General features: G+C 52.5%; 106 protein-coding genes and 4 pseudogenes (1 of these 110 running past the window's edge). 63 read left to right on the top strand and 47 right to left on the bottom strand.

Translation table 11 applies throughout. The features are described 5' to 3' along the window. The 3 genes and pseudogenes from HMPREF1508_RS10115 to HMPREF1508_RS10850 all read left to right on the top strand — a co-directional run. Nucleotides 1-170, top strand: a pseudogene (locus HMPREF1508_RS10115) (IS256 family transposase); the annotation flags it as partial. Between the two features lie 32 nt (nt 171-202). Continuing rightward, nucleotides 203-358 carry a hypothetical protein gene (locus HMPREF1508_RS01225; RefSeq protein ID WP_006906243.1) on the top strand — a complete coding sequence of 52 codons (156 nt, stop codon included), beginning with the start codon at nt 203-205 and terminating at the stop codon, nt 356-358. A 131-nt stretch (nt 359-489) separates the two neighbouring features. Beyond that, nucleotides 490-747 (top strand): PF20097 family protein, encoded by a 258-nt coding sequence (locus HMPREF1508_RS10850; RefSeq protein ID WP_044958718.1) that lies wholly within the window; start codon nt 490-492, stop codon nt 745-747. 28 nt (nt 748-775) lie between these two features. Here the strand turns inward: HMPREF1508_RS10850 and HMPREF1508_RS01235 are convergent, their stop codons facing one another. Continuing rightward, nucleotides 776-1,324: a DUF308 domain-containing protein gene (locus tag HMPREF1508_RS01235; protein ID WP_006906241.1), complete on the bottom strand. Its 549-nt coding sequence runs from the start codon at nt 1,322-1,324 to the stop codon at nt 776-778. Between the two features lie 50 nt (nt 1,325-1,374). After that, entirely contained in the window at nt 1,375-2,457 is a 1,083-nt protein-coding gene (locus HMPREF1508_RS01240) for a ribonuclease H-like domain-containing protein (protein ID WP_044958720.1), read from the bottom strand. Nucleotides 2,458-2,787: 330 nt separating this feature from the next. Here HMPREF1508_RS01240 and rsxC point away from each other — a divergent pair, with 330 nt between their 5' ends. The 6 genes and pseudogenes from rsxC to HMPREF1508_RS01270 all read left to right on the top strand — a co-directional run bounded on the left by rsxC (nt 2,788) and on the right by HMPREF1508_RS01270 (nt 8,162). After that, nucleotides 2,788-4,137 (top strand): electron transport complex subunit RsxC, encoded by a 1,350-nt coding sequence (gene rsxC, locus HMPREF1508_RS01245; RefSeq protein WP_044958722.1) that lies wholly within the window; start codon nt 2,788-2,790, stop codon nt 4,135-4,137. A 10-nt stretch (nt 4,138-4,147) separates the two neighbouring features. Then, a complete protein-coding gene (locus tag HMPREF1508_RS01250; protein ID WP_334291382.1) occupies nt 4,148-5,095 on the top strand; it encodes an RnfABCDGE type electron transport complex subunit D in 948 nt (315 codons plus the stop codon). After that, on the top strand, nt 5,092-5,721 hold the full coding sequence (locus HMPREF1508_RS01255) for an RnfABCDGE type electron transport complex subunit G (protein ID WP_242834475.1): 630 nt from the start codon (nt 5,092-5,094) through the stop codon (nt 5,719-5,721). Before HMPREF1508_RS01250 ends, HMPREF1508_RS01255 begins: the two co-directional genes overlap by 4 nt. Beyond that, nucleotides 5,721-6,530: pseudogene (gene rsxE / locus HMPREF1508_RS01260) on the top strand (electron transport complex subunit RsxE); the annotation flags it as partial. The gene HMPREF1508_RS01255 and the pseudogene rsxE, both read left to right, overlap by 1 nt. 201 nt (nt 6,531-6,731) lie before the next feature. Then, the gene (locus HMPREF1508_RS01265) at nt 6,732-7,313 is read left to right on the top strand and encodes an electron transport complex protein RnfA (RefSeq protein ID WP_006906234.1); all 582 of its coding nucleotides are present in this window, start codon (nt 6,732-6,734) and stop codon (nt 7,311-7,313) included. 2 nt (nt 7,314-7,315) lie between these two features. Beyond that, nucleotides 7,316-8,162, top strand: a pseudogene (locus HMPREF1508_RS01270) (RnfABCDGE type electron transport complex subunit B). A gap of 193 nt (nt 8,163-8,355) precedes the next feature. On the opposite strand, the gene HMPREF1508_RS01275 reads toward HMPREF1508_RS01270, so the two are convergent. Continuing rightward, on the bottom strand, nt 8,356-9,402 hold the full coding sequence (locus tag HMPREF1508_RS01275) for an FAD:protein FMN transferase (protein ID WP_044958726.1): 1,047 nt from the start codon (nt 9,400-9,402) through the stop codon (nt 8,356-8,358). 72 nt (nt 9,403-9,474) lie between these two features. Between HMPREF1508_RS01275 and HMPREF1508_RS09560 the strand changes: the two genes are divergently transcribed. The 13 genes from HMPREF1508_RS09560 (at nt 9,475) to HMPREF1508_RS01340 (ending at nt 22,208) form a co-directional block, all read left to right on the top strand. Continuing rightward, nucleotides 9,475-10,158 carry a 5-formyltetrahydrofolate cyclo-ligase gene (locus HMPREF1508_RS09560; RefSeq protein WP_084640171.1) on the top strand — a complete coding sequence of 228 codons (684 nt, stop codon included), beginning with the start codon at nt 9,475-9,477 and terminating at the stop codon, nt 10,156-10,158. After that, nucleotides 10,159-11,763, top strand: coding sequence for a tRNA (N6-isopentenyl adenosine(37)-C2)-methylthiotransferase MiaB (gene miaB / locus HMPREF1508_RS01285; RefSeq protein WP_242834476.1), 1,605 nt, complete (start codon nt 10,159-10,161; stop codon nt 11,761-11,763). Beyond that, nucleotides 11,756-12,145, top strand: a complete 390-nt coding sequence (locus tag HMPREF1508_RS01290) for a NusG domain II-containing protein (RefSeq protein ID WP_049906811.1) — start codon at nt 11,756-11,758, stop codon at nt 12,143-12,145. The genes miaB and HMPREF1508_RS01290 overlap by 8 nt, the downstream gene beginning before the upstream one ends. A 165-nt stretch (nt 12,146-12,310) precedes the next feature. Beyond that, nucleotides 12,311-12,826: a Gx transporter family protein gene (locus tag HMPREF1508_RS01295; RefSeq protein WP_044958728.1), complete on the top strand. Its 516-nt coding sequence runs from the start codon at nt 12,311-12,313 to the stop codon at nt 12,824-12,826. Nucleotides 12,827-12,828: 2 nt separating this feature from the next. Next, nucleotides 12,829-13,428 (top strand): Holliday junction branch migration protein RuvA, encoded by a 600-nt coding sequence (ruvA, locus tag HMPREF1508_RS01300; RefSeq protein ID WP_044958730.1) that lies wholly within the window; start codon nt 12,829-12,831, stop codon nt 13,426-13,428. Nucleotides 13,429-13,488: 60 nt separating this feature from the next. Next, complete coding sequence (gene ruvB, locus HMPREF1508_RS01305) at nt 13,489-14,493, top strand: Holliday junction branch migration DNA helicase RuvB (RefSeq protein WP_006906226.1); 1,005 nt, start codon at nt 13,489-13,491, stop codon at nt 14,491-14,493. Nucleotide 14,494: 1 nt separating this feature from the next. Continuing rightward, entirely contained in the window at nt 14,495-15,166 is a 672-nt protein-coding gene (gene zapA / locus HMPREF1508_RS09565) for a cell division protein ZapA (protein ID WP_049906814.1), read from the top strand. Next, a complete protein-coding gene (locus HMPREF1508_RS01315; RefSeq protein ID WP_044958732.1) occupies nt 15,159-17,357 on the top strand; it encodes a U32 family peptidase in 2,199 nt (732 codons plus the stop codon). The genes zapA and HMPREF1508_RS01315 overlap by 8 nt, the downstream gene beginning before the upstream one ends. Further along, the gene (locus HMPREF1508_RS01320) at nt 17,357-18,712 is read left to right on the top strand and encodes an FtsW/RodA/SpoVE family cell cycle protein (RefSeq protein ID WP_044958735.1); all 1,356 of its coding nucleotides are present in this window, start codon (nt 17,357-17,359) and stop codon (nt 18,710-18,712) included. Before HMPREF1508_RS01315 ends, HMPREF1508_RS01320 begins: the two co-directional genes overlap by 1 nt. A gap of 10 nt (nt 18,713-18,722) precedes the next feature. Next, a complete protein-coding gene (locus tag HMPREF1508_RS01325) occupies nt 18,723-20,345 on the top strand; it encodes a penicillin-binding transpeptidase domain-containing protein (protein ID WP_049906815.1) in 1,623 nt (540 codons plus the stop codon). A 119-nt stretch (nt 20,346-20,464) separates the two neighbouring features. Further along, the gene (locus tag HMPREF1508_RS01330; protein ID WP_156923152.1) at nt 20,465-20,779 is read left to right on the top strand and encodes a hypothetical protein; all 315 of its coding nucleotides are present in this window, start codon (nt 20,465-20,467) and stop codon (nt 20,777-20,779) included. After that, nucleotides 20,776-21,756, top strand: a complete 981-nt coding sequence (locus HMPREF1508_RS01335; protein ID WP_044958739.1) for a hypothetical protein — start codon at nt 20,776-20,778, stop codon at nt 21,754-21,756. The genes HMPREF1508_RS01330 and HMPREF1508_RS01335 overlap by 4 nt, the downstream gene beginning before the upstream one ends. Nucleotides 21,757-21,767: 11 nt before the next feature. Then, nucleotides 21,768-22,208 (top strand): GerW family sporulation protein, encoded by a 441-nt coding sequence (locus HMPREF1508_RS01340; RefSeq protein ID WP_044958743.1) that lies wholly within the window; start codon nt 21,768-21,770, stop codon nt 22,206-22,208. Between the two features lie 156 nt (nt 22,209-22,364). On the opposite strand, the gene HMPREF1508_RS01345 is transcribed toward HMPREF1508_RS01340, so the two are convergent. Beyond that, complete coding sequence (locus HMPREF1508_RS01345) at nt 22,365-24,467, bottom strand: sodium-translocating pyrophosphatase (protein ID WP_044958745.1); 2,103 nt, start codon at nt 24,465-24,467, stop codon at nt 22,365-22,367. Between the two features lie 255 nt (nt 24,468-24,722). Further along, nucleotides 24,723-24,908 carry a 50S ribosomal protein L28 gene (rpmB, locus tag HMPREF1508_RS10780; RefSeq protein ID WP_083790727.1) on the bottom strand — a complete coding sequence of 62 codons (186 nt, stop codon included), beginning with the start codon at nt 24,906-24,908 and terminating at the stop codon, nt 24,723-24,725. Nucleotides 24,909-25,073: 165 nt separating this feature from the next. Here rpmB and HMPREF1508_RS01350 point away from each other — a divergent pair, with 165 nt between their 5' ends. From HMPREF1508_RS01350 to recG, 3 genes and pseudogenes are all read left to right on the top strand, one after another. Next, the gene (locus tag HMPREF1508_RS01350; protein WP_044958747.1) at nt 25,074-25,433 is read left to right on the top strand and encodes an Asp23/Gls24 family envelope stress response protein; all 360 of its coding nucleotides are present in this window, start codon (nt 25,074-25,076) and stop codon (nt 25,431-25,433) included. Between the two features lie 18 nt (nt 25,434-25,451). Further along, the gene (locus tag HMPREF1508_RS01355; RefSeq protein WP_044958748.1) at nt 25,452-27,107 is read left to right on the top strand and encodes a DAK2 domain-containing protein; all 1,656 of its coding nucleotides are present in this window, start codon (nt 25,452-25,454) and stop codon (nt 27,105-27,107) included. Nucleotides 27,108-27,335: 228 nt separating this feature from the next. Continuing rightward, nucleotides 27,336-29,393, top strand: a pseudogene (recG, locus tag HMPREF1508_RS01360) (ATP-dependent DNA helicase RecG); the annotation flags it as partial. An 89-nt stretch (nt 29,394-29,482) separates the two neighbouring features. On the opposite strand, the gene HMPREF1508_RS01365 reads toward recG, so the two are convergent. Next, the gene (locus HMPREF1508_RS01365) at nt 29,483-31,228 is read right to left on the bottom strand and encodes an Rqc2 family fibronectin-binding protein (protein ID WP_044958750.1); all 1,746 of its coding nucleotides are present in this window, start codon (nt 31,226-31,228) and stop codon (nt 29,483-29,485) included. A gap of 342 nt (nt 31,229-31,570) precedes the next feature. Between HMPREF1508_RS01365 and gmk the strand changes: the two genes are divergently transcribed. The 32 genes from gmk (at nt 31,571) to HMPREF1508_RS01530 (ending at nt 60,038) form a co-directional block, all read left to right on the top strand. Then, nucleotides 31,571-32,215 carry a guanylate kinase gene (gene gmk / locus HMPREF1508_RS01370; protein ID WP_006906209.1) on the top strand — a complete coding sequence of 215 codons (645 nt, stop codon included), beginning with the start codon at nt 31,571-31,573 and terminating at the stop codon, nt 32,213-32,215. Nucleotides 32,216-32,217: 2 nt separating this feature from the next. Continuing rightward, the gene (rpoZ, locus tag HMPREF1508_RS09845) at nt 32,218-32,628 is read left to right on the top strand and encodes a DNA-directed RNA polymerase subunit omega (protein WP_006906208.1); all 411 of its coding nucleotides are present in this window, start codon (nt 32,218-32,220) and stop codon (nt 32,626-32,628) included. Next, nucleotides 32,597-33,979 carry a 30S ribosomal protein S12 methylthiotransferase RimO gene (gene rimO / locus HMPREF1508_RS01380; protein WP_044958751.1) on the top strand — a complete coding sequence of 461 codons (1,383 nt, stop codon included), beginning with the start codon at nt 32,597-32,599 and terminating at the stop codon, nt 33,977-33,979. The genes rpoZ and rimO overlap by 32 nt, the downstream gene beginning before the upstream one ends. Continuing rightward, complete coding sequence (pgsA, locus tag HMPREF1508_RS01385) at nt 33,963-34,505, top strand: CDP-diacylglycerol--glycerol-3-phosphate 3-phosphatidyltransferase (protein WP_044958752.1); 543 nt, start codon at nt 33,963-33,965, stop codon at nt 34,503-34,505. Before rimO ends, pgsA begins: the two co-directional genes overlap by 17 nt. Nucleotide 34,506: 1 nt before the next feature. Beyond that, nucleotides 34,507-35,031, top strand: coding sequence for a CinA family protein (locus tag HMPREF1508_RS01390; protein WP_006906205.1), 525 nt, complete (start codon nt 34,507-34,509; stop codon nt 35,029-35,031). After that, nucleotides 35,022-35,567: a 16S rRNA (guanine(966)-N(2))-methyltransferase RsmD gene (gene rsmD / locus HMPREF1508_RS01395; RefSeq protein ID WP_044958753.1), complete on the top strand. Its 546-nt coding sequence runs from the start codon at nt 35,022-35,024 to the stop codon at nt 35,565-35,567. The genes HMPREF1508_RS01390 and rsmD overlap by 10 nt, the downstream gene beginning before the upstream one ends. A 3-nt stretch (nt 35,568-35,570) precedes the next feature. Beyond that, nucleotides 35,571-36,059: a pantetheine-phosphate adenylyltransferase gene (gene coaD / locus HMPREF1508_RS01400; RefSeq protein ID WP_044958755.1), complete on the top strand. Its 489-nt coding sequence runs from the start codon at nt 35,571-35,573 to the stop codon at nt 36,057-36,059. Nucleotides 36,060-36,063: 4 nt separating this feature from the next. After that, a complete protein-coding gene (locus tag HMPREF1508_RS01405; protein ID WP_044958756.1) occupies nt 36,064-36,777 on the top strand; it encodes an ATPase in 714 nt (237 codons plus the stop codon). Nucleotides 36,778-36,907: 130 nt separating this feature from the next. Next, on the top strand, nt 36,908-37,567 hold the full coding sequence (locus tag HMPREF1508_RS01410; RefSeq protein WP_242834477.1) for an HAD family hydrolase: 660 nt from the start codon (nt 36,908-36,910) through the stop codon (nt 37,565-37,567). 123 nt (nt 37,568-37,690) lie between these two features. After that, complete coding sequence (locus tag HMPREF1508_RS01415) at nt 37,691-38,704, top strand: RluA family pseudouridine synthase (protein ID WP_044958758.1); 1,014 nt, start codon at nt 37,691-37,693, stop codon at nt 38,702-38,704. A gap of 100 nt (nt 38,705-38,804) precedes the next feature. Continuing rightward, nucleotides 38,805-39,335, top strand: a complete 531-nt coding sequence (locus HMPREF1508_RS01420) for a Holliday junction resolvase RecU (RefSeq protein ID WP_006906199.1) — start codon at nt 38,805-38,807, stop codon at nt 39,333-39,335. Between the two features lie 135 nt (nt 39,336-39,470). Then, nucleotides 39,471-40,649, top strand: coding sequence for an ATP phosphoribosyltransferase regulatory subunit (gene hisZ / locus HMPREF1508_RS01425; protein ID WP_044958760.1), 1,179 nt, complete (start codon nt 39,471-39,473; stop codon nt 40,647-40,649). Nucleotides 40,650-40,793: 144 nt separating this feature from the next. Continuing rightward, complete coding sequence (hisG, locus tag HMPREF1508_RS01430; RefSeq protein ID WP_044958763.1) at nt 40,794-41,450, top strand: ATP phosphoribosyltransferase; 657 nt, start codon at nt 40,794-40,796, stop codon at nt 41,448-41,450. Then, nucleotides 41,447-42,763, top strand: coding sequence for a histidinol dehydrogenase (gene hisD, locus HMPREF1508_RS01435; RefSeq protein WP_044958766.1), 1,317 nt, complete (start codon nt 41,447-41,449; stop codon nt 42,761-42,763). Before hisG ends, hisD begins: the two co-directional genes overlap by 4 nt. Before the next feature lie 187 nt (nt 42,764-42,950). Continuing rightward, the gene (gene hisB, locus HMPREF1508_RS01440) at nt 42,951-43,544 is read left to right on the top strand and encodes an imidazoleglycerol-phosphate dehydratase HisB (RefSeq protein ID WP_044958768.1); all 594 of its coding nucleotides are present in this window, start codon (nt 42,951-42,953) and stop codon (nt 43,542-43,544) included. A 107-nt stretch (nt 43,545-43,651) separates the two neighbouring features. Beyond that, nucleotides 43,652-44,152: a hypothetical protein gene (locus HMPREF1508_RS01445; RefSeq protein ID WP_044958770.1), complete on the top strand. Its 501-nt coding sequence runs from the start codon at nt 43,652-43,654 to the stop codon at nt 44,150-44,152. A 391-nt stretch (nt 44,153-44,543) separates the two neighbouring features. Further along, nucleotides 44,544-44,969, top strand: coding sequence for a phosphoribosyl-AMP cyclohydrolase (hisI, locus tag HMPREF1508_RS01450; RefSeq protein ID WP_044958773.1), 426 nt, complete (start codon nt 44,544-44,546; stop codon nt 44,967-44,969). Then, nucleotides 44,966-46,849 (top strand): TIGR03960 family B12-binding radical SAM protein, encoded by a 1,884-nt coding sequence (locus HMPREF1508_RS01455; protein WP_044958775.1) that lies wholly within the window; start codon nt 44,966-44,968, stop codon nt 46,847-46,849. The genes hisI and HMPREF1508_RS01455 overlap by 4 nt, the downstream gene beginning before the upstream one ends. Continuing rightward, nucleotides 46,824-47,582 (top strand): TIGR03936 family radical SAM-associated protein, encoded by a 759-nt coding sequence (locus HMPREF1508_RS01460; RefSeq protein WP_049906821.1) that lies wholly within the window; start codon nt 46,824-46,826, stop codon nt 47,580-47,582. The genes HMPREF1508_RS01455 and HMPREF1508_RS01460 overlap by 26 nt, the downstream gene beginning before the upstream one ends. Nucleotides 47,583-47,668: 86 nt before the next feature. Then, the gene (locus HMPREF1508_RS09575) at nt 47,669-48,940 is read left to right on the top strand and encodes a ribonuclease E/G (RefSeq protein WP_049906822.1); all 1,272 of its coding nucleotides are present in this window, start codon (nt 47,669-47,671) and stop codon (nt 48,938-48,940) included. A 162-nt stretch (nt 48,941-49,102) separates the two neighbouring features. Then, nucleotides 49,103-49,780 (top strand): response regulator transcription factor, encoded by a 678-nt coding sequence (locus HMPREF1508_RS01470; protein WP_006906189.1) that lies wholly within the window; start codon nt 49,103-49,105, stop codon nt 49,778-49,780. Beyond that, nucleotides 49,780-50,694: a sensor histidine kinase gene (locus HMPREF1508_RS01475; RefSeq protein WP_044958777.1), complete on the top strand. Its 915-nt coding sequence runs from the start codon at nt 49,780-49,782 to the stop codon at nt 50,692-50,694. Before HMPREF1508_RS01470 ends, HMPREF1508_RS01475 begins: the two co-directional genes overlap by 1 nt. Nucleotides 50,695-51,039: 345 nt before the next feature. Beyond that, nucleotides 51,040-51,795, top strand: coding sequence for an ABC transporter ATP-binding protein (locus HMPREF1508_RS01480; protein ID WP_044958779.1), 756 nt, complete (start codon nt 51,040-51,042; stop codon nt 51,793-51,795). After that, nucleotides 51,792-53,783: an ABC transporter permease gene (locus HMPREF1508_RS01485; protein ID WP_044958782.1), complete on the top strand. Its 1,992-nt coding sequence runs from the start codon at nt 51,792-51,794 to the stop codon at nt 53,781-53,783. Before HMPREF1508_RS01480 ends, HMPREF1508_RS01485 begins: the two co-directional genes overlap by 4 nt. Before the next feature lie 193 nt (nt 53,784-53,976). Continuing rightward, nucleotides 53,977-54,285 carry a 50S ribosomal protein L21 gene (gene rplU, locus HMPREF1508_RS01490; protein WP_006906184.1) on the top strand — a complete coding sequence of 103 codons (309 nt, stop codon included), beginning with the start codon at nt 53,977-53,979 and terminating at the stop codon, nt 54,283-54,285. Nucleotides 54,286-54,290: 5 nt separating this feature from the next. Beyond that, nucleotides 54,291-54,614, top strand: coding sequence for a ribosomal-processing cysteine protease Prp (locus HMPREF1508_RS01495; protein ID WP_044958784.1), 324 nt, complete (start codon nt 54,291-54,293; stop codon nt 54,612-54,614). Nucleotides 54,615-54,617: 3 nt separating this feature from the next. Then, nucleotides 54,618-54,908, top strand: coding sequence for a 50S ribosomal protein L27 (gene rpmA / locus HMPREF1508_RS01500; protein WP_006906182.1), 291 nt, complete (start codon nt 54,618-54,620; stop codon nt 54,906-54,908). A 220-nt stretch (nt 54,909-55,128) separates the two neighbouring features. After that, entirely contained in the window at nt 55,129-56,415 is a 1,287-nt protein-coding gene (gene obgE / locus HMPREF1508_RS01505) for a GTPase ObgE (RefSeq protein ID WP_044958786.1), read from the top strand. 11 nt (nt 56,416-56,426) lie between these two features. Next, nucleotides 56,427-56,714, top strand: a complete 288-nt coding sequence (gene yhbY, locus HMPREF1508_RS01510; protein ID WP_084640193.1) for a ribosome assembly RNA-binding protein YhbY — start codon at nt 56,427-56,429, stop codon at nt 56,712-56,714. 99 nt (nt 56,715-56,813) lie between these two features. After that, nucleotides 56,814-58,292: a nicotinate (nicotinamide) nucleotide adenylyltransferase gene (nadD, locus tag HMPREF1508_RS09850; protein WP_084640178.1), complete on the top strand. Its 1,479-nt coding sequence runs from the start codon at nt 56,814-56,816 to the stop codon at nt 58,290-58,292. After that, the gene (rsfS, locus tag HMPREF1508_RS01520) at nt 58,289-58,636 is read left to right on the top strand and encodes a ribosome silencing factor (RefSeq protein ID WP_044958789.1); all 348 of its coding nucleotides are present in this window, start codon (nt 58,289-58,291) and stop codon (nt 58,634-58,636) included. The genes nadD and rsfS overlap by 4 nt, the downstream gene beginning before the upstream one ends. A 682-nt stretch (nt 58,637-59,318) precedes the next feature. Beyond that, nucleotides 59,319-60,038: a hypothetical protein gene (locus tag HMPREF1508_RS01530; protein WP_044958793.1), complete on the top strand. Its 720-nt coding sequence runs from the start codon at nt 59,319-59,321 to the stop codon at nt 60,036-60,038. 474 nt (nt 60,039-60,512) lie between these two features. On the opposite strand, the gene lexA is transcribed toward HMPREF1508_RS01530, so the two are convergent. Continuing rightward, complete coding sequence (gene lexA, locus HMPREF1508_RS01540; protein ID WP_044958798.1) at nt 60,513-61,127, bottom strand: transcriptional repressor LexA; 615 nt, start codon at nt 61,125-61,127, stop codon at nt 60,513-60,515. A gap of 260 nt (nt 61,128-61,387) precedes the next feature. On the opposite strand from lexA, the gene yneA reads away from it, so the two are divergent. Next, the gene (gene yneA, locus HMPREF1508_RS01545) at nt 61,388-61,792 is read left to right on the top strand and encodes a cell division suppressor protein YneA (RefSeq protein ID WP_198015538.1); all 405 of its coding nucleotides are present in this window, start codon (nt 61,388-61,390) and stop codon (nt 61,790-61,792) included. A gap of 270 nt (nt 61,793-62,062) precedes the next feature. Then, nucleotides 62,063-63,145 carry a tyrosine-type recombinase/integrase gene (locus HMPREF1508_RS01550; RefSeq protein WP_044958800.1) on the top strand — a complete coding sequence of 361 codons (1,083 nt, stop codon included), beginning with the start codon at nt 62,063-62,065 and terminating at the stop codon, nt 63,143-63,145. Between the two features lie 150 nt (nt 63,146-63,295). Here the strand turns inward: HMPREF1508_RS01550 and HMPREF1508_RS01555 are convergent, their stop codons facing one another. The 37 genes from HMPREF1508_RS01555 to HMPREF1508_RS01735 form a co-directional block, all read right to left on the bottom strand. Beyond that, nucleotides 63,296-64,216, bottom strand: a complete 921-nt coding sequence (locus HMPREF1508_RS01555) for an RluA family pseudouridine synthase (RefSeq protein WP_044958802.1) — start codon at nt 64,214-64,216, stop codon at nt 63,296-63,298. A gap of 142 nt (nt 64,217-64,358) precedes the next feature. Then, nucleotides 64,359-64,928 carry a signal peptidase II gene (gene lspA, locus HMPREF1508_RS01560; protein WP_049906827.1) on the bottom strand — a complete coding sequence of 190 codons (570 nt, stop codon included), beginning with the start codon at nt 64,926-64,928 and terminating at the stop codon, nt 64,359-64,361. Then, on the bottom strand, nt 64,928-66,034 hold the full coding sequence (aroB, locus tag HMPREF1508_RS01565) for a 3-dehydroquinate synthase (RefSeq protein ID WP_044958803.1): 1,107 nt from the start codon (nt 66,032-66,034) through the stop codon (nt 64,928-64,930). Before aroB ends, lspA begins: the two co-directional genes overlap by 1 nt. A gap of 58 nt (nt 66,035-66,092) precedes the next feature. After that, entirely contained in the window at nt 66,093-66,605 is a 513-nt protein-coding gene (locus HMPREF1508_RS01570; RefSeq protein ID WP_006906169.1) for a cell division protein SepF, read from the bottom strand. An 85-nt stretch (nt 66,606-66,690) separates the two neighbouring features. Next, entirely contained in the window at nt 66,691-67,398 is a 708-nt protein-coding gene (locus tag HMPREF1508_RS01575) for a YggS family pyridoxal phosphate-dependent enzyme (RefSeq protein WP_006906168.1), read from the bottom strand. 21 nt (nt 67,399-67,419) lie between these two features. Further along, a complete protein-coding gene (locus HMPREF1508_RS01580; protein WP_330365234.1) occupies nt 67,420-68,853 on the bottom strand; it encodes an HlyD family efflux transporter periplasmic adaptor subunit in 1,434 nt (477 codons plus the stop codon). An 11-nt stretch (nt 68,854-68,864) separates the two neighbouring features. Continuing rightward, a complete protein-coding gene (locus HMPREF1508_RS01585; RefSeq protein WP_006906166.1) occupies nt 68,865-69,281 on the bottom strand; it encodes a hypothetical protein in 417 nt (138 codons plus the stop codon). 206 nt (nt 69,282-69,487) lie between these two features. After that, nucleotides 69,488-70,462 carry a D-alanyl-D-alanine carboxypeptidase family protein gene (locus HMPREF1508_RS01590; RefSeq protein WP_198015540.1) on the bottom strand — a complete coding sequence of 325 codons (975 nt, stop codon included), beginning with the start codon at nt 70,460-70,462 and terminating at the stop codon, nt 69,488-69,490. A 13-nt stretch (nt 70,463-70,475) separates the two neighbouring features. Further along, on the bottom strand, nt 70,476-70,871 hold the full coding sequence (locus tag HMPREF1508_RS01595) for a methylglyoxal synthase (RefSeq protein WP_006906163.1): 396 nt from the start codon (nt 70,869-70,871) through the stop codon (nt 70,476-70,478). Next, complete coding sequence (locus HMPREF1508_RS01600; RefSeq protein WP_044958807.1) at nt 70,868-72,007, bottom strand: FtsW/RodA/SpoVE family cell cycle protein; 1,140 nt, start codon at nt 72,005-72,007, stop codon at nt 70,868-70,870. Before HMPREF1508_RS01600 ends, HMPREF1508_RS01595 begins: the two co-directional genes overlap by 4 nt. 2 nt (nt 72,008-72,009) lie before the next feature. Next, nucleotides 72,010-72,708: a septum site-determining protein MinC gene (locus HMPREF1508_RS01605; RefSeq protein WP_044958809.1), complete on the bottom strand. Its 699-nt coding sequence runs from the start codon at nt 72,706-72,708 to the stop codon at nt 72,010-72,012. A 22-nt stretch (nt 72,709-72,730) separates the two neighbouring features. Then, nucleotides 72,731-75,586 (bottom strand): penicillin-binding transpeptidase domain-containing protein, encoded by a 2,856-nt coding sequence (locus tag HMPREF1508_RS01610; protein ID WP_049906830.1) that lies wholly within the window; start codon nt 75,584-75,586, stop codon nt 72,731-72,733. Further along, complete coding sequence (gene mreD / locus HMPREF1508_RS01615) at nt 75,579-76,115, bottom strand: rod shape-determining protein MreD (protein ID WP_006906159.1); 537 nt, start codon at nt 76,113-76,115, stop codon at nt 75,579-75,581. The genes HMPREF1508_RS01610 and mreD overlap by 8 nt, the downstream gene beginning before the upstream one ends. Continuing rightward, the gene (gene mreC / locus HMPREF1508_RS01620) at nt 76,108-76,968 is read right to left on the bottom strand and encodes a rod shape-determining protein MreC (RefSeq protein ID WP_044958811.1); all 861 of its coding nucleotides are present in this window, start codon (nt 76,966-76,968) and stop codon (nt 76,108-76,110) included. Before mreC ends, mreD begins: the two co-directional genes overlap by 8 nt. Nucleotides 76,969-76,977: 9 nt before the next feature. Continuing rightward, nucleotides 76,978-77,991, bottom strand: coding sequence for a rod shape-determining protein (locus HMPREF1508_RS01625; protein ID WP_044958813.1), 1,014 nt, complete (start codon nt 77,989-77,991; stop codon nt 76,978-76,980). A 14-nt stretch (nt 77,992-78,005) separates the two neighbouring features. Then, entirely contained in the window at nt 78,006-78,695 is a 690-nt protein-coding gene (gene radC / locus HMPREF1508_RS01630; protein WP_044958814.1) for a RadC family protein, read from the bottom strand. Between the two features lie 54 nt (nt 78,696-78,749). Further along, nucleotides 78,750-80,045: a methionine gamma-lyase family protein gene (locus HMPREF1508_RS01635; protein ID WP_198015541.1), complete on the bottom strand. Its 1,296-nt coding sequence runs from the start codon at nt 80,043-80,045 to the stop codon at nt 78,750-78,752. Beyond that, nucleotides 80,032-80,982 (bottom strand): tRNA (adenosine(37)-N6)-dimethylallyltransferase MiaA, encoded by a 951-nt coding sequence (gene miaA, locus HMPREF1508_RS01640; protein ID WP_044958816.1) that lies wholly within the window; start codon nt 80,980-80,982, stop codon nt 80,032-80,034. Before miaA ends, HMPREF1508_RS01635 begins: the two co-directional genes overlap by 14 nt. Next, nucleotides 80,979-82,943, bottom strand: a complete 1,965-nt coding sequence (gene mutL / locus HMPREF1508_RS01645) for a DNA mismatch repair endonuclease MutL (protein ID WP_044958818.1) — start codon at nt 82,941-82,943, stop codon at nt 80,979-80,981. The genes miaA and mutL overlap by 4 nt, the downstream gene beginning before the upstream one ends. Before the next feature lie 20 nt (nt 82,944-82,963). Then, nucleotides 82,964-85,651 (bottom strand): DNA mismatch repair protein MutS, encoded by a 2,688-nt coding sequence (mutS, locus tag HMPREF1508_RS01650; RefSeq protein ID WP_044958822.1) that lies wholly within the window; start codon nt 85,649-85,651, stop codon nt 82,964-82,966. A gap of 52 nt (nt 85,652-85,703) precedes the next feature. Continuing rightward, the gene (locus HMPREF1508_RS01655; RefSeq protein ID WP_044958824.1) at nt 85,704-87,356 is read right to left on the bottom strand and encodes an NAD(P)/FAD-dependent oxidoreductase; all 1,653 of its coding nucleotides are present in this window, start codon (nt 87,354-87,356) and stop codon (nt 85,704-85,706) included. After that, complete coding sequence (locus tag HMPREF1508_RS01660) at nt 87,353-88,615, bottom strand: aminoacetone oxidase family FAD-binding enzyme (RefSeq protein ID WP_044958827.1); 1,263 nt, start codon at nt 88,613-88,615, stop codon at nt 87,353-87,355. The genes HMPREF1508_RS01655 and HMPREF1508_RS01660 overlap by 4 nt, the downstream gene beginning before the upstream one ends. Before the next feature lie 10 nt (nt 88,616-88,625). Continuing rightward, complete coding sequence (locus tag HMPREF1508_RS01665; RefSeq protein WP_006906149.1) at nt 88,626-90,293, bottom strand: putative polysaccharide biosynthesis protein; 1,668 nt, start codon at nt 90,291-90,293, stop codon at nt 88,626-88,628. Nucleotides 90,294-90,304: 11 nt separating this feature from the next. Next, nucleotides 90,305-90,799: an rRNA maturation RNase YbeY gene (ybeY, locus tag HMPREF1508_RS01670; protein WP_044958829.1), complete on the bottom strand. Its 495-nt coding sequence runs from the start codon at nt 90,797-90,799 to the stop codon at nt 90,305-90,307. Next, a complete protein-coding gene (locus HMPREF1508_RS01675; RefSeq protein ID WP_006906147.1) occupies nt 90,796-91,830 on the bottom strand; it encodes a PhoH family protein in 1,035 nt (344 codons plus the stop codon). The genes ybeY and HMPREF1508_RS01675 overlap by 4 nt, the downstream gene beginning before the upstream one ends. A gap of 12 nt (nt 91,831-91,842) precedes the next feature. Further along, the gene (rlmH, locus tag HMPREF1508_RS01680) at nt 91,843-92,328 is read right to left on the bottom strand and encodes a 23S rRNA (pseudouridine(1915)-N(3))-methyltransferase RlmH (protein WP_044958831.1); all 486 of its coding nucleotides are present in this window, start codon (nt 92,326-92,328) and stop codon (nt 91,843-91,845) included. Beyond that, complete coding sequence (gene folD, locus HMPREF1508_RS01685) at nt 92,328-93,176, bottom strand: bifunctional methylenetetrahydrofolate dehydrogenase/methenyltetrahydrofolate cyclohydrolase FolD (protein ID WP_044958833.1); 849 nt, start codon at nt 93,174-93,176, stop codon at nt 92,328-92,330. The genes rlmH and folD overlap by 1 nt, the downstream gene beginning before the upstream one ends. Before the next feature lie 11 nt (nt 93,177-93,187). Continuing rightward, complete coding sequence (locus HMPREF1508_RS01690; RefSeq protein WP_044958835.1) at nt 93,188-94,858, bottom strand: formate--tetrahydrofolate ligase; 1,671 nt, start codon at nt 94,856-94,858, stop codon at nt 93,188-93,190. A 52-nt stretch (nt 94,859-94,910) separates the two neighbouring features. Then, nucleotides 94,911-97,808, bottom strand: a complete 2,898-nt coding sequence (locus HMPREF1508_RS01695) for a DNA translocase FtsK (RefSeq protein ID WP_044958837.1) — start codon at nt 97,806-97,808, stop codon at nt 94,911-94,913. 150 nt (nt 97,809-97,958) lie between these two features. Then, nucleotides 97,959-98,687, bottom strand: coding sequence for a YebC/PmpR family DNA-binding transcriptional regulator (locus HMPREF1508_RS01700; protein ID WP_044958839.1), 729 nt, complete (start codon nt 98,685-98,687; stop codon nt 97,959-97,961). Between the two features lie 44 nt (nt 98,688-98,731). Beyond that, nucleotides 98,732-99,685: a hemolysin family protein gene (locus HMPREF1508_RS01705; protein WP_242834478.1), complete on the bottom strand. Its 954-nt coding sequence runs from the start codon at nt 99,683-99,685 to the stop codon at nt 98,732-98,734. 44 nt (nt 99,686-99,729) lie between these two features. Further along, nucleotides 99,730-100,893 (bottom strand): alanine racemase, encoded by a 1,164-nt coding sequence (gene alr, locus HMPREF1508_RS01710; protein WP_044958840.1) that lies wholly within the window; start codon nt 100,891-100,893, stop codon nt 99,730-99,732. 14 nt (nt 100,894-100,907) lie between these two features. Further along, nucleotides 100,908-102,422 (bottom strand): bifunctional ADP-dependent NAD(P)H-hydrate dehydratase/NAD(P)H-hydrate epimerase, encoded by a 1,515-nt coding sequence (locus HMPREF1508_RS01715; RefSeq protein WP_044958842.1) that lies wholly within the window; start codon nt 102,420-102,422, stop codon nt 100,908-100,910. 26 nt (nt 102,423-102,448) lie between these two features. Continuing rightward, the gene (locus HMPREF1508_RS01720) at nt 102,449-103,090 is read right to left on the bottom strand and encodes a redox-sensing transcriptional repressor Rex (protein WP_006906137.1); all 642 of its coding nucleotides are present in this window, start codon (nt 103,088-103,090) and stop codon (nt 102,449-102,451) included. 11 nt (nt 103,091-103,101) lie between these two features. Next, on the bottom strand, nt 103,102-105,033 hold the full coding sequence (locus tag HMPREF1508_RS01725; protein WP_044958844.1) for an ABC-F family ATP-binding cassette domain-containing protein: 1,932 nt from the start codon (nt 105,031-105,033) through the stop codon (nt 103,102-103,104). Nucleotides 105,034-105,044: 11 nt separating this feature from the next. Continuing rightward, on the bottom strand, nt 105,045-106,253 hold the full coding sequence (locus HMPREF1508_RS01730; protein WP_044958935.1) for an NADP-dependent isocitrate dehydrogenase: 1,209 nt from the start codon (nt 106,251-106,253) through the stop codon (nt 105,045-105,047). 86 nt (nt 106,254-106,339) lie between these two features. Further along, on the bottom strand, nt 106,340-108,418 hold the full coding sequence (locus HMPREF1508_RS01735; RefSeq protein ID WP_044958845.1) for an elongation factor G: 2,079 nt from the start codon (nt 108,416-108,418) through the stop codon (nt 106,340-106,342). Between the two features lie 229 nt (nt 108,419-108,647). On the opposite strand from HMPREF1508_RS01735, the gene HMPREF1508_RS01740 reads away from it, so the two are divergent. The 4 genes from HMPREF1508_RS01740 to HMPREF1508_RS01755 are packed head-to-tail and all read left to right on the top strand — an operon-like array spanning nt 108,648 to nt 112,988. Beyond that, complete coding sequence (locus HMPREF1508_RS01740; protein WP_044958847.1) at nt 108,648-109,745, top strand: prephenate dehydrogenase; 1,098 nt, start codon at nt 108,648-108,650, stop codon at nt 109,743-109,745. Nucleotides 109,746-109,760: 15 nt separating this feature from the next. Continuing rightward, nucleotides 109,761-111,029 carry a 3-phosphoshikimate 1-carboxyvinyltransferase gene (aroA, locus tag HMPREF1508_RS01745; protein WP_044958849.1) on the top strand — a complete coding sequence of 423 codons (1,269 nt, stop codon included), beginning with the start codon at nt 109,761-109,763 and terminating at the stop codon, nt 111,027-111,029. 55 nt (nt 111,030-111,084) lie between these two features. Next, nucleotides 111,085-112,416, top strand: a complete 1,332-nt coding sequence (locus HMPREF1508_RS01750; RefSeq protein WP_006906130.1) for a nucleobase:cation symporter-2 family protein — start codon at nt 111,085-111,087, stop codon at nt 112,414-112,416. Beyond that, nucleotides 112,413-112,988, top strand: a complete 576-nt coding sequence (locus tag HMPREF1508_RS01755; protein WP_044958851.1) for a xanthine phosphoribosyltransferase — start codon at nt 112,413-112,415, stop codon at nt 112,986-112,988. The genes HMPREF1508_RS01750 and HMPREF1508_RS01755 overlap by 4 nt, the downstream gene beginning before the upstream one ends. Nucleotides 112,989-112,995: 7 nt before the next feature. On the opposite strand, the gene HMPREF1508_RS01760 is transcribed toward HMPREF1508_RS01755, so the two are convergent. The 3 genes in view from HMPREF1508_RS01760 to leuS are tightly spaced (at most 58 nt apart) and all read right to left on the bottom strand, a layout consistent with a single transcriptional unit that may run on beyond the window. Further along, on the bottom strand, nt 112,996-113,532 hold the full coding sequence (locus HMPREF1508_RS01760) for an SEC-C metal-binding domain-containing protein (RefSeq protein WP_006906128.1): 537 nt from the start codon (nt 113,530-113,532) through the stop codon (nt 112,996-112,998). A 25-nt stretch (nt 113,533-113,557) separates the two neighbouring features. Beyond that, complete coding sequence (locus tag HMPREF1508_RS01765) at nt 113,558-114,061, bottom strand: HD domain-containing protein (protein WP_044958937.1); 504 nt, start codon at nt 114,059-114,061, stop codon at nt 113,558-113,560. A 58-nt stretch (nt 114,062-114,119) separates the two neighbouring features. Next, nucleotides 114,120-115,343 carry the 3' portion of a leucine--tRNA ligase gene (gene leuS, locus HMPREF1508_RS01770; RefSeq protein ID WP_044958853.1) on the bottom strand. 1,209 nt of this gene lie beyond the right edge of the window, so the window shows 1,224 of its 2,433 coding nt (coding positions 1,210-2,433); its start codon lies off the right edge, out of view; it ends in the stop codon at nt 114,120-114,122.

Consider the following 115,343-nt stretch of genomic DNA (forward strand, 5'->3'; position numbering starts at 1 on the left):
TTTCGTTATCTGAGATATTAAATACAATGCCCACAGATAAGAGTATAGCCGCCATATATAAAAAGATGAGTGAGAAGCAAAAACTAGAAAAAAGTCTTTCGATATGGGGCGATGCTATCGTCTGGAGTGACTTCCATAAGGTGGGTAGCTTCTATGATCAATGGGATTAGCTATCAACACGTTTTGTCCTATAACCCCCAATATGGTAAATGAAAAGCGCCTGCTGCGGCAATTTCAGAGACTGGTATCCATTGACGCGGAGTCCTGGCAAGAGAGGGACATGGCCAGGGTGACCAGGATTCTTCTTGAGATGGTGAAGCTCTCGACAAATATGGAGTATGAATACGCCGAACTGTAAGCTGAAAAGATTGGATTAGTTATCATATTACAAAATCTGAAGACAGCTGAATTGAAACCATATAAAATATTTCTAATAGAACTAGAGAGATATTAAATAATATTCAGTGTAAAAAATGGAGGATAATACCCATGAGAAAATGCCCAATTTGCGGAAACGAGGCGGAAATCGGCTGGGTTATTCCTGATCGACTTGGCATGAAGTGGATCCCCGATGGCGGAAATCTGATTGAAAAGACAAAAAAATCAATACAATTAACGAGCAACCTGACCAATATGAATCTGAAATCCTATGTCTGCAGGAGCTGTCACCTGTTTTTCGCAGACATTCCGGACCAGAAATACGCGAGGCTTTTCCCAAATGTAAAAGGAAAAGACCCCACATCATGAAATGCGAATTTGCTGCAGTGAAGGGAATTTATGATTTTTGATCCCCATCGGCTCCCTCTTCGGAGGGAGCTCTTTCTGTCTTCGTGCGGCTGCGCTCTGCCCACATGAAATCCAGGGTGTCGAAGATCATCTCAAAGCCGACTAGGCGCACATGGAACTCAAAATGATGGAAGGGGTCGAAGAGGAGCATGGCGGCAAAGATGAAAGAGAGGAACAGCATAATAGCCTGAGGAATCGTGATCTTCCTGCCGTTGAGGATCTCATCGATTTCATAAGCCCCCTCGCGCAGGGATATGATACCCCATGTGATGCCTATTGTGACAAGAGCCTGCTGCGTTTGAAAGAGGATGACCGCACCCAGGATCAGATAGAGAAGGGAGGTCCCTGTGTGAATATGATGGGTCCTGTAGAAGTGATGCATAAAGAGGTCAAATGCTCCGTAGAGAAGCATAAGACCGCCGATCAGCTCAGAGGCATAGCTTGTGATCTGCCCGGGAAAGAGAATCAAGAGCAGACCGAGCAGGGCGAAGGCATAGATCTGTCTGTTGTGTCTGGCGCCGCGAAGAAAGCGTTTCATGAGTTTCTCCTTCTGTGTCTGATCGCAGGTTACGGGCAGCGTGTACGCTGTTACTTATAGCTTTCGATGGAGTGCAGAATGGACTCCAGGTGTCTCTGTATAAATTCTTCTGACTTTGTTTCCGGAAATTCCAGATAAGTCTGACGGCTCTGTGGATGCTCGCGGAAGACAGGGAGTCCCTCCGGCTTCATGACAAAGTCGTCTATGGGGAAAAAGAGCCCTTCCTTCTTGACACAGCAGTTCTGACGGGTGGCCTTCTTCAGACGGGAGGAATCAATGCTTGAGGCGAGAACCTTGGGGATCACCATATCCTCTTCGGGGAGGTAGTAGTAGTCAGCCGGATGATCCAGCTCATAGCGCATGCGTGTCCTTCGCAGGGGGATAGAGGCATGAAGTTGATTCTTCTCCAGAATCATATAGACAGATTCGGACTGCACCCGGGCTATTGCGGGCAGGGTCAGATTTAATCTGGCGCTCAAAATCATCTCCCGGTCATTGGATTGGATATCAGTCAGGCTTACTTTAGCCTCTTTCAGCTTCTCATAGGAGAGAAGGCCAAGCAGAGGGTACATGTTGAAGACATCGTCGTGATTGTGCAGGGCCAAAAGTGACTCTGACTCTGAGGCCCTGTTCCGGCAATAGTCCTGATATACATCGATCAACTGTCCTCCGCTGTACTTGTCCTTGCGCTCGATATGCAGAGCCTTCTCAATGGACTCCTGTTTATAAGAGGGCAAATGCAGAATGGCACGATATTTTCTGGCGGTTCGATAGAGGTCAATGGAGATAAGCTGCCGCAGGGGAAGATTCACGCCGGACCTTCGGGCGCGGCTTTCCAGAAAAGGCAGGTCAAAGGCCTGGCCGTTAAAAGTGACGATGGAATTCTTGTCCGAGAGATAGTCGGCGAAAGCGGCCAGAATCGCCGGCTCCTGGGCAGGCGTCTCGGCGAAGAACTGGGTCAGAAGCAGCTGGCGATCCCGACGGACAGCGCAGCCGATCAGGTAGATGGAGCAGAATTTGGCTGAAAAACCGGTGGTCTCAATATCCAAAAGAAATGCTCCGGGGTCAAGAGCCTGATATTCACTTGTTTCTTCCTGTCCATCCAAAGAGAGAGCATCTGTCCAAATTTTCATAAAAACATTCTAACATGAAGGGGCGGAAAGGATCCGAAAAATAAGCCAAAAAATATAAATCAAAAAGATGAAGCAAAGGCGAGAAGAAAATTCCCCGAAAGATCAAAATAAAACAGAATCCGTAAAATAGGATCAGATTAAAAAACACGCACAAAAGAGGGTCTGAGTTCATGAAATAGGAAGTATAAAAAGTTAGGCATATATAACAAAAAACGTCGGAGAAATCAAGAGATGTTTTCTGAAAGATACAAAAAATCATCCGAGGAAAGATGCCAGAAATCGGCAGAATGCTATAATAAACACAGCTTATATTTTATGGGAGGACTAAGTATGTCTTTAAACACATTTAAGGGCGGCGTGCATCCGATCGAGGGGAAGGATCTCTCGAAGGACAAGCCGGTCAAAGAGCTGCTTCCCGGTAAGGAACTGGCTTTCCCCCTCTCCCAGCACATCGGCGCTCCGGCCAGGGCCATTGTGGCTGCCGGTGACACCGTGCTGAGGGGCCAGATGATTGCGGAGGCCGGCGGATTTGTCTCCGCCCCCATCTACGCCTCTGTGTCCGGAAAGGTGAAGGGAATTGAGCCCCGTCTGGGCGCGGCCGGAGCTGTCGGCGACGCAATCATTATCGAGAATGACGAGCAGTACCAGGAAGTCGATTTCACAGAGTGTGATGAGGTTGATTATCTGAGCAAAGAGGAGATTATTGACAAGATCCGCACGGCCGGCGTTGTCGGTATGGGCGGCGCGGGCTTCCCAACCGCGGTTAAGATGTCTCCCAAGAATCCGGATGAAATCGATACAATCATCGCCAACTGCGCGGAGTGTGAGCCCTTCCTCACTTCCGATTATCGTCAGATGATGGATCATCCGGAGGAACTGGTTGAGGGAATGCGCATCATCCTGCAGATCTTTGGTAAGGCCAGGGGCTTCTTCGGCGTGGAGAACAACAAGCCCGACTGTATTGCCAAACTTGAGGAGCTTGTCAAGGATGAGCCGCGCATGAGTGTGATTCCTCTCAAGACCAAATACCCACAGGGAGGTGAGCGGCAGATCATATATGCCTGCACCGGCCGGGCTATTAATTCCAAGATGCTTCCCGCTGACGCGGGCTGCATCGTAGACAATGTGGCCACCATATGTGCCATTTACAAGGCGGTTCGCTTCGGCATTCCCGTTATTGACCGTATCTTTACGGTGTCCGGCGACGCGGTTGCTGAGCCGCAGAACTTCCACATCCATATCGGTACCTACATGGATGAGATCCTTGCCGCTGCGGGCGGGACCAATCAGGAGGTGGCCAAGTACATCTCAGGAGGCCCCATGATGGGCTTTGCCATGTACGACACCCATGTCGCCAGCACCAAGACGACGTCCGCCCTCCTCGCCATGACGGCAGAGACCTGCGTCAGCTATGAGGCGTCCGCCTGCATCAACTGCGGCCGCTGTGTCGAGGCCTGTCCGGAGAACCTGATTCCCTGCCGCCTGGCCGACTACAATGACCGGGGGCAGAAGGAACTCTTTGAGCAGTGGCATGGCCTTGAGTGTATCGAGTGCGGATCCTGCTCCTTTGTGTGTCCCGCGAGAAGACATACCGCGCAGAGCGTGCGTCTGATGAAGAAGCAGGTGATGGCGGATAAGCGAGCCGCGGCTGCCAAGGCTAAGGCAGCGGCTGCCAGGTAGGAGGTGAATCGTGAGTAATATGTTGAATGTGACCTCATCTCCTCATGTGAGAGATAAGATGAGCACGCGCACCATTATGCAGTGCGTGATTTTGGCCCTGATGCCCGCCAGTATCTTTGGCGTCTATAACTTTGGATGGTATGCCCTCTTTCTGATTTGCATTACCATTGCGACAACGGTCTGCTCAGAGTGGCTATATAACAAAATCACCCATCACAAGAACACAACGGGAGATTATTCCGCTGTCCTGACCGGCTTGCTTTTGGCCCTGAATCTTCCCCCGACACTTCCCTGGTTTGAGGCGGTGATCGGCGGTCTCTTTGCCATCTTTGTTGTCAAGATGGTCTTCGGCGGTCTGGGGCAGAACTTCATGAACCCTGCTCTTGGCGCGAGATGCTTCCTTCTGATCTCATTTGCCGGTGATATGACCAAGTTCGCTTTTGACGGACAGACCGGTGCGACGCCTCTTGCCATCATCAAGTCAGGCAATGGCAGCGTGAATCTTCTGTCCATGTTCCTGGGGCGCATCGGAGGGACGATCGGTGAGACATCTACCCTCTGCCTCTTGATCGGAGCTGTCTTCCTGATTGCCATGAAGATTATTGACTGGAGAATTCCTCTGGTCTATATCGCGACCTTTTCGGTCTTCGCCCTTCTCTTTGGAAAGCACGGCTTTGACCTGCTCTTTTTAGCGGAGGAAATCTGCGGCGGAGGTATCATCCTGGGCGCCTTCTTTATGGCAACTGACTATGTCACCAGTCCTGTGACGCCTATGGGAAGAATTGTTTTTGGAGTTGTTCTTGGTATCTTTACCGGTCTCTTCCGATTCTATGGATCGAACGCAGAGGGCGTTTCCTACGCGATTATTCTGTCCAACCTGCTCGTTCCTCTGATTGAGAGATGGACGGTGCCCATGGCATTTGGTCAAGTGAAGGAGAAGAAGGGAGGCGCACAGTGAACCGTATTGTACATGATGCTCTGATACTGACCGGTATCACTCTGATCTCCGGTGTTTCCCTCGGCTTTGTCAACAACATTACCGAGATCCCGATTAAAAATGCTCAGGAGGCAGCGACCAAAAAGGCCTATAAAGAGGTCTACGCGGACGCGGCCGACTTTAAGCAGATCGACGGATTTGACTCAGAGGAAGATGCCTCGAAAAACAAGGCCTCCGCTTACATTCATGAGAATGGTTTTCCGGACGACGATATCAAAAACGCGGTTGAGGCTGTTGACAGCTCAGGCAATAAGATCGGTTATGTCGTGACCGTAACCTCTCATAAGGGATATGGCGGAGATATCACCTTCTCTGTCGGTATCAAAAATGACGGAACCCTAAACGGTTATTCTATTACGACAATTTCTGAGACAGCCGGTCTTGGCATGAAGTCTACAGAATCAAAGTTCAAGGATCAGTTTAACGGGAAGAAGACGGATAAGGCCCTTGAGGTCGTTAAGGAGAAGCCCTCTGCAGACAATGAAATCCAGGCCATATCCGGCGCGACGATCACCTCTCGCGCTGTGACCATTGGCGTCAATTCAGGTGTGGCCTATGCCAGGAGTCTGATGGGAGGTGACAAGTAATGAACAAGCCAATCGAGAGATTAGTCAATGGAATTTACAAGGAGAATCCCACCTTTGTACTGATGCTTGGAATGTGCCCGACACTCGCGGTCACCACATCCGCCGTCAACGGAATCGGAATGGGACTCTCTACCACAGCGGTATTGGCCCTGTCAAATCTGATCATCTCAGCACTGAGAAAAATCATCCCTGACCGCGTGCGCATGCCCGCTTATATTGTCATTGTCGCATCCCTGGTAACGGTGGTGCAGATGCTCCTGCAGGGCTACGCGCCGGCGATTAATGACGCGCTGGGCATTTACATTCCCCTGATCGTTGTAAACTGCATTATCCTGGGACGCGCGGAGTCCTATGCATCCAAGAATCCTGTCATTCCTTCTTTCTTTGACGGACTTGGAATGGGACTTGGTTTTACCTGTTCGATCACTGCGATCGGCCTTGTCCGTGAGTTCCTGGGCGCAGGCCAGCTCTTTAAGATGCAGGTCCTTCCTCTGGCGGATACAGGAAAGATCGGCTATACCCCGATTACGATTTTTGTCCTGGCCCCGGGCGCTTTCTTCATTCTTTCCATCCTGGTCGCAGTGATGAATGTGGTCCGCAAGAAGGCGGATGCCAAGGGCAAGCCCCTGCCTCCGGCCCAGGGCTGTGTCTTTACCGGAGACTGCAAGAGCTGTTCTCTGCAGGATCAATGTCATGGTATGACGCCTGCCACGGTCGAATTTACTGAGGCCGAGAAGGCCAAGGCAGAGAAGATGAAGGCGGCTCTTGAGGCTAAGGCCAAGGCAAAAGCTGAAGCTGAGGCAAAGGCAAAGGCTGAAGCCGAGGCTAAGGCTGAGGCGGAGACCGAGACTAAGGCTGAGGTTGAGATTGAGGCTAAAGCTGAGACTGGAGTCAAGACCGAGACTAAGTCTGTGTCTGAGACAGAAGCGAAAGCTGAGATTGAGCCCGAGCCCGAGGCTGAAGACAAAGACCAGACTCTGGCCAGGGAAGACTGAGGGAGGTGAGCGAAAATGGCTTCTTTACTTTTGATTTTTATTGCGGCATCCGTTGTAAACAATGTCGTGCTCAGCCAGTTCCTGGGTCTCTGCCCCTTCCTTGGGGTATCCACGGACGTTAAGACCGCGGCAGGTATGGGAGGAGCGGTTGTATTTGTCATCACCATTGCGTCTGCGGTGACGGGAGCGATATACACACTGATTCTCGGCCCCAATAAGCTGGACTATCTGAATACGATTGTGTTCATTGTTGTAATCGCCGCTCTGGTACAGTTTGTCGAGATGTTCCTGAAGAAGAATGTCCCGGCCCTTTACCGGTCTCTCGGTGTTTACCTTCCCCTGATCACAACCAACTGCGCTGTTTTAGGCGCGGCTTTAAATATCGTTCAGTATAAGTACAATGTTCTGCAGGGTGTGATTTACGGAGCCGGTGTGTCGGTCGGATTTTTGATCGCCATTGTAATCATGGCCGGTATCCGGGAGAAAATTCAGTTCAATGACTTTCCTGAGCCATTCAGGGGAACGGCTTCCGTTCTTGTGACGGCAGGTCTGATGGCAATTGCATTCTTCGGATTCTCCGGGATGATCGGGAGGTAAGTATGACTGGAATAATTCTTGCAACAGTAGTTGTCGCCGGAGCCGGCGTCATTGTCGGCTTCTTCCTGGGCTTTTCCGCGGAGAAGTTCGCTGTGGAGGTAGATCCCAAGGAGGCGGCTGTATTTAGATGTTTTGCCGGGCAATAACTGCGGCGGCTGTGGTTACACCGGATGCGCCGCTCTTGCCGCGGCAATCGCCAAGGGCGAGGCCCCGGTCAATCAATGTCCCGTCGGAGGGGAACCCGTCGCGGCCCAGGTCGCTGAGATCATGGGCGTCTCCGCGGACGCCGCTGAGAGAGAAGTGGCCTTCGTCCGCTGTTCCGGAAACTGTGAGAAGGCGGAAGATCAGTATGAATATCAGGGACTTATGGACTGCGTCGCCGCGTCTCAGCTTCCCGGCGGCGGAGCCAAGGCCTGCAGCTATGGCTGCCTCGGTCTCGGGACCTGCGTTCGGGCCTGTCCCTTTGACGCCATTCATATCGTAGATGGGATCTCCTTTGTCGACCGTGAGAAGTGCAAGGCCTGCGGCAAGTGCGTTGCGGCCTGCCCCCGCGATATCATAGAGATGATTCCTTATGATTCCTCTTACGCGGTATCCTGTATTTCAGAGGATAAGGGACCAAAGGTCGGCAAGGTCTGCAAGGCCGGCTGTATCGCCTGTCATATGTGTGAGAAGGCCTGCGAGTACGACGCGGTACACGTCGTCAACAACATCGCTCATATTGACCAGTCCAAGTGTGTCGGCTGCGGCAAGTGCGCGGACAAGTGTCCCAAGAAGGTCATTCTCATGCAGAATGTACCGCTGGCAGAGCAGAACCGGGCAAAGCGCGCCGAAGCGGCACAGGCCTGATATAATTTCTGCTCCGATGTATCAACACATAACGGATATACCGGGCGGAAGGTCACGCGCCGCCGGATTTTTCTTATCAGAGAACCATAGAGACGAGTTCTTATCTTTTTTTAGAGGTAAGAACTCGTATTTTATAAACGAAAATTTATTTATGAATGGAAGTCTATTTATAAACAGAAATCAGTCAGGATGCCTATTGGCTGATCTCGCGGAAGGGGATCTTTTTTCCAATGCCTGAGCTATAGGAGATATGGTTGTCCCGGTCGATGAAGACGGCCTCCACGCCGTCCAGGGATTCGATGAATTTGATTCCCTCATCCTTACCCTTGAGATAGGTGATGGTCGAGAGGGCGTCCGCCTCCGTTGACTCCTTGCAGATGATGGTGACGGAGGACAGGTCGTTCTGCTCCGGGTAACCGGACTTGAGATTTAACATGTGGTGATAAATGGTTCCGTCCTCCCCCTTAAAGTAGCGCTGGTAAATACCTGAGGTCACGGCCGTCTGGTCATTGAGCTTGACAGAGGCCAGGACATCTCCGTCCTGATCGAAGGGCTTTTGGATACCGATCTCAAAATCGGTCTTGTCCGGCTTCTGGCCGATGACTAAGACGTTGCCTCCAAGGTTGATTAAGCCGCTCTTTACTCCCTGGGAAAGCAGGTATTCCTTCATCTTGTCGGCGATATAGCCCTTGCCGATGCCGCCGAGGTCAATGGCGGTCTGATCATCATCCAGCATAACTTTATTGCCGTCGATTTTGATCTTATCGCAGCCGATATGAGAGAGAAGGGGGCGGATCTGATCCTGAGACGGGATCTGACCCTTGTGGTCATTCTCCGCCGCGTCGGAGATATTCCAGAGAGAGGAGAGCTTGCCGACAGTGATGTCGAAGCTTCCTGAGGACTCCTGAGAATAGCGGATGCCGTCCTTTAAGACCTCGATCGTCGCGGGGTCAACTTCAACCCAGCTTTTGGGGTTGGCGTTGATCCGGTTGATATCGCTGCCCTCCTTCTGCATGGAGAGCAGATTATCGTATTTTTGGGCCAGAGCGAAGGCACCGTCGAAATTCGATTCTTTTTGTCCGTCCTGTCCGTAGAGAGTCAGGTTGATGATCGTATCGAAATAGAAGCCCGATTTCTGATAGGGCTCACTTTTCTGAGCGCTGGCGCAGGAACAGAGGACCGGTGCGGCTGTCAGGGCGAGGAGACTGAGCGGGACTATTTTTTTTAGGGCTGTTTTCATTGAAACCTCCGTATGGAACATTCTGTTAGTCCTGTATAGCATAATCCGAAACGTACTCAAGATACAAGAAATATGGTAAACTTTCTTAGGTATGTACGCCGCCTTTTCACAGGTGTGCACGCTGCTTTTTTAGAGGATGATATGAATATCTGTCAGGAGATTGAAGAACTGCGCAGGCATATGCGTCAGATGAGAAAGAGGATCCCTGCCCAAACAAGAACGCTCTGGTCACAGGATATCTGCGGAAATCTGGATGAGCTTTTGGATTCCATAAAAGAGCGAAGGGAGGGCAGGCCCCTGCTTGTCTTTGCCCCCATGGATGAAGAGATTAACCTCTGGCCCTGGATTAAGAAGTGCTGGGAGGAAGGAAGAGAGCAATACTTTCCGCTGACGAAAGAGGGAGAGCTCAGATTTTATCCGGCCTCCTCCGTCTTTGATCTTGAGCCTGGGCTCTGGGGAATCAAAGAGCCGGTTCGAAGAGATAATCCCTATCAATCCGGCTTTGCTATCGCCATTGTTCCGGGACTGGCCTTCGATGTCAGCGGCAGTCGGGTCGGTTATGGAGGCGGCTATTACGATCGCTTTTTACGGGAACACAAAGACTTGATTCGAATCGCCGTCGCCTATCGTTTTCAGATCTCTGATGATCCAATTCCTCAGGCGGACTGGGATCAGAAGATGGACTATATTGTGACGGAAGAAAAATGGATTGACTGCAGTCGTTGCCGATCGGGAGTTCTCCTGAAAGGATTGTAAATGAACCGAGAATTACATGAGAAATTTACCGCCGCCGCAAGAGAGGGCGGCGTAAAGGACCTTTTAGAACCCGCTTTTTCCACGGGAAACGACCTGTTTTCCGAGGATCCCGCGGCATGGAAGAAGGATGAGGAGACCGCGCGGGCCAGCCTGAGCGCCAGGATCGCTGAGATAGATTACGACTCCTCTGTGGCCCCCCAGGAGGAGCCTCTGCGCCAGTACTATTTTATGGAGAGGGCCAGACGTCTGGTCAAAGCCAGGGAAGAGGAGGCCGGCCGCAAGCTGACCTTTTGCGTCACGACCTTTGGCTGTCAGATGAATGCCAGGGACTCGGAGAAGCTGCGGGGGATCCTGGAGAAGATCGGCTATGTGGAGAAGGAGTCGGAGGAGGCTGACTTCGTCATCTACAACACCTGTACGGTCCGTGAGAACGCGAACAACAAGGTCTATGGCCGGCTCGGATATCTGCACGGTTTCAAGAAGACCAATCCAGGCATGATGATCGCCCTCTGCGGCTGTATGATGCAGGAGGACGTCGTTGTAGATAAGATCCGGCAGTCCTATCGCTTTGTCGACCTGATCTTCGGGACGCACAATATCTATAAGTTCGCTGAGCTGGCATATGAGGCCCTGCAGGCGGATCAGATGATTATCGATATCTGGAAGGATGCGGATCGAATCGTGGAGAATCTTCCGGTTGAGCGCAAGTACTCCTTTAAATCCGGCGTCAACATCATGTTCGGCTGCGACAACTTCTGTACCTATTGTATCGTCCCCTATGTCCGGGGCCGTGAGAGAAGCCGTCGGCCGGTTGAGATTATTCGGGAAATCGAGCGATTGGTTGACGACGGAGTGGTCGAGGTCATGCTTCTGGGACAGAATGTCAACTCCTATGGGGCGGGCCTGGAGGATCACATGAGCTTCGCTCAGCTCTTGAGTGAAATTGAGAAGATTGAGGGTCTCGCCCGCATTCGCTTCATGACATCCCATCCCAAGGACCTGTCTGACGAATTGATCGACGTCATCGCCGCTTCCGACAAGATCTGCCATCACGTGCACCTGCCGCTTCAGTCCGGATCCTCACGCCTGTTGGCCCGCATGAATCGAAGATACACCAAGGAGTCCTATCTGGCCCTGGCTGACCGGATCCGAAAGCGCATCCCCAATGTATCGATCACAACGGATATCATCGTGGGATTTCCAGGGGAGGAGGAAGAGGACTTTGAGGATACCATGGATGTGGTCAGGCAGGTTGGCTATGACTCGGCCTTTACCTTTATCTATTCGCCAAGAACCGGGACTCCGGCGGCCAAGTGGGCCAGGGAGGATCAGACCCCGGCATCTGTGGTAAAGGACCGCTTCGACCGCTTGCTGGCTCAGACGCAGAAGGACGCGCGCAATCGGGCCGCCGCTTATACCGGAAGTATACAGGAGGTTTTAGTGGAGGAAGTCAACCACCAGGACCCTGCTCTTGTCACCGGCCGTATGGGCAACAATTCGACGGTTCATTTCCCGGGCGGCGCCGATTTGATCGGCAGACTGGTTCAGGTCAGACTGACTGAATGCAGGGGATTTTACTATATTGGAGAGCAGATCCGTGTTTGAAAAGGGTTACATCGCTAAGCGTGACATTGTCGTTATCGTCCTTCTGTTGGCCGTTTCCTTTGCCTTCTTCGCCTTCTGGGCCTTCAGGCACAGCAGATCGGGCGGGAGGATTCGAATTGAACAGAGAGGCACCCTTTTAGGAGTCTACGATTTGGATAAGGATCAGGTAATTTTGATTCGCGATTCAAACGGAAACGTGATCAATCAGGTGACGATTGAGGGAGGAAAGGCGCATATGTCCGAGGCTAACTGCCACGATCAGCTCTGTGTCAAACAGGGTAGAATCAATAAGGTCGGTCAGTCCATTGTCTGTCTTCCCAATCGGGTTGTCATTACTGTGATCAGCGGAGATAAGAATTCCATGGATTCCGTTGTCAAGTAGGAGAGCCGACGACAGGATATGTTTGCGAATGTTTGAGATTCCCCGTCAGACAGGAGATATGGAGCAGGGACGAACTCTTAGGATATTCTTGCTGGCTAAGAAGTCAGCTGACAGCACATGGTATCTGTTTAGGGAATAGCTTGGAAGGTAAGGAGAGGAGGCTGTATGAATCGAAGAAAAGTCCCGGTTATGGGAGTGCTCCTGGCCCTGGCTTTAGTTTTTTCCTATGTGGAATCTCTGATCCCCTTCTACTTTGGCGTGCCGGGCATGAAACTGGGACTGACCAACACGGTTGTCGTTTTAGTCCTCTATCTCTATGGGGCTCCCATGGCGCTTCTGATTTCGTTCCTGCGAATCATCCTGTCCGGCTTTATGTTCGGCAATGCTTTCTCTATCGCCTATTCCCTCGCGGGCGGACTGCTCAGTTTCTTCTGTATGTATCTGGCCCGCCGTTTTTTAAAGCTGCGCATGATCGGCGTTTCGGTCGTGGGTGGCTTTACACATAATGTAGGCCAGATCTTCATGGCGGTTTTGCTGGTCAACAATTACAATGTGCTCTTTTATCTGCCGGTACTCATGATCGCGGGCTGTCTGACAGGAGTTCTGATCGGAATTATTGCCGCCCTGATTCACGATCGGATCAAGCATATCGCGGTTTTGTCACAGACAGGGGAGGTGTGACGATGTTTTCCTATATTCAGGGAAGAGTAGAAGAAATAAACCCGGAAGGGATCGTATTGGATCATGATGGCATCGGCTATGAGATCGGACTTCCTCAGTCCAGTCTGTCCCAGCTTCGAAGGCAGATGCAGCTTCGCGTCTACACCTATCTCCAGGTGAGAGATGATGGCTTTTCTCTCTTCGGTTTTCTCAAGAGGGAGGATCTTGATCTCTTCAAACTCCTGATCGGGGTGGGAGGAATCGGCCCCAAGGGAGCCCTCTCGATTCTCGGAGTTCTCTCCGTAGATCAGCTTCGTTTTGCCATTGCGGCCGGAGATGATAAGACGATCGCGCAGGCGCCCGGTATTGGAAAGAAGACGGCGCAGAGGGTGATTTTAGATCTCAGGGATAAGATCGATTTCACGCAGACACTGGAGGCCCAGCTGGATTCAAAGGCAAGTGATCGCTCCTCCGACGATATCAGGGGAGAGGCGATCCTGGCGTTAAACGCCCTGGGATACAGCTCCGCTGAGGCCCTGCAGGCCATCCGCGATCTTGATATATCCTCCATGAGTGTCGAGGATCTGATCAGAGCAGGTCTGAAGGAACTCGCCCTGCGGTAATTCAGCTTCATCAGAGGGCCTTTCACAAACGGAGGTCAGGGAAAGAGGGAGTCCGAGAATATGGAAAGACGTATCATCAGTACAGAAATTCAGGAGGAAGATCAGGCCCAGGAGTTCTCCCTGCGGCCCAGGAAATTATCGGAGTATATCGGACAGGAGAAGGCCAAGCAGTCTCTTGGAATTTATATTGAGGCGGCCAAAAACCGGGGGGAATCTCTGGATCATGTCCTCCTCTATGGACCGCCCGGCCTGGGAAAGACCACCCTGGCAGGGATCATATCCAATGAGATGGGGGTCAATGTCAAGATCACATCCGGACCGGCAATTGCCAAGCCGGGAGAGATGGCAGCGATCCTGTCCGGCCTGGGAGAGGGAGACATTCTCTTCGTCGATGAGATCCACAGACTCAATCGGCAGGTGGAGGAAGTCCTCTATCCGGCAATGGAAGATTACGCGATCGACATTATGATCGGAAAGGGGCAGTCGGCCCGGTCCATTCGCCTGGACCTCCCCCATTTCACCCTGGTGGGGGCGACCACCAGAGCAGGTCTCTTGTCTGCCCCGTTAAGGGACCGCTTCGGGATCATTCATCATCTGGAATTCTATACCCCCCAGGAGTTATCCGTCATCATCAGGCATTCGGCAGATAAGCTCGGCGTCACGATTGACAGGGAGGGGGCTTATGAGATGGCCAGGAGGTCCAGGGGAACGCCACGTCTGGCCAATCGACTCTTAAAGAGGGTGCGTGACTACGCGGAAGTAGAGTACGAGGGGAAAATCACCAGGGAGGTGGCCGGGGAGGCTCTGGATCTGCTGGAGGTTGATAAGATGGGGCTTGACAGCAATGACCGCCTGATTCTCATGACCATCATCGAGAAGTTTGACGGGGGCCCGGTCGGACTGGATACCCTGTCGGCGGCCATTGGAGAGGACGCGGGAACCATCGAGGAGGTCTATGAGCCATATCTGGTGAAGAACGGCCTGATCAACCGGACCCCGAAGGGAAGAGTGGCGACAGACCAGGCCTATCATCATTTCGGTCAGAAGAGAGAAATGGAGGAGTGAGATGTCTGATAAGAATGTACAGGAAGTGCTGATCGACGGGAAAATCTATCGGCTGGGCGGATATGAGTCTCAGGAGTATCTGCAGAAGGTTGGCGTCTATATCAATAATCTGCTGGATCAGATGAGGGAGATGGACTCCTGGCGCAAGCTCTCCGGAGATGAGCGCCATGTTCTGACCCAGATTAATATTGCCGACGATTACTTTAAGGCGCAGAAGAGGATCGAGGAGCTGGAGGACGAGGCGCTTGCCAAGGAGAAGGAGCTCTATGAGCTCAAACATCAGCTGGCCTCGCTTCGGGTTCAGTATGACGAGCAGGAGAGCCAGCTGGCCAAAAAGGACCAGGAGCTTGCCGCCGCGGCCAGAACGATTCAGGAGCAGACCGAAGAACTGGGAAAAGGAATTTCCGCTGTCAAGAGAGCGACCAAAATGGCCGGAACCAAGGACAAGAGCACAGACCCTGCTAAAGGTGACGCGGACATCAAGGCAGAGCGCAAAAAAACAGGCCGCGGCGGAACAGAGACAGCCAGATTACAGGAAATTGCCGAGGATAAGAGCCTGGACGATATGCAGATGTCCTTTGATGATCTGACCGCGAATCCCGGGGCCGGCGCGCAGTCTCATGAGAGAGACACACAGGCCTCCGAGAGAAAAGCGAAGAAGAACAATGAGTGAAAAGGGTCTGGAGCTCCTCTCCCCTGCGGGAAGTCCACAGATCGCCAGGGCAGTGATCAATGCCGGAGCAAACGCCATCTATTTTGGCGGAGATCGCTTCGGGGCCAGGGCTTACGCAGCCAATTTCAGCGCGAAAGAGGGGGCGGAGATCATTCGTTACGGGCATCTTCATGGGGTGAAATCCTATCTGACCATCAATACTCTTCTTAAGAACATGGAGGTTGAGCGCAGTCTCTATGACTATGCAAAAGCCTACTATGAGGCGGGCGTGGACGGGATCTTAGTTCAGGACCTCGGGGTCTTTGGTCTGCTCAAGGACTCTTTTCCGGGACTGGGACTGCACGCCTCGACGCAGATGACGGTCAGTAATATCTATGGGGCCAGGTTTCTGCAGGAGCAGGGCTTTGAGCGTCTTGTTGTCAGCCGCGAGGTCTCCATTGCGGAGATGGCCCGGATTCATGAGTCCTGTCAGGCGGACCTGGAGGCTTTCGTTCATGGAGCTCTCTGCGTCTGCTATTCGGGCCAGTGCTATATGTCATCCATGTTCGGCGGCAGAAGCGGCAATCGGGGGCGCTGCGCTCAGCCCTGCCGTCTGCCCTATACTCTGCTCGGCGACGATGGCAAAAGAATGCCCCTTGCCGGGCCCTATGCCCTCTCCATGAAGGATCTCTGCGGCCTGGAGGACATTCCGGCGCTGGATGCTGCCGGTGTCTACTCTCTGAAGATCGAGGGACGCATGAAGCAGATGTCTTATGCCCTGGGTGTCGTTCGTGTCTATCGATCCATGATCGATCAGTACCTGGAGAAGGGGGCCAAAAACTATCGCGTCGACCCGAAGACGGTTGAAAGACTCCTGGATCTCGGCAACCGCAAGGGCTTCACGGATGTCTGGCTGCACGAGAACAATTCCGCCGACATGCTCACATATACTGAGCCGTCTCACCAGCATAAGATCAGTCAGGTCGAGGAGGAAGAGGAGAAAAAATATCTCCTGGACGGAGAGTTGATATTAGAGGAGGGAAAAGCCCTGTATCTTCAGGCCAGTGTCCGCGGACATGCGGTTTCTTGTCAGCTTGGGGGGGAGGAGCTTGCGACAGCGGGCAGGCAGGCTGCCGAAGAGACCTCTGTCGCCAGCAAATTTCTTCAGCTGGGAGGCACTTGCTTTATGCCCGGTGATTTTACGGTAAAGGTGATTGGCAGACCCTTTGTGCCTGTGTCTGTTCTGAAAAAAATCCGGCGAAGGATGCAAGGGGAGCTGGAAGAGGGGCTGATCGCCGAGCAGATGGGGCAGGATTTCACGAGGGCGCAGCTGCAAAGAAGGGCCAGGCCCTTTCTTCCCCTGCCAAAGCCCGCGAGATCAGATGGAGGCGGACAGAAATTCCTCTCTGCCTCTGTTATGGATCGAAAACAGCTTGATCAACTGATCGGCAATCAGGAAATTTCAGCCATCTACTGCCCGGCTGAGCTTATTCTCGGGATGTCTGAGGAAAGCTGTGAGCGGATGCGGATTCAGGTCAGAGAGAGCGGGCAGAAGTTCTATCTCTTCATGCCGCAGATCTTTCGCATGCAAAGCGAATCCTGGATAAAGGGGCTTTTGTCCGATCGCGCGGCTGCATGGATCGACGGCTTTATGGTCTCAAGCTTAGATGCCCTGGGATATTTGCGTGAGAAGGGAATTGACGCAGATAAGATCATTTTTGATTATCGCCTCTACACCATGAATAACCGGGCTCTTGCCCGGGCCAGATCCTGGGGCTGTCATCACCTGACAGCCCCTGTGGAACTGAATCGGGCTGAGCTCATGCATCGGGATAATGAGGATGGGATCATCTGTGTTTACGGGCATTTGCCGCTGATGATCACGGCAAACTGCCTGGTCAAAGACAGTATGGGCTGTGACCACAGGGCCCATCATCTGTCTTTAGAGGATAGCAAGGGCGTTCGCATGCGGGTTTTAAACCGCTGCGACTCCTGCTACAATCTAATCTATAATCATTTGCCCACAATGCTTCTGGATCAGATTCCGGAGCTGGCCTCTTTTGGCTTCCGGGAATTCCGCCTGGATTTCAGCACAGAGAGCCCGGATCAGATGAGAAAGATCATTGCGTTTGCCTGCCGCTCTGTGAGAGGGGACAGGCTTGTCTGGAAGAAGGACTATACCAGAGGGCATTATCGCAGAGGAGTGGAGTAATGGGATATATTGTCGCATCCATTTCAAGATTTTCACTGGGACTGATGATGGTCCTCTATACCATTGAGGCCTTTCGCTCGCTCTTGATGGATACCCGGAGTCAGGAGGCCAGGCGCCTCTTTAACCGACAGACCATACTGATCTATCTGACTCTGATCAATGGCGTGATCGTTTTGTATGTGCAGCAGTTTGATTACAAGATCCTGCTGGCCAGCCTGGCTGAGTTGGGAATCATTACAGCTGCCATGATTCTATACAAGTATATCTACGCGGGAGCTTCTTACTCTCTGGTCAATCACATGTGCATGTTTTTGACCATTGGCTTTCTCATGCTGGTTCGACTCAAGTTCTCTCTGGCCAAAAAACAACTGATGTTTTGCGCGATTGCCCTGATTTTCTCGGCGATGATTCCGGTTCTCTTTGAGCGCTTTCGCTTCTTTAAGACAATCAAGTGGTTTTATGCCATCATCGGCCTGGGAATGTTAAGCGTGGTGACCCTGCTGGGAAATCGAACCTTTGGAGCCAACCTCTCAATCAGCGTTGCCGGGATTACGATTCAGCCTTCTGAGCTGGTCAAGATATTCTTCGTCTTTTTCGTCGCCAGTATGCTGCAGGTTTTGCCTCTGGAGGACAGAGATCCCTTTCGGATTCATATCCACAGGCCTGATTTCAAGATTGTCTTCATCACATCTTGCGTCGCGGCGGGGCATATTCTGGTTCTGGTCGGGGCCAAGGACCTCGGCTCCGCGAGCATTTTCTTTCTCTGCTATCTGGCGATGCTCTATGTGGCGACAAGAAAGCCGGGCTATTTTATTCTGGGACTGGGGGCCTTTGCCCTGGCGGCTCTCGTGGGATACCGGCTCTTCCCCCATGTGCAGCAGAGAGTTGAGGCCTGGCAGAATCCGGTGAAGTCTTTCGATGGGTCAGGCTTTCAGATGAGCCAGTCCCTCTTTGCCATTGCCTCCGGTGGCTGGTTCGGGTCAGGACTTGGCCAGGGAATGCCGGATAAAATCCCGGTCGTGACCAAGGATTTTATCTTCGCGGCCATCTGCGAGGAGTTCGGCGGAATCTACGCCCTCTGTCTCCTGCTCCTTTGCATTGCCTATTTTCTGGCCTTTATGCGGATTTCTCTTCGCATGAGAGATCCCTTCTACAAGATTGTTGCCTGTGGCCTGGGGGTCACCTATGCCATCCAGGTCGTTCTCATGATCGGCGGAGTCATCAAGTTTATCCCCTCGACCGGCGTCACCCTGCCCTTAGTCAGCTACGGGGGATCTTCCCTGCTCTCGACCATACTTATGATTGCTGTGATCCAGGGACTCTACTGCAGGCAGTCCGACCGGGAGCACCTGTAAGGAGGCGAATATGTCAAGAGAGAAGAATCAATTGCACAGACCGGGGCTGCACAGGGCCGATCCCTCTTCGGGCAGATCAGGGGGGCGCCCCAAGGAAGAGGGCGCTCCTTCAGGCTCATACCTTCAGGCAGGAAAAGAGGGAACGGAAGGCCAGAATGCCTCAGCGGCAAATCAGGGGAGAGCCCCTCTTGCCGGGAAGACAAGTCGGCCGAAGCGCCGCCTGCGCAGAAGCAACCTGCATGCGCCGGTCATTCACAACACGGAGTTCACCGTGATTTCTTCGGTCTTTGTTGCCCTTTTTATCGCGGTAGGGGCCTATTTTATCCATTTCATGGTACAGGAGGGAGATTATTACAGAAATAACGCCTATAATCCCCGCCTCAGTGTGGCGGAGGCCAGAGTGACGAGGGGGGATATCCTCTCCTCGGACGGCAAGGTCTTAGCCAGCAGCAAGGACGGGAATCGCTCTTATCCCTTCGAGGATGTCTATGCCCATGCCGTTGGATATAACAGCAACGGCAAGGGCGGAGTCGAGCTGCAGGAGAACGATACCCTGCTCAGGTCTCATGTCTCCCCTGTCCGCCGGATCCAGAACCTTTTCGCAGGCAAGAAGGACCAGGGGGATAATGTCACCCTGACCCTGGATTCTAAGATCCAGCAGGCGGCCTATGGTGCGATCGGAAATCACAAGGGAGCGGTTGTTGTGCTGGATCCTGACACGGGAAAGATCCTGGCCATGGTCTCCAAGCCTGATTTCGACCCTAACAAGCTGGAGAAGAACTGGGACAAGCTGTCCACGGACAAGGATCAGGCAGCCCTGGTCAACCGGGCCAATCAGGGACTCTATCCCCCCGGATCTACCTTTAAGATTGTGACCAGCCTGGCTTATCTCAGACAGAACAATGGATCTGACCATAATTTTTCTTATGACTGCACGGGAACATTCAGCAAGGACGGATACACCATTCACTGCTTTGGCAATGAGAAGCACGGCCGGGAAAATCTGACCCAGGCATTCGGGAACTCCTGCAACACGGCTTTCTCGAATGTGGGCCTGTCCTTAAACTATGAGCAGTGGAAGCAGACGGCAGGGGATATGCTTTTTGATACGAATCTGCCGACAGACTTAAGTAACAGCGCGATCAGTAAGTTTCAGCTGGCAAAAAGCGACGGAGCCGCGGCAATCATGCAGACAGCAATCGGCCAGGGAAATACGCTTGTGACGCCCATTCACATGGCGATGCTGGCTTCCGCAGTCGCTAACGGGGGAAAGCTGATGCGAACCTATATCAAGGACAAGGTGACTTCCGAGGACGGATTGCCGGTTTATTCCGCGGAGGCCCGACAGGCAGGTCAGCTCATGACATCAGCCGAGGCAGATCAGCTGAAAAGCTATATGCGGTATGTTGTGACCAACGGAACAGCCAGGTCGATCAACAGCAAAAGCTATACCATCTATGGAAAGACGGGCACGGCGGAGTATAATAGTGAAAAGGACTCTCACTCCTGGTTCGTTGGATTTGCGGAACAGGATCAGAAGAAGGTAGCTGTTGCCGTGATCCTCGAGGAGGTCGGCGGGACATCAACCTCGGCGACATCCGCGGCGGGGGCCGTTTTCAAGGCCTGTTTCTGATCACTGTGAATTCTGATCCTTGTGCGTGAAGAAGCTCTGACTGGAGTGGAGGGTCAGTCGGTTCTAATCCAATGGAGCTTGAAAGTAAGAGATGTTTCCCGGCAAAGGGGGAGGGACAAGTGCATATTTTAAAAAAGATATACTGCAGTCCCGATCTGGTCGGGGTCAAACGGGTCACAGGCCTGCAGAGATTAAAGCATCATCGGCTGAAGCCCTATTACTTTGTTCTGTTAGACTGTCCCTCGACAGAAAACCAGCTTGAGATCTACAGCGGGCTGGAGTGGAACCGGGGGCGTCTTGATGACCGACGTGTCCTTGGCCTGGCCAGTAATTTTATCAGCGCCAGACTCCTGATCCTTGGCATGGTGAAAGAGAGTCTTTCTATGGGATACGAGGGGAGCCTGAAGAGATTGTTCGAGGAGGAGAGACTATGATATTACTTCTCATCCTCAAGTGGACAGGAATCATCCTTCTGGCGCTTCTTCTCTTTCTTTTCGCCTGTCTGCTCTATCTGGTCATTTTCCCCATGCATATTCGGGCGAGCGGCGAGGGAGACAGCAGAGATAAGAGCCTGGATCTGCGCCTGTCGGTCAGGGGATTTCTCTATTTTCTGGGGCTGGACCTGGTTCGCGCGACGGGAGAAGAGGAGGCGAGCATACGGGTCAGTCTTCTCTGGGGTCTGCTCACTCTCTATCAGAGGCCCAAGGCCGTCAGACGAAAAGAGCCCGGGGAACAAAATCCTGAGGACAAGGTATTAACGGAGAAAGTTACAGGGCAGACGAGCCGGCTGAGCCAGGAGGCCGGAAAGCCGCAGAAAAAAGAGGCGAAGAGGCAGTCGTCCCGGGATGCCGGGAATACAGAAATTCAGAAGAAGCAGGAGATAAAGGAAGAGATCAGCCAGCCGGTTCGAAATATTGGGAATATAGAATCCCAAAAGAAGCTGAGAAAAAAGACAGGAAGCCGGAGAAAAGAGTCCGGACAGAAGGAGAGCATATCTGATTCGGGCGCCCATTCAGGAAAAGGAAAGGATGCGGCAAAGAAGATACGAAGTATTCTCAGCTTTATCCGCCAGGAAGAGAGCAAGAAGAGCCTGAAATTTCTCTGGAAGAGATTGAAAAAACTCCTTCGCGGTTTTCATCTTCGCCTGAGAGATACACGGGTCACTTTTGATCTGGATGATCCGCAGAATACGGCCTACCTCGCCGGCTTGCTCAGCCTCTTGCCGGTGATTTACCAGAAGAACGTGTCGATCCGCCCGGATTTTGTCAGTGAGGAGATCTATCTTTCCGGTGTATTTTGCCTGCGAATGCGCCTGGCCCTGCGCAGTTTTCTCTGGGCCGCAATACGAATCTTCTTGAATCGGGATTGCCGTAAGTCGTATCATAGGATCAAGGAAATACTGGATGAGTAAAGGAGACAGCAATGGCAGCTAATGAAGGTATTAAATCCTCTGTGGCCAGTATGATCAATGGCCTGGATCAGTTCGTTTCTTCCAAGACGGTTGTGGGCGACCCCATCCACATTGATGACACGATTATTATTCCCCTCGTGTCTGTCTCCTTTGGAATGGGGGCCGGCTCTATGGGAACCAGGGACTACCAGGCAGGAGGCATGGGAGGACGCGTCTCTCCAAATTCGGTGATTGTCATTCATAATGGCATCACCCGCTTGATTAACATATCGACGCATAGCGGAATGGACCGCATTCTGGACATGGTTCCCGATTTTGTCGACCGCTTTACAACAGCCAGAGCTGACAAGAAAGATAAACAGGACAGACAGGACAAAAGCCTGTCCGAGACGGCCAGAGACAAGGCGGCCGAGGCGATCCGCCAGAAGGTCTCACAGAAGGACCAGAAGTAAGAAGGAATTTCCAACAAGGCTCCTCGCATAAGAGAAGGCACCCTGACAGCGGTTTGGTTTCGCTGTCAGGGTGCTTTTTACAATAACAGAGAGAATGATCACTGTAAGGAATCACATGAGTATATGTCGGACAGACACAGGTTCCACTGTGAGAAATCACATGAAGAAGCCGGTCAGATGGAAGGCGACGATCAGTCCGGAGAAGACGATGGAAATCGTAGAGCAGAGCTTGATCAGAATGTTCAGAGACGGACCGGAGGTGTCCTTGAAGGGGTCCCCCACGGTATCCCCGACAACGGCCGCCTTGTGGCTCTCGGACCCCTTGCCTCCGAAGTTGCCCTTCTCAATGTACTTTTTGGCATTATCCCAGGCGCCTCCGGCATTGCTCATAAATACGGCCATGGCAAAGCCTGTGACAGAGACTCCGCCAAGGAGTCCTACGACTCCCTCGCAGCCCAGGATCAATCCGGTGAGGATGGGAACAATGATTGCCAGAAGCGCGGGAATGACCATCTGGCGAAGGGCGCCCCTGGTGCAGATAGCAACACATCTGGCGTAGTCCGGATCCGCAGTCCCTTCCATGATTCCCTTGATCTGGCGGAACTGACGCCGTACCTCGCTGACGATGCTCTGGGCGGATATCTGGACGGCGCTCATGGTATAGGAAGCGAAGACAAAGGTCAGCATGGCGCCGACAAAGAGGCCGACAAGTACCTGGGGGTTGGTCAGAGAGAGATCCATCAGCTTTTTCCCCGCGGCGGCGAGCTTGTTGTCGGCAATGGAGACGTAAGATACCAGCAGGGCAAGCGCTGTCAGAGAGGCGGATCCGATGGCAAAACCCTTGCCGGTAGCGGCCGTTGTGTTGCCGAGAGAGTCCAGAGCGTCCGTGCGCTCACGGACGACTTCCGGAAGACCGGACATCTCAGCGATGCCACCTGCGTTGTCCGCCACAGGACCATAGGCATCGGTCGCCAGCGTGATGCCCAGCGTTGAGAGCATGCCGACTGCGGCGATACCGATTCCATAAAGACCCTGATTATAGTTGCCGTACCCGCCGGCCGCGATAAAGGAGATGATAACCGCTGCTGCGACAATCAGGATGGAGGACATTGTGGACTTGAGGCCGAGGGAGATACCGCCGATAATCAGCGGTCCGGTGCCGCTCTGAGCGGAAGCGGAGAGCTCCTGCGTGGGCCTGTAGCTATCGGATGTATAGTATTCGGTGAAGTAACCGATTGCTGTTCCTCCGGCAAGTCCGCACAGAATCGATACATAGACGCCCATATTCCCAAGGATCACATAGGTAAGGGGCGCGGCGAAGAGCGCTGCCAGGATCGCCGCGGAGTAGGTTCCTCTGCGAAGGGAGCCCAGCAGAGCCTTCTGGTCTGTATTTTCATCCGTTCGAACTAAAAAGGTCCCAAGAACGGAGCAGAGGATACCGGTCACTGCCAGAGCCATGGGAAGGAGCATCCCCCGGTAGCCATAGCCGGCCAGGGGGCCGAGAGAAAAGGTCGCGAGAATGGAACCGACGTAGGACTCGTAGAGATCGGCCCCCATGCCGGCGACGTCGCCGACGTTATCGCCGACATTGTCAGCGATGGTAGCGGGGTTGCGGGGATCGTCTTCCGGGATGCCCGCCTCAACCTTGCCCACCAGGTCGGCTCCGACATCGGCGGCTTTGGTGTAGATGCCGCCGCCGACACGGGCGAATAGAGCCATGAAAGAAGCTCCCATCCCGTTCATGACCATGATGTTTCCAAGATCCGTCGGGTCAGAGATTCCGAAGATAAAACGCAGTAAAAAGAACCAGCAGGAGATATCCAGTATGCCGAGTCCGACGACGGTAAAGCCCATGACGGAACCGGAGGCAAAGGCGACACGAAGACCCCGGTTGAGACTTTTTGACGCCGCGCTGGCAGTGCGGGAATTGGCCTGGGTAGAGATTTTCATTCCGATATATCCGGCCAGCATGGAGAAAATGCCGCCTGAGAGAAATGCGAATGGAGTGAATTTGGAGAGCATAGACCCATTGGTTCCAAAGGCCATGAGCAAGAGGATGACAAAGACGATCGCGAAGATTCTGGCGACGGTGGCGTATTGCTGTTTCAGGTAGGCGTTCGCGCCCTCGCGGATCGCGGACGCGATTTTCCTCATCCGGTCATTGCCCTCCGGGCAGGCCATAACGACAAGGCGGCGACTCTGCGCGAAGAGCAGGGCGACAAGTGCTCCGATAAATCCAATCAGGAAAAACAGTTCCATATGCAGACCCTCCTTATTATATTATGAACAACTGCTTCTGCCCGCGATGCAGCAGAAGCTACTGCCTGTATAAAATGATACTGGCTGCAAAAGAGGATGGCAAGATGCTCGTTAAATGAAAAAAAAGAAAGATGATCTTTGAAAGTCACTGAAAGTAAAAATAAAAGATGGTCATCGAGAGTAAAAAGGATGGTCGCAGAAAGTAAAAAAAGACCCGCGAATTTCTTCGCGGGTCATAAATCCGAAGGAATGATTTTATGCGCGTTCAACTGCACCGGAACGCAAGCATGAAGTACAGACATAAGCCTTCTTCGGGGTACCGTTCTCAATAATGCGAACAGACTTGACATTGGATTTCCACATTCTGTTTGATCTTTTATGAGAATGGCTCACTTTAATACCAAAATGAGCGCCCTTACCACAAACTGCACACTTTGCCATCGTCAGACACCTCCTTAAATTAAGATTATTTGCCCTCAGTGGCAAATCACAACATTGATAATATAGCAGAGTGCCAGGGCAAAAGCAAGGAAAATCCCTTTGTATTTTCCGGGGAATCCGATATAATTGCATGTGAAAATGTCTGTTCAGAATGGAGGTGCCTGTATGCAAGGTGCAATGTCTACCGGACTCGGCAAGATAGAGATTAATCCGGATGTGATCGCGACATATGCCGGCTCTATCGCGGTGGAGTGCTTTGGTATCGTGGGTATGGCAGCCGTCAATATGATGGACGGACTGACGCGCCTGCTCAAGAAGGATTACCTGAATCGAGGCATCAATGTCGCAATTGATGACAAGAGCGAGATCACTTTGGATTTCCATGTCATCGTGGCATATGGCGTCGGGATCAGTACCGTCTGCCGCAACCTCAAGGACACAGTCAAATATCAGGTAGAGGCCTTTACCGGAATGAAGGTAAAAGAAATCAATATCTTCGTCGAGGGTGTTCGCGTTACCGATTAAGGAGGAACTCAGGTGGAAATGAAGACGATCAACGCCAGGCTTCTTGCAAAGGCATTTCTCGGTGCGTCAACCAACCTTGACAATCACAAGGAATGGATCAATGAGCTGAATGTGTTCCCTGTCCCGGATGGTGATACCGGAACGAATATGACGGCTACGATTGCGTCAGCCGCGCATGCGGTAGAAGAACTCGGCAGCGAAGCTGCCATGAAGGATATCTGCAAGGCCATCTCCTCCGGTTCCCTCCGAGGCGCCAGGGGTAATTCCGGCGTTATTTTATCCCAGCTCTTTCGAGGCTTCTGCAAGATCAGCAGGGACTATTCCGAACTCAATGTTCAGATCCTCTGCGAGGCCATGCAAAGAGCCTGTGAGACCGCTTATAAAGCTGTGATGAAGCCAAAGGAGGGTACGATTCTCACCGTGGCGAGAGCCGCCGCTGACAAGGCCCTTGAGATGGCGGCGCAGACGGACGACGTTCTGGTATTTTCCGACGCTGTCATCAAGGAAGCCGAACGTGTTCTGGCCCAGACCCCGGATATGCTTCCCGTCTTAAAACAGGCCGGTGTTGTCGATTCCGGCGGACAGGGCCTGGTCGAGGTCTTAAAAGGCGCCTTTATTGTTCTCTCAGGAGGCCAGGTAGAGGCGAAGGCCGTGGAGATTCAGACGGAGGCGGCCTATGCCTATCGCCTTCGCTTCAAGGTTGTCTCTGCCATGCTTGTCACAGGCGATCAGGTTTCTGACCTGAGGCATAAGATCATGAAGGGCAGGGAATGCCAGGTGACCGGCAATGCCAATTCCATTTCTGTTGAAATCGAATGTGATGATCCCGGTCAGGTGATCTCGATTGCCATGGATTACGGTGTCCTGCATCAGGTTCATCTGCACTCCAACCCTAACTCCAAGGCAGTTCAGGCCAGGGAGGGGAAAGAGGCTCTGACAGAGCAGGCTTCTTCGGAGAGAGCCGAAGAGGAGAAAAAAGAGTCTTCTTGCAGTGAATCATCGGCTGAATCGGCCAAAGAAATCGCCTTTGTTGCCGTCTCTGTCGGAGAGGGAATGAATGATGTCTTCCGCCAGCTGGGCTGCGACCACATCATCACCGGAGGGCAGACCATGAATCCCTCTACGGAGGATATTCTCTCCGCGATCGAGAAGACCAATGCCAGAAATATTATCGTTCTTCCCAATAACAAGAACATTATCATGGCCGCGAAGCAGGCGGCGGATTTGACCGAGGACAAGAGGGTTGTCGTCATTCCCACGAAGACGGTTCCCCAGGGAATTACGGCTATGATCAACTTTATTCCGGATCAGTCTCTGGAGGATAATCAGAACCGCATGATGGAAGAGATCGCTCTGGTTAAGACCGGGCAGATCACCTATGCGGTTCGGGATACTCTGATTGACAATAAGCAAATCCACCAGGGAGACTTTATGGGGATCGGAGATGATGGAATCATTTCCGTTGACGCGGATCTGAACCGGGCCTTTCATCAGATGATCGACGCCATGGTGGATGAAGAATCCTCAATCATCAGCATCTATTTTGGACAGGATGCCAGTGAAGAGGACGCCAATGCCCTTGCCGAGAAGACGCGCCAGCGTCATCCCCAGGTCGAAGTCGAGGTCCAGAACGGCGGGCAGCCTGTATACTGCTATGTGGTCAGTGTCGAGTGAGTCCTTCCTCAGACAGAAATGAGAATTATAGTGTCGAGTGAATCCTTCCCTGGACAGAAATAAGTAATACAGAGCCGACTGGCATATATCGCGTTTTTACCTTCTGTGCATCCGCGGTGTATGTCGGCCGGCTCTTTTTAATCATTGATTTCGTCTCTGAGAGAAAAATGCCAATGATATGCCAATAATTATTGAAGGAAAACGCAGACAGGACAAAAAAAGCGGAGAGACAGAATGGATTACATGGAAAGACTCCGTGACCTTAAGGGGATCGGAGAGAAGACAGAGAAACTCTACCAAAAACTGGGTATCTACACGGTGGGCGACCTTCTCTTGCACTACCCGAGGTCCTATCAGGTCTATCCGCCCCTGTCCAATTACGGGGACTTAAAGCCCGGCGCGTCCGTCGCTCTTTTGGCCAGGCTCAAGAGTCCGGCCAAAGTCAGGAAGGGGCGGCGCATGGATGTGACTCTTGCGACCGCCTTTTTCGTGGATCGGTCTCTGGACCTGGTCTGGTTTCGCATGCCCTATATCCGAAGTCAGCTCGCGGTCGGAGAGGCCTATGTCTTCTATGGAAAACTGGAAGCGGAGGGGGAAAGGCTCAAAATATCCCAGGCTCAGATCTACAGTCCGGACAAGTACAGTGTCCTTATGCAGCAGCCACAGCCGGTCTACAGTCTGACCGGCGGGTTGACCAATAACAACGTCAAGAAGGCGGTTCAAACCGTCTTTGACAGTGGCATCCGCCTGGGAGAATATCTCCCGCAGGAGATTCTGGAAGGCAATCAGCTGGCCTCCTATGAGTGGGCATTAAAGCAGATTCACTTTCCCATCGATTTTGATCATCTGCTGCGAGCCAGAAAGCGCCTGGTCTACGACGAGTTCTTTTTCTTCCTTCTGGAGCTGGGGAGAAACCGCCTGGATGAGGCCCCGGAAGAAAACCGGCATCCGATCACAGAGACGGCCCAGATGGAAGAGGTCAGGAAAAGACTGCCTTTTGACCTGACTCCCGGACAGAAACAGGCTCTGGCTGATATTCTGGGAGACCTCTCAGCGCCCCTGGTCAGTCAGAGGCTGATTCAGGGCGATGTGGGGAGCGGTAAGACGATCGTGGCCTTTCTGGCGATGCTGGCCTGCCTGGAGAATGGCTTTCAGGCTGTCATTATGGCCCCGACCGAGGTCCTGGCAAGACAGCATGAAAAAGAGTTTATCAGACTCTGCCAGGAGTATGCGCTGCCCTACTCTGTGGTATGTTTGACCGGCGCGTCGACAGCCAAAGAGAAGAGGGAAATCCAGTCCAGGATCTCAGAGGAGGATGCCCTCTTTATCGTCGGAACACACGCCCTGATTCAGGAAGCGGTCGAATTCAGGGATCTGGCCCTGGTGGTGACGGACGAGCAGCACCGCTTCGGGGTCAGACAGAGAAAGATCCTCGCCTCCAAGGGTCAGTCGCCCAATGTTCTTGTCATGTCCGCGACCCCCATTCCCAGAACCTTGGCCATGATTCTCTATGGAGATATGAATCTGTCTGTGATACGGGAGCTGCCCTCTGGCCGCAGGAAGACCAAGAACGCCATCATTCGCTCGGATAAAAAGAAAAGCGCCTGGCAGTTTGTGGCCAGAGAAGTTCTGGCCGGCCGCCAGGCCTATGTGATCTGCCCTCTGATAGAGGCCTCCGATGTCAGCGAGGATGAAAATGTCATGGACTATGCGCAGGCACTGAAGGATTTCTACGGGGATCAGATCACCGTCGGTCTTTTGCACGGGCGCATGAAGTCCAAAGACAAGGACAAGGTGATGGAGGACTTCGCCTCCGGCAAGATCCAGGTCCTGGTTTCCACGACGGTTGTCGAGGTTGGCGTCAATGTGCCCAATGCCAGCGTTATGCTTATTGAAAATGCCAACCGCTTCGGGTTGGCCCAACTCCATCAGCTCAGGGGCCGCGTGGGAAGAGGAGCGGATCAGGCCTACTGCATTTTCATTGATTCCTCGGATTCAGAGGAGATCTCCAGGCGCCTGGAGATTCTGGTGCACTCCAATGACGGCTTTGCCATCGCCTCAGAGGATCTGAAGCTGCGCGGCCCGGGTGACTTCTTCGGAATTCGACAGTCTGGAGACCTGGACTTTAAGATCGCGGACATCTATCAGGACGCCGATGTCCTGCAGATGGCTTCCGAGGACAGCAGGGAAATCCTGGAGGCAGATCCCAGGCTGGTCTTTGAGGAGCACGCGGGGATCCGCAGCTTTTTAGAGCGCAGACGGCAGGAGGTCTACACGAACCTGTAAGGGAAGGAAGTCTGCACGAATCCGCAGGGAAAGGGGAAAAGAAGAATCTCATGAGGCCGATTCAAGTCTTTTCCCCGGAAAAGATCCCTTCAATCGACAAGCCTGGCGCCCTCTGTGGAGGGCCTTGCTAAAAGGGAGTAGTTGCTGTAGTAGACGACGAAGCCGGCAACAGCTCCGGCAGGCTTTTTGACCTTCTTCTTCTGCAGGTAGTCGACCTCGACGCTTCCGGACTCCCGTCCCTGGGAGTAATAGGCGGCCAGGGAGGCGGCAATTTCGTAGACCTGGTCGGGCATTTCTCCTCCGGCAGGGTTCTTGACAATGACGTGGGAGCCGTGGATTTTCTTGGCGTGGAACCACCAGTCGTTGCCCGTGGCCACCTTAAAGGTCAGATAGTCGTTTTGCTCGTTGTTCTTGCCCACATAGATGTCATAGCCGTCCTCCGTCACATAGTGCAGGGGCTTGCTCTTTCCCTGGATTTTCTTGCCCTTGCCCCTCTTTTTGACGTAGCCGTATCGGATCATTTCCTGATGGACGGCCTCCAGGTCAGCGCTGTTTTCGGCCAGATCCAGGGCAGTCAGCATGGATTCCAGATGGGCGATGGCCAAAGAGGTCTCCTCGATCAAGCGGAGGGAGGCCTCTTTGGTTCGCTTCAGCTTCTCGTAGCGAGCGAAGCACCTGGCGGCATTCTCCTGCGCGGACAAAAGAGGATCCAGGGGGATGACAATCTCCTTGTTGTCGTAGTAGTTGACGCAGGTTAAAGACCTGTCGCCCGGTCTGGCACTGTAACCGTAAGTGTGCAGCAGCTCGCCCCGGACGCGGTAGAGGTCCATCTTTTCAGTGTCTTTGAGCTGCTTCTTTTGGATGGCCTCCTTCTTGCGGTTGCGGTCCAGGAGAGTGGTCAGAAGATGCCTGAGATCCGAGGATTTCTGCTGCATGTTGGTCGTCCTGTTGCGGCCCGCGTAGTAGTCGACCAAAAGGCGGGAGATAGACTCGTATCTGACCAGCGTATCCTTTGGATAAAAGCTGATGCAAAAGGCGGCGTACTCCCTGGGGGCGCCGCTTTTCGCATCCCTGATCAGACAGGGGCTAAAGCGCTCCTGGCCAAGGTCGGTCATCATGCGGTCAAACGCGCCGTAGAGCTGGATCTGCTGGATTTCTGTCAGCTCCGCGCTGCTGTTGGCTGAGGACAGTCCCGCCCGGCAGAGGATCTCATTGGCGATGACCGGAGAAAAGCCCGTATAGGCGGAGTAGATGGCTTTGACCAGAGGCTTGGGCGAGGAGAAGACAGCGGAGATGAATTCCTCCTGACTGCTGTTTAGAGGGTTGTGTCTTCCCTCCTGAGCGGGAATGAAATAATCTCGTCCCGGAAGAACCTCTCGGACTGAGGAGAGGGAGAAGGGGACGCGCTTGATGGCATCGATGATCTTATCCTCCTGATCGCAGAAGATGATATTGGAGTGCTTTCCCATAATTTCAATGTAGAGCTGCTTCTCGGCGGGGTCGCCCAGCTCATCCATATGGCGGATGCGGATGCGGATGACGCGCTCAAAGCCGATTTGCTCAATAGAAGAAATATGTCCGCCCTGAATGTGCTTGCGAAGGAGCATGCAGAAGACAGGGGCGGTCAGAGGGGCGGTCTTATTCTCCTCGGTCAGATAGATAAGGGGAAGAGAGGCGTTGGCCGATATCAGAAGACGGCGGTTGCCTGCGGCTGTCTTGATGGTCAGCTGAAGCTCTAAGGCCTCCGGCTGGGCGATTTTTGAGATGCGTCCACCCGTGAGCTCTTGATTTAGTTCTGATACCAGGCAGTGGATGCTGGATCCGTCGAATGCCATAGAATCACCCTGCTTTCTGTGTAAATCGCGACAAGAGAATGTCTGCGAGATATTTTAACGTTTGATATTGCTATATTATGCTTGATTTTTGCTCTATTATAAAGAAAATTCACTTTAACAAAGGAAATTCACTTCAGCAATGGAGTTATGATTCGACTTGAAAAATGAGAGATGATGAGGTAACTGTCCGTGCGGGTTATGACGGGCTTTGATTCGATCCCGCACGGGTTTGACGGAGCTTGTTTCCTAGAATATAATAAATTGAATTATTTCTGTCTGTTGAGCAGGTTCAGATGTCGATGCGCGGCATATCGATGTGGCATATAGATTAAGGAGTGGCAGATGTTAGAGAAAGACAGCGGAATGGTGATCGTTCTCTCAGGGTTTTCAGGAGCGGGGAAGGGGACGATTATGAAGCACCTCATGAGTCGTCACCCGGATACCTACCATTTGTCTATCTCAGCGACGACCAGAGGGATTCGGGACGGAGAAGAGGATGGACGGGAATACTTTTTCAAGAGCAAAGAGTCCTTTGAGCAGATGATTGCGGCCGGAGAACTGCTGGAATACGCCAACTTTAACGGCAACTATTACGGTACGCCCAGGGCATATGTGCAGGAAGAGATCGCGGCCGGCAGGGATATCATTTTAGAGATCGAAGTTCAGGGCGCTCTGCAGGTAAAGAAGATCTTCCCTGAGGCCCTCCTCCTCTTCGTGACGCCGCCTTCCGCCGAGGCGCTTAGAGATCGTCTTTTGGGCAGGGGAACCGAGAGCGAAGAGGTTGTGGCTCAGAGGCTGGCAATTTCCGCCAGAGAGTCCAGACTCATGAACGAATATGACTACCTGGTAATCAATGATAAGATCGAGGACTCTGTCGCTCAGGTTCACTCGATCATTCAGAGTGAACACAATCATACATTCCGCAGAAGAGGGGCGATTGCCCGGATTCAGAGAGAACTTCAGGTCTTCGCGAAAGGAGAAGAGTAAGAATGGCTAAGAACGATGCGCGTTTTGAGATGATCCACCCGTCTTATGTGGAGCTGATGCAGATCATCAACAATCAGGTTGAGGTCGGAGAGGAGCCGATGGTCAATTCCCGTTATACCATTGTTGCGGCCTGCGCCAAGCGCGCCCGTCAGCTGATCGCCGGGGCCAGCCCCATGATAGAGAATACCGAGGGAATGAAGCCGATTACGATCGCCGTCCATGAGCTGGCCCAGGGCAAGCTTGTGATTTTAAATGAGGAGGAGGCCCTTGCTGCCAGAACCGCTGCGGAGGCCGCTGCCAGAGCTGAGAAGGAGAAGAGAGACGCTCTTAAGGCCCAGGATGAGGCTGAGGAGGATGAAGAGGAGAGCTCTGATCTGACGGATGCCGCCGGCAGCGAATTGGAGGAGGCGTAGGGTGTCTTTAAAGATCCTCTTTGTCTCCCTCGGCTGCGACAAAAATCTGGTGGATTCGGAGCATATGCTCTCCCGTCTGCACCGCGACGGCTTTTCCATGACTGACAGTGAAGAGGAAGCGGATATTATCATTGTCAATACATGCGCCTTTATTGAATCAGCCAAGGAGGAGAGCATAGAGACCATCCTGCAGATGGCTGCTTATAAAGAGAAAGGACGTCTCAAGGCTCTGCTCGCCACAGGCTGTCTCTCCCAGCGGTATGCCAGGCAGATCAGAGAGCAGATCCCGGAGGTGGATGGGGTGCTGGGAACCAACTCCTACGATGATATCGTCCCTGTCCTGCATGCGGTCCTCGACGGCCTGCCGCAGACCCGTATCGATGATCTTGACGATCTTCCGGATGATGAGGAAGCAGGACGGCTTCTGACGACGGCAGGTCACTACGCCTACTTAAAGATTGCGGAGGGCTGCGACAAGCACTGCAGCTACTGTATTATTCCGAAGCTGCGCGGCAGCTACCGGTCGGTCCCCATGATCAAGCTGATCAAAGAGGCAAGGGAACTGGTCTCCCAGGGGGTCAGAGAATTGATTTTAGTCGCCCAGGAGACGACTCTCTATGGCAGTGACCTCTATGGGAGGAAGATGCTGCCGGAGCTTCTGGATAAGCTGAACGACATCGAGGGCCTACGCTGGATCCGCATTCTTTACGCCTATCCGGAGGAGATTGATCAGGAGCTGATTCAGGCGATGGTTCGCAATGACAAGGTCCTGCACTATATCGATATGCCTATCCAGCACGGGGATGACGAGATTCTCAGACGAATGGGCCGCAGAACCAATCAGGACGATATTCGAAAAAAGGTTGCCATGCTCAGAGAGGCCATGCCGGACATTGCCATTCGCACCACCGTCATCTGCGGCTTCCCAGGTGAGACGGATCAGATGCATCAGAATCTGCTCGATTTTATCGACGAGATGCAGTTTGATCGCCTGGGGGCATTTGCCTATTCCCAGGAGGAGGATACGCCTGCCGCTTCGTTTGCCGGACAGCTGGATCAAAAGGTCAAGGAAGCGCGTTTGGCCCGGGTGATGGAAAAGCAGCAGAAAATCAATTTTGCCATGAATGAGTCCCTGGTTGGCTCTGACTTGGAGGCGATCATCGAGGGCAAGGTCGCTGACGAACCCGCCTATGTGGGACGAACCTATCGGGATGCCCCTGATGTTGACGGCTATATTTTTGTCAGCGGAGAAAACGACGTCTTTCACACAGGCGACCTGGTTATGACGCATGTATCAGGCGCTTATGAGTACGATCTGATAGGAGAGCCGACGGATGAATCTTCCCAATAAACTAACGATCTTTCGCGTTTTGCTGATTCCGGTCTTCGTGATTGTCTACCTTCTGGGCTGGCAGTCGCAGGGACTGCGTCTTGCGGCTGCGGCGATTTTTATCGTCGCCAGTCTGACAGACCTTCTGGATGGCAAGATCGCGCGCAAGTACAACCTGATCACGGATTTCGGGAAATTTATGGATCCTCTGGCGGATAAGCTTCTGGTGGTATCTGCCCTGATCTGTCTGATTGTTTCTGGACAGGTCTATGCCTGGATCGTGATCATCATTGTGGCCAGAGAATTCATAATCAGCGGTTTTCGTCTGATTGCCTCTGATAACGGGATTGTGATCGCGGCCAACTACTGGGGCAAGTTCAAGACGGTTTTTCAGATGCTGATGGTCATTGTCAAGGTGCTGGCATTTGAAAATGTCTACTGGACCCTTCTGGGAGACATCCTCATGTGGATCGCCCTGGCCCTGACTCTGATTTCTCTGGTCACCTACCTGCTGCAGAACGCGGCTGTCTTAAAGGAGCAGAAATAGTATGGAAAATAAGCTCAGGACACGGGCGAAAGAGCTCGCCGATCAGGTTGTTTGTAATCTCGTCAGCCATGGATGGACAGTCACCAGCAGTGAGTCCTGTACCGGCGGGCTGATATCTGCCGAATTGGTCGGAGTAGCGGGGGCGTCCAATGTCTTTTCCCAGGGGCTGATCACCTATTCCAATCAGTCTAAGGAGTCTCTGCTGGGGGTTCGCCATGAGACCCTGGAACTCTTCGGAGCGGTCTCCCCGCAGACAGCCAGAGAGATGGCCTTCGGCTCCAGAGTCTGCTACCAGTCTGATTTTGGCCTCTCCTCGACCGGAATTGCGGGGCCGGATGGCGGAAGCGAGTCCAAACCGGTCGGCACGGTCTATTTATCCTGTTCCTACGAGGGCAACACATTGGTTCGCCACTATGCCTTCTCCGGGGACCGGAATACGGTTCGCGACAAGGCGACCGCTGCCGCTTTGGAGCTTCTTTTGGATTGTATCCGGGAGAAAGAGAAAGAGGATCAGCTATGCGAGTGATTGCTGGCAGCGCCAGAAGATTACAGCTTTTGACGCCCAGGGGGCTCAAGACTCGACCGACTCAGGACCGGGTAAAGGAAACCCTCTTTAACATTCTGCAGAATGAAGTCGAGGGAGCTTATTTCCTGGACCTCTTCGCGGGCAGCGGGCAGATGGGGATTGAGGCCTTGAGCCGCGGGGCAAGAGCAGCCTCTTTTGTGGATCAGGGGAGAGAGGCTATTGCCTGCATTCAGGAAAACCTGCGCAGATGTCATCTGGAAAAGAGGGCTAAGGTAATTGCCTCTGACGTCTCCTCAGCCCTGGCTCTCTGGGATCGACAGGATCTGCCGGATCTTGTCTTTATGGATCCCCCCTATGGACAGGATTTTGAAGAGGGCGTCTTAAGACAGCTGAGAGATCTTCTCAGGGCCAATGCCATCGTCATTATCGAGTCTCCTCTGAACAGTGATTTTTCCTACGCGGAGTCTTTGGGCTATCAAATCGACAGGATCAAACGGTACAAGACCAATCAGCATGTATTCTTGTCTCTGGAGTAAGCTATGCGCACAGCAATTTATCCGGGCTCCTTTGACCCGGCCACATTCGGACATCTGGATATCATCGAGCGGTCCAGCAAGCTCTTTGATCAATTGATTGTCGCGGTTCTCAATAATTCGGCCAAAGAATCTCTCTTTTCCGCGGAGGAGAGAGTCGACATGCTAAAAATGCTGACAGCTGACTACCCCAATGTGAGAGTCGATTCCTTCGAGGGCCTGCTCATCGACTACGCCAGACGCATGGACGCCGGTTTTTTAGTTCGGGGGCTTCGGGCGGTCAGTGACTTCGAGTATGAGCTTCAGATCGCGCAGACCAACCACGTGGAGTATCCGGAAATTGACACAATTTTTCTCACAACCAGTTTGAATTATTCCTATTTAAGTTCTACAATAGTAAGGGAATTTGCATCCTATGGGGGCGACATTCGTCAATTTGTACCGGCGGAGATCATTCCGTTGATTTACGGCAAATACAATATTGATAAGGAGTGAAAAGATGTCAAGTAGAATTGAAGATGTGATCAGTGAGATTGAGGAGTACATTGACAGCTGTAAGCCGTCTGCCTTCTCCTCGACCAAGATTGTTGTCAACCGCGATGAGATCGACTCTCTTCTCGAGGAGCTCAGGAGCAAAACTCCGGACGAGATCAAGCGTTATCAGAAGATTATCAACAACAAGGAGGCCATTCTCGCAGACGCGCAGACCAAAGCGGACGCCATCATAGCGCAGGCGCAGATTCAGACCAATGAGCTTGTGAGCGAGCACCAGATCATGCAGCAGGCCTATGCGCAGGCCAATGACGTGGTCAATGTGGCGACCAAGAACGCGCAGGAGATGCTGGACAAGGCGACAGAAGATGCCAACAGTATCCGCACCGGCGCCATTGAGTACACCGATGACCTGCTTTCCCGCGTACAATCCATTGTGGAGAACACCTTGCGGGACGCCAGCCAGTACCACACTGCTCTGACAGAGGCTGTCCGCACATCTGATGAGCAGTTCTCCTCTTCCATGAACGGATATCTGGATCTGATTCAGCAGAACCGTGAGGAGCTGCGCCCGGTTCCGGTGCAGACCCCTCATATCGAGAAGCCGGCAAAGTCCGAGGCCAGGCCGTCCGCGGATTCCAAGCTGGCCGCCACGGCTGACCTGGAGGCTTCTGCTGAGGAGGACGCTTCGATCGAGGTCCCGGACGAGCTCTTTTCTTAAGGAGCAGATCGCGGCAGAAAGCTGAGTTCATATATGCCGATCACCAGAGTTCGCTTTTGCAGCCAAGCTGCGCAGGCGATCCTATGGTGGTCGGCTTCCTCTATATTGGGCCTGTTTGAGGAGGCAGAACTTGTTCGATCAGGTAAAAGCAGTGATTTTTGATATGGATGGCACCCTGCTCGATTCCATGCATATCTGGAGACAGATTGATGAGGACTTCCTGAATTCCCGCGGGCTTTTGATGCGGCCGGACCTGCAGGAGAAAATCGAGGGGATGTCTATGATTCAGACGGCGGCCTGGTTTAAGGAGAGCTACCATTTGGCGGAGAGCGTTGAGGAGCTGACAAAAATCTGGAATGCCATGGCTATGGAGGCCTACGAGAAGACCATAGAGACCAAGCCTGGCGCCATCGAGTTCATGCAAATGCTTCGCGACAGAGGCTATGCCCTGGCGATCGGCACCTCCAATTCCCGTTCCCTGGTGGAGGCGTCATTTTCCAGAAACCATCTGGATCAACTGGTCTCTGTCTGCGTCACCTCTGACGAGATCTCCAGAGGGAAGCCCGCGCCGGATATTTACCTCAGGGCCGCCAGAGATCTGTCTCTTTCGCCCGCGTCCTGTCTGGTTTTCGAGGATATCCTTCCCGGTATCGCAGCTGCCAGGGCCGCTGGAATGAAGGTCTGTGCCGTTGAAGATCCCTATTCCGCCGCTGTCCGCGATCAGAAAATCCGGGAGGCGGATTATTTCATTGACAGCTTTGCGGAGGCAATCTCGATCCTGAGCCAATAAAACTGTTTCCGGCAGGTTCCCTGCGCAAGCTTCATGTCCCTTTACCAGGAAATAGAAGGACAACAGAAAAATAGAAGAGTAACAGAGAAACAGAAGAGCATATGAGAGACAAGGGAAGAGAATATGAGAGAAATCTCTATCACAAAAGAAGAGGCCGGTCAGAGGTTAGACAAGCTCCTCGGCAAATACTTCCGCGCAGCCACGGCTTCCTTTCTCTATAAGATGCTTCGCAAGAAGAATATCGTCCTCAACCAAAAGAGGGCAGGGGGAAGAGAGCTGCTGTCTGAGGGCGATCGCATTCAGGTTTTCTTTTCGGATGAGACCTTTGAGCGGATGAGGGGAGGGGATCATCAGGATCAGGCCTTTTTCGCCCTGAAGGAAATCGACTACAGACACGTTCATGTAATTTATGAGGATGAAGATATTCTTGCCCTCGATAAACCGGCGGGCTGTCTCTCCCAGCGAGCCGGACAGAAAGACATGTCTCTCAATGAGGAGATGCTCGCCTATCTGATCGCGGAGGGGGCGCTGACAAGGGAGTCTTATTTCCTCTTTCACCCCTCGGTCGCCAATCGGCTGGACAGAAATACCTCCGGGCTTATTTTGGCGGGAAAGACCCTGCGGGGACAGCAATATCTGTCAGAACAGCTCAGAGACCGGAGCGTCATCAAGCTCTATCACACAATTGTCAGAGGACGCCTTACAGAAGAGCTGCAGCTGGACGGGTACCTCTATAAGGACGTCAGCAGGAATCAGGTTCTGGTCTCTGAAACGAAAGAAGACCTGCCCGAGGGAGCGCAAGAGATACACACCGCCTATCGCCCTCTTGACCATGGGAAGGATCTGACCCTGCTTGAAGTTCATCTGATGACCGGGCGAAGCCATCAGATTCGCGCTCACCTGGCATCGATCGGTCATCCCATCGCCGGAGATCCCAAATATGGAGATTTTCACTGGAACCAGATCCTGAGGAGAAAATATGGGGTCCGAGGCCAGCTGCTCCATTCCTACTCCATCAAACTGCCGGATGGCAGAGAGATCATCTGTCCGGAGGGAGAGATTTACAGGCGGGTTTTATCAGGACAGGATGGGTGCGCGTGTGACGGGACATTGAAAAATCGAAAGTCACAGACCTGACCGGGAAGCAAACGGCCCCCCAAAAAAGAAAAAACAGACGACCTCAAAAGAAAGAAAAACAAACGGTCTTAAAAGAAAGAAAAGATAGGATAAATCTGTTATGGCAACCTGGAATTCGAGGGGATTAAGAGGATCCGGCTTAGAGGAATATATCAATCAGACCAATGAGGTCTATCGGGACAATCAACTTGCTCTGGTGCAGAAGATACCGACGCCCATTACTCCCATCAATATTGACAAGACCAATCGGCACATTACGCTGGCCTATTTCGATCAGAAATCCACGGTAGACTATATCGGCCTGGTCCAGGGGGTTCCGGTCTGCTTTGACGCCAAGGAGTGCGCGGGAGATACCTTTCCGCTGGCCAATATCCATGAGCATCAGGTTGCCTTCATGACTGATTTTGAGAGACAGGACGGAATCAGCTTTCTTTTGCTCTCCTTCACCCGGAGGGAAGAGTTCTACTATATGAAATATCGGGAGATGATGCGGTTCTGGAATCGCATGCAAGAGGGCGGACGAAAGAGCTTTCGCAGGGAGGAGCTGGATGCGGACTGTTTCTTTTCCCGCAGGGGAAACCTTTTGGTCCCTTACCTGGATCAGCTGGCCTTGGATCTGCAAAAGAGGTGAGAATCCCCATCGCCATGATATGGATCCATGACCTGGATCTCTTGTGAATCAACTTGACGCCAGCGATTAAGAGAGTAAAATAACTTTAATATGATACTGCGTTATCGCGTTAATCAGATAAAGTCAGGAGGGAAGATGAACGACCGCATCTTACACACGCCGGAGGGGGTAAGAGATCTCTACGGAGAAGAGCTGGCCAGAAAGAAGCATATTGAGAGAGCTCTGCACAAGAGACTGGCTTCTTTCGGCTATCAGCCCATTCAGACGCCGACATTTGAATTCTTTGACGTCTTCGGATCAAAGAGGGGCACTTCCCACGCGAAATCCTGGTACAAGTTCTTTGACCGGGAGGGGAATACCCTGGTTCTCCGGCCGGATATCACTCCCTCCATTGCCAGGGCCGCCGCGAAATATTTCACAGAGGAGGACAGGGCCATACGCCTCTCTTATCAGGGCAATATTTTCGATAACAATTCTTCCTATCAGGGGCATCTTAAGGAGAGCACGCAGCTTGGGGCTGAGCTGATCGGGGATCCTTCCGTCGACGCGGATGCCGAGATGATTTCCCTTGTCGTCTGCGGGATGCAGGCCATTGGCTTTTTGGACTTTCAGATTTCTGTGACGCACGCCGATCTTCTTTCCGGTCTTATGGATGCCTGCCGCTTTGATGATGACAACCGCGAGCGGATCCAGAGTCTGATTGAAAATCACAATCGCTTCGGTCTGCAGGAGTACCTGGAAGAGGAGTCTGTCCCTGCCGACCTGGCGGAGCTCTTTGACTCGATGACAAGGATTTACAACAGTCCCGCCGACTGGGCTGACCTGACGAATCGATGTGCTGCCTACCCCAAGATTACAGAGGCATTCGACCGATTGGAGCAGATCTACGAGATCCTCAAAATTTACGGAGTTGACTCCTATGTCTCTTTTGAGCCCGGGCTGCTGGCCTCCAGCGAATATTACACGGGGCTGATCTTTGCCGGTTATACCTTCGGAAGCGGACAGGCCTTCGTCAGAGGCGGCCGCTATGATCAGCTTTTGTCTTACTTCGGCAAGAATGCCGCAGCCATCGGCTTCGCGTTCTCTGTCGACCGGCTGATGCTGGCCGCATCCAGTCAGGAACTTGAGATCGAAGAGGACGGTCAGGACCAGCTTGTCCTCTACCACAGGTCCCAGCGCGTCAAGGCCCTGCATCTGGCTCATGACCTGCGCCAGGCAGGACAGAGGGTGACTTTAATTTCCTGCGAGGACACGAGAGATCTGGAGGCAGAGAAAAGCCGCTACGCCGGTGCCCGCCTGACATGCTTGATCTGAGTCAGAAGAGGCCGGAAATTGACGGGAGCACTGCTGGCGCAATGAAACGAAATTGAGAATGAAATAGAATCTGTGATAAGAGAAATTGATACCGGTTGAATCCAAATTGGTGTCAGTTGAATCAGGTATCATACGAGGTGAGATATGGCGGAAGAGAGATATTTGACGGTGGCTCTGGGAAAGGGACGCCTGGCGCAAAAGGCCATGCGGCTCTTCGAAAGAATCGGCATTTTCTGTCCGGAGATGGATGATTCAAAGACCAGAAAACTGATTTTTGTAGACGAGGCGCATAAGATGCGCTTCTTTCTCTCCAAGGGGCCGGACGTCCCCACCTATGTCGAGTATGGAGCTGCCGACATCGGCATTGTTGGCGAGGATACCATCTTAGAAGAGGGGCGAAAGATCTATGAGGTTCTTGATCTGGGATTTGGAAAGTGCCGCATGTGTATCGCCGGTCCCTCCTGCGCAAAGGATAAGCTCAGACATAAGGAGTTGATTCGCGTGGCAACCAAGTATCCGAAGATCACCCGGGACTATTTCTACAAGAAGAAGCACCAGACGGTAGAAATTATCAAGCTGAACGGGTCCATCGAACTGGCTCCCATTGTCGGCCTGTCGGAGGTCATATGTGATATTGTCGAGACCGGTTCTACCCTGCGTGAGAACGGACTGACTGTCTTAGAAGAGGTCGTGCCCCTGTCCGCCCGCATGGTCGTCAACCAGGTCAGCATGAAGATGGAGAACGAGCGCATCACCGCCTTGATCGAGGCGCTTAAGAGGGCGAGTCAGGAGGGAGCATGAAGATCACAAAATTAAATGACAGCAGTATCGCCAATATTTTAGACCAGCTCTTAAAGAGAAGCCCAAGCTCTTATCATCAGTTTGAGAAAAGCGTGCAGGAGATCATCGACCAGGTTCGGGAAAGGGGGGACTCGGCTCTCTTTGACTATACGGCCAGATTTGACGGAATTATGCTGGACGCCTCCTCTGTCCTCGTCAGTCAGGAGGAGATTGAGGAGGCTTACCGGAGGGTGGATCCCGCTCTCTTAGACGTCATCCGCAAGTCGATTGCCAACATCCGCGCCTTTCACGAAAAACAGCGTCAGAAGTCCTGGTTCGACGCCGATCATCCCGGCGTCATTTTAGGCCAGAGAGTGACTGCTTTAGAGCGGGTCGGGGTCTATGTTCCCGGCGGGAGGGCCGCTTATCCCTCCTCTGTTCTGATGAATGTCATTCCCGCCCGGGTGGCAGGCGTCCCCGACATTGTCATGACCACGCCGCCCGACAGGGAGGGGAAGGTCTATGCCCCCACTCTGGTGGCCGCCAAAGAGGCAGGGGTCAGCCGGATTTACAAGCTGGGCGGGGCTCAGGCGGTTGCGGCCCTTGCCTTCGGAACGGAGACGATTCCCAAGGTAGACAAGATCGTGGGCCCCGGCAACATTTACGTGGCTTTGGCCAAGAAGGCCGTCTTCGGTTACGTCTCGATTGATTCAATCGCGGGTCCGTCTGAGGTGATGGCCCTTGTCGATCAAAGCTGCAATCCCAGATATGTCGCGGCCGACCTCCTGTCTCAGGCGGAACACGACCCCATGGCCTCCGCCATCCTTGTGACAGACGATGAGAGGGTGGCCGAGGAGGTGATTCGCTGGGAGGATTACTTCACTGAAAAGCTGGCCCGCAGAAAGATCATTCGAAAGTCTCTTGAGGACTACGGATATGTTCTCCTGGCCGAAAATATGGATCAGGCCATCGCCTGCGTCAATGCCATCGCTCCGGAGCACCTGGAGATTGTGACCAGAGATCCCTGGGAGAGTCTGACCAGGATTCAAAACGCCGGGGCGATCTTCCTTGGCTCCTATTCCTCAGAGCCCATCGGAGATTACCTGGCCGGGCCCAACCATGTCCTTCCCACCAACGGTACAGCCAGGTTCTTCTCCGCCCTGTCCGTCGACGACTTCATCAAGAAGTCGTCTGTCATCTCTTACTCCAAAGAGGCCCTGCTGGGAGTTTATCAGGATGTGGCCCGGTTCGCGGAGGCGGAGGGTCTGACTGGTCACGCCAATTCTGTGCGTGTTCGCTTTGAGGAAGACGAGGAGAATGTAGAGTTGACTTGAATCTCTTCTAAAGTTGATCCGGCTCTGTCTATGATATAAGATTCAGATCACAGCAGATCGTTGAAAAGACTTTATAGAGAACAGGAAAAAAGAGAGACCAGTTGTATGGAGAGAACAGCCGGATCGAAAGATCAGCAGATGAAAGACAAGCCGGATGAAGAGATAAACAGCGTCAGGGAGGTAGAATATGGCTCAGGACAGAATCGCAAGCGTAAGCCGCAAAACCAGGGAGACGGAGATCGAAATCACAATCAATCTGGACGGATCCGGTCAATCTGAAATTGACAGCGGCATCGGCTTTTTCGATCACATGTTGGAGGGCTTTGCCCGCCACGGGTTTTTTGACCTGAAAGTTCAGGTCAAGGGAGACCTGGGTGTGGACTGCCACCACACCATCGAGGACACCGGCATTGTCCTGGGCAGGGTCATCCGACAGGCTCTGGGAGACAAGAGGGGGATTCGCCGCTATGGTTCCTGTATCCTGCCCATGGATGAGGTCCTGGTTCTGTCTGCTGTTGACCTGTCCGGCCGCCCCTATCTGCAGTTCGATCCCGTCTTTTACGCCCCCATGGTAGGGCAGATGGACACGGAGATGGTGAGGGAGTTCTTTTACGCCCTTTCCTACTCGGCTATGATGAACCTGCACGTGAAGATGCTGACGGAGGGAAACTGTCATCACATGATCGAGGCGATTTTCAAGGCCTTTGCCAAGGCCCTGGATCAGGCGGTCTCCTTTGATCCCAGAATTGAAGATGTCCTGTCCACCAAGGGGAAAATATGACGGCATCAATAGCTTGTTATTATTTTAATAAAAGTATACAATTAATAAAAATATTTTTTGAAAATTAATTAGAATATTTTCTAAACAAGAAAGCAGGGGGTGAATTTATGAACCAGACTATTTTAATTGTTTCAATTGTTGCACTTGTGTGGCTGATACTTTTTATTTTATTTATGCTGATAGGTAAAAAGAATAAAGCAAAAGCCTCTTCTTATCTTGAAAATAATAAAGATAAAGCGATTGTTCACTTATATTGCCGAAAAATCAAGATAGATAATCAGGATATTTCTGCTTTCAACCCTGTTTCTGGTGAAAATCTAGAAAAAATTCTGGCATTATCCGCGGGGAATCATTCTTTTGAAGGTATTTTTGAGTCAACAGATATATTTTTAGGGAAAACAAGGAATTTAAAAACTGAAAAATTACAGTTCGATCTTTATTTGGAGGAAGGACATACCTATACAGTAGCAATGTATCCGTATCCTCCAGAAGAAAGAAAAGATTATAATACAGCTAGTACTGGAACTGATATTTTGACAATTCCTTTAACTTTATATGAAGGAAGTGACAATATAAAAGCATATATTATCTGTTATAAAGAAGATTAGATATCATTATCGTGCTACACACGTCAGGCTTTGACGGGGTGAAAGAAAGAACACTCGCCGAACTTGGATTCTTTTGCTATAATGTCTGAGTAAAGTTCATTGGGGGAATCAATCGACAATCATGTCAGGGGGGTGACGGGATGTCTACATTATTTGCCTTTGTTCTTGTAACCGTTTTCTTTGTCGGCGCCGGAGCGCTGATCGGCACGAAAGACGATCGCTGACGGAGGAAAATACTCCGAAGGTGAAAACCGTTTCAGGATCAAGTAAAATGCAAGGAGATGAATTCCTGTGGGGTTCAGCTTCTTGCTTTTTTCATGAGTACAAAAGCGAATAATTGAAAGAGTCAGCAGGATGAGGAACGAGAAAGCAGATAAGATAAGGATATCCCATGGATCAGAGAGCAATTACACAAGATAAGTCCGGACAATTTTCTTTCCACCAGCCCCGTCTGCAGTGGTCTGATCTCAAGCGCAACGCAGACGGCATGGTCCCTGTGATTGTGCAGGAAGAGGGCAGCAAGGACGTACTGATGCTGGCCTATATGAATGAGGAGGCCTTTTTGAAGACTGTGGAGACAGGTCTCATGACCTACTGGTCCCGCTCCAGAACTGAGCTCTGGACCAAGGGCTTGACCTCCGGACACAGGCAGGAGGTGGTCTCTCTGATCGCTGATTGCGACTACGACACTATTCTTGCGACAGTGCATCAGATTGGAGGAATCGCCTGCCATACCGGCGCTCATTCCTGTTTTCACAATCCCATTGTCAGCGCAGATGGGCTGGACCAAAAGTCTGTTGACCAGGAGAATCTATGAGAAAACTTGCTCTCTCAGAGGATATTTTGATGCAGGTGGATAAGCCCGCCCGCTATATCGGCAATGAATTAAACAGCGTCATGAAGGATCCCTCTGAGGTCGCTGTCTCTTTTGTCATGTGCTTCCCTGACGTCTACGAGGTGGGAATGTCCCACCAGGGCATTCAGATTCTGTACGATATGTACAACAGGGAGGAGGGGATCTACTGCGAGCGCCTCTACTCCCCCTGGCCGGACTTGCACAAGATCATGAAGGAGAGGAATATTCCCCTCTTTACCTTAGAGACCCAGACAGCAGTCAGGGACAAGGACTTCCTTGGCATCACCATCCAGTATGAGATGTGTTACACCAACATCCTGCAGATCCTGGATTTGAGTCAGATTCCCCTTTTAGCTAAAGACCGCGGCGAGGAAGATCCCATCGTCGTCGGAGGCGGCCCCTGCACCTATAATCCGGAGCCCATCGCCCCTTTTTTTGACATGTTCTTCCTGGGAGAAGGGGAGGTCAACAATGTTGACGTCGTCCGCCTCTATGAGCGCATGAAAAAGGAGGGGGTCTACAGCCGAGAGGACTTTTTGCATGAGGCGGCCAAATTTCCCGGGGTCTATGTCCCTGCCTTCTTTACGCCGGTCTATCAGGAGGACGGTACGCTTGAGGACTGGGAGGTCAAATACGATGACATTCCAAGTCGGGTGCGCAGGCAGGTCATGATGGACATGGACCACGCGACGTATCCGGTTCACCCGATCGTCCCCTTTGTCCGCTCGGTGCAGGATCGTGTGGTCATTGAGATTATGCGGGGCTGCATCCGCGGCTGCCGTTTCTGCCAGGCCGGCATGGTCTACCGGCCGACCAGGGAGAAGAGCCTTGCGACGTTGAAATCCTATGTGGAGGAGATGCTTTCCTCCTCCGGCTATGACGAGATTTCTCTGTCCTCTCTGTCCTCCTCCGATTATCGGGGCCTGTCCGATTTTCTGGACTATCTGATTGACAAATGCGACCGGGAGAAGATCAATATCTCCCTGCCCTCCCTCCGCATTGACGCCTTCTCCTTAGACGTCATGTCAAAGATTCAAGATGTCCGCAAGTCCTCTGTGACCTTTGCCCCGGAAGCCGGTTCCCAGCGAATGCGGGATGTCATCAACAAGGGAATCAGCCTGGAAGAAATTATGTCAGGGGCAAAAGAGGCCTTTCACGGGGGCTGGAACAAGCTCAAGCTTTACTTCATGCTGGGCCTGCCCACGGAGACTGATGAGGACATTATGGCCATTCCCCGGCTGGGCAACGATCTGGCAGCCCTCTACTTTGAAGAGATCCCCAAAGACCAGAGAAATGGAAGAGCGCAGATCACCATGTCCACATCTTTCTTTGTCCCAAAGCCATTCACTCCCTTTCAGTGGGCCCCCATGCATCCGCCGGAGGACTACATCCGAAGGGCCAGGCTGGTCAAAGACACCATGCACGAGCAGCTCAATCGCAAGAGCCTGCACTACGAGTGGCATCATCCCCAGATCTCCGTATTAGAGGGGATTTTCGCCAGAGGGGACCGCAAGGTGGCCGATGCCATCCTCTGGGCCTATACCCAAAAGGGTCAGATCTACGATGCCTGGAGCGAGTACTTTAACGATGAGGTCTGGCAGGAGGCCTTTGACAGATTCGGTATTTCCGCTGATTTCTATGCCTATCGTCAGCGCCCCCTCGACGAAATCTTCCCCTGGGACTTCATCGACTGCGGCCTGACCCGTCCCTTTTTGGAGCGGGAGTGGAAGAATGCCATGGCGGGTAAACTGACGCCAAACTGCAGGGACCAGTGCTCCGGCTGCGGTATGAGATCGATGGGGGGAGGGGTGTGCTTTGAAAATCAGAATCCGCTTCGGTAAACATGGAGCTATGAAATACATCGGGCACCTGGATATCATGCGCTATTTCCAGAAGGCCATGCGAAGGGCCCGCATTCCCATGAAGTTCTCTCAGGGCTACCACCCTCATCCCATTATGTCCTTTGCGGAGCCCCTGGGCCTCGGCATTACTTCCGATGGGGAGTACATGGATATTGAGACGGAAGAGGGTCTGGATGGGCTTTCCGCTATGAAGGCGCTGGGGGAGACTATGGTGGACGGGATGGTGATTCATTCTCTTCGCCGGCTGCCCGAGAACGCGAAAAACGCCATGGCGTCTGTGGAGGCCTCCAGCTACCGCCTGACCTATCGCAGGGGCAAGGCGCCTCTTCAGCTGAGGGAGCTGATCGATGCCAGGGAGGACTTCTATGATCGGACAGAACATATTACAATTGTCAAGAAGACCAAAAAATCCGAGCGCTCGCTTGATCTCAAGCCCCTGATCTACCGCTGGGAGATTGAGCCTTTTATCCCGGGAAATCAAGCCTGTCCGGCGGATCCAGCGGACGAAGAATGCGGCCCTGTCTGCCACCGCATCATGCTGTCCTCCGGTTCGACGGATAATATCAAGCCGGATCTGGTCATGGAACATTTCCATCGCTTCCTGGGGCTGGATCCTCAGGAATATGCTATCCGCGTCTACCGGGAAGATATGTTCACCAGGGTGGATGGACAATTTGTCTCCCTGGAGGATGTGGGGGAGGAAATTTTTTGATTGGCGTGTCTAATCTGATAAGGCTTTGATGGGGATCTGATGAGGATCTGATGAGGATTTGATGGGAAACTTGATGAGGATACAGGATGCCGGAAATTTCAGAGCAGGAACAACTTGAGATATGCATTACCCGGATGCCCTGGAAGGACATAGAGATCGGGCTTTTTCTTGTTCGGACCGGGGACGGACAGGCCATTGAGCTGCAGGTGGAGAACCTGGCCAGACCCAGCATGGTCGGACAGATTCACATTGGACGGATTCAAAAATATCTGCCCTCCCTGCATGCCGCCTTTGTCGATATCGCAGACCAGAAAAAAGTCTTTCTCCCCGTGAAGAGTCCGGATGAACTCAATTATGTGCGCAGACAGTCCAAATCCGAGGGGATTCACGGAGGTGACGAAATCCTCCTGCAGATTGTCGCCGACCCCATCAAGAGCAAGGACGCCATAGGGAGCAGTGATATCGTCTTTAAATCCGCCGACGTCATTGCGCATTTGGGATCGGGAGAATCCGGTATCTCCAGGAAGATCAGCGGACAGGACCGAAGACGTCTCAGAGATTTTCTGTCAGCCTGCCAGGGGGAAAACTATCATTTGACCCTGCGGACGTCTGCAGCCTCTTTAGGAGAGGAGGAGTTGTCCGGGCAGGTCGAAGCTCTCGTTGAGCAAATGGAGGACTTTCAGGAGACCATCGGTCAGCAGGCGCTTTTTACGGTCTTTCAGCCTGGTCAGCCTCTTTGGATGGAGCGGCTGATGACCTATCCCGCCGGGCAGATCGCGTCCATCACCAGTGATTTAGAGGAGGTGATTGCCTCCTTTGCGGGAGAAAGAGATAATAGCCTTCACAGGCAGGGATTAAAAGGATTCTTAAGAACCAGGCGAGTCGACAGTCGACTGGCAGACTATGCTCCCCTCTTTCACGCCTACCGGGACGAATACCCCCTCTATCAGCTGCGCAATCTGACCCGACTGATGAAAGAAATCAGTTCAAGAACTGTCTGGCTTCCCTGCGGGGGCAATATCGTCATTGAACAGACGGAAGCTTTGAATGTGATCGATATCAATACCGGCAAGATGAAGGCGGGTGGCGGGAAGCGGGACGCCGTCCTGACCTGCAATCTTCAGGCGGCGGAGGAGATCGCCCGACAGATGCGGCTTCGAAATCTGTCGGGAATTATCATCATTGATTTTATCAATATGAGAGACAAGAGAGATCTGACCCGGGTGATGGAACATTTGTCCTCCTGCTGCAAGAGGGATCCCCAGGGGGTGAGTCTGGTTGACGTCACCGCTTTGGGCCTGGTGGAGATAACCAGGCAGAAGAAATACGCGTCATTAAAGCAGATTCTCTCATCATAATGCGATTTGTGGGCCCGCATCAACTGGACTGCTTACGCTCGGGACGAAAAAACTGCTTACGCTCGGGGAAAAACCCTGCATTTTATATAGAAGCCGGCTTGCGCTCATGACAGCGAGACGACCGCAAAGACGGTCATGGAATATGGGAAGGAATGATCTGATATGAATTTATTTCTTGTCGAGGACGATGAGATCATCGCTAAGTCTCTGGAAGAATATCTGACCAGCTGGGGCCATAAGGTGACATGTGTCCGCGATTTCACCAGGGTTGCCCAGGAGGTCAGGGAAGCGGCGCCGGATCTGGTCATCATGGATGTCGTGCTCCCCTCTTATAACGGTTTCTACTGGTGTCAGCAGATCCGCGCCTTCTCGACTCTGCCCATATTAATTCTGAGCTCTAAGTCTGATGATATGGATCTGATCCAGGGCATGCAGATGGGGGCGGACGACTATGTGACCAAGCCGGTCTCCCTAGAAGTGGTGCGCGCCAAGATCGACGCCCTTCTCCGTCGATCCTACGAGTTCGGGCAAAATGCCAATGAGCTCGTCTGGAATGGGGTGAAACTGGACCTTGCCAAGACCGCGATTTACTTTCGGGATCGACAGCTGGATCTGACCCGGACAGAGCTTTTGATCTTAGAACCCCTCTTTGTCGGCCGGGGAAAGGTGATCAGCCGGGAAGCCCTGATCGACCACTGCTGGCAGAGCGAGAACTTTATTGACGACAACACCCTGGCGGTCAATATCTCCAGACTCCGCAAAAAATTAAGGGAAATCGGCCTGGAAAATCTGATCGAAACCAAAAAGGGAATCGGCTACTGCCTGTCGGAGGAAACATAATGCCTGACAAGAAAGAAATCCTCGATTTTCTCCGTGAAATTCTTCCGGTCACGACAAGCTTGCTTTTGGTTGTAATTCTCCTTGCCACCATTTCTATGCTTGGCGGAATGGAGAACTCTTATATGATTCTCTGCATACAGATTATTGTCTTCTCCTGGCTGATTTACCTTGTCTTTGCCAGCTATCATGTCAGACGCCGGACGGACTTGAGCAGGGAACTGGAGAGGATTACGAAAGAAAAGCGTCAATTGGAAGAGGAGACCCTGCAGAGGCAGAAAGATCTGGAGGACTATTTCCTTCTCTGGATGCACCAGATGAAGACGCCGATCACAGCAGCCTCCCTGCTTCTGGAATCCGATTCTATGTCCTGTGACAGCAACGCCATTCGAATCAAATCCCGCCTGATGGAGATCAACGGATACGCCAATATGGCCATGTCCTATCTGAAGCTTATGCAAGATTCCAATGACATGGATCTGACCAGGGTGAAGCTGAAGCCGCTTGTGACAGAGATTTTAAAGCGCTACTCTCTCCTTTTCGTGGAAAACGACGATCGGATTGAGATTGACATTCCCAGGTCCGCCTATGTTCTGTCCGATGCCCGCAGTTTGTCTGTTCTTGTGGAGCAGCTCATCTCAAACGCGGTCAAGTACACGCGCGGGGGAAAGATCTTGATTCGCTATGATCTGGGCAAGAAAGCCTTGCTAGTTGAAGACACCGGCGCCGGGATTCCCGCACAGGACCTGCCCAAAATCTTCGACAGGGGCTATTCCGGTTTTAACGGACGCGCAACAGATAAGTCCTCCGGTCTGGGACTCTTTCTTGTAGACACGATTGCCAGGAAATTATCGCTTAAAATTGCTGTCGAATCCAAAGTGGGAGAGGGGAGCTGTTTTACAGTGCTCTTTCCCTGATTCAATCCAGCTTTTCCATGGATCGAATCCACCTTTCGCCTTGATCGGATCCACCTTTCGTCTTGATCGGATCCATCTTTTGCCTTGCTCGGATCTATCTTTCGCCTCGTGAGAGAAAAAGCAAGCTGCCCATATCATTTCCTCAGGCATTTGGCCGGGTAAGAGAGGATTTTCACAGCTTCCTTACAGGTCTGTAAGGAAGCTGTTATTTTATATAAATGCCTGCCCGACCGGATAGGTCTATGATGATAGCGAATCGGATGATCGATCGAAACGATCCTTCTGATTTTTGAGCGCACACATCAGACCGAAATGAGATTGAAACGATATCAGAGGAGGTATCCCATGAAAATACTGGAGCTGCAGGATGTAAAGAAGACCTACCGGTCCAGAGGCATCGAGACCCAGGCCCTGAAGGGGGTCAATTTCTCCGTCGACGAGGGCGAGTTCATCGCGATTATGGGCGAGTCCGGATCCGGGAAAACGACTCTTTTAAATCTGGTTGCCACCTTAGACCAGCCCACGTCCGGCAGTATTATCCTCGAGGGACAGAATCTGGCCCATCTCAAGGAGAAGGACATCGCCGCCTTCCGTCGCAATGAGCTCGGATTTGTCTTCCAGACCTTTAACCTCCTGGATCAGTTTACCAACCGGGACAATATCTATCTTCCCCTGGTTCTCTCAGGCGTCAGGGCAGAGGAGATGAAAAGCCGCCTGGCGGAGATTCAGGATCAGCTCATGATCGGAGATTTTGTAGACAAATATCCCTATGAGATTTCCGGCGGCCAGAAACAGCGCATTGCCACGGCAAGAGCGATCATTACAAAGCCAGCCCTGCTCCTTGCAGACGAGCCGACCGGAAGCCTGGATTCCGCTTCTGCTGACGCGATCATGAGACTCTTTACCAGAATCAATGAAAATGCTCAGACCATCCTCATGGTAACCCACTCCCTGCGCTCAGCTTCTTACGCCAGGCGGGTTCTCTTTATCAAGGATGGGATTGTCTTCCATGAGCTCTACCGGGGGGAGGAAGATCAGGAGGCCTTTATGGAGCGCATCCATCAGGCCCAGACAGTCCTCAGAAAGAAGGTGCTGGCATGACTACCATCGCAGCCCGTTTCGCTCTCAAAAACATCCGGGCAAACCGCCTGGTCAATATTCCCTTTGTCATTTCCAACGGCATTATGTTTCTTCTCTACAATGTCATGGTGTCCCTGCAGTCCAATCAATATGTTCTGACCAGGCATAAAGACCTGATCACTTTCATTCAATACGGGTCTTGGCTGATCTTGATTCTGGCCGGTGTTTTTGTCCTCTATTCCAATCGCTTTCTCATGAGTCGAAGGAAGCAGGAGCTGGCCCTCTATTCCATTCTGGGCCTGGAGAAACGGCATATCCGCCGAATCCTCTTCATCGAGCTCTTGATTCTCTTTGCTTTTATGACCATAATCAGCACCATTGGTGGCTTCATCTTCGGCAAGCTGATCTTTGCCGGACTCAATGAGCTGCTCCATGATTCCGGGGTCAAGCTGATGAACTACCCATTCTCCGCACAGGCCTTTCTTATGACGGCGGGATTCGAGCTGGCCTTCTTTTTTGTCCTCTTTGTCATCAACTGCAGCAAGATCCGCTCCAAGGCTCCTCTTGCCCTGTTGACAGGAGAGAAGAAAGGTGAAAAGGAACCGAGATCCAACTGGGTGCTCCTGGTTATCGGTCTGGCTGCCTTAAGCTATGGCTATTATCAGGCCATGCATGTAGAAGGGCTCTTATCCGCCATAAGCAAAATCGTCTTTGCTGTTCTGGCGGTTGCCCTGGCTACCTACTGCCTCTTTATCTCTTTTTCTGTGATCTATCTCAAGTACCGGCGAAAGAGGAAGTCTTACTATAAGGCCAGGAATTTTCTAAACATTTCAGGTCTTCTCTACCGCATGAAGTCTCACGCGGTCGGGCTTGCCTCGATGGCGATTATGGCCTGCGGGGTCATTCTGACCCTGTCAACGGTCTTTGTCATGTACTCCAACATGGAGAAAACGGTAGATGGACTCCTGCATAACCGCTACTATGAGCTCTACTCCATTCAAAATACGGAACAGTCTCCAAGTACGGATGAGCTTCAACAATGGGCAGGCGAAGTAGAGGAGAAAGCCCGTCAGACGACAGAAGCCTATACGAAGGTCAAGGACGGAATCAGTATTACCCAATTGACAAGTGCCGTCTTATATTCCAGTCAGGAGATAAAGTATGTTTCCAGGAAAGAGAAGGATCTGATGAATCCCAAAGACGGCTTTAAGACCGGCTTTGCCGTTTTGGGAAGTCTTGACGAATATAACCGGTATTTTGGAACTGATGTCAAACTCAGTCAGGGACAGGCTTTGATCTATAGTAACCGGGACAGCGTGTCAAACATCAAGAGCTTGAAGATAGGGGATAAGACCTACCAGCTCAGCAAGGGAAAGACCATGGTTTCGTCTAACTTCAATGTGGACTATATCTTTTTGGTTCTGCCGGATCAAAAAACCATGCTGGAGGTATCTGACCTGCTGCAGGCGCCTGACGAAATGGGGATGGGGACAATTACAAATTCCTATTACGCTTGGAATGCAGCCGATCAATCCGAGGCTCTAAACCGGGCAGTTAAGAGTATGAATCACGATAACTTTGTGGCAATCAATGAAACAGAGGCGAGAAATGAAGTCTATTCCCTCAACGGAGGCTTCCTCTTCCTGGGGCTTGTGGTCGGCCTGGTTTTCTTGATCGGAACGGTTCTTGTCACCTATTACAAGCAGGTCAACGAGGCCTATGAGGACCGCGAAAAGTATCAGATCATGAAACAGGTGGGACTCCCGGATGCCCTGATCCGCAGAACCGCGGCCAGTCAGATCGTATGGCTTTTCTTCGCCCCTCTTGCGGTGGCAATCGTTCACTGCCTTGCGGCCGGTAAGATCATGTCCAACATTCTGATCCTCTTTGGCGTGAGCAATATGACCTACTACATGATTCGACTTGGAATTGTGACAGGGATATTCGCCCTGGTCTACCTGCTGATTTTCTTCCTTACAAGCCGCATCTACTACCGAATCGTCCGTTAGTCGATTCGTAAGTTCGGTTGCAGTCCACTCTATGATCGGATCCATCGGCCACCTGTCTGCGATCAGATCGACTGCCAGCTTGACAGCGATTTTCTGTGATGCTAATATAATCGGGTATGTCGCGCAGTTAGGTATGAAGATTCCGGGATGGTCCCGGGACACCAAAACTGGCGTATGTTGAGGAGGTACAGACATGTACGCAATTATTGCTACCGGTGGTAAGCAGTACAAGGTATCTGAGGGAGACGTCATCAGCATTGAGAAGCTCGGTGCCGAGGAGGGCGAGAAGGTGACCTTCGACCAGGTTTTAGCAGTCAGCAATGACGGGCTAAAGGTTGGCAGTCCTACAGTTGACGGCGCCAGCGTGGAGGCCTCTGTCGTTCGCAACGGACGCGCTCGTAAGGTGATTGTCTACAAGTTCAAGAGAAAGACCGGCTACCACAAGAAAAATGGTCACAGACAGTCATTCACGCAGGTTAAGATCGACAAGATCAATGGCTGACTGCCATGATTTCTGTTACTGTCACAAAGGAAAAGGGCGAGTTTCGCAGACTCTATCTGCTGGGGCATGCGGGCTACGCCGACACAGATGATGTCGTCTGTGCAGCGGTTTCGGCGCTTGTGCTCAATACCATCAATGCGATTGAGACCTTTACTGAGGATCACTTCTCTATCGGAGAGGACCCTGGCCGGGGCATGATTGATTTTCAGTTTGAAGATACCGTATCCCATGACAGTCATTTGTTGATGGAAACCATGATTCTGGGTATCCGAAAAATTATAGACAGCTATGGTGAGACCTATGTCTCATTTAACACACAGGAGGTGTGATCCATGTTAGAGATGAATCTTCAGTTCTTCGCTCATAAAAAGGGAATGGGTTCTACCAAGAACGGTAGAGATTCCGAGTCCAAGAGACTGGGCGCCAAGAGGGCGGACGGACAGCATGTAAAGGCCGGGAATATTCTGTACAGACAGCGCGGCACCAGGATCCATCCGGGCTTGAATGTCGGGATTGGCGGCGATGACACTCTTTTCGCCAAGGTTGACGGTGTGCTTCGCTTCGAGCGCAAGGGAAGAGACAAGAAGGTCGCTTCTGTCTATCCCGTTGCGGACGCGGAATAAAGGGGCATTTTTGTCAGAATAAAATCAACCACCCTGTTTTGCACTTGCCTGGAGTTTGCAGATGCGATCCGGGGTGGTTTTTTCTTTCAGGACTTTCTTGTTCTATCCGGTCGGATAGGCTATGATGCTCCTGCACGGTGCAGTGATTGACGCTTTATGGGGATCAGGGAATCTCATAAGATAAGATTCCTCGATTCCCTTGGATAAGTGGAGGATAATTATGTTTGCAGATCGCGCTAAGATATGGATCGCTTCCGGCAAGGGGGGAGACGGGCATGTCAGTTTTCGCAGAGAGAAGTTCGTACCCGACGGAGGGCCTGACGGCGGCGACGGAGGCAAGGGGGGAGACGTCATCTTTGAGGTGGATGACGGAATGAACACTCTCTACAATTATCGTCACAGACACAAGTTTGCGGCCGGCAACGGAGAAGAGGGCGGCAAGAGGCGGTGCCACGGCAGGAATGGACAGGACATTGTCCTCAAGGTTCCCGAGGGCACCATTGTCAAGTCTGCGGAGACCGGACAGGTGATTGCGGACATGTCCGGAGATAACCGGCGTATGGTCGTTCTGAGGGGCGGAAATGGCGGACTTGGCAATATGCATTTTGCCACATCTACCATGCAGGCGCCCAAATTCGCCAAGCCAGGACAGGATGCCGTTGAAATTGAAGTGATCCTGGAGCTCAAAGTAATTGCAGACGTCGGCCTGGTCGGATTCCCAAATGTGGGCAAATCCACATTCTTAAGCCGGGCGACCAATGCCCGGCCCAAGATCGCCAACTACCATTTCACCACCCTAAATCCTAATTTGGGCGTCGTCGATCTGGAGGGGGCCTCCGGTTTCGTGATCGCTGATATTCCGGGTCTGATTGAGGGAGCCTCTGAGGGACTGGGGCTGGGTCACCAGTTCCTTCGTCATATCGAACGGACCAAGCTGATTGTCCACCTTGTCGATGCGGCCTCTGTGGAGGGGCGGGATCCGGTCGAAGATATCAGGGCCATCAACCATGAGCTGGAATCCTATCATTCTAAGCTGCTTAAGAAACCTCAGATCATTGCCGCCAACAAGCTGGACCTCTGCCCGGATGGCGGAGAAGAGGTTCTGACTAGATTGCGGGAGGCATTTTCTTCGGAAGGAATCGAAGTGTATGGAATCTCCGCTGTGACAGGCCGGGGTGTAAAAGAACTGCTCTACAGGGTATCAGAGCTCTTATCCTCCCTCCCCAAAGAACCTGTCGTCTACGATGCTGAGTTCGACCCCAACGACCTGATACGCGCAGACGAGCCCTACAGTATTGAGATCAACGCGGACGGAGAGTATGTCGTTGAGGGGCCAAAGATTGACAAAATGCTCGGTTACACGAATCTCGAGTCAGAGCGCGGTTTCGTCTTCTTCCAGCAGTTCCTGAAGAAAGAGGGGATCCTCAAGGATCTTGAGTCCAAGGGAATTAAGGACGGAGATACGGTTCGCATGTATGGGCTGACATTTGACTACTATAAGGAGTGACTATGCTGACATTGACCAACAAGCAGAGGGCCTATCTGTCCTCCATGGCGAACCCTCTGAACGCAATCCTGCAGATCGGCAAATCTTCAGTAACCCCGGAAATTGTAAACTCTGTTGATGAGGCCCTGGAGGCCAGAGAGCTGATCAAAATTCACGTGTTAAAGAACTGCTTCGATGACCCCAAGGAGCTTGCCAATATCCTGGCGGAAAGGAGTCACTCTCTTGTCGTGAGGGTAATCGGAAAAATCATCATTCTCTACCGCCCGGCCAAAAAGCCAAAGATTGAGCTGCCCAGGTGAATATCAGCTGACTGACAGGATGAGATTCCTGTTATCACAAATTTGGACAGAGCAACCGGCTGTTGTCGCGGAGAAGAAGTCTTCAGATCGGAGTCATGTATGACGCGCAGGATTGGAATTATGGGAGGAACCTTCAATCCCATTCACAATGGCCATCTGAATATCATCCGTCAGGCCAGAGAGCAGTTTGACCTGGACGAGGTCTGGCTGATGCCGACAGGGGAGTCGCCCCACAAAGGGATTACAGATTCTCTTGGGCGCTATGACCGCCTTCACATGTGTCAACTGGCGGTTCAGGGAATGCGAGGGGTAAAGGTCAGCGACCTGGAGATTCGCCGGTCCGGGAAATCCTACACCTATCTCAGTCTGAAGGAATTGCGTCAGCGTTTTTCTGACGACAGCTTCTATTACATCATTGGAGAGGATTCTTTGGACCTCTTCTTCAGCTGGGTCCACCCGGAGCGGATCTGTGCCATGGCGACCATTCTCATTGCCTGCCGAAGTCCGGAAGAAACCCTGCACGCGATCACTGTTTCGCAGCAGATCAGCCGGGACCAGGCGGCCGCGCTGACCAGAAGAGTAGAGAAGGAAACGGGAGCTGCCACAGGGGCGCAGGATTCTTTTGCCGGGACAAAATCCCAGGCTGGACTTTCTCACGGCGCCGGACCGGCAAAGGCCCCGAAAAGTTCTGGGACAGGAAGTTCTCAATTGGAAAGTTCACGGACAGGAAAAAACCAGTTGAGAAGTCTCCAGGCAGAAAGCTTCCAGGTGGAAGAGAGCAGGCTGCGCCGGAAAGATTTACAGGAAAAGATCAAGCGGCTGTCTGACACATATCAGGGCTCCTTTCATATTCTTGACTGCGGGCAGATGGACATCTCCTCGACACAGATTCGCCGGATGGTCGCAGAAAAAGAGGATATCTCTGCTTATACGCCGTCTAAGGTTGTCGATTACATCCGAACACACGCTCTCTACCAGAACGTCACAGGGTATGATATCGTGGCCATTGAGAAGTCTCTGCAAGGCCTGCTCAGTCCCCATCGCTATGCTCATACCCTGGGAGTTATGCACACGGCATGCGCTCTGTCCATGGCCCACAGCTACCCCATGACAAGAGCGCAGATCGCGGGGCTTCTGCATGACTGTGCCAAATACCTGTCCAATGATCAGCTGATAGAAATCGCCAAAAAGCGCGGGCTTTTGATCAGTCCGGGAGAAGAGAAGGCACCTCAGCTGCTTCACGCGAAGGTTGGCGCTCTTTTTGCCGAGGAGATCTATGGAGTGCAGGACCCGGCTGTCCTTCGGGCCATTCGCCTGCACACGACCGGAAGTCCTGCCATGGGGCTTTTAGACAAGATCATCTTTGTGGCCGACTATATTGAGCCGGGACGGGACCGGGCTCCTCACCTGTCCGACATCAGACAGCTTGCCTTTTACGACCTGGACCTGGCAGTGACTCTGATTCTGGAGGATACCATCGCGTTTCTGGAGGCATCCGGGGCAGAGATCGATGTAAGCAGCAGACAGACTCTCGATTCCTATCGAGACATCATTCAGACAAGGAGATTTCAATCATGACAATAGAAGAGCAGGTAAAAGTGGCATTTCAGGCTTTGGAAGCGAAAAAGGCAGAGGATATCCGTATCATTGATATTCGCGGTATCTCTACCATTGCCGACTATTTTATCGTGGCAAGCGGCAGCAATCAGAGCCAGCTGCAGGCCATGGAGGATTCTGTCGGACAGAAGATGAGAGAAATCGGCATGGCTCAGCCCAAGGTCGAGGGAAACCGCAATTCCACCTGGATTCTGATGGATTATGGGGATTTCATCGTCCACATCTTCTCTGAGGAGGACCGTCTCTTCTACGACCTGGAGCGGATCTGGACCGATGGGAGAGAGGTTGAAATTGAGGATTTGTGACAGGACCTTGTTCGAAATAGGTTTTCCCATAATCTCTTCAACTAACTTATAGCACCTAGCACATGACAGTTTATGATCTCTTCGATAAATGTTCATTCTTTTTTCAAACCCTCTTGATTATTTTTATTTGAGATGTTATTTTTTGATAAAGAGATATTTATATCAGTAATTCACATATAAAGAAAGGGGAGTGATATAAAATCAATTAATCTACATTAACTGCTTCACACAAACACAATGTGTAGGATCCTGGACATTTAGTAAGCGATGGGGGAATGGTCATTGATGGATGTAAAAGCTGAGTTAAAGAAGCTAATAGGACGTATATTGCTTATTTTATGCGCACAGATTGTCGGATTCTATTTGATTAAATATTTTACGGGAATGACTAGGAGTATCTGGTCACTTATGACAGACTATACCATAATGACCTTCTGGCTAACCTATCTACCATTAAGTATCGTAATTATTATCATAAGATATCGTATCTCAAAAAAGGGAAAAACAAAAGATGAGTAGAAAGCGCGGTAATTAACATATACATACAAAAAAGGGAGTGATATAAAATCAAGTAATCTATATTAACTGCTTCAAAGGAAATTAGATATATTTTTTCGCAACTAAAGAGTACTGTGCTATACATTTTTGATTTGTTTCTTATTTTTTAATAGGAGGCTAGTATATGAAATATTTAAGAAGATGGATAAGTGCTTGTTCAGTAATTTTTATTCTTTTTGCTACAGTTTTTCCTTCATATGCAGCAGGCAGTACGATTTCGTACAATTATAATGAAACTAATGTGTTCGTAAATCAAGATAACTCAAGTATAGAGTACACGGAATCGCGGGATGACGGGCTCTATTTTATATCAGAGCACTTCAATGGAGATACAATTGACAGTAAAATATATAAAATTGAAAATGGTGAGAATAGGTTTATTTCAACTATCCATAGTAAAATTACTAGTAATGGAGTAATCTGTGCTGAAACAAAAGCAAATGGCGAAACAGATAGCTATAAGATATCTGTAGATGTTATCGAAAATAAGCCGCAAATTACTCCATATTTCAGATCGGCAAGGTATATCCGGACCGAAAAATCTGAAATTTCATTATTAGGGAAAAAACTCACTATCGGAATAGTTGCTACAGCAATAATGGCTGTAACTCCCATGATGCCTTTTGCTGTAGCTACTAAAATAGTTATAGCCGCAATTGCTGGAGCAGGAGGTGGTGGTGTAAATGTTCTACCAAATTATTTGTATGTTACGACTGATATTTATTCATCGCAACTTGCTGGTAAGAGATATAGACGCTATGAAAATAGATATTATTTGGACCGGGCACGAACGCAATGTGTAGGATCTTGGACATTTAGTAAGCGATGGGGGAATGGTCATTGATGGATGTGAAAGCTGAATTTAAGAAGCTGATAGGACGTATATTGCTTGTTTTGTGTGCACAGATTATCGGATTCATTTTGGTTAGCTATTTTACAAGAATGACTATAAGTTTCTGGTCATTCATATCAGGCTATACAATAATGACCTTCTGGCTAACCTATCTACCATTAAGTATCGTAATTATTATCATAAAATATCGTATCTCAAAGAAGGGCCAGGCAGAAGATGAGTAGAAGGCGCGACTTCCTGTTCTTTTTCCTCTATCGCCCGCTCTGGTTCGCCGAAGGACAGCTTCAAGCGCGGTATCCCGTTTTGTGACAGTCATATACATGTTCCGCAAGCATGTGCTTGTCGTAATCAGGCCCTCTGAGATAGATTCTCAGAGGGCCTGAATTTTTCGGAAAGATGTATGAGCATTGGTAAAAGTCATAATGAAATGGAATAAACCGGTTTCGGTTACCATCGAAAGCCGGATCAATAGAGTCTCAATACGCCGAAAACCTTACCGAGGATCTGACAGTCTGGGACAAGAATGGGGTCCATATCGTCATTCTCCGGCTGCAGACGAATATGCCCGTCTTCCTTGTAGAAGGTCTTAACCGTGGCGGAATCATCGACAAGAGCGACAACAATCTCCCCGTTGCGGGCGGTCGGTCGCTTCTCGACCATGATAAAATCTCCATCGAAGATGCCGACATTGATCATGGATTCCCCCTTGACCTTGAGCATAAAGGTCTGCTCCTTGGGGATGAACTCTGCCGGAATAGGAAAATAATTGCTGATATTCTCAACAGCCAAAAGAGGCTGACCGGCAGCCACCTGTCCGAGCATGGGAATATTGACGACCTCTCTGCGGGTCAGGTTGAAATTATCATCGACCACCTCAATTGCTCTGGGCTTGGTCGGATCACGGCGAATATAGCCGTTATTCTCAAGCTTCTCCAGGTGGGCGAAGACAGAAGAGGTGGACTTGAGACCGACCGCGTCACAGATCTCGCGAACTGTGGGAGGGTAGCCGGAGCTTAAAATCTCATTCTTAATGTACTCCAAAATCTGCATCTGCTTCTCTGTGATCTTGCCATAGGACATAGCTCCAACACCTCCAAAATCAAATTCCGCTTACATCATTCTGTCAAAGAAATCGCCGCAGGAAAGCCCCTGGTCTCTGATGCGGTCGGAAATCCTCTGGAATGAAGTTACTTCTATTATAGAAAAGCTCTTTTTAAAAAGCAAACACATATTCGCAAAAATATGTTCGATAAATGCTTGACACCCGAACAACTGTTTGATATGATGTGAATCGAACAGTTGTTCTGAACAGATAATCGAACACGGGAGAACAGAAGATGATGACCAATCGTTTTAGCGGATATGGGACCAAGGAAGAGCGTATCATTGATAGAAATAGAAGAAGCGGCCGGGCAGGGAGCAGATCATCCAGACAGCGGCATAAGACCAGAGTTGAGCTGGCGATATCCCTTGTCTTAATCGTCATCGCCCTGCTCGCGATTTTTTTCCTGAACCGGCCCATGACTGCGTCGGCGTCACAGGAGAAGACCTATCAGGAGTGTTATCGGTCCATTGAGATCAATCCGGGCGACACGCTCTATAAGCTGGCTGATCAGTATAAGAAGGATCCATCGGTAAGCCGCCACCAATACGTGAACAAGGTCATCGAGACCAATCACTTGACCAGTCAGAATATTTATTCCGGAATGTCTCTGGTCGTACCGGTCTATGCTGAGGTTCAATAGAGATTAAAAATCCGAAGGCCTTCGGGAAATTTAAGATTGATAGCTATGTTATAAAAATAAGGGGATGTAGTAGGCAAGTAATGGATAGTGATCTGATACATGGCAAGTCCCAAATAGTTAAGTTTGTTTCTGTGATACAAATCCTAAAATGCTTAATCTCGGTGATTGACAGGGTTCTGAAAGAGGAGTAGACTATCTCTATCAATTTAGCGGATAAATATCTGTTTTTCCGCATGATATGTCTGCTTGAGGAGGAATATACAAGATACCATGGCTCGGGACTCTGAATACTACAAGGACAAACAAAAGAAACAGACTCTGAAGCTGCGCAGCCTTCTGGATCAGCTTCCGGACTTCTGCGTTGATTTTATCTACTCCAAGGAGCTTACGACACAGACCTCCACACTGATTTCTTATTCCTACGACCTGCTGACCTTTCTGCGATTTCTGCGGGAGAAAAATCCCCAGCTAAAGGATATCGATCCAAAGTCAATGAAACTGGAAATCCTAAAGCAGATTCAATCTGAGGATATCCTCGAGTACCAGCGCTATTTAAGTCTTAACGTGGATGGGGAATACCATGAAAATGGCAAGAAAGCCATTGCCCGCAAGATGTCTGCCCTGCGCGGCATGTATAAATATCAGCTGATTCACAAGCATATTTCGGAGGATCCGACAGCCCTTGTGGCGATGCCCAGACTCAAGAAGGACAAGAATATCATCCGCATGAATAACTATGAGGTGCAGGACATCTTAAATGCCATTACAATCGGCAACCAGCAGATGTCAGACCGTCAGCGGAAATACTGCCTGAAAACACAGCAGAGAGATCTGGCTATTTTGACAATTTTATTAAATACCGGTATGCGTGTGTCGGAATGCCGGGGCCTGGACTTAAATGACGTCAATCTGATAGAAAACAGCCTTGTCATTGTACGCAAGGGAGGGGGACAGGACATCATCTATTTCGGGAAACCGGTTCATTCAACCCTGTCTGATTATATTGAGGGGGAGCGGCAGACCATCAGTCCTCTGGAAGGCCATCAGCAGGCCCTCTTCTACTCTCTGCAGGGCAAGCGGATCTCCGTCGACGCCATCGAGAAACTGGTCAAAAAATACGCCAGAATCGCCGTCCCGGGCAAACACATTACGCCACACAAACTTCGCTCAACCTATGGAACAGCCCTCTATCGGGAGACAGGTGATATCCGGCTGGTCGCGGACGTCCTCGGGCATGAGAATATCAACACAACCATCGATTACTACGCGGCAATTGAGGATGAGCACAAGCGTCAGGCCGCCAATGCAGTTGACTTCAATCGAAAAGATATCAATCCCAATCATCAGGCTTAATCCGCAGGCCTGGATTTTTCTGCTGATATCGATCATCTTCTACTAATACCGGTCATCTTCAGCTGATACCGGTCATCTTCAGTTGATGACAGCTATCTTCACTGATATCGGCCATCTTCTTTTCACTCCGGTCCTCTTCTTTTAAACCGGTCATTCTTCTCCCAGGATCGCCAGGAGATGTTGAAAATATTCCGGCAGGGGAGCTGTGAATTCCACATACCTTTTGCTTGTCGGATGTACAAATCCGATCGTCATGGCGTGCAGGGTCTGTCCGTCCAGATGATAGGGGCTTTTCTTTGGCCCGTAGACCTGGTCGCCGAGAATCGGATGGCCAATAGAGGCCATGTGGACACGAATCTGATGGGTCCTTCCCGTCTCAAGCTCAAATTCTACATAAGAGAAATTGTTCCTGAGGCGGGCCAGTTCACGGTAATGCGTTATAGCCTGCCGTCCGTTTTTCACGTCGACAGACATTTTCTTCCGATCCCTGGGATCCCTGCCTATGCTTGTACGAATGGTTCCCTCTGTCGGATTGAGATGTCCGTATACAATCGCGCGATAGACGCGATGAACCGAGTGTTCTTTGATTTGGCTCGCGATGAAGCGATGGGCAGCGTCTGTTTTGCATACAATCAGAGAGCCGGTCGTATTCATGTCAATCCGGTGAACAATCCCCGGGCGGATTTCTCCGTTGATTCCGGAGAGTTCTTTTCCGCAGTGGTACATAATGGCGTTGACCAGGGTTCCCGTATTGTGTCCGGGAGCGGGGTGCACCACCATTTCCTTGGGCTTATTGACAATCAGGAGCTGATCGTCCTCATAGAGAATATCCAGGGGAATCCTCTCCGGCCGAAGCTCCGTCAAAACAGCGTCTGGAACGGAAACAAAGATCTGGTCTTTCTCCTGCAGCTTGTAGCTGGCTCTGCAGGTGTTTCCATTGACCAAAACAAGCCCCTCTTCGATCAATTTCTGAATACTGTTTCTGGACTGTCCGTCCAGATGATCCGCCAGATAGCGGTCAATTCGCAGCCCACTCTCTTCTCCTGTGCAGTTTAGTTTGAATTCCTGCATGTTTCATCCCACATCTATCAATAGAATTGCCGGTTGATCTGCGAATATCTGTCAATGACATTGCCGGTTGATCCGCGAATTGCTGGCGATTCCTGACAATGCCGGCAATTTTCTGTTTCCATTCCTACCATCCCTTATGCCTTTATTTTTTCCGCTTTAAGCCCCATCTCTTCCAGGGAAGAATCTCTTCCAGCTCCTCATCCCGATAGGCAAAAAGAACCAGGAGGATCAGGGTGATCATTGATATCGTCACATAGATATCCGCCACATTAAAGACAGGAAAATCGATCAGATAGAAATAAATGAAGTCTGTAACATAGCCCTGAACGACACGGTCAATGAAGTTACCGATGGCTCCGGAAATCAGAAAACAATAGGTGATATGTAAGGGCAAAAATTTTTTTGAAGGCGGTGTCGTCAGAGCAAAAACAACAATACACAGAATCAAAAGCGGCGTCAGAAGCAGGAAAAAGCTCTGCTGTCCCTCCAGGATGGAGAAGGCTGCGCCGGTATTTTGCAAATAGTGCAATTTCAGTATTCCCGGGATCAAATCGAGATCTCCTGATCTAAGTCTAACAAGCGCCAGTCCTTTGGTCCAGTGATCGAAGACGACGAGAAAAATGATAAAAAGACCACCGGTCAGCCGCCAGATTATGGAATTTATTGTCCTTTCGGAATGCGCCATATCTACTCCCATCACGTCTACTCTCATCACGCGCGAATAAAATCAATCGCCTCTCGCAGATCATCATCGACAAAATCCAGATAGGTATCTGCCTGTCCGATCGCGTCCAGGATGACAAAGCGGATTCGGTCTCCCTGCATTTTTTTGTCGGACTTTGAGGCGAGCAGAATATTGTCCGTCGTCATCTGCGGAAAGTCCCCCGGATCAACAGATACAGGCAATCCGAAGTCTGTCAGAGTCTGAATCCCCTCTTTGAGATCCGCAGTGCTTATTTTTCCCAGCTTATGGGACAGATAAAGAGCCGCGGCAGACCCGATCGAAACACATTGTCCGTGATAGAGCCGAAAAGAGGAAAGCTTCTCTACAGCATGACCGATGGTATGTCCGAAATTGAGATGGGACCGGATCCCCTCTTCTCTCGGATCCAGTTGACAGATTCTTCTCTTGATATCCGCGGAGGTATAGACCATTTGAGCCAGAGCTGGCAGATCCCGACTCATAATACGCTTGACGTTGGTCTGAAGCCACCGATAGAAACCCTTGTCCTGAATAAAGCCGTATTTGATCACCTCTCCCATTCCACAGGTAAACTGAAGGGGATCAAGCGTCTTAAGACAGCTGATATTCATATAGACCAGGACAGGCATCTTAAAGGCTCCTACCATATTCTTATAGGCTCGAAAATCAATCCCCGTTTTGCCTCCGACAGAGGAATCGACCTGAGCCAGAAGACTGGTCGGGATCTGTATGTAGTCAATTCCCCGCATATAAGTCGCGGCGACAAAACCGGTCAGATCTCCGACGACTCCTCCCCCAAGAGCAATCAGAAGGTCGTGGCGATCAAAACGGGCCTCTATCATCTGTTCATAGACAGCTTCCGCGCATGCGAGATTTTTGCTTGTCTCACCCGCGGGAAGAATATGGACGACGATTTGCTGAAAGATCCCCTGAAGCTCCTGCCTCAGCTGATCCAAATAGAATTGGGAAACATTTGAGTCAGTGACAATGCAGACCCTCTGATAGTGACTCGGCAGTCTTTGAATTTCCGCCTTAAGCGCGCCGAAGGAATCTTCAATCAGAATATCATAGGAATGTCTGTCCTCATATGAGACAGGAAGACGATGATAATGCATGCTTACTCCAAAAAAGCACCCTGAATCAATGTTCAAGGCGCCCAAAATTAACGATCACTTAAAATCCTGTCTGAATCCCGGAAATGTCGAAGGAATCCATGATCCCCTGCAGGTCACCGGAGATGTCGACAGAAGCCGGAGTTACAATAAAGATATAAGAAGAAACCTTCTGCAAAGTTCCGTTCAGCGCGAGACAGGCTCCGCTGACAACATCGATGACGCGCTGGGCCAGGGAGAGATCCAGTCCCTCCATATTCATGATCACCGGTTTTTCAGATAGAATCGTATCGATGACTTCTTTGGAGTCCTCAAAAACAGCCGGTTTAATCACGCAGACTTCCATTCCTGAGACGCTGCCCCGCCTGGCAGACCGCATGGGCGTAATTTTGGATGAATGCGCGGCCACGGACCTGCTGCTCTCCTCAGAGGCAGGAGCGTCATTTGCGGAATTCTTGCGGCGGGAGGATGAGGCAGATCTTTTCTCATCCTCTTCATAGATGTCATCATCGTAGTACTCGTCATCTTCATCCGATAATTTCATGGCGTCTAACATCTTATCGAAAAAGCCCATCTTTCACCTCTTATTCATTATTATGAATCATTCCCAAATCACGCCTGCAGCACTTCAAATGATCGCGTGCTCACAGATCATATCCTCATGACTTCCTGTGATAGTCTCTTGCTCCGAAAATCGCGGTTCCCACCCTTACCATGGTGGAACCCTCTTCTATGGCAATCTGATAATCATTGGTCATTCCCATAGATAGAATGTCCATTTCCACATTATCGATGTTTCGAGAATTGATGTCAACCGCAAGGGCTTTGATCGACCGGAAGTAAGCCCGATTCTCCTCAGCGTTTTTGACATTTGGCGCGGATGTCATCAGTCCTCTGATATGTATGCCGTCAAGACCGGCGATATCCTGGATCAAAGACAGAGCGTCCTCCCTGCTGATCCCGAATTTGGAGTCCTCATCGGCAATATTGACCTCTACCAGAATATCGATGATTCTCTTGTTCTTCTTGGCCTGGATATTGATTTCCTCAGCCAGACGGTAGGTGTCAACGGAGTGAATCAAGGCGATGGAGTCAGCCCTTCGCGCCAGGTACTTCACCTTGTTGCGCTGCAAATGCCCAATCATATGCCAGCGGATATCCCCGGGGAGATGATCAATTTTCTCGACCAGCTCCTGCACGTAGTTCTCGCCGAAATCACGGACGCCCTGCCCGTAAATTTCCTGAATGTCTGCTTCCGGCTTGGTCTTTGATACGGCGACCAGGGTTACCTCCGACGGATCTCTGTTGGCCCTCCTGCAGGCCTCTGTGATATTTTCCCGGACGGTCTTTAAATTTTCTGCAAGCATTTTGCCTCCTCTTCTCTTTGGCTACTGCACCATGTCCCCTTCCTTGATCTGGCTGCTGTTAAGGGCAATACGGTCGTAGAGAACCAGTCCGTAAGAAGTCGTCGATGAGACAACGGCAAACTCCTTGTTCTGGAACTGGACTTCAATGGGCTTAAATTCCGCGAATCCCTTGTTGACCTGATAGACTCCGGTCAGCTCCTCAGACTTGCTGTTGACCTGCCAGCTCTCGCTGCTGTTCTGTTTGATCAGGATATCGCTTTCTTTCAGCTGATCCGCGTTGATGAAGTAATCCTCCCCATCCTCGGCGAAAATCGTCGGAACAATGAATTCACTGCCGTTGCCCTTCTTGCGGAGCAGGCCAAGATCGTTGCTGTTGCCTCCCTTGAAAAAATAGCTCTTGGGAATCTTATAGAAGGATTGCTTAGTGATCGCGGAAAGGGGGATTTTCAGTCCGGAAGCCCGGTCCAGATTGAGCGTCACTCCGACAAAGCGCAGGTCCGCATAGCGCTCCATGGAGTCATCCAGGGAGAGGACCAGGTACTTCCTCCCGTATTTCTCGATGACAGAAGCGGCGGCCCAGGCAGACCGCTGATCCTTGTCAAAAACCAGCTGGACATTGGAGGATGAAGTGATCTGAGAGGCCATCTCATCGTCGACTTCGACAAGCATCTTCCACTGCTCTGAGCTGATTAGTTTGTAGACAGGATCTCCCGCCTTGACGGAGGAAACATTTTTCAGATCCTTGTAGTCTAACTTGGATGTATCGAAGGACTCACGCGTGAAGTTGTCAAGGTTCAGTCCCTCGTCGCCATCTGTGGCATAGATCAAAAGCCCCGGAGAGGGAGCCTGATACGTATGAAAGGTATTTCTCTGCTTCGCCTCATTGATCTGTGACTTGTAGGTCTCGAAGACGGTCTGCTGAAGCGAATCATAGAGATTTGCCTCCAGTTGATTCTTGAAATCATAGACTTTGTAGAATCGGTTGTCATCTTTGGTCCTGACATAGTCGCTCAGAGAATTGACGATTTGTCTCTGCTCTGTCTCATTGAGCGCGGAAGTATTCAGCTGCGCCTGTGTGAAAAGCTGCTGGATCTCTCCGCTTTGATCCAGAGAATAGACGATGGAATCACTGCCGACCTGAGCTTCGTTGGCCTTGAAGTGGTATATCTGACCGTCCGCCTCTGCCTGGACCAGGGACTCGCTCCTGAGCGCCAGTGCCTCATAGTGCTTGCTGGTAGAGATTGTTCCGCTGTTGACCTGATAGATTGCCACATGCTTCTTGGTGACATAGCTGAAAAGATGAAAGAGAACGTAAATAACAAGGATGACGCCTACGATCAGCCCGATATTCATTTGCAAATTTCGATGAAAGCGTGTGACTTTGGCCATTTTTTCTATCTGCCTTACTATATGGAAAGCGGAGGTCGCATCCGCCACCCCCGCTTCCTGTATCATTCAAAATCATTTCAATCAGAGACGAGATCAGACACGTCCCCGGGAAGTTCGGCCGGATTCTTTGAAATACTCACAATGAAGTCGACATCGAACTTGTCAGAAGCACGCTCCAGAAAATGAACAGCCCTGCTGATATCCTCTTCTGCCGTGATATGGGCGATGGCCAGAAAAGAATCCAGATAGATCTTCTGTATGTCCCGGTTCTGTGACAGGCTTCCGCAGAGAAAACCGACAAAACCGTCTAAATTGGAAACCGGGTAACGACTCATATCGATCATGCGGATCTTGGAGTTGAGTTCCAACATCCTCTGATCACTCTTATCGATATAGACGACCAGCCCATCGGCACTGCGAACATCTTCTTCCGCAGAATCCAGCATGCGTCTCGTCTTCCCGGTACCCTTGACTCCTGCAATGATTTCTACCATATTCACCCCTCCAATACATATCAATGATCTGTATTACCCTGAAAAAATTATAGTATATGGCCTGCCAAAGTACAATGCGTCTTGAAATTTTCCGGCCTGTCCTGTCCTCGAATTTACGTCGGAATTTCTCCGGCTTATTTCTGCAGGATATCCTGGCGATTCTGGATATCCTTGCGATTCTTGATTTCCTTGCGGTTCCGGATTTCTTAGCGGTTCTGACCGTAGACCTCCAGGAGATGGTTCATCTGCTTATAGAGGGCCGCGTGATTGCCAGCCTTGAAAATAATGCTGATGATCTCCTCTCCTCTGGCATTTTTTGAGAGCAAAACCAGACAGGCTCCTGCCTGATCCGTGGTTCCGGTCTTGCCGCCGACAACCGTCATATCGGATGGGGACTGGACACTGCCCTGCAGGTAGCGATTGGTATTCTTCCAGGTCAGAGTCCTCTTTAGGCCTCCGGAGGACTGAAAGCTCCCCGTATGAGTTTTGGAAGAGATGATATCGCGAAAAACAGGATATTTTAAAGCCTCATGGAAGATCAGATACATGTCATTGGCGGTCGTGTAGTGATTGTCATCATGAAGACCGTTGACCGTCACATAGTGCGTGTGCGTCGCCCCGATGGAGGCGGCCGTCTCATTCATCTCTTCCGCGAAATGCTCCGTCGACCCGCCCAGTCCCTCGGCGATCGTGATGGCCGCGTCGTTCCCGGAGGGAAGGATCATAGCGTAGAGGGCCTCCTGCAGACTGATCTGATCTCCGGCCCGAAGACCGGCCATCGTAGACCCTTCCATGACACGCAGGGCATTCTCTGACACTGTCAGCGTATCTGACAGCTGACCGCAGCGCATGGCCGTCAGAAAGGTCAGAACCTTGGTCATGGACGCGGGATAGGCCTTGCGGTTCGCCTGCTTGCTGTAGAGGACATGTCCGCTGGTCTCATTGATGACCAGAGCGGATTGAAAAGCAGAACCCTGTGAATTGGTCGCCGTGTTCACATCGTCTAAGCGGGGAATGACTGTCCCCGCGGAGAGCAGATTACAGGCTTCCTGTCGGGAGGCAGTCAGACCGTAATCCGTCGATGTGTCTGTGATCCGATAGTCAGAGGCCTGCTTTTTGTCCCCGCAGGCGACAAAAACAAAGAGGCAGACCAGAAGAAGGGCCGCGATATATTTTTTCACCGGGATGTATTTTTTACCTGTACATTTCACGCCACTCAAGGTCTCCTCGATCCAGTGATTTAATCAGAAGTTCAGCGGTCGCCAGATTGGTGGCCAGGGGAATATTATTGGCGTCACAAGCGCGAACAATGGGATTGATGTCCGGTTCATTGGATTTCGCTGTCAGGGGGTCGCGAAGAAAAATGACCAGATCCATCTCGTTTTGCTCAATCTGAGCCCCCAGCTGCTGTGCTCCGCCCAGGTGGCCGGCCAGATACTTATGGATATTCAGGTTTGTGACCTCTTCGATCAGTCTCCCGGTCGTCCCTGTCGCATAGAGCTCATTCTGCGTAAGGATCCCCCTGTAGGCAATACAGAAGTTCTGCATCAGTTTTTTTTTCGCATCATGGGCGATTAATCCGATATTCAAAACCGTAAACCTCCTCTTCGACGGCCTGATTGCAGTCCGACATTGAGAACCAGACCTATGCCAAAGTACAAAGTGACAAGTGATGTTAAGCCATAGGAAACAAAGGGCAGGGGCAAACCCGTATTGGGCATCAGACCCGATACAACACAGATATTGACAAAGCTCTGAAAGCCAATCAGAGAGCCGATTCCCACACAGATCAGCTTCCCCGACAGGGTCTTAGCCTTAGAGCCTGTCTGAAAGCAGAGATAGACAATGAAAAAGAGCAGGCCGACAATGACAAGAGAACCGACAAAGCCCAGTTCTTCCCCCGCAACCGCAAAGATAAAGTCTGTCTGCGGCTCTGAGATGTAGTTGCCATTCTTCACGGAGTCGACAGCAGTATTATTGATTCCCTTCCCCCAGAAAATACCTGAGGCAATGGCCATGATTGAATTCTGCTGTTGATAGGAGGATTCCGGAAACTCATTCGGACGCAGCCAGGCCAGGATGCGCTTCAGCTGATATCCGGCCTTGGCCGCCAGGGCCGGTCCTCTCCAATAGATAAAGAAGATCAGTAAGGAGATGGCAGGCACTGTGACTCCAAGAGCTGTCGCTACTATTTTACGACTTAAACCCGCGATAAACAACATGGAGACGATGATCAAAAAGGTGACGATCGTCGTAGATAAGTCCGGTTCTCTCACAATCAGAATCAATGGGACGGCTGCCAGAAAACAGGTGATGAAGAGTCTTCTTCCCTCATTGATATCCTCGGTGTGATCGGACAGATATTTGGCGAAGTAGAGGACAAGCAGAACCTTAGCCAGCTCAGAGGGCTGGAATTGGAATCCCTTCAGGCGAATCCACCGGGTCGCTCCTCCCGTCGTCTTTCCAAAGAAGAAGACGGCCAAAAGAGAAAGACAGGTCAAAAGATAGTAGATCCGCGAAAAATTGAGGAGAAAATCATAGTCGACCAGAGAAATAACCAGCATGACAAGCAGACCCAGGCCAAGACCAAGGAGCTGCTTGCTAAAAAAATCCGGATTGGCGGAAGCGATGACAAAGATTCCGATGACGGTCAGCGCGACCACCGAGATCAGGAGGCGAAAGTTGTAATCTCGAAAGCGATAATTTCGAAAAAAATTTGAGAACATACCTATTCTTCCTTGAGCTTACGACCGGTCAACTGGGGCACAAGGCCGCTGGAAAGAGGCTCCATAATCAGAGCTCCCTCAAACACGGCGACTGCCCTGGGCAGGTTTTTGCTCTTTCTGGCGCGGAAGGACCACTTCTTCTCTTCCACCGGGCTTCCGCTGACGCTTCCAATGGTCAGGTCATGATTATCAAACTGATTGGCGACAATATAGCAGTCATCATTATCCGGATACCCCGCCGTCACCTGACCCGAAAGGGTTCCCATGACGATGACGTTCCCGGCCGCCTGAATACTCGCCCTGGCGGACAGGTCTCCCAGGACAATGACACTGGTGTCGGAAGAGATCTTCTTTTCCCTGCGGACGCTGCCGTTGATAATCATGGCATTCCTGTAAATATTTAATAATCTGGCTTCCTCCATGGACTTGACCAGGAGCTTGTCAGTCATAGGGTCCGTCTCCTGAAGCATGGAAATGTGAATCTCTGAATTGAGCTCAATGGCCTCTACGACGACCTGGATCTCTTTGGCTGTCATCTTGCGCCCCTCAATGCCCAGGGCAAAGGAGCTGGCGCCAAAAAAGGATTTGCTGTCATGGAACTTGCGACAGATATCGCGTATCAGGTCCTCAAAGGGAATCCGGTCATCCAAAAACAAGGTCATTCCGTATTTGCTGCTCTTGATTATGACAGTCTGCTTCATCTTATTCTCCTTAACTCTCCTCTTAATCTCCGTGTCCGCTGCTTCCGGCCTGAATGGCTCCCGTTCCGACAAGCGCGTTAGATGCGGCGTCTCCCAGATAACAGCCGATAATATCCCTGGAGACATCCGCCGCGTAGAAGGACTCATAGGCGTAGGGGATCCGCACCGCCAGACAGACGGTCGGATTGTCATAGGGGGCAAATCCAATGAAAAGCCCGTGTGACGCCGTGCTTGTCGAGGACTGAGCCGTACCCGTCTTGCCGGCGATCGGAACCGAAAAATTCCGCATCGTGGACATGTCGGTCACAACCTCTCTCATCCCGACATGGATAAAATTCCAGGTGTCGGAAGAGACTGCCGTGATTTGCGATTTGACGGTGGGGCTATACTTCTGAATCACGTTCCCATTGCTGTCGGAGACATGATCCAGGAGGGTCATCTGATAGACCGTGCCATTATTGGTGACAGCGGTCGCGTAGCGTGCCAAAGCGACAGTTGTCATGTTGTTGTCCGACTGACCGATTGCCGCCATTACCGGATACTGCGTTGCTATGGAAGACTCCGCTTCCGGAATCTCCACTCCGGTCTTCTGGTCCAGGGCAAACATCTGCGCGTATTTCTGAATCAGATTGATCCCGGCACCATCATTGTAAGCTCCTCCGCTCTTGCACGCCAGCCGATAGCCGACTTCATAGAAGAAATAATTGCAGGAATGGCGAATGGCCTCCTGAGCATTGAGCGTCCCGTGTGTGAAGGCGGGATAGGACCAGCACTTGGGATGATTTGAGACCTTGGTGAAAACTCCCTCGTCCCGTATGGTTGTCGAGGCGGTAATGACTCCCTCGGAAATACCGGCAACGGTTGTGACCGGCTTAAAGGTAGAACCCGGCGCCGTCTTCTGCTGGGTCGCGTAGTTAAAAAGGGGACGCGAGGAGGACTGGGTCAGCTTCTTGTAGTAGGAGGAATCTGTCGCGTTGGCAAGCTGATTGGAGTCGTATCCCGGATAGGAAACGCAGGCGAGGATCTCTCCTGTCCTGGGATCGGTGACAACTGCGGAGGCAGTGGAGAGATTAAGGCCCAGCTGTCCGGGCCGGATCTCCAGACTGCGGAGCTTGCTCTGAATGAATCCATAGGCGGAGAGACTGCCGGACGCCAGAGCGTTCCTCGTACTGTCATCCCTGGGCAGAACTCCCTGGTCATATAAAATCGCGCAGAGGGCATTGGGAGAGACCTCATCATTTAAGATGGTGTACCTTCTGGACAGGGCGGCAAAGTCCTGGTCTGCCTGAAGATTTCCCAAAATGTACTCGATGAGGCCCTGATAAGCCTGGTCCGTATCCAGATACTTGGATAAGCCGGGGATTTTGCTGATGTCAATCCAGTTCTTCTTCAGTGCGTACTTGAGGTAGTCATTGACCGACAGATCCTGATTGGCCCAGCGCAGCTGCATCTGGTCTTTATTATCGATCTTGTCCGCGTTAAAGACAGCGTCCGCCTTTAGCTTTTTGACAATATAGGTGGCGTAGTCCTGTCCCTCGTCCCCCAGCGACCGGTAGGCCAGCCCCGAATCGCTCTGCAGCTGGCTCTTGAGCCTGTCCAGACTCTGACGCAGGTGATCGTCAAATTTAGCGGCGACTGCCCGCTCCAGATCACTGGCCCCCTCCGCATTGAGCTTGTCCACATCGATCATATGATTGTTGACCAGCTGAATATAGATGTCATAGACGGGCAGAATTTTGTCGGCATAATTGCCGGCGTTCGGATCCGTACTGGTCTTCTTGGTATTGCTCATTTTGGTCAGAATAACGCCGGTGACCTCCTGCTCTAAGAGCTTGTAGGTCTTGACCTGAAGATCCTTATCAATGGACAGATAGACGTCGTTGCCCGCGACCGGGTCCTTTGAGGCCCCTACCTGCAGAGGAGTTCCGACATTATCGACGTATACCGTCTTGGTCCCCTTCTTTCCGGTCAGTTGTTCGTCCATGGACTGCTCCAGACCGGCCTTTCCCACCTGGTCGGTAATCGCGACGGTCTTATCCTCCGCGGATTTTCGATTGAATTCCTCCGTGGAAATCGTTCCTGTATAACCGATGACTGATGAAAAAGCCTCTGCATCCGCGTAATTGCGAACCGTCGTTTCCTTGATGTCAACACCGGGCAGGGACTTGGCGTTTTCCTTGATATAAGCGGCTGTCTTGTCAGAGACATTGGTGGCGATCTCTGTCGCGATGTACTTCTGATAGGAGTTAAGGCTCATCTCAAATCGCAGGATAGCGATTTCATAGGCCGTCTCCTTGTCATAGCGGTTTAAGTCAATGGAGAAGCGCTTTTGAATCAGGTAATCCATAATCTGATTTGCGGTCGCCTGTGATTCGTCGTAACCCAGCTTCTTATTGTAGGTCAGATCGTTGACATTGGATCGGCCGTAGATATCGGCCCGGAAGCGCTGCAGGGCACTTCCCTCCACAGAAAACTGGTATTCTCCACTCCCGTCAATGAAGATGCTGAAATTATTCTTGATGTGATCTCCGTTTGCCTTTAATTTCTCAATAATTTCGGCCAGCTTTTCATTGAGCGTCCGATTCTTCTCCGCGGCATTCTTGTAGGAGGCCGTATCTTCTATTGTGACGGCGTAGGCCAGCTTGTTATAGGCAAGGAGGTTTCCGTTGCGATCATAGATATTCCCCCGGGAGGCATCTTTTAACTGTGTCTTCTCGACACGCAGCTTGTAATTGTTCTGATAGTAAGCGCCTCGGATGATCTGCAGATAGAAAAGCCTGGCTAAAAGCACCGCGGCGAATATCATCATCAGCGTCAGCAGGATTTCCAGCCGGGAACCGGCCAGCCGATCGCGAATTTTCTGGAAAAAATCAGCCAAGACTGCGCCTCCTTTGCTTATCCTCCTGCATCCAGCGATAGATGCGATAAATCAGAGGATAAAGAATCAGCGAGATGACCCCGGTATAAACAGCCTCCGGAATCATAATGTTCAGAAGATAAAACAGAAATTCTCTGTTCCCGTGAAGGAAGAAGGCGCTGATGTAGATCATCAGTCCATAGAGCAGGTCAGAAGCCGCGATCATGGCCAGAGGCATCTTCAGGTCATCCCCGAAAAAAAGATGGCGAAAGAGGCCGTTTAAGCTGCCGATCAGAAGATAGATCAGGGCATAGTAGCCAAAGACCTGGGAGGAGAACAAATCCAGGGCGATCCCGCAGAAAAAGCCCATGAGCATCCCCTGCTTCTGGCTGCGCATAAAGCCCGCGGTCGACGTCAGAATCACCATGAGATTCGGCATGACAATTCCCAGCTTGAGTTTAGGCAAAGCCCCCATCTGCAGAAGCAGACATGTGAAAATCATAAGCCCTGTCACAAGGAAACGGCGCGCCTGATAGAGAGTTTCATTCATGATCTCCGGTCTCCTTGATCTGCGTAATCACTAAAACCTCCCGCAGCTTCTTGAAGTCCGCTGCCGGGGTCAGACTGCCGGACCTGGTGAGTTTATTGGCATCGTTGGTCAGATTGGTCACATAGCCGATCAAAATACCCGGCAGATACTTGTCTGAAATATTGGAGGTGACGACAGCGTCACCTGCCGCCACACTGGCTGAGGGATCCTCCAGAGAACTGATGCGGATGACATTCGACTCCGTCATATCCTTGAGCGATCCGGTAGTGATCAGATTCTGTCCCTTATCGGAGATCTGGGCGGAGACACTGCTTGCGTCATTGATAATCGTGTCGACTATCGCGTAATGCGTGCCGACCTCCGTAATGATCCCGATCAGTCCCTTGCCGGCCATCACGTTCATATTGACCTTCATTCCGTCGGCAGCCCCCTTGTCGATTGTAAAGGAATTGAACCAATTGGAGGAATCCCTGGCAATCACGTGCGCGGCTGTCTTCGGATACTGTCCGTAGGATTGATCCAGCTGATAGAGCTCCTGCAAATCCTTGAGCTGGGTCTTTTGTCTCTGCAGCTGACTGACCTGATCCTGGGCATCCGCCAGTTGACTCCTGAGCTCTTGATTCTCCTCGATCAGGGCAGATCTCGACTTAGCCTCTTCCGTGTTCACCGAGATGTGACTGCCGATGGCGTCAATCCCCCTTTGCATGGGCAAAAAAATCGCAGAGGCAGCTCTTGTGAAGATGCCTCCGTTGAAATTGGCTGAATAGCCCGCAAAGAGCAAAATGCCGCAGATGAAAAGGAGACTTGTAAAAATAAATCGACCGGATAATGCGTTGCGCCTGCGTCTCTTCATGAATAAACCCTAGTTGATATTCCTTGACTTCATCTCATAGCCGAACCTGGAGTAATGGGCATCTGTCACAACGGAACTCAGTCCCATGACAACCGTCTCCTCTCCCCGCTCGGCCACGTTCATTTGGATATTTGTGATGGACTTGATGAAGGCGTCTAAAGAGCGAATATTGGATCCGCCGCCTGTCAGGTAAATGCCGCTGTGAACAATGTCTTTGGCAAGCTCCGGCGGAACCTTCTCCAAAAGCAGCTTGATCGCGGTCGCCAGATTCTGCAGGTCATCTCTCATTCCCTCATAGACCATCTTTGCGTCCACCTCGAACTCCATGGGAAGTCCGGATACCACATCTCTTCCGACAATCATCAGAGCTCCCTGGGCATCCTCGATGGCGGATCCGATCTCCTCCTTGAGCATCTTGGCGGTCTTGCGGCCAATGACCAGATTAAACTGCCGGCGAATATAGGTGACGATAGAATCATCCAGCTGGTTGCCTCCCATGGGAAGAAGCTCGGAGATTACGATTCCGCCGAGAGATACGACTGAGATCTCCGTCGTATCGGCTCCCATATCGACGACCATGACGCCCTTGGGCTCATTGACGTCCACTCCCATGCCGATGGCGTCAGCCAGGGGCTTCTCACAGATTCGAATGGAATGCGGCCTGACCTTGGCCTTGGCGAAAATATCAAAGAAGGCCTTCTTCTCCACCTCAGTGATATCATTCGGGACAGCGACCACAATATCGCTTCTCTTGATGTTGGCCTTTAGATCCGACTCTAAGACCTCATAGATCATGGTCTGCATATTGTCGAAGTCGGCAATGACTCCGTTGATGATAGGAAAAGAAACCCCAATATTGGCCGGCGCCTTCTCATACATGGCATAGGCGGCATCGCCGTAGGAATACATCTGATTGCGATTCACAAGAGCGATGGTGTCTTTGATATTGGTAATGTCGTTGGAAGCCTTGGAAAAGATCTTGAGATTCCCCGTTCCAAAATCAATACCGTATGCGTTGCTCATAGGATCTCCTCCTCCTAGATCAGTTCCCCCTGACGGAAACTGTAATACTGGTGATCGCCGATGATAATGTGATCCCGCAGGGCGATTTCAAGATACTGCCCTGCCATCTTGGCCTCCTGCGTGGCCAGATAGTCGGCCTGCGAAGGGGTGGGATCCCCGCTGGGGTGATTGTGCAGGAGCACCAGCTGACTGGCCTGATGCGTCAGGGCCAGTGAGAAGATTTTGCGAATAGGAAAATCCGTTCGGTCACTGCTCCCCAGGCTGATGACAGACTCAAATACCAGCTCATCTCTCACATTAAAATAGGCCGCAACCAGAAGTTCACTGTCTTCGTGTCGCAGCCGTTCCATATAATAGCCTGCAATGGATTTGGTCTCAGTCAGTTTTAACTTCCTGCGCCTCGTATTGCTGGCAATTCGCCTGGACAACTCGAAAACAGACTGCAATTCTCTTGCCTTGACCGGTCCGATACCGGGGATAAGCATGAGTTCATCCCTGGAGATATTGACCAGATCAGCCAGCGAGTGCTGTCGCAGACGAAGAAGCTCCTCAGCCATAGCTAAGACATCGCAGTCTCTTGTCCCGCTCCGAAGAAGAATGGCAATCAGCTCCGCGTCCGTCAAGGCCGCGCAGCCACAGCGATCCAACTTCCGATCCGGCGCGTTGTCAGCGTATCTATTGTCAAAATGATTCCTGCTCCTCATGCCTGCCTCATTGGTCTTGCACAAGAGCGATATCATCGGTCAGCCAAAAACATATTAGCATAATTGACTATCCGTCACAAGATTAGCCTCATAGACTTTCTGCAGGGACATCATGATTCCGAGCTTGGCGTGAGGCCAAGTCAGGCCTCCCTGAAAAAAGGCTGTATAGGGGGGGCGCAGAGGCCCGTCCGCAGACAACTCGATGGAGGATCCCTGGACAAACGCGCCCGCGGCCATAATGACCGGATCATCATAGCCCGGCATATCCCAGGGCTCCGGTTTCACATAAGAATCCACCGGGGCCGCCGCCTGGATGCCCTGGCAGAAGGCAATCAGGCCCTCCGGTCTTCCGAAGGTCACCGCCTGGATAATATCATGCCTCTTCTCTGTTCCATTGGGAAGCACCGAAAAGCCCAGGCTCTCATAGAGCTTTGCCGCGAAGATTGCCCCCTTCATGGCCGCCCCTGTCACTGTCGGCGCCAGAAAAAAGCCCTGGAAGAAGTCCCTCATGACCCCGAGGGAAGCGCCTACCTCCTTGCCCAGCCCCGGGGAAGTCAATCGATACGCAGCGTTTTCCACACAGGCCCTGCTTCCGGCAATATAGCCCCCGATCGGTGCAAGACCTCCGCCGGGGTTTTTGATCAGGGAGCCGACCATCATATCCGCGCCCACATCCAGAGGCTCGATTGTCTCCGTGAATTCACCGTAGCAATTGTCAACCATGACGATCAAAGACGGCTTAATCTCCTTGACAAAGCGGATCAGCTGTCCGATTTTCTCCACGGACAGGGTCGGCCGGGTCTGGTATCCCTTGGACCGCTGGATTGTCACCAGGCGGGTCTTCTCGTTGATTGCGGCGCGGATGCTCTCATAGTCAAAATCGCCGTTTTCCAGGAGGTCCACCTGTCGGTAGCTGATCTGATATTCCGCGAGAGAGCCTCTTGCGGGCCGAATGCCGATCACCTCTTCCAAGGTGTCATATGGCTTGCCGACAGGAGACAAGAGCTCGTCTCCCGGGCGCAGATTAGACATCAGGGCAAGGGCAAGAGCATGCGTTCCGCAGGTGATCTGAGGGCGGACCAGAGCATCCTCCGCGCCGAATGTATCCGCGTAGACCTTCTCCAGGGTCTCTCTTCCCAGATCATCGTAACCGTAGCCGCTGGAGGAATTGAAGCAGTCTGCCGAGACCCGGTTCTTCTGCATGGCGGCGATCACCTTCATCTGATTGTATTCCGTCAGCCGATCAATTTCCTCAAAACGGCTTTTCAAGCCGTCTAAAACTCTGTGCGCGTAATGACAGACGGCTGGACTGATGCCCAGCTTATGGTACATCTCTTCAATCTGCTCCATAAATTCCTCTCTTCTTCAAAAGCTCGACAGCCCTTTTTACGATGAGATCCTCATCATTGCCAAAGGCAGATTTATCCAGCCAGACAACGTCTTTTTCCCTTCGAAACCAGGTCAGCTGGCGCTTGGCGAAATGTCTGCTGTCTCTCTTGATCTGATATACCGCCTGATCCAGACTGATCCGGCCATCCAGATATTCCAGGATTTCCTTGTAACCCAGTCCCTGCATGGAGACCATTCCCTGATGATAACCGGCCCTCTTTAAAGCCGCCACCTCATCTAATAAGCCCTCCTGCATCATTCGATCGACCCGCTTGTCAATGCGCTGATAGAGGGCCTTTCGATCCTGCGTTAAGACAAAATAAGCCAGATTGTAGGGGCTCTTCTTTTCCCTCTCCCGGGCGTTGTGGTCAGAGATTCTCTGGCCGCTGACATGATAGAATTCCAGGGCGCGCACAACACGCTTTACATTGTTAAAATGGATCTGGTCTGCCGCCGAAGGATCAACGGCCTTTAACTTCTCGTGCAGGAATTCGGGTCCCCCTTCCTCTGCCAGAGCTTCCATCCTCTGTCGAAATTCCACATCCTCTTGCATTGAGGTGAAATCAATATCTCTGGTGATCGCCTGAATGTAAAATCCGGTCCCCCCCACGATCATCGGAATGCGGCCGCGGGCATAGATCTCTGCCATGGCCTTTTTGGCCCTCTCCTGAAAGATAACGACATTCCAGGGCTGATCCGGCTTGACGCAGTCGATCAGATAGTGGGGAATCCCCTCCATCTCATCTTCTCTGATCTTGGCTGAGCCGATATCCATGCCCTGGTATACCTGCATGGAATCCGCGGAGATGATGCTTCCGCCGACCTCTTTGGCTATTCTGATTGAGAGGGCGCTCTTTCCGACCGCGGTCGGGCCGGCGATAATAATCAAGGGCTTCATGTGACAATCCTCTTGAATTTGCGATCCAGATCATAGTGACTAAAGGAAATAATCGTCGGGCGGCCATGGGGACAGTGATAGGGATTTTCCAGAGTCAGAAGCTCTGCGATCAGCTCTTTGATCTCGGCAAGAGAGAGCTTACTGTTTCCCTTGACAGCGGCCTTGCAGGACATGGAGGCCACCTTCTCCATGACAAGCTCGGAGGAGGCGTTCGCCTTGAAGTCACAGGCCTGGGCAATCATATCCAAAAAGAGCGTCCTGGCATCGATCTGAAAGAGATTTCCCGGAACCCCCTTGATGGCATACTCCTTTCCTCCAAAGGGCTCCAGGCGAAATCCGATGCGGTAAAAGGCATCGGAGCACCTGTCATAGGCCTCCTGCTCCAGGGGGGAGAGGCTGACGATGATCGGGGGAGAGAGCAGCTGCGAGGTCATCTCCTTGTCCTTCAGTTGAGCCATCGTGCGCTCATAGAGGACTTTTTCGTGGGCAGCATGCTGATCGATGATATACATTTTGTCGGCATACTGAATGATCCAATAGGTTCCGAAGACCTGTCCCACGATCGTAAAGCTCTCTCTGGCCTCCTGGCTGAAAAATTTGGGCTGCGTATAATCGCCAAAGCCCTTTTTAGCCCTCTCTGAAAGCTTCATCTCCCGGCCCGAAGGCTCTTCCCTCAGCTTCCTTCTCTTTTGATCTGAGAGATCTGTTGGGGTTCTGTCGCCTTTACAGCTCACATCATCTTCATGGATTTCGTTGTCTTTACGGCTCGCGTCATCTGTATGGCTTGCGCTGATCGGGCGATCATACTGCTTCTCGTAGGGAGAGTCATTTTTGATATCATCCATAATCTGACGGCGGATCTCTTCCAGACGGGACCGCTCGAAGGGCTCAGCCCCTGCCGCTTTTGCCGACGGGGCCGGCGTCCTGACCGGCTTCTGACTCTGAATGGGAATATTGGAGATGTCTTCGCGCATAAGCAGTCTCTGGGAAACAGCGGACGCAAGGCCGGCGTACACTTCGTCCGCGTCGTCGAAGCGAACCTCCATCTTGGTCGGATGGACGTTGACATCCACGCTTCCGTCCGGGAAGGTCAGCTCCAGGACGCAGAAGGGGTACTGGTGCTGCATCATATAACCCTTGTATCCCTCTTCTAGGGCTTTCGATAAGAGCTGACTTCTCACATAGCGGCCATTGATGAAAAAATTCTCGAAGCTGCGATTTCCTCTGGTCAAAGAGGGTTTGCCAATAAATCCCTCCAGGGTATATGTTTCTCTCTCACAGCGGACAGGAAGAAGGTCCATCGCGACGCTTCTTCCGTAGATCTGATAGATTGCGTCCTTAAGACTTCCCTTTCCCGCCGTCGCCATCTTCTGCTTTCCATTGGAGATAAAGCGAAATGAGATCCCGGGATGAGACAGGGCGAGGCGTTCCATGATGTCGGAGATGTAATTGCCCTCTGTGGCGGCCGTTCTTAGGAATTTGCGGCGGGCAGGCGTGTTGAAGAAGAGCTGCCTGACAATAAAGGTCGTCCCGTCCGGGGCTCCGATTTCTGTCAGAGAGACTTCTTTTGCCCCCTCAATGACATAGCGGGACCCGGTCAGGGACTCGGAAGTCTTGCTGATCAGCTCTACCCTGGAGACCGCGGCGATTGACGAGAGCGCCTCTCCTCGAAAGCCCAGCGAATGAATGGCTAAAAGGTCTTCCGACGACCTGATTTTTGATGTGGAATGGGGCAGGAAGGCCAGAGAAATCTGCTCCCTGGGGATGCCGCATCCGTTATCCGTGACGCGAATATAGTCAATGCCCCCCTCCTTGATCTCTACCGAAATGGCCGTCGCCCCGGCGTCAATAGCATTTTCCGTCAGCTCTTTGACGACGGAGGCCGGGCGCTCGATCACCTCTCCCGCGGAAATCTTATCAATTGTCTCCTGGCTCAAAAGAGCGATATCTTGTCTATCCATAAGCGCACCCTCGCATATATTTACCAGCGATTTTTCACCTTGTTCTGCATCTCATTCAGACGGTTTAAAGCCTCCAGAGGCGTGAGATTGGAGATATCCATATCGCGCAGTTCTCTGATGATATCATCATCCTTTATGGTGTCAAAGAGACTCATCTGGCCCATATCAACCTCATCCAGGGAAGATGGCGGTTTTCTGGCCCCTCTCTTCGCTTCCGGCAGAATATTCGCAGTGATCAGAGTGATGTCATGATCGGACAGTTCTTCAGAGATTTCCTTTGCCCGCTCGATGACCCCGTCCGGTACTCCGGCCAGCTTGGCCACCTGAATTCCATAACTTCGGTCAGCTCCGCCGGGAACAATTTTCCTGAGGAAGACGATCTCGTCCCCCTTTTCCTTGACGGCGACGCAGTAGTTATTGACCCCGTCGATCCTCCCCTCAAGCTCTGTCAGCTCATGATAGTGGGTGGCAAAGAGGGTCTTTGCCCCGATCAGTCTGCTGTTGGCAATGTATTCCACCATGGCCCAGGCAATGGACAGGCCGTCAAAGGTGGAGGTCCCCCTCCCGATCTCATCCAGGATCAGAAGAGATTTGGAGGTCGCGTTTCGGAGAATATTCGCGACCTCGCTCATCTCTACCATAAAGGTCGATTGTCCGCTGGCCAGATCGTCTGACGCGCCGACGCGGGTGAAGATACGGTCCACCACTGAAATGTTGGCAGCTTCTGCAGGCACGAAGGAACCGACCTGAGCCATGAGGACAATAATGGCGTTCTGGCGCATGTATGTGGATTTGCCGGCCATGTTGGGACCGGTGATGATGGAGAGCCGGTGGCTCTTGTTGTCCAGATAAGTGTCGTTGGCAATAAAATCTCCGTCGCGCAGCATCTTCTCCACTACCGGATGACGCCCGTTCTTGATTTCCAAGATTCCTCTTTTGTTCAGCCGCGGCCTGCAGAAACGGTTGTCCTCTGCCACCTTGGCAAGAGACTGGTAGAAGTCCAAGGAGGCGATGGCCCTCGCCGTCTTCTGAATGCGGACCACCTCCTGGCCGACGCGGTCGCGCACCTGACAAAAAAGCTCATTTTCCAAGGCAAGAAGGCGGTCAGCGGATCCCAGGATCGTATTCTCCAGCTCCTTGAGCTCTGGTGTATAGAAGCGCTCCGCGTTGGTCAGAGTCTGCTTTCGGATGAAGTAGTCGGGAACCAGATTCAGGTAAGAATTGGTGACCTCCAGATAGTATCCGAAGACCCTGTTGTACTTGATGCGTAGATTTTTGATTCCTGTCTTCTCACGCTCCTTGGTCTCTAACTCCGCCAGCCACTGCTTGCCGTCTGTGGCCGCGGCTCTGAGCCGATCGATCTCCTGGTTGTAGCCCGCTCGGATGATGCCCCCCTCATGGGAGGAGATCGGCGGTTCCTCCGCGATGGCTGACGAAATCAAAGTCTTTATGTCTTCCAGCGGATCCATGTCGTCGAGAATCCGCTTCATATTCCGGGATGAGAAATCCGCCAGAAGGGCACGGATGGCCGGGAGGACGGCGACAGAGGACGCGAAGGCGACCAGGTCTCTCGGATTGGCCGTCTGATAGGTGATCCTTGTGATCAGCCGTTCCAGGTCATAGACCGGATTTAAGTACTCCCGGATCTCCTCGCGGCTGATCATGTCCGAGAGCATTTCATCCAGGGCGTCATAGCGGTTTATAATCTCCTCTTCGTCAATCAATGGCTGTTCAATACGGGAGCGAAGCATCCTGGCCCCCATCGCCGTCCTGGTCTTGTCTAAGACCCAGAGCAAAGATCCTCTCTTCTCCTTCTCTCTCAAGGTCTCCACAAGCTCTAAGTTGCGGCGGGTGGCGGCATCAAGCAGCATGTAGTTTCCACCCCGGTAGGGTGAGATGGCGGACATGTTTGCCAGATCTGACTTCTGCGTCTCAATCAGATACTTAAGCAGGGCTCCGGCCGCAATGCTCCCGATCGGGAAATCCTTAAGGCCCAGGGCTGTCAGGTCTGATACATGAAAATGCTCTCTGAGCAGGTTCAGGCAGGCCTCATCCTCAAAGTAATAGGATTCCAGGGGGCTGATCGCCATATGGAAGCGATCCCTCAGGGCATCTAAGTCAAGTCCGCACATGGACATGGAATCATTGCAGACCAGCTCCGACGGATGATACTTGGACAACTCATCCATGAGCTTTCGGTCAGAATCCAGTTCCGTGACGAAGAAATCCCCGGTGGACACATCTGCCGCCGAAAGACCGAAGGTGTTGCCCACATAGATGATACTGAGAATATAGTTGTTCTTCCCCTCCTCGAGCGAGGACGCGTTCATATTGGTCCCGGGGGTTACAATGCGGGTGACGCCCCGTTTCACCATCCCCTTTGCCTCCCTGGGATCCTCCAGCTGATCGCAGATGGCAACCTTGTAGCCCTTTTGCACCAGTCGGTTGAGATATGACTCCACCGCGTGATAGGGGACTCCGCACATGGGAGCTCGCTCCGGAAGGCCGCAGGCCTTGCCGGTCAGAGTCAGCTCCAATTCCTTGGAGACAGAGATCGCGTCGTCAAAGAACATCTCGTAGAAGTCACCAAGGCGATAGAAGAGAATGCAGGTCGGATTCTCCCTCTTTGTGGCAATATAGTGTTCCATCATAGGGGTCAGATCCTTGAGGAACTGTGGTTTTTTTTCCAGATCACTGTATGTCAGCATAGAAACACTTTCATTTTATAAAAACGGATACATCTTATTAAAATCCGATGCGTCAGGTCACAGTATCAGCATACTCTCTGATGATCGCCTCCGCCACCTTCAGCCCGTCCATTGCCGCTGAAGTGATTCCTCCCGCGTAGCCGGCCCCCTCCCCGCAGGGATAGAGCCCCTTAATCTTCGACTGAAAGTTCTCTCCCCGCAAAATGCGAACCGGTGAGGATGTCCGGCTCTCTACGGCGCTCAAGATGGCGTTTTCATCGTCAAAACCCGAGATCTTTTTTCCAAAGAAAGACATGGCATCGATCAGGTCTGCCTCCATGTCCTCCGATAAGAAACCGCGGAGATTGGTCAGTCTGCAGTCCCCCCTTGCGCAGCTGGCAAAGCTTCCATAGGACGAAGACGGGCGATTGGCCAGATAGTCTCCCCAGAGCTGCTGGGGAATCGATCCCTGACCAAGGGCATAGGCTCTCTTTTCCATCTCTCTCTGATAGGCCATTCCCGCCAGCGGATCACGCATGTCAAATTCCCTCTCCCCCACGGTGAGAACGATGGCTGAATTGGCATTGGCGCTTCCCCGATCGGCATAAGACATCCCGTTGACTGCCAGGCGTCCTGTCTCAGAAGAAGCGTTGACCACATATCCGCCGGGGCACATGCAAAATGAGTATACACCTCTTCTGCCCGGTAAGCTCCTGGCAAGTTTATAGGAGGCGGGAACCGGCGGCCTGCTTATCTTGCCGTATTGGGAGTCGTCGATCATCTTCTGCGGGTGTTCGACGCGAAATCCCAGGGCAAAGGGCTTGGCCTCCATGGGCACCTGTTCTTTGTACAGGGTCTCAAAGCTGTCTCTGGCGGAGTGGCCGATGGCCAGGACAAGGCGGCTGCAGGGGAGAAATTCTTCCTCCAGGTCCGAAGAGGATTCTTTGCGAAAATAGAATCCCTCGATTCTCCCCTCCCGAATCAGAGGCCGCGTCATCCTGGTCTGAAAGCGAAAACTGCCGCCGAGATCGATGATCTTCTGCCTGAGATTTCGCATGACAAGGACAAGAATATCCGTTCCGATATGGGGTTTGGCATCGATCAGGATTTCCTGCGGAGCGCCGCAGGCAGCCAGTGTCTCGAGGACAAATCGATTCCTCCCGAGAGGGTCTCTGACCTGCGTGTTGAGTTTTCCGTCAGAGAAAGTCCCCGCCCCTCCCTCTCCAAACTGGACATTGGACGAGGGATCCAGACGACCTGTTCTCCAGAAGGCCTCCACATCCGCCATCCGCTCGTCCACAGTCTTGCCACGCTCAATCACCAGAGGCTGTAAGCCCGCCAGGGCCAGGAGGTAGGCGGCAAAGATCCCCGCGGGGCCGCTTCCGATGATCACGGGTTTCTCCTCTGCCCGGCCTGATACGCGCCGGCCAGCGATTGGCTCAGGCAGAAGGTAGCGCTGAGGATGATAGGCGCTGATTCGATTGTCCCCTGCGTGCCGCCTGAGAAGCTTCTCCTCCTTCCCGCAGGAAACCGCGAGACTGTAGCTGTAAAAGAGCCGGGGCTTCTTCCTGGCGTCGATCGACCGGCGAAGAATCTGCAGCATCTTGATCCTCTCTTCCGGAATTCCAAGAAGAGAGGCTGTTTTCTTTCGCAGAGCTCTTCTCTCTTCCTCTTTGTCCTGGCCCTCTGATGAAACGGGCAGATGCAGCTGTGTCAATCGAATCATAAATGCCTCTCTCCTGCGATATCCGCGCCTGCCAGACAGCCGGAGGTCCAGGCCCACTGCAGATTGTAGCCTCCGCAGATTCCATCGATGTCCAAGACCTCTCCGGCGGCATAAAAGCCCGGAGAAAGCAAAGACTCCATGCTGTCTGATGAAAACTGATCGGTAGCCAGGCCGCCGGCGGTTGTCTGCGCCTGCTGATAACCGCCGGTCCCCACAATGGGGATCTCAAGGGAAAGAAGTCTGTTCAGCAACTCTTCTCTTTCACGCACATCCAGTCCTCCCACTCTCCTGTCCAAGGAATAGCCGGTCCATTCTTTCAGAAGGCCAAGTAGACGGCCGGGAAGGATCCCCTGAAGACAGCTTTCCAGGCTCTCTTTTTGCCTTCCAAAAAGGATTTCAGACAGCTTCTCTTTTCTCTGCTCCATGGCAAGCCAGGGGAGGATCAAAAGACGGGCGCTGACCAAGGAGCCCTCGTTCAAGGCGTATGAGGCATCGCGGCTGACCTGAAGGACCGGTATACCGGAGATACCGTCTCGATTACACTGGATCTCCCCCTGGTCATAAGCAGCTTCTCGTCCGTCGATCAGAAGCTGAATCCCTGCCTGCAGACGAAGACCGGCCAGATCCTCAAGGAGAGGCCAGCCGGACTTCAGAGAAACCAGAGCCGGCGCCGGAGGAATAATCCTGTGTCCGAGCTTCTCGGCCCAATAGTAGCCATCCCCCGTAGATCCGCTGGCAGGGGCAGCCTTTCCCCCACTGGCCAGAAGAAGACTGCGGCAGAGATAGTCCCCTTTGCTCTGACTTTTCAGGTCGACGAAAGCGACCCGGTAACGGAAATCCTTCTGTCGGACGGCTGCAAAACCCCGGCAGGACTCCCCGGTATGAATGGACACGCCCAGCTTCAAAAGACGGCAAAGCAGAGCTTTCTGCACAGAGGCGGCCTCCTGCGTGGACGGATAGAGACAGCCCTCTCTCTCGTAGGGGAGAATTCCCAGGTCAAAGAAAAAGTCCAGGGTCTCTTTCAGCCCGAATTTCTCCATGGCCCTGACAGCAAAGTCAGGGTCTGCTCCGCGATAAGCGAAGCGACCCTGCCTCAAATTGCTGAAATTGCACCTGCCGTTGCCGGTCATGCGAATCTTTCTGCCGACTTGCTTGTTTTTCTCCAGGATCAGTACCGAGGCGCCACGCGAAGCGGCCGCGATCGCGGCTGCCATACCGGAAGCGCCGGCGCCGATTACAATCAGATCATAGGCCTGCATGGAAAACTCCTCACATCAAATGCATCTTTTTGGCAAGGCCAACCAAAAGGCTGCCCTTGGGGAAACGAAGGAGGGTCTCCTCATTGATCGCCCCCAGCCGGATGATCGCGATAAAATAGACAAAGGCCCCGACGACTACCGCGAAGAAGGTCGCCAGCAAATTGCTGTGGGAAAGCATGGCCAGCCGATAGGCTAAAAAAACCGCCAGTCCCATAATAGCTGAGGCCGCCAGAGGCAGGATGTAAGTCTCCTTTAGGAGGGGACGGGGAGCGGCGTATTTCATGATAGACCGGTGATTGAGATAGGAAATCAGAAGCGCGTCCACCGTGTATGCCATGATCAGACCGTAGATTCCCAGATGGAAAACCAGCATGGCCACGACCAAAAAGAGCGCCTGCACTCCTGTCGCGATCAGGGAATGAATGATCGGCAGATTCAGGTGATCAATTCCCTGCAGAAGACTGTTGGACAGGGTCGAGAGACAGACGAAGACGATCGTCAGCCCTCCCACCACCATCATCATGGCTGAGGTCGGATCGGGATCCCGAAAGAGAAGAAGCATAATCGGCCTGGCCAAAACGGCCAGCCCCACCGCTGAGGGGATGGCCACCAGCATGACAAAACGGGTGGCATTTTCCAGCTGCCTTTTGACCAGATCCATCTTCCCGGCGTGAAAGGCCATGGTCAGGGTCGGAACCGCGGAGGCGCCGATGGCGGAGGCGATCGAGATGGGCACATTCTGTATGACCCGATACTCTCCGGTATAGACTCCCCACCAGGAGGAGATCTGCTCGCGCGGAATCCCCTGCAGGACAGCCAGGTTTTTGAAAATTCCCTGATCGATGATCAGAACAATATTATAGATGGTCGTGGAGAGCAGAACCGGGACAATGGTCAGAACCAGTGTCCGCATGATCCCGCTGTAGGGGCTGACCGTCCCCGTCTTCTCTCTTGCCATGCGACGGAAAAAGCCGGGTAAAAAGGCCAGAAAGATAAAGAGCATGACCAGCAGAGCCATGACGGATCCGGAAGTCGTTCCCAAGGTTCCGCCGGCCGCTCCATAGGCGGCAGCAACCTGGGCGGTATCAGATCGGTCTGCGGCGACGCGGCCTCCAAAGGAAAAGAGAGTGTAGGCGGCTGCAACGGATATGATGGCGTTGACGATCTGCTCCATGATCTGAGAGACAGCGGAGGGAATCATGGAGCCGAGTCCCTGGAAAAATCCCCGCAGGACACCGACAATGGCGACAATAAAGAGGGTCGGCGCCAGCACGCGCAGAGCGATCGCGGCATAGGGGGTCTTTAAGAGCTCACCGGTCAGAAAATCCGCGCCAAAATAGACGATGAGACCGGCCAGGCCTCCGGACACAGCGGCAAAGGCCAGAGCCCCCTTGAGAACGCGAAAGGCATTTCTGTGCTCCTGATTGGCCATCCTGGCGGCGACCACCTTGGAGACGGCAAGTGGAATACTGTAGGACGAGATGATCAAGAGCAGATTATAGATCTCATATGCCGTGCCATAGTAGTCATTGCCCATTTTCCCTATGATGTTGGTCAGGGGAATCCGGTAGATCAGGCCTATGACCCTGCTGACAATGGAGGCGATCGCCAGGATGGATCCCTGCATCAGAAAAGAGCTGTCGCTCTTTCTCAACTTGTTCTGCTGCTCATTACCCATACGCCTTCTCTCTATCGGTGGATCCCCAACTGGTCCAGCATCTCGGACTGACGGCGCTCCATGTCAATCCTTTCCGCATCTGTCATGTGGTCATAGCCCATTAAGTGTAACATACTGTGAGCGATCAGGAAGGCGAATTCCCGCCTGGTCGAGTGGCCATAGTCCTGAGCCTGGGAGATCAGTCTTGGAATACAGAGGACGATATCTCCCAGAACAGCCTCGCCGCTGTCCGGGTTAAAGAAATCGTCTGTCTTCTCTATTTCCGAGAAATCTCCGGGGGCCGGATAGTCGATGAAGGGAAAAGACAAGACGTCCGTCGGCCGGTCAATCTGCCGGTATTCCCGATTGATCTGATGCATACGATCCAGATCGACCAATGTCACGGAGACCTCCGCCTCAAAGGGAAAGCGCTCATAATCCAGGGCCTTTCGGATCACAGTCTCCAGCAGTTTTTTGTAGTCAAAGGGCAGATCAAGCCCGCACTCTTCTTCTAAATGAATGGTCATGCCCTGTGTCCTCTTCTTGCGGGACCCGTCTTGCTGCCGATTCGCATGGCGTCCCTGCGTATCCTCGTCTCTTTCTTCTCATACTCCTCGTAGGCATTGACAATCTTCTGCACCAGAGGATGCCGCACGACATCCTTGCCGGTCAGCTGACAGACCGCGATATCATCAATACCCGAAAGGACTTTGGCCGCGACATCCAGACCGGACTTCTGGTCGGCTGACAGATCCTTCTGGCTGGCATCTCCGGTGATCACCGCCTTGGAGCCGAAGCCGATCCTGGTCAGAAACATCTTCATCTGCGCCGGCGTCGTATTCTGCGCTTCATCCAAGATGATGAAGGCATTATCCAAAGTCCTCCCCCGCATGTAGGCCAGAGGGGCCACCTCAATCAGACCCTTTTCCATATTGCGCTGATAGCTTTCGGCGCCCATGATCTCATAGAGGGCATCGTAAAGCGGACGCAGGTAAGGATCGATCTTACTCTGCAGGTCACCCGGCAGGAAGCCGAGCTTCTCACCGGCCTCAATTGCGGGTCTGGTCAGGATGATGCGCGAGACCTCCTCTCTCTGAAAAGCCATAATAGCCATGGCCATAGCCAGGTAGGTCTTTCCGGTCCCGGCCGGGCCCAGGCCGAAGACAATCATCTTCTGCCGGATGGCGTCGACGTAGGCCTTCTGACCCAGCGTCTTCGGCTTGATCGGCTTTCCGGCAACCGTGTGCGCGATGACATCTCCGTCGACCTTTAAGATGGTCTGCACGGGATTCATCCCATCCTCATGCAGAGACATGGCGTAGCGGACATTTTGCTCCTGGATACTCTCTCCGCTCTTTGAGAGAGCCAAAAGGGAGTCCAGGACATCTCTGGCGCGCTCGACGCCATCTCTCTCCCCGATGATCTTGATGGAATCGCCGCGGGCGATCAGGCTGACCGCGAAGGTCTGCTCGATGAGTTTGATGTTGCGGTCAAACTGGCCGAAGATATTCTCCAGGTGATCCAGAGGAATATCGATAGATCCTTCAATTAGACTCAATTCCGATCCTTTCTACTTGTGGTAGGGTTCCCCTCTGCTGATGCGAAAAGCCCGGTAGATCTGTTCCAGTACAATCACCCGCATGAGCTGATGGGGAAAGGTCAGGGGCGAAAAAGAAAGCTTTTCATCCGCCCTGGCAAGAAGCTCCTCGGACAGGCCCAGGGAAGCTCCGATGACCAGTGTGATTGATGACTGTCCTCCCAGACTCAGCTGATCCAAATGCTCTGCCAGTTGAAGCGAATCCATCATCCGCCCGTCGATGGCCAGGGCGACGACATAGTCCCTCTCCCGGATAGCGGCAAGAAGGCGGTCCCCTTCTCTTTTGATAATCTGCTCTTCCTGCGCCCGGGAGGTGCCCTCCGGGATCTTCTCATCCGCCAGCTCTGTGATCTCCAGACTGCAGTAACGACTCAGCCGTTTGCTGTATTCTGAGACGGCGTCTCTGAAAAATTTCTCCTTGATCCTGCCCACGCAGAGAAGGCGAATTCTTGGTCCCATCAGCTTCTCCTGGCCCGGGCGGCCCGAAGGCAGTTCTTCATCAGCATCGCGATGGTCATGGGCCCGACCCCGCCGGGTACAGGTGTGATCGCGGACACCCTGTCAAAGGCATCTTCGTAATCCACATCCCCATGCAGGCTTCCGTCCTCCATGCGGTTGATTCCCACGTCTATGACAACCGCTCCCTCCTTGAGGTCAGCCCCCTTGACGAAATCCGCCCGGCCAATGGCGGCGATAAGAATATCCGCCCGTCGCATAAGCTCGGGCAAATTAGCGGTACGGGAGTGGGCAATCGTCACGGTCGCGTGCTCTCTTAACATCAGAAGGGCGACCGGCTTGCCCACAATATTGCTCCTCCCCAGAACCAGACATTCCTTTCCCTCCAAGGGGATATGACTCCTTTTTAACAATTCGAGAATGCCAGCCGGGGTACAGGGCAAAAAGCCGTCCTGGCCGATCAAGAGCCTGCCCAGGTTCTCAGGGAGGAAACCGTCTACATCCTTGGCCGGGTCGATCGCCTCAATGACAGCGTCCGCGTCAATCTGCCGGGGCAAGGGCAATTGAACCAGGATCCCGTCCACATCCTCCCGGGCATTGAGATCGCGGATCTGCCTCAGGAGATCCTCCTGACCGCAGCTCTCTGGCAGATGAAATTCCAGAGATTTGATCCCACAGGCCGCGCAGGCCCTTTGTTTATTCCTGACATAGACCGATGAAGCGGGATGATCTCCCACCTGTACGACTGCCAGACAGACTTTGATCCCCCTGGCTGCCAGGGCCTTTGCCTCCTGTTTTACTTCCTCTTTGATCTGCGCAGAAATTGCCCTTCCGTCAATGATCTTAGCCATAAAAACCTCACTTAGAAGAGACCTGTAATCACACTGTCATCCGTCACGTCGATATGATTGGCTGCGGGAACCCGGGGAAGACCGGGCATGGTCATGATATTGCCGAGAACAACGACGACAAAACCGGCGCCGGCAGCGGGATAGATCTCTCTTACAGTGACACGGAAGTGCTCGGGGCGGCCCAGTTTCCCGGCGTCATCGGACAGGGAATACTGGGTCTTTGCCATACAAACAGCGAAATGGTTCATGCCCATGGAGACAATCTTCTGCAACTGGCGCCGGGCGGCCGGACTGTAGTCGACACCGTCAGCCCCGTAGATCTTGTCGGCGATCCTTTTGATCTTCTCCTCAAGAGGAAGAGAGGGCTCATAGAGAGGATGATACTCGCTCTTCTTATTCTCAAGAACTTCAAGGACCTTCTCGGCCAGGGGGATTCCTCCCTCGCCGCCCCTGGCCCACACTTGCGACAGGGCGAAGTCACAGCCCTTCTTCTGGCAGAAGTCCCGGACCAGGTCTGTCTCCGCGGGCGTATCCGTCAAAAAGGAATTCAAAGTCACCACGATGGGCAGACCGAAGCTGTGCAGGTTATCAATGTGCTTGTCCAGATTGGCGATTCCCCTCTCCAGCGCCGCCAGGTTTTCCTCGGTCAGCTGATCCTTTGGAAGTCCGCCGTTATACTTGAGGGCGCGCACGGTCGCCACCAGTACAACGCAGTCGGGATGCAGGCCGGCCATGGGAGCCTTGATATCCAGGAATTTCTCGGCTCCCAGGTCAGCCCCGAAGCCGGCTTCCGTAATGACATAGTCAGCCATCTTGAGTCCCATCGCGGTAGCCCGGACAGAATTGCATCCATGGGCGATATTGGCAAAAGGTCCCCCGTGAACCAGAGCTGGCGTATGCTCTAAGGTCTGTACAAGATTGGGCTTCATGGCGTCCTTTAAGAGAGCCGCCATGGCCCCGACAGCCTTAAGATCACCCGCAGTCACGGGCTCTCCGGACAGGTTATAGGCGACAATCACACGGCTTAAGCGATCCTTGAGATCAGCCATATCTCTGGCCAGACAGAGAATCGCCATGATCTCAGAAGCCACCGTGATGACGAAATGGTCCTCTCTGACAAAGCCGTCCGCCTTCGCTCCCAGGCCCACCACTACATTGCGAAGGACCCGGTCGTTCATATCCAGGCAGCGCTTCCAGACGACCTGCCTGGAATCGATCTGCAGGGAATTGCCCTGCTGGATATGATTATCCAAAAGAGCGGCCAAAAGATTATTGGCGGAGGTGATCGCGTGAAAATCACCGGTGAAATGCAGATTCAGGTCCTCCATGGGAAGCACCTGGGAATAGCCGCCGCCCGCGGCGCCGCCCTTAATGCCAAAGCAAGGCCCCAAAGAGGGCTCGCGAAGAGCCAGAATCGCCCTCTTGCCCAGACGGCCAAAGGCCTGTCCGAGACCGACTGAAACCGTAGTCTTCCCCTCTCCCGCAGGAGTCGGATTGATCGCGGTCACGAGAATGAGCTTGCCGTCCTTCTCTTTCTTCAGTCCTCTCATATACTGGTCAGAGAGCTTGGCCTTGTACCTGCCATAGAGCTCCAGGTCATCCTCCTTAATGCCGAGCCCGGCGGCGACATCGCGAATCGGGAGCATCCTGGCCTCCTGGGCAATCTGGATATCTGTCTTCATGGAAAACCTCCTTTGTCACAAGAGCACTTGATTCTGTGCGAGTTAATGAGATCTATGACAGGGGAAAGAGCTGATCAAATTCATCCATCGACATCAAGACCTTGCGGGCCTTGGTCCCCTCAGATTCTCCGATCACGCCTTCCTCAGCCAGCTGATCCATAATGCGGGCCGCCCGGTTGAAACCGATCTTGAGCTGGCGCTGCAGTCCGCCCGCCGTGGCGCGTCCGGACTGAATGATAATGCGGCCCGCCTCCTCTAACAGAGGGTCCCGATCGTCTTCCGGGGAACCATTGCCGTCAATTGCCGTCATCCCCGGATTCTCCTCAATCTGTCTCTGGATCTCCTCTTCCATTCCCTGGGTCTTCTCATTGTGACTGGTAATATAGTCTACGACCCTGGCCACATCGTCGTCGGGGACGAATGCGCCCTGGACGCGAAGGGGCTTGGGAATTCCCTGGGGGAAATAGAGCATATCTCCCTTGCCAAGGAGCTTCTCCGCTCCCACCATATCTAAAATGGTTCTGGAATCGACCCCGCTGGTTACGGCAAAGGCCACACGGGAGGGCATGTTGGCCTTGATCAGTCCGGTAATGACATTGACCGACGGTCTCTGGGTGGCGATGATCAGGTGAATCCCGGCGGCACGGGCCAGCTGAGCCAGACGGCAGATCGCCTCCTCGACCTCGGAGGAAGCGACCATCATCAGGTCTGCCAGCTCGTCGACAATGACCACAATCTGAGGCATTTTCTCTGTGACGACCTCTATCTCCTGTCCGTTGATCACCTGCCTGATCTTTCCGTTTCTGATATGCGAATTATAGCCCTTGATGTCCCGAACGCCCGCGTCCGCGAACTTCTGGTAGCGGTCGGTCATCTCCCTGACCGCCCAGTTGAGAGCGCCGGCAGCCTTCTTAGGATCGGTCACAACCGGAATCAGAAGATGGGGGATCCCGTTGTAGACAGACAGCTCCACCACCTTCGGATCAATCATAATAAATTTGACGTCGTCCGGATGCGCCTTGTAGAGGATACTCATAATAATGGTATTGATGCAGACGGACTTACCGGAGCCGGTAGCCCCGGCAATCAGAAGATGGGGCATTTTGGCGATATTGGAGATCATCACCTTTCCGCCGATGTCTCTACCCAGGGCAAAGGCAATATTGGATTTCTCCCTGCGAAACTCCTGCGATTCCATAAGATCGCGGAAGGAAACCAGCTGCGTCTCCTTGTTGGGGACTTCAATGCCGACCGCGGCCTTCCCCGGAATGGGGGCCTCAATGCGAATGTCGGAGGCAGCCATATTCAGCTTGATATCATCCGCCAGATTGACGATCTTCGAGACCTTGACTCCGATCTCCGGCTGAATTTCATAGCGGGTGACAGCAGGACCGACGGAGACATCTGTCACATGCGCGTTCACCCCGAAGTTGTGCAGGACAGTCTCCAGCTTGTGCGCGGTCTTCTCCAGTCCCGTTCTCCGATTCCCGGACGGACCGGACTTGTCCTTGGACAAAAGGCTGATCGGAGGAAAAGAATAGGCCTCCCGCGGCAATTTCGCCTTGCTTCCCTCCAAAGCAGCGTCCTCATGGCGAATCGCGGCCAAAGACCCCGCGGCCCCGGAGGACAGAGCTCCGGGCAGGTCCGCACCGGGGATCTCTTTTCTTCCCCTGTCTGAAGAAGCAGAACCGAGCTTGACCATAAGCCGCTCCGGGCTGACAGCCTGCGCGTCGGCATAATCATCCCCCAGGCTGTCTTCGTCATCTTGCCCTGACCCTGGATTCAACTCAGTCAACTTGACGAAATTCTCGTTTCTGCTGGCAGCGGATGCCTTGGATGTATGGGAAGAGCTCCGGTCCATCTTGACAGCGGATGCCCCGGATGTATGGAAAATGACCTCTTCATTGGAGGCGGGCGCGTCTTCCTCCTCGTGGATCGTCAGAGGCTGTTTGGACAAAGCGTCTTGCGAGGTCAGCGACAGGCGGTCCACCTGGGCCTGGTCGTTCTCATCAAAGATATTGATATGCACTTCCCTGACTTCATCGGTCTTTAACTCCTGATTGGCCTGGGGAGCATCCACCCTGGCATTCTTGAAATCGACCCCCTCTGCCTTGCGGCTGAATCGGCCGTCTCCTGTTCCTTTGTCTGTCACCGTCATATCATGGAGCATAGCGTCCCTGGAGGTCTGTCTGCGGGCTTCTCTTGCCGCCTGAGCCTCTTCCATTGCCTGGGTCTGGCGAGCTTCCAGCTCCGCCAGATGCTCTTCCCTCTTAGTCTTCTTCTCCTCCAGACGGATCTGCCTGCGAATCCGGTATTCCCTGCTTGTGTCCTCAGCCCTTACAGACAGGCGGGACTGTCCCTCGCGGAGCTTATCCAGGATGGACTTCTCCGTGACGAGAATCAGGGAGATAACCAGGAGAAGCAAGACAAAGATATAGGCTCCCGCAAGCCCCAGAAAGCGGACCGAATAGGCCGTAAAAAAACCTCCGATCAGGCCTCCGCCCGTATGATAGGATCTAGCATACTGCATGGCGGCCAGCGCGCCGGACGGGAAGGAACCCTCGCGCAGCAATTCCAGGACAATGTCCAGATCCAGAAGAATCAGCCCCAGCCCCAGCCCCCTCTTTAAGGCGAAGGAATTCTCCGGATTCGCCAGAAGAAAGAATGTCAAAAAAAGGAGAAAAATTGGGAATACATAGGCCACAAGCCCGAAAATTCCAAAGAGGAAGGTCGACAGATAGGATCCGAAGACTCCCCCCACACCGATACAGGAGATGAACATCAGCGCAGAAAGCGCGATCATAATCCAGAGAATAATCTCGGACAGATCGCTCTTTGGGACAGAGGAAGAGGATTTTCTGCCTGTCGCAGAAGTCCTCTTTTCAGCCCTCTTCCTGCCGGCGGATGACTTCGCCGATGCACTTGTTCGCTTTTTTTTCTGATTTGCCATACCCTGATGTTCATTCCCTATGAATAAACCAGGAGACCTGACCGACCTCCTGGTTTTGTCATTCTTTCCTGATTCATAATCGCGGGATATTCGCAAGGCGCATATCCCCTTGTCCCTCGCAAAGATCCGGCAGCTTCGGATGATCGTCTCTTACTCTTCCCAGTTGTGATAGACCTCCTGCACATCGTCGCTCTCATCCAGCAGGTCCAGGATCCGGTTGATGTTTCGGATGTCCTCCTCAGAGGTCAGCTGTACATATGTCTGGGGAACCATTGTGACAGAGGCATCTGCCATAGGAAGTTCCTCTTTCTCCAGAGCCTCTCTGACAGCCGAGAAATCCGCGGGAGAGCTTGTGATCACAAAAGAATCGTCCTCTTCCTCCACGTCATCGGCGCCGGCGTCAAGGGCCATCATCATGATGTCGTCGGCGCTCATATCCGTCGCTTCCTTGTCGACAATAATCTGTCCTCTCTCGTCGAACATATAGGAGACGCAGCCCGGTGTTCCGACGGATCCCTGCCCCTTGCTGAAGGCATTGCGGACATCGGCCGCAGTCCGATTCTTGTTGTCGGTCAGGCACTGCACAATAATAGCTGTACCGCTGGGACCATAGCCCTCATAGGTGGCCTGAATATAGTTGACGGAATCCGCGTCTCCCGCAGCCTTCTTGATCCCGCGTTCTATGGTATCATTGGGAACATTGTTCGCCTTGGCCTTGGCGATGACATCGCGCAGCTTGCTGTTATTGCTCGGATCAGGTCCCCCCTCCTTGACAGCGACCGCGATCTCACGTCCGATAACCGTAAATATCTTGCCCTTAGCCGCATCATTCTTCTCTTTTTTATGCTTGATATTGGCGAATTTTGAATGTCCTGACATGGTTTGAAATATCCCTTTCCAGATAAAATTTTCAATCTATTTTATCACGCCGGTGCCCCGTCTTCAAGGGAGGCCTCCCTGCTGATCCTGACTCCAAGGGCCACCATGTGCTCCACATCGATCACATGAAAGTGATAACCCCTGGCTGTGACGTCGAAGGACTCATGGTCCTGCGGAATCCGGCCCAATTTTTCCAGGAGGAAGCCGTTTAGAGTCTCCGCTTCCTCATCTGACAGGTCGATGCCCAGTGTGTCCGCTACAGTATCCAGGGGGGTAGACCCCTGCATCATGTAGGCTCCGTCTCCCAGTCTGGCGACAAGTTCATCTTCATCATCATATTCATCCTGAATATTGCCGACGATTTCCTCAATGACATCCTCCATGGAGAGCAGGCCGCAGGTCTGTCCGTACTCGTCCTGCACGAGGATCATGTGATTCTTCCTGTGCTGCATCTGCGCTAAAAGCGTATCGATCGAGTGCGTCTGCGGAACGAAGATCACCCGGCGAACCATATACTCCAGATCGCGGAGCTTGACCGACATGTCATGTCCTTCCGCGACATAGCGCAGGGTGTCCTTGATGTGGACAAGACCTATGATGTTGTCCAGATTTTTGATGTAAACCGGATAACGGGAGTAGTGATTCTCAATCATCTGCTCCACCGCCTCCTGCATGGTACTCTCTCCGTCAATCGCGACAATGTTGGACCGATGCTGCATGATGTCCTTGACGTCCTTGTCCGCGAAGGCAAAGATATTGCGAATCATCGTCACCTCGCGGGCGGACAGAACTCCCTGCTCATGTCCCTCCCTGATCTTGGAGATCAGATCCTCCTCAAATTCGTCCTCGCTTAACGCTTCATCCCTGTGAAAGAGACGGGAGAAAAATTTGTTTTTACTGCTGTCATCCGGATCCATTTGATCTCCTCTCAATGCTGAAATCCCCAGTTCACATATCTCAGGAACATCCTCCTGGAATTTCCCCTCCGTCTGCTCCAAAAGGATCACCCTCCGACTTACTTCAGGAAGAGCCGGGAGCTGTCCTATCGCAAGTCCTCACGGACAGAGACCACCTGACCCTTTCGATGAAAGACCTTTGGAATTCTCCGATTCCCCAGCAGACAGGCAAACTCATAGTTAAATCGTCCGGACAGGCGGCCCAGCTCTTCAAGGCTGATTCGATCTTCCCCGTCTTCGCCTAACAGGGTGACTTTCTCTCCGACGGCGATATGGTCAAAGGCGCTGACATCCACCATAAACTGATCCATGCAGACGCGGCCGACAATCGGAGCTCTTTTACCCTGAATCAGCACATATCCCCTGTTCGACAGGCCGCGGGCATAGCCATCCGCGTAGCCGACGGGAATGGTCGCGATTTTTGCCTTTCCCTTGACCTGATAGGTCCCCCCATAGGAGATACACCTGCCCTCTCCCAGGGTCTTGATATGCGTAATATGAGATCTGAGGGACATGGCCGCGGACAGGGGAAAATTCGGATCCATCTCCTCTGAGGGCCAGAGTCCGTACAGACTGATGCCCGCCCGGACCATATCCATATTCAGCTCGGGCAGTTCCATAATTGAGGCGGAATTGGAGCAGTGGCGTATCTCAAACTCCGCACCGGCCCTCTTAAGCCGGTCGATCGCCTGCTGAAAGAGGTCTGCCTGCGCGTACGCATGGCTCTTGTCCTTCTCATCCGCCCTGGCAAAATGGGTGAAAATTCCCTCCATTCTCAGATGCTTCAATTGCGCAATTCTGGCAGCCTGCGACAGGTCTTCCTCGTTGACCTGAAAGCCGATCCTGCTCATCCCTGTATCGATCTTGATGTGGACAGGGGCAATCATCCCCGCCTGAGAAGCCGCCCGGTCAAAAGCAAGCGCTGACTCATAGGAAAAAATCGCTGGCCGTATTCCCAGCCGAACCATCGCCGGATATTCCTCCGGAAAGCTGTAGCCCAGAATCAAAATCGGCTTTGAAATCTGATGGCGGCGCAGCTCATAGGCCTCGTCCACGGTGGCGACAGCATAGCCGAAAACCCGCTGATCCGGCTCCAGAAGAGCGGCAATCTCCCGCGCCCCATGCCCGTAGGCGTCTGCCTTTACGACAGCCATCATCCGGCAGTCCGGCCGCATGCGATCGAACATGGCGTCCACGTTGGCCCGCACGGCATCCAAATCAATATCCATCCAAACTCGCTTGTGATCCATAGAAAACCTCTTTATCAAACTGGGGCCATTGCCCCGCCATCCCTTGTGATCTGGGGCAAAGCCTCCAATATATCTCCGGCGATCATGGCCCCTTTTCCCTTTTTGGCTGCAGCCAGATCCCCGGCCATACCGTGGATGAAGACGGCGTATGCGGCAACCTCCTCAGGATTTTTCTTCTGAGCCAGATAGCCGGCGCACAAGCCGGCCAAAACGTCACCGCTTCCGGCCGTCGCCATGCCGCTGTTTCCGCTGCTGTTGAGATAGGTCCTTCCGCAGGGAAGGGCAGTGACTGTTGTCGCGTCCTTGAGAATCAGATCTACCTGGTAATCTCGGGCAAATGTCTCCGCCGCTTCCAGCGCGTGCTCTTTGAGCCATGAAATACCTTTCCCTGTCAGCCGGGCCATCTCCCCCATATGTGGGGTCAGAATCCACTTGCCATGGGGCTTTAAGAGGCAGTTGGGCTCCTCAGAGAGCAGATTTAAGGCATCGGCATCGATCACCGCGGGAAGCGCCGGGTCGGACAGGACGAAGTCGAGCATTTCCCGCGCCAGATCGGACCTTCCTATCCCAGGCCCGATCAAAATACTGTCGGCCCAATCCATAGCCTCTTTGATCTCGTCCCTGCTCCACGAATTCCCATAGGTCGTGATCAGGGCCTCCGGAAAGGCAGTTCCAATCACTGTCCGGTTCTTCTCATGCGTATATACGCGAACCATCCCGGCTCCTGAGAGCAGGGCCGCCTGAGAGGACAGGACCGCGGCGCCGCAGATCTCCTCTGATCCGGCGACGACCAAAACCTTGCCGAAGCTTCCCTTGTTCCCGGTCGCGTCCCTGTCAGTAAGAAATCCATCCAGATCTTCTCTCTCCAGAGCCAGACAAACGGGAAGGGTGGCGCCTGTCTCGATCGCGTCGATGCCGATCTCGGGCAGATGCACCCGTCCGCAAACGCTTCTTCCCTGCCCCAGCAGAATCCCGGGCTTTAAAAACTGAAAGCTGAAGGTCTCGCTCGCCCGGATGCAGGCTCCCATAACAGCGCCTGTGTCCGCGTTCAGACCGGATGGAATGTCCATGGCGATTACCGGCCTGCCCGATGCGTTGACCTCCCCGATCAGCTCGGCAAGAGGATGTTGAATATCCCTGGAGAGACCGATTCCAAAAATTCCGTCGACAATCAGGTCAAAGCTCTTAAAATCAGTCTCTTCGACAGCCAGAGAAGACAGACCGTAGCTGAGCAGGGACTGGTACTGGATCTTCGCCGACTCACTCAGCCTGGACTCCGGCCCCAGGAGGCAGTAGCTGACATCAAAGCCCCTGACAAAGAGAATGCGGCAGAGAGCCATGGCGTCTCCCCCATTGTTTCCTGTCCCCGCCAGACATAAAATACGCGTCCGCTTTGCGTATTTGTCCTCAATATAGTCCGAAACTGACAGGGCAGCCCGCTCCATCAGAACAAGCCCGGGGATTTTATGCAATTGACTGGTTCTGACATCGGCCTCTCTGGCCTGACTGACCGTATATATTCTCTTCATGCCGCGTATTTTCACCCCTTACCTGCTCATTTCGAATCTCGACTGCGGCTCATCAAATTGTAGGAGAGCTCCATGAGAGAATCGGACAGGTGGACATTTTCCACAACCGTCTTCTCTCCCACCTCCAGATCCACATGGGCAAAATTCCAGATTGCGGGAACGCCCAGTCCTGTCAGCCGCCTGGCGACAGATTGCGCGGCACTTTTGGGAATGGTTAAGGCCGCAATGTCAACCCTGTGTTCCAGGGCAAAGCGGTCTAAATCATCCAGCATCAGAATTGGAATGCCGCGCACCTCTTTTCCCGCCAGGTCGGGATTGATATCGAAGAGACCGGTCAGGGTAAAGCCCATGCGCTCGAATTGAGCATAGTTGGCGATGGCCTGCCCGAGGTGGCCTGCCCCGATCACAATCAGATTGCGGGACTGGTCCAGTCCAAGAATCTCTCCGATTTTGTCGCGCAGATTCTTGACATTATATCCGTAACCCAGATGACCAAAGTTATCAAAATTATTGAGATCCTGCCGGATCTGCGATGCCGTTGAGTGCATCCGCTTGGAGAGCTCATAGGAGGATATACCCTCCACCTCCTGATCCAGCAGTTCCCCCAGATAGCGATAATATCTTGGAAGCCGGCGGATCACCGCCGGGGAAATCGTCTTCTTCTCCATTCTTCTTCCTCTCAATCCTCATCTAAGGAGGCCCAGGCCTCATAGAGGCTGTCGATCTGATTCTGAAGTCTCTCCTGCTCAGCAGAGAGCTCATTGAGTCTGGCGGAGTTGCACGCGATGTCCGGATCCTCAAAGAGCCGCATGATCTCTATCACCCGCTCCTCCTTGCCGGAGATCTCCTCCTCCAATTTGGCCCTGGAATTTTCCAGCTTTCGCCGGGCGGCGGCCAGCTTCTTCTGCTCGGCCCAATCTGACCTGCCACCCTCCTTAGTGCTGTCCCCGGAATCGTCAGCGGAAGAATCTGCCTGCCCGCGGCCGCTGTGATTCTCTCCCTGCAGCTCCTGCTTCTTGGCCAGAAAGTAATCATAATTGCCTAGATACTCTGTAAAATGCCCCTCTTCCAGCTCCAGGATTCGGCTCGCCGTACGGTTGACAAAGTAGCGGTCATGGGAGACATAGAGAAGGGTTCCCTGATAGGCGTTTAAAGCCCGCTCTAAGATATCCTTAGACTCCATATCCAGGTGATTGGTCGGCTCGTCTAAAATCAGAAAATTGGCCCCGGACAGCATCAGTTTCGCCAGTGACAGGCGGCCCCGCTCCCCGCCGGAGAGAGAGGAAATCTTCTTGTAGACCTGGTCTCCTGTAAAGAGGAAGGCGGCGAGCACATTTCGAATTCTGGTGTTGGTCAGACCGGGATAGGCGTCCGACATCTCTTCAAAGAGAGTCTTGGTATCATCCAGCTCCTGCTGCGCCTGATCATAATAACCGATGAAGACCCTGGCTCCGAGCCGGATCCGTCCGGTTCTGGCCGTGAGCTTTTGGTTGATGATCTTAAGCAGGGTCGTCTTACCGCTGCCGTTGTCTCCCAGTATCGCCAGCCGCTCCCCTCGCCGAAGCAAGAGGTTCAGCCCGCAAAAGAGCTCCTGATCCCCAAAGCCCATAGACAGGTTCTCGATTTCAAGGACGTCTTTGCCGGATTCTTCCTCGGGCGCAAGCTCCAGTCGCATCGCATGCCTTTCCTCCAGGGGCTCTTGCACCGTCTCCATCTTATCCAGGGCCTTCTGCCGACTCTCCGCCCGTCGGATCGATTTCTCCCGATTAAACTGTTTGAGCTTATCGATCACAGCCTCCTGATGCTCAATCGCCTTCTGCTGTCTCTCATACTCCCGCCGTCGGGTTTCCATGATCAGTTCCCTCTGGGCGACAAAAGAGCTGTAATCCCCCCTGTAACAGTGACAGGAGTGATTCGACAGATCAAGCACATGGTCCGCAATCCGGTTTAAAAAATAGCGGTCATGGGCCACGATCAAAAGCCCTCCCCGATAATTGACGAGGAAGGTCTCCAGCCACTGAATGGAAGTCAAATCCAGGTGATTAATGGGCTCGTCAAGAATCAGAAGATCAGGTTTTAAGAGGAGCAGCCTGGCTAAAAATACCCTTGTCAGCTGCCCGCCGGATAACTGATCCGGTCTCTTGTCAAAGTCCTCCTCACCGAAGCCAAGTCCCTTTAAAATACCGGCCGCCTCGGAGCGAAAGGTCAGCCCTCCCCTTCGCTCAAAGGACTCGGAGGCCGTCTGGTAGTCCTCTAGGAGTCGGTTTAACTCCTCTCCCTTCAGCCGGGACATCCCGGCTTCCATCGCTCTTAATTTGTCTTCTTCTTCAATCAGCTCGCGGCAGGAGTCCAAAACGATATCCAGTACGCTCCCCTCCAGGGAGTCCTTCTGATACTGGGCCAGATAGCCAAGACTTGCCTCTCTGGCAAAGGTGACATTTCCACCGTCCGCGGACATCTGGCCGACGATAATTTTGAGCAGAGTCGACTTGCCGCAGCCGTTCGGGCCCACGATCGCGTATTTTTCGCCGGCTTCCATCTGAAAGGAGACTCTGTCCAGGATAACTTCCTCTCCGAAGGACTTGGAGAGATTCTGACAGGAAAGGATCATGAAGACACTCCTCAGTTCTGCTTCTCGTAATTCGCTCGAATGGCCCGGATAAATGACCTTGAGTCGAGCACCTGAGGATCCGTAAGATCCGTGATCCTCGCCAGGTCTCCGGTCATCTGTCCTGATTCAATCGTGGCCAAAGATGCCGCCTCCATCCGGTCGGCATACGCGACCAGATCCGGAATATGATCCAGTTCTCCCCTCTTTCTCAGAGCGCCGGTCCAGGCGAAGATGGTCGCGATGGGATTGGTCGAGGTGGCCTCTCCCTTCAGATATCTGTAGTAATGACGCTGGACGGTTCCGTGAGCAGCCTCGTACTCATAGATGCCCCCGGGGGACACCAATACGGAGGTCATCATGGCAAGAGAGCCAAAGGCGGAAGAGACCATATCGCTCATGACATCGCCGTCGTAGTTTTTGCAGGCCCAGATAAAACCTCCCTCCGACTTCATGACACGGGCAACCGCGTCGTCAATCAGGGTGTAGAAGTACTCAATCCCCGCCTGTTCGAAGGCCTCCTTGTAGTCTCTGTCATAAATTGACTGAAAAATATCCTTAAAGCTGTGGTCGTATTGCTTGGAGATGGTGTCCTTGGTCGCGAACCACAGATCCTGTCTCCTGTCGAGAGCGAATGTGAAGCAGGCTCTGGCAAAGGACTCGATTGAGGCGATGAGATTATGCTGTCCCTGCACCAGACCCGGTCCGTCAAAGTCGTGCACCAAAGCCCGCTTTTCATGACCGTCTGAGGAGGTATAGACCAGTTCCACCCTGCCGGGTCCAGGGATCTTCATCTCAGAGGCCTTGTAGACATCTCCATAGGCATGACGGGCAATGGTAATGGGCTTATTCCAGCTTCTGACATTGGGGCTGATTCCCTTGACCAGGATGGGAGCGCGAAAGACGGTTCCATCCAGAATCGCCCGAATCGTTCCGTTTGGGCTCTTGTACATCCGCTTGAGCTTATACTCCTGGACACGGGCAGCATTGGGGGTAATGGTCGCGCACTTGACCGCAACTCCGTACTTCAGACTGGCTTTCGCGGAATCAACGGTGACCTGATCGTCGGTCTGATCCCGGTTGACAAGGCCAAGATCGTAGTAATCCGACTTGAGCTCAATATAGGGAAGGATCAACTCCTCCTTGATCATCTTCCAGAGGACTCTGGTCATCTCATCGCCGTCCATTTCCACCAGAGGCGTCGTCATCTGAATTCTTGCCATAGCTGTCTCCTTCAAAAAAATCAGGCAGCGAATGGCTGCCTGATCATCAAACGCTTGTAGAAATTTTAACACAGGGAAGTCTTTTTTCAAGCATTTTGAGCCGACCGGATGCTGATCTGCGCCTCCTGCACGTCGGCCGGGCAGGGATCATAGCGCAGGAACTCGTAGGAATAGCTCGCGTCCCCTGAGGTCAGAGAGCGCAGGTTGGTTCCATACTCATAGAGGGCGGAATAGGGTACTTCCGCGCGGACAACCTGATAGCCTCCCTCGACAGGATCCAGGGACATAACCCTTCCCCTTCGCTTGTTCAAATCCCCCATCACATCTCCGATGCGCTCATCCGCCACGGTGACCTCAAGAGAGGCAATCGGCTCTAAGAGGATGGGCTTCGCCTGCAGGATGCCCTCCTTCATAGCCATGGACGCTGCCGTCTTAAAGGCCGCCTCGGAGGAATCAACCGGATGGTAGGAGCCGTCATAGAGGGTCGCCTTGACTCCGTAAATCGGGTAGCCGGCAAGCGGTCCCTCTAAAACCCGTTCAGCCAGCCCCTTCTCTACAGCTGGAAAATAGTTCTTGGGAACAGATCCTCCCACAACCTTCTCCTCAAAGACGAATGGAACAGACAGATCGCCGGATGGCTCAAAGGTCATCTTGACATGTCCGTACTGGCCGTGTCCGCCCGTCTGCTTCTTATGCTTATACTCCACGTCGGACTTGCCTAAAATGGTCTCCCGGTAAGCGACCAGGGGCTTATCCAGAAGCATGGTCAGCTTGTACTTATCCGCTAAAATCTCTGCAATCAGCTCCAGGTGAGCTCTGGAAATCCCATAAATCAGCGACTGATGATTCGCCGGATCGCCCTGCGTGCGCAGGGTCAGATCCTCTCTGGCTATCTTCTGCAGGGCCTGCTGCAGCTTGTCATCATCTCCTGACTTTTCTGCCTGATAGGCCAAATAACAGTAGGGCTTGCTGATGACCGGACGCAGATAGGTGACAGGATGCGCCCTTGTCGAGAGACTGTCGCCTGTGGACAGGTCGGCGACCCTGCTTAAAGCCCCAATATCTCCGGCGTGCAGCTCAGAAACCTCCTGGGCCTTGGATCCGGTCAAAAGATAGATCTTGCCGATCTTATCCTCTCTGTCCCTGCCCGCGTTGTAGAGCAGATCATCTGTCTTGAGGACGCCGGAGTTCACCTTGATCATAGAGTACTGTCCCACAAAAGGATCTACCAGGGTCTTAAACACATAGGCGCTCTTGGGCTTGGAGAAGTCGTAGTCGGCCTCAAAGGCTTCATTCGTCTTCGGGTCAATGCCCACACAGGATCTGCGGTCCGGTGAGGGGAGGTATTTCACGATGTCCGCCATCAGAGTGTACATCCCCCGGTGATTCAGATTCGATCCCATCATGACCGGAACGACAGAGCCGTCAATCACACTGACCCGCATGGCCTGACGGATTTCATCCTCCGAGAAGGTATCCCCGTTGAAATAGCGGTCCATGTAGGTCTCAGAGGTCTCCGCAACCGCTTCCAGAAGAACCTCGCGGAACTGGTCCAGATTCTCGTAGGAATAGTCCGGCACATCCATCTTGTCAATGCCGCCGGTCGCGTTCCAGCGCTTTGCCTTCTGCTGGATAATGTTGACATATCCGACGAATTGACCGTTCTCCCGGATGGGGAGGTGGAAGGGGGCGATCTTCTTGCCGTAGAGGGCCTGCAGGTCTTCAATCACCTGACGGTAAGAGGCCTCATCGATGTCCATATCAGTCACGAAAATAATTCTTGGCAGGTGATATTTCTCACAGAGATTCCAGGCCTTCCTGGTGCCGACTTCAATTCCGTTTTTCCCGGAGACTACGATAACCGCGGCGTCAGCGACAGAGACCGCCTCCTCTACCTCTCCCACAAAGTCGGGGTAGCCGGGAGTATCTAAAAGATTGATCTTGGTCTCCCCCCAGATCAGGGGCAACAGGGACAAGTGCACGGAAAACTTATGCTTCTTTTCGACCCCGTCATAGTCGCTGATGGTATTGCCCGCCTCGACGCTCCCCGCCTTGTCCTTGAGACCGGATAAGTAGGCCATGGACTCCGCCAGAGAGGTTTTGCCGGAACCTCCGTGGCCCAGCAGAACGACGTTGCGAATTTTATCACTGGTAAAAACCCTCATACAGCACCCTCCTTATTTGAAATTTTATAGTTAAATTTTACTCATTTCTCTTCGCCTGCGCAATGTAATTTGTCTATATTGAATGAACAAAAGACAGACAAGCAAATCAGCAGAAAATTATCTGATATTTTACCGACAGAAAAACTCTGACTGGGGAAAGTCTTATGAAAGTCCTATATAGAAGAGAATGTGGTTTTCTGCTAGGATAAGTAAAGTTAAGGAGAGAATCATGAGCTATCAAATGATCGGTTTTCTGGGCCTGGGTCTGATCGGAGGATCCATTGCCAAGACCATTCGCAAAAAACACCCAACAATCGAGATCATCGCCAATGATCCGAATGCCGCGTCTCTTGCCATGGCCCATAAAGAGGGGATTATCCGCAACGGACAAGCCCTTCCCCTCTCTGCTTTCGGCCAGTGTGACCTGATTTTTCTCTGCGCTCCGGTCGGTGTGAACATCTCCTACTTAAGGCAGCTTAAGGACCTGATTCAAGCCGACAGTATCATCACGGACGTCTCCTCTGTCAAGGGCCAGATCCGAAAGGCTGTCACCGAGGAGGGCTTAAGCTCCAACTTCATCGGCGGCCACCCTATGGCGGGGGCGGAGTTGATCGGCTATGAACACGCCAAAGACAATCTGCTTGAGAACGCGTACTATCTGATCACGCACACAGACGATATCCGATCCGATCGGGTCAGAGAATTTTCTTCCTTTATCAAGTCCCTCGGCGCCAAAATCATGCTCATGGATCCCAGGGAGCACGATCACGCGACTGCGGCCATTTCCCACCTGCCCCATATCATCTCCGCGTCTCTTGTCAACTTTGTCCAGGCGTCCGACGATGATAAGAATACGCTCAAGGCCATTGCCTCCGGCGGCTTTCGGGATATCACCCGCATCTCCTCCTCCTCCCCTCTCATGTGGGAGCATATCTGCCTGGCCAATCGGGATGAGATTCTTGTCCTTTTCGAGGCTTATCGCAGGCAGCTGGACCAGTTCCGGGAGAGAATTGCCGCGGGGGACGGGGAGCAGATCCGCAGGCTCTTCGCGGATGCCAAGGAATACCGGGACTCCCTCCCCATCCGTGGCAAGGGCGCTCTCCCGGATATCTATGAATTCTACTGCGATCTAATCGATGAGATCGGCGGTATTGCCTCCGTCGCATCCATCCTGAGCGCAGGCAGAATCAGTATCCGCAACATTGGTATTGTACACAACCGCGAGTTCTCGGACGGCGTATTAAAGCTCGAGTTCTACGACGAGGACGCCATGGAGCAGGCCATGCGGCTGCTCGCCGCCCATCACTACACCATTCACAGGCGCTGAGAGAAAGGACAGGATATGCCACAGTCACTTCACGGCAGGATCAGAATTCCGGGAGACAAGTCCATCTCTCACCGGGGGATCATGCTCGGTTCTATCGCCCGGGGGATGACGGAGCTCTTTGGCTTCTTAGATGGAGCGGACTGCCGGTCCTCCATCGCGTGCTTTCGTCAACTGGGGGTTGATATCATCCAGGATGGGGATCACATCCGTATCTTAGGCGGGGGCCTTCACGGCCTGCAGCAGCCCAAAGAAATTCTGAATGTGGGCAATTCCGGCACCACAGCCCGCCTCATGTCCGGCATTCTGGCCGGGCAGAGCTTTCCCTCCTCTCTGACTGGCGACACCTCGATTCAGAGACGGCCTATGACCCGTATTATTGATCCTCTGCATGCCATGGGAGCCAGGATAAGATCGCGCAGGGACGACGGCTGCGCCCCCCTGGATATCGAGCCCTCCGCACTGAGAGGTATTGACTATCTCTCTCCCCTGGCCTCTGCCCAGGTCAAGTCCTCTGTCCTTTTGGCCGGACTCTACGCCCAGGGAAAGACCTCTGTGACAGAGCCCGCCAAGTCCAGAGACCACTCTGAGCGCATGCTCCGCGCCTTCGGCGCCGATCTGGTCGAAGACGGACTGACGGTGAGCATATCCCCGAATCCAGACCTGACCGGCCAAAAGATCCATGTGCCCGGAGATATCTCTTCCGCCGCCTACTGGATTGCGGCAGCTTCGATCATCCCGGGTTCGGAAATCATCATTGAAAACGTCAACATCAATCCGACCCGGGACGGGATTTTGCATATTGCCAGGGCAATGGGGGCTGACATTGAAGAAATCAATCCTCACACCGTCTCGCAGGAGCCGGTGGCGGATCTTTTCGTCCGCTCTGCTGAGCTGCATGGCACCAGAGTTGACGGCCCCATCATCCCAAGACTGATCGATGAGATCCCCGTCATCGCACTCATGGCGGCCTGTGCCGAGGGTGAGACCACCATTGCCGACGCCCACGAGCTTCGCGTCAAGGAGTCCGACCGCATTGAGTCCATGGTAAAAAACCTTTCCGCCATGGGAGTATCTGTGACAGGTACGGATGACGGCATGGTGATTTGCGGCGGCGCGTCACTCAGGGGGGCTGATATTGTCACCTGCCACGATCATCGGATCGCCATGACCTTCGCTGTCGCCTCTCTGCTCGCCGACGGCCCGGTTCATCTGGATGATCCGGACTGTGTCAGCGTCTCCTACCCCGGTTTTTATCGGAGTCTGCAGCTTCTTCTCGGTCAGTGAGCCGGTTGTCAAATGAATCTGTCAGCAGCAGTTAGTTACAGAAAAAGGAGTTCTTATGAATCAGAATCGAGATGAAGGTCCTATGAATCAAAACCAGGATGAGCTTCTCTACGGCATCGAGGACAATCCTCCCCTCGGCCTCTCTTTCCTTCTTGCCTTCCAGCACATTCTGGCCGCCTTCGCTGGGATCATTGCCGTCCCCCTGGTAGTCTGTAATGCCCTCAATTTCTCTGTCGAGCAGACAACGATCATGGTTTCCGCGACAATCTTCGCGTCGGGACTCACGACTTTCATTCAGTCCAAGGGGATCGGACCTGTCGGATCCCGGGTCTCCGGCATGATGGGGACCGACTTCACCTTTGTCAATCCGACGATTTCCGTGGGGGCACAGTTCGGGATCGCGGGCATTGTGGCCGCGACCATAACCGGATCTGCCGTCGAAATCATCCTGAGTCGCTTTATCAGACCGCTGATGCGTTTTTTCCCTCCTCTCATTACCGGAACCGTCGTCTCTCTGATCGGAATCACCTTGCTCCCTGTCAGCATGGACTGGGCCGCGGGAGGATCCGGAGCCGCAGACTATGCCTCCCTGCGCAATCTGGCCGTCGCCCTTGTCGTCATGCTCTTTACCCTCTTCTTAAACCACTTCGGCAGGGGAATTCTCAAGTCCGCCGCGGTCTTCGTCGGCATGGTCTTCGGCTACCTGATCTGTATCCCCCTGGGAATGGTTGATCTGGGGCAGGTCACATCCGCCTCCTGGTTCTCCATCCCTATGATTTTCCGCTATGGCTTTCATTTTGACCTGGCTTCAACCCTGGCCTTCGTTCCCGCCTATCTGGTATCTACCATTGGAACGGTCGGAATCGTGATCGCCATCGGAGAATCCTCACACAGCCGTCTCTCCTCTGACCGCGTCGCCGCAGGCGTCCTGGCGGACGGGGTCGGTTCCGCCATCTCCGGCCTCTTTGGCGCCGGCCCCAACACTTCCTTCTCTCAGAATGTCGGCCTGATCACCCTGACTAAGGTCGCCTCCAGAAGAGTCATGATGCTGTCCGGGATTCTTCTGGCTGTCATGGGTGTTCTCCCCAAATTCGCCGCCCTGATCTCTGTAATGCCCCAGCCTGTTCTGGGCGGCGCCGGCGTCATCATGTTCGGTCTGGTTGCCGCGCAGGGGATCAAAACCCTTTCCTCCATCCATCTGGGCGACCGTGAGCTTTTGATCATTTCCGTCTCACTTGCCCTGGGAATCGGTGTGACGGTTCGTCCCGAGATTCTCAAGAACCTGCCCCAGGCTCTGCAGATGATTTTCTCTTCCGGCATTTCCACCGGAACCCTGGCCGCTCTGATCCTCAACGTTATTCTGCCCGCAAGAAAGGAAAATGCATGAAACTCTTAGAAGACCGCATCACAGACGAGGGACGGATTCTCCCCGGAAACATTCTGAAGGTAGACCATTTTCTCAACCACCAGGTAGATCCGCAGCTTATGATGGCTATGGGGCATGACTTTGCCGAACACTTTCAGGATCGGCAGATCACCAGGGTTCTGACCCTGGAGGTCTCCGGGATCGCCATGGCTTTGACGGCCGCCTATGCCCTAAAGGTCCCCCTGGTTTTCGCAAAAAAAATTGCCTCCGTCACCCTGGGAGACAATGTCTATAGTTCTAAGGTTTATTCTTACACCAAGAAGAGAGAATATACCATCCGCGTCGACAAAAAATTCCTGGCCGACGGGGACAAGGTTCTCATCATTGACGACTTTCTGGCAGTCGGCCAGGCTCTGGGCGGTCTAATCGACCTCTGTGATCAGGCCCATGCCCAGGTGGCAGGCATTGGTATTGCCATCGAAAAGGCCTTCCAGGGCGGCGGCGATAAGTACCGCGCGATGGGCTACGAAGTGTACTCCCAGGCGAAGATCCGTGAATTCAGCAGTGAAGGCGTGATCTTCGCGGCCGACTAGGGCAGGGTCAGGCCTGCTCGTAGCCGGGCAGCGGCTCAGCCCCTTTTCTTCCGTGGCAGAACTTGTATTTCTTGCCGGACCCGCAGGGACAGGGATCATTTCTGCCGATTTTCTTTGGCTTGACAACCGTCGTTGACTGCTTCTGCTCGCGGTAGAGCTCCTTCTTCTTCTCCGCAGAGAAGATCTTATCCCACTGGGGAAGCTCATAGAGCCAGTCGGCACGGGCGTCGACCATATTTTTATAGAGGCGTTCCTTATCAAATGCCAGAGAAACCCTGCTGTCCTCCTCGATGGTCTCAACCGGATTCGGAGTCAGAAGACTCTCATTGATCCCGTCCAGAAATCCGGTCATCTCAAGAACCGTGATACCGAACCGGTCCGCAAGCTCCCTGACGCTGCCCTCAACGACCTTGTCGGGGTCTGCCAAAAGGATCTCGTAGACGGACTTCTCCTTCTTGAAATAATCGTCCCAGAAGGCCTGCAGGGCCTGGCTGGGCTGATTCTCGTTATAAGCGATTTTCTTCCACTCATCAAATAAAGCCATCTGTCTTTTCCTTTCACTTATAGGATCAAGCGCAATTTCCGCAGAGCGGAATCAATCGTCCCCTCCGGTTTAAACCAAGCCTGACATGGGTCATCTCCGAGAAGGCGGACATCTTATCCGCATGGGAGACAATCCATCCTACCTTAGAGAGGGGCCTGGGCCCGAAGGGATACATATGGGTCAGGATCGCCTCGTACTCAATCTGACTGATCTCAAAATGAGACCTGCTGGTCTCTGCGGCAACCTTGGGGTGGTGCAGAAGCTGGGACTCATTGCAGGCATTTGCCGGATCATAAAAGTCATACATGCAGAAATCATGCAGGAGGCCTGCCCGCGCGGCCATGCGCTCGTCGGCATTCATCTTCCTGGCCAGCCACCAGGACAGATAGGAGACATTGATGCTGTGCTGGAGGCGGTTGGAGCTGATGTGCTGACGATACTGCTCCAGACTCTGAAAATCCGCGTCAGAGAGGATGTCCTCCACCAGGACGATATAATCCGGATTCACCTGCTCGGAAAGTTGAATCATATAGGATAAAAACATCCTGCTTCACAACAAAGTTGATGATCTTGCCGAAATAATCTGCCTACTTCACGACAAAATTGATGATCTTACCGGGGACATAGATCTCCTTGACAAGAGTGCCGGCCGCAAGATACCTGGCGACATTCTCCTCCGCTCTGGCGGCAGCCAAAACATCATCTCTGGAGGCTCCGTTTGCAATCTCAATGCTGCCGCGGACCTTGCCGTTGACCTGAACGCCCATTTTCACAGTCGCGTCTTTGGTCTTATCCTCATCATAAACAGGCCAGGCGGATGTGGTGCAGAAGCTTGTGCCGTCCGTATTGTAGCCCATGCTCTCCCACATCTCCTCAGTCAGATGGGGCGCGAAGGGGGATAAAAGCTGCAGGAAAATCCTGACGTCATCCCTGGTCACAGCGCCGGCCTTCTGGAACTCATTGGTCAGAGCCATGAGGGTCGCGATCGCCGTGTTGAACTTCATATTCTCAATGTCATTTGACACCTTCTTGATCGCCTTGTGTAAAGAGACCTCAATGGCGGGATTTTCCCTGTCAAGAGTCGCGATCTCGTCAAACCTGCTGACGCGGTCCAGAAAACGGCGGCAGCCGTTTAAGGACTCGTCGGACCAGGGGGCAGCGGACGCGTAGTCTCCCATGAACATCACATAGGTCCGCAGGGTATCCGCCCCGTAATCTCTGACAATATCCAAGGGATCGATGACATTGCCCTTGGACTTGGACATCTTCTCCCCGTCCGGTCCTAAGATCAGTCCCTGATAGGTTCTCTTTGCGTAGGGCTCCGGGCATCCGACCTGGCCGATATCATAGAGAAAATGATGCCAGAACCTGGAGTAGAGCAGATGCCTTGTGACATGTTCCATACCGCCGTTGTAGTGGTCGACGGGCATCCAGTAATCGAGCTTCTTGCGATCCGCGAAAGCCTTGTCATTGTGGGCGTCTGTAAAGCGCAGGAAGTACCAGGAAGAGCCTGCCCACTGGGGCATGGTATCCGTCTCTCTCTTGGCTGGCTTGCCGCAGTTGGGGCAGGTACAATTGACAAAGGAATCGATCCTGGCAAGAGGGCTCTGCCCATCCGTGCCCGGCTCAAAATTCTCCACATCAGGCAGGGTCAGGGGCAGCTGGTCCTCCGGCAGGGGAACGACGCCGCAGTCAGGGCAGTGAACCAGGGGGATGGGCTCTCCCCAGTAGCGCTGACGGTTGAAGGCCCAGTCCTTCATTTTGTACTGAACTCCCTTGTGACCCAGGCCGTGCTCCCTGAGATAGGTCTG

This window comes from Shuttleworthella sp. MSX8B (assembly GCF_000524295.1).
GTDB lineage: Bacteria > Bacillota > Clostridia > Lachnospirales > Lachnospiraceae > Shuttleworthia > Shuttleworthia satelles.

Coding starts and splice junctions, on each gene's coding strand:
- HMPREF1508_RS01225 (WP_006906243.1), top strand. CDS start 203: ATGGTAAATGAAAAGCGCCTGCTGCGGCAATTTCAGAGACTGGTATCC.
- HMPREF1508_RS10850 (WP_044958718.1), top strand. CDS start 490: ATGAGAAAATGCCCAATTTGCGGAAACGAGGCGGAAATCGGCTGGGTT.
- HMPREF1508_RS01235 (WP_006906241.1), bottom strand. CDS start 1,324: ATGAAACGCTTTCTTCGCGGCGCCAGACACAACAGACAGATCTATGCC.
- HMPREF1508_RS01240 (WP_044958720.1), bottom strand. CDS start 2,457: ATGAAAATTTGGACAGATGCTCTCTCTTTGGATGGACAGGAAGAAACA.
- rsxC (WP_044958722.1), top strand. CDS start 2,788: ATGTCTTTAAACACATTTAAGGGCGGCGTGCATCCGATCGAGGGGAAG.
- HMPREF1508_RS01265 (WP_006906234.1), top strand. CDS start 6,732: ATGGCTTCTTTACTTTTGATTTTTATTGCGGCATCCGTTGTAAACAAT.
- HMPREF1508_RS01275 (WP_044958726.1), bottom strand. CDS start 9,402: ATGAAAACAGCCCTAAAAAAAATAGTCCCGCTCAGTCTCCTCGCCCTG.
- HMPREF1508_RS09560 (WP_084640171.1), top strand. CDS start 9,475: ATGGTAAACTTTCTTAGGTATGTACGCCGCCTTTTCACAGGTGTGCAC.
- miaB (WP_242834476.1), top strand. CDS start 10,159: ATGAACCGAGAATTACATGAGAAATTTACCGCCGCCGCAAGAGAGGGC.
- HMPREF1508_RS01295 (WP_044958728.1), top strand. CDS start 12,311: ATGAATCGAAGAAAAGTCCCGGTTATGGGAGTGCTCCTGGCCCTGGCT.
- ruvA (WP_044958730.1), top strand. CDS start 12,829: ATGTTTTCCTATATTCAGGGAAGAGTAGAAGAAATAAACCCGGAAGGG.
- ruvB (WP_006906226.1), top strand. CDS start 13,489: ATGGAAAGACGTATCATCAGTACAGAAATTCAGGAGGAAGATCAGGCC.
- zapA (WP_049906814.1), top strand. CDS start 14,495: ATGTCTGATAAGAATGTACAGGAAGTGCTGATCGACGGGAAAATCTAT.
- HMPREF1508_RS01315 (WP_044958732.1), top strand. CDS start 15,159: ATGAGTGAAAAGGGTCTGGAGCTCCTCTCCCCTGCGGGAAGTCCACAG.
- HMPREF1508_RS01320 (WP_044958735.1), top strand. CDS start 17,357: ATGGGATATATTGTCGCATCCATTTCAAGATTTTCACTGGGACTGATG.
- HMPREF1508_RS01325 (WP_049906815.1), top strand. CDS start 18,723: ATGTCAAGAGAGAAGAATCAATTGCACAGACCGGGGCTGCACAGGGCC.
- HMPREF1508_RS01335 (WP_044958739.1), top strand. CDS start 20,776: ATGATATTACTTCTCATCCTCAAGTGGACAGGAATCATCCTTCTGGCG.
- HMPREF1508_RS01340 (WP_044958743.1), top strand. CDS start 21,768: ATGGCAGCTAATGAAGGTATTAAATCCTCTGTGGCCAGTATGATCAAT.
- HMPREF1508_RS01345 (WP_044958745.1), bottom strand. CDS start 24,467: ATGGAACTGTTTTTCCTGATTGGATTTATCGGAGCACTTGTCGCCCTG.
- rpmB (WP_083790727.1), bottom strand. CDS start 24,908: ATGGCAAAGTGTGCAGTTTGTGGTAAGGGCGCTCATTTTGGTATTAAA.
- HMPREF1508_RS01350 (WP_044958747.1), top strand. CDS start 25,074: ATGCAAGGTGCAATGTCTACCGGACTCGGCAAGATAGAGATTAATCCG.
- HMPREF1508_RS01355 (WP_044958748.1), top strand. CDS start 25,452: ATGAAGACGATCAACGCCAGGCTTCTTGCAAAGGCATTTCTCGGTGCG.
- HMPREF1508_RS01365 (WP_044958750.1), bottom strand. CDS start 31,228: ATGGCATTCGACGGATCCAGCATCCACTGCCTGGTATCAGAACTAAAT.
- gmk (WP_006906209.1), top strand. CDS start 31,571: ATGTTAGAGAAAGACAGCGGAATGGTGATCGTTCTCTCAGGGTTTTCA.
- rpoZ (WP_006906208.1), top strand. CDS start 32,218: ATGGCTAAGAACGATGCGCGTTTTGAGATGATCCACCCGTCTTATGTG.
- rimO (WP_044958751.1), top strand. CDS start 32,597: ATGCCGCCGGCAGCGAATTGGAGGAGGCGTAGGGTGTCTTTAAAGATC.
- pgsA (WP_044958752.1), top strand. CDS start 33,963: ATGAATCTTCCCAATAAACTAACGATCTTTCGCGTTTTGCTGATTCCG.
- HMPREF1508_RS01390 (WP_006906205.1), top strand. CDS start 34,507: ATGGAAAATAAGCTCAGGACACGGGCGAAAGAGCTCGCCGATCAGGTT.
- rsmD (WP_044958753.1), top strand. CDS start 35,022: ATGCGAGTGATTGCTGGCAGCGCCAGAAGATTACAGCTTTTGACGCCC.
- coaD (WP_044958755.1), top strand. CDS start 35,571: ATGCGCACAGCAATTTATCCGGGCTCCTTTGACCCGGCCACATTCGGA.
- HMPREF1508_RS01405 (WP_044958756.1), top strand. CDS start 36,064: ATGTCAAGTAGAATTGAAGATGTGATCAGTGAGATTGAGGAGTACATT.
- HMPREF1508_RS01415 (WP_044958758.1), top strand. CDS start 37,691: ATGAGAGAAATCTCTATCACAAAAGAAGAGGCCGGTCAGAGGTTAGAC.
- HMPREF1508_RS01420 (WP_006906199.1), top strand. CDS start 38,805: ATGGCAACCTGGAATTCGAGGGGATTAAGAGGATCCGGCTTAGAGGAA.
- hisZ (WP_044958760.1), top strand. CDS start 39,471: ATGAACGACCGCATCTTACACACGCCGGAGGGGGTAAGAGATCTCTAC.
- hisG (WP_044958763.1), top strand. CDS start 40,794: ATGGCGGAAGAGAGATATTTGACGGTGGCTCTGGGAAAGGGACGCCTG.
- hisD (WP_044958766.1), top strand. CDS start 41,447: ATGAAGATCACAAAATTAAATGACAGCAGTATCGCCAATATTTTAGAC.
- hisB (WP_044958768.1), top strand. CDS start 42,951: ATGGCTCAGGACAGAATCGCAAGCGTAAGCCGCAAAACCAGGGAGACG.
- HMPREF1508_RS01445 (WP_044958770.1), top strand. CDS start 43,652: ATGAACCAGACTATTTTAATTGTTTCAATTGTTGCACTTGTGTGGCTG.
- hisI (WP_044958773.1), top strand. CDS start 44,544: ATGGATCAGAGAGCAATTACACAAGATAAGTCCGGACAATTTTCTTTC.
- HMPREF1508_RS01455 (WP_044958775.1), top strand. CDS start 44,966: ATGAGAAAACTTGCTCTCTCAGAGGATATTTTGATGCAGGTGGATAAG.
- HMPREF1508_RS09575 (WP_049906822.1), top strand. CDS start 47,669: ATGCCGGAAATTTCAGAGCAGGAACAACTTGAGATATGCATTACCCGG.
- HMPREF1508_RS01470 (WP_006906189.1), top strand. CDS start 49,103: ATGAATTTATTTCTTGTCGAGGACGATGAGATCATCGCTAAGTCTCTG.
- HMPREF1508_RS01475 (WP_044958777.1), top strand. CDS start 49,780: ATGCCTGACAAGAAAGAAATCCTCGATTTTCTCCGTGAAATTCTTCCG.
- HMPREF1508_RS01480 (WP_044958779.1), top strand. CDS start 51,040: ATGAAAATACTGGAGCTGCAGGATGTAAAGAAGACCTACCGGTCCAGA.
- HMPREF1508_RS01485 (WP_044958782.1), top strand. CDS start 51,792: ATGACTACCATCGCAGCCCGTTTCGCTCTCAAAAACATCCGGGCAAAC.
- rplU (WP_006906184.1), top strand. CDS start 53,977: ATGTACGCAATTATTGCTACCGGTGGTAAGCAGTACAAGGTATCTGAG.
- HMPREF1508_RS01495 (WP_044958784.1), top strand. CDS start 54,291: ATGATTTCTGTTACTGTCACAAAGGAAAAGGGCGAGTTTCGCAGACTC.
- rpmA (WP_006906182.1), top strand. CDS start 54,618: ATGTTAGAGATGAATCTTCAGTTCTTCGCTCATAAAAAGGGAATGGGT.
- obgE (WP_044958786.1), top strand. CDS start 55,129: ATGTTTGCAGATCGCGCTAAGATATGGATCGCTTCCGGCAAGGGGGGA.
- nadD (WP_084640178.1), top strand. CDS start 56,814: ATGACGCGCAGGATTGGAATTATGGGAGGAACCTTCAATCCCATTCAC.
- rsfS (WP_044958789.1), top strand. CDS start 58,289: ATGACAATAGAAGAGCAGGTAAAAGTGGCATTTCAGGCTTTGGAAGCG.
- HMPREF1508_RS01530 (WP_044958793.1), top strand. CDS start 59,319: ATGAAATATTTAAGAAGATGGATAAGTGCTTGTTCAGTAATTTTTATT.
- lexA (WP_044958798.1), bottom strand. CDS start 61,127: ATGTCCTATGGCAAGATCACAGAGAAGCAGATGCAGATTTTGGAGTAC.
- yneA (WP_198015538.1), top strand. CDS start 61,388: ATGACCAATCGTTTTAGCGGATATGGGACCAAGGAAGAGCGTATCATT.
- HMPREF1508_RS01550 (WP_044958800.1), top strand. CDS start 62,063: ATGGCTCGGGACTCTGAATACTACAAGGACAAACAAAAGAAACAGACT.
- HMPREF1508_RS01555 (WP_044958802.1), bottom strand. CDS start 64,216: ATGCAGGAATTCAAACTAAACTGCACAGGAGAAGAGAGTGGGCTGCGA.
- lspA (WP_049906827.1), bottom strand. CDS start 64,928: ATGAGAGTAGACGTGATGGGAGTAGATATGGCGCATTCCGAAAGGACA.
- aroB (WP_044958803.1), bottom strand. CDS start 66,034: ATGCATTATCATCGTCTTCCTGTCTCATATGAGGACAGACATTCCTAT.
- HMPREF1508_RS01570 (WP_006906169.1), bottom strand. CDS start 66,605: ATGGGCTTTTTCGATAAGATGTTAGACGCCATGAAATTATCGGATGAA.
- HMPREF1508_RS01575 (WP_006906168.1), bottom strand. CDS start 67,398: ATGCTTGCAGAAAATTTAAAGACCGTCCGGGAAAATATCACAGAGGCC.
- HMPREF1508_RS01580 (WP_330365234.1), bottom strand. CDS start 68,853: ATGATACAGGAAGCGGGGGTGGCGGATGCGACCTCCGCTTTCCATATA.
- HMPREF1508_RS01585 (WP_006906166.1), bottom strand. CDS start 69,281: ATGGTAGAAATCATTGCAGGAGTCAAGGGTACCGGGAAGACGAGACGC.
- HMPREF1508_RS01600 (WP_044958807.1), bottom strand. CDS start 72,007: ATGTTCTCAAATTTTTTTCGAAATTATCGCTTTCGAGATTACAACTTT.
- HMPREF1508_RS01605 (WP_044958809.1), bottom strand. CDS start 72,708: ATGAAGCAGACTGTCATAATCAAGAGCAGCAAATACGGAATGACCTTG.
- mreD (WP_006906159.1), bottom strand. CDS start 76,115: ATGAATGAAACTCTCTATCAGGCGCGCCGTTTCCTTGTGACAGGGCTT.
- mreC (WP_044958811.1), bottom strand. CDS start 76,968: ATGAAGAGACGCAGGCGCAACGCATTATCCGGTCGATTTATTTTTACA.
- HMPREF1508_RS01625 (WP_044958813.1), bottom strand. CDS start 77,991: ATGAGCAACGCATACGGTATTGATTTTGGAACGGGGAATCTCAAGATC.
- radC (WP_044958814.1), bottom strand. CDS start 78,695: ATGAGGAGCAGGAATCATTTTGACAATAGATACGCTGACAACGCGCCG.
- HMPREF1508_RS01635 (WP_198015541.1), bottom strand. CDS start 80,045: ATGGAGCAGATTGAAGAGATGTACCATAAGCTGGGCATCAGTCCAGCC.
- miaA (WP_044958816.1), bottom strand. CDS start 80,982: ATGAAGCCCTTGATTATTATCGCCGGCCCGACCGCGGTCGGAAAGAGC.
- mutL (WP_044958818.1), bottom strand. CDS start 82,943: ATGGATAGACAAGATATCGCTCTTTTGAGCCAGGAGACAATTGATAAG.
- mutS (WP_044958822.1), bottom strand. CDS start 85,651: ATGCTGACATACAGTGATCTGGAAAAAAAACCACAGTTCCTCAAGGAT.
- HMPREF1508_RS01655 (WP_044958824.1), bottom strand. CDS start 87,356: ATGATTCGATTGACACAGCTGCATCTGCCCGTTTCATCAGAGGGCCAG.
- HMPREF1508_RS01660 (WP_044958827.1), bottom strand. CDS start 88,615: ATGCAGGCCTATGATCTGATTGTAATCGGCGCCGGCGCTTCCGGTATG.
- HMPREF1508_RS01665 (WP_006906149.1), bottom strand. CDS start 90,293: ATGGGTAATGAGCAGCAGAACAAGTTGAGAAAGAGCGACAGCTCTTTT.
- ybeY (WP_044958829.1), bottom strand. CDS start 90,799: ATGACCATTCATTTAGAAGAAGAGTGCGGGCTTGATCTGCCCTTTGAC.
- rlmH (WP_044958831.1), bottom strand. CDS start 92,328: ATGGGACCAAGAATTCGCCTTCTCTGCGTGGGCAGGATCAAGGAGAAA.
- folD (WP_044958833.1), bottom strand. CDS start 93,176: ATGGCTAAGATCATTGACGGAAGGGCAATTTCTGCGCAGATCAAAGAG.
- HMPREF1508_RS01690 (WP_044958835.1), bottom strand. CDS start 94,858: ATGAAGACAGATATCCAGATTGCCCAGGAGGCCAGGATGCTCCCGATT.
- HMPREF1508_RS01695 (WP_044958837.1), bottom strand. CDS start 97,808: ATGGCAAATCAGAAAAAAAAGCGAACAAGTGCATCGGCGAAGTCATCC.
- HMPREF1508_RS01700 (WP_044958839.1), bottom strand. CDS start 98,687: ATGTCAGGACATTCAAAATTCGCCAATATCAAGCATAAAAAAGAGAAG.
- alr (WP_044958840.1), bottom strand. CDS start 100,893: ATGGATCACAAGCGAGTTTGGATGGATATTGATTTGGATGCCGTGCGG.
- HMPREF1508_RS01715 (WP_044958842.1), bottom strand. CDS start 102,422: ATGAAGAGAATATATACGGTCAGTCAGGCCAGAGAGGCCGATGTCAGA.
- HMPREF1508_RS01720 (WP_006906137.1), bottom strand. CDS start 103,090: ATGGAGAAGAAGACGATTTCCCCGGCGGTGATCCGCCGGCTTCCAAGA.
- HMPREF1508_RS01725 (WP_044958844.1), bottom strand. CDS start 105,033: ATGATCCTTTCCTGTCAGAATCTCTCCAAGTCCTTCGGAGAGGAAGTT.
- HMPREF1508_RS01730 (WP_044958935.1), bottom strand. CDS start 106,253: ATGGCAAGAATTCAGATGACGACGCCTCTGGTGGAAATGGACGGCGAT.
- HMPREF1508_RS01735 (WP_044958845.1), bottom strand. CDS start 108,418: ATGAGGGTTTTTACCAGTGATAAAATTCGCAACGTCGTTCTGCTGGGC.
- HMPREF1508_RS01740 (WP_044958847.1), top strand. CDS start 108,648: ATGAGCTATCAAATGATCGGTTTTCTGGGCCTGGGTCTGATCGGAGGA.
- aroA (WP_044958849.1), top strand. CDS start 109,761: ATGCCACAGTCACTTCACGGCAGGATCAGAATTCCGGGAGACAAGTCC.
- HMPREF1508_RS01750 (WP_006906130.1), top strand. CDS start 111,085: ATGAATCAGAATCGAGATGAAGGTCCTATGAATCAAAACCAGGATGAG.
- HMPREF1508_RS01755 (WP_044958851.1), top strand. CDS start 112,413: ATGAAACTCTTAGAAGACCGCATCACAGACGAGGGACGGATTCTCCCC.
- HMPREF1508_RS01760 (WP_006906128.1), bottom strand. CDS start 113,532: ATGGCTTTATTTGATGAGTGGAAGAAAATCGCTTATAACGAGAATCAG.
- HMPREF1508_RS01765 (WP_044958937.1), bottom strand. CDS start 114,061: ATGATTCAACTTTCCGAGCAGGTGAATCCGGATTATATCGTCCTGGTG.